The organism is Klebsiella sp. CN_Kp113 (assembly GCF_040064585.1).
In the GTDB taxonomy this organism is placed as follows: Bacteria; Pseudomonadota; Gammaproteobacteria; order Enterobacterales; family Enterobacteriaceae; genus Klebsiella; species Klebsiella michiganensis.
In genome coordinates, this window is the sequence record NZ_JBEAID010000035.1 from 1 (window position 1) to 112902 (window position 112902).

Genomic DNA, 112902 nt, shown 5'->3' on the forward strand with positions numbered 1-112902 from the left:
AGTACTCGGCTACGAACCGAGCGGTCGGAGGTTCGAATCCTCCCGGATGCACCATCTTCTCCGAGATAGCAGCTACGCTGTTGTTTCACGGTCTGCGAGATAATCGCCAGCACCAGGGAGGATAACGTTGCTTCAGCAACGGCCCGAAGGGCGAACCGAGTGAGTCATCCTTCCGGATGCACCATCTCTTACTTGATACGGCTTTAGCAGCGGTATCAATATCGGCAGTAAAGCAAGTTTCCCGATGCATCCGTAGCTCAGCTGGATAGAGTACTCGGCTACGAACCGAGCGGTCGGAGGTTCGAATCCTCCCGGATGCACCATCTTCTCCAGGATAGCAGCCACGCTGTTGTTTCACGGTCTGCGAAATAATCGCCAGCGCCGGGGAGGATAACGTTGCTTCAGCAACGGCCCGAAGGGCGAACCGAGTGAGTCATCCTCCCGGATGCATCATCTCTTACTTGATACGGCTTTAGCAGCGGTATCAATATCGGCAGTAAAGCAAGTTTCCCGATGCATCCGTAGCTCAGCTGGATAGAGTACTCGGCTACGAACCGAGCGGTCGGAGGTTCGAATCCTCCCGGATGCACCATCTTCTCCGAGATAGCAGCTACGCTGTTGTTCCATGGTCTGCGAGATAATCGCCAGCACCAGGGAGGATAACGTTGCTTCAGCAACGGCCCGAAGGGCGAACCCAGTGAGTCATCCTCCCGGATGCACCATCTTCTCCGAGATAGCAGCCACGCTGTTGTTTCACGGTCTGCGAGATAATCGCCAGCCACTCTCTTTGCCTCAAAACCCCTTAAGCGCAATCATTCACCTTATTCTTCAGCACTTTTTTCATTGGCAACTCCCTCTTTCCACTATAATTTATTCCTGTATATCGATCTGATTTTGGGTGAGATAAGTGCAAGGAGAGAAATCCATGAAATGGTTCAAAGCAATATCTGCGTTTTGCGCGACGCTTCTGGTCGCCGTATCGCTGGCGGGCTGCGCAGGTTCGTCCACAAAGGAAAGTACTGGTGGGTACATTGACGATACCGTCGTGACCACCAAAGTCAAAACCGCGCTCTTCAATGATAAAGAGATTAAGTCTTCGGAAATTAGCGTCCAGACCTTTAAAGGTCGTGTACAGCTGAGCGGCTTTGTCTCATCCGCCGAAAGCGCTAAACGTGCGGTAGAAGTGACGCGAAAAGTGCAGGGCGTTCGCGTGGTGGAGAACGATTTAAGAATCAAATAAACGCATCAGATTGCATCTGTATCGACAAGGGCGCCTTCGAGCGCCCTTGTCGCATCTGCCGCTGGCAGCGACAAACCTGACCTTTTGCGTTACAGTAAGACCTCCTTAACCGGTTGGTGAGAAGACGATGTACGAACGTTATGCAGGACTGATTTTTGATATGGATGGCACGATCCTCGATACCGAGCCGACGCATCGTAAGGCATGGAACGAGGTTCTCGGACGTTACGGTATGCGTTTTGATATGCAGGCTATGGTCGCGCTTAACGGCTCTCCAACCTGGCGGATTGCTCAGGCCATTATCGAATTAAACCAGGCTGATTTAGATCCTCACCTTCTGGCGCGGGAAAAGACGGACGCGGTGAAAGCGATGCTGCTTGATAGCGTCCGTCCTCTGCCGCTGATTGAAGTGGTTAAAGAGTGGCACGGTCGTCGTCCGATGTCAGTCGGTACCGGCAGCGAGAGCGCCGTTGCTGAAGCGCTGCTGGCCCATCTGGGCCTGCGTCACTACTTCTCGGCGGTGGTTGCCGCCGATCATGTCGCCAACCATAAACCCGCTCCTGATACTTTCTTACTCTGCGCTGAGCGCATGGGCGTTGCGGCGGAAAAATGCGTGGTCTTTGAAGATGCGGACTTCGGTCTGCAGGCGGCGAAGCGCGCCGGAATGGATGCCGTGGACGTGCGATTGTTGTGAGCGACGCGCTGTCGCTGATATCGCTGTTTGCCAGCAGCTTTTTAAGCGCCACGCTGCTTCCCGGTAACTCGGAAGTGGTGTTGATCGCCATGCTCCTGGCGGGGGGGAGTCAGCCGTGGTTACTGGTTTTAATAGCAATAATCGGTAATAGCCTTGGAGGGGTAACTAACGTTATTCTGGGGCGCCTGTTTCCGCTGCGCAAAACATCGCGCTGGCAGGAGAAGGCGACCGGCTGGCTGAGGCGTTACGGCGCGGTCACGCTATTATTAAGCTGGGCGCCTGTTATAGGCGATTTGCTGTGTTTACTGGCGGGATGGATGCGCATTTCCTGGGGACCAGTGCTCTTTTTTTTATGCCTTGGCAAAGCATTACGCTATATCGTCATTGCGGCGATAACGCTTCAGGGCATGACGTGGTGGCACTAATTGGACTGACGGTTCAACCATTACAATTATGCTAATTCAAACGATTTCGACAGGCGGGAGGTCAAATTGATCCCGGACGTATCACAGGCGCTGGCCTGGCTGGAAAAAAATCCGCAGGCGCTGCAGGGTATTCAACGTGGTCTTGAACGCGAAACGCTGCGCGTCAACGCTGACGGCACGCTGGCCACTACCGGTCATCCGCAGGCACTGGGTTCAGCGCTGACTCATAAATGGATTACCACCGATTTTGCCGAAGCTTTGCTGGAATTTATTACGCCGGTTGATGGCGATATCCAGCATATGCTCACCCTCATGCGCGATGTTCATCGCTATACCGCACGCCATATTGGCGACGAGCGGATGTGGCCGCTGAGCATGCCTTGCTATATCGCGCCCGGCCAGGATATTGAACTGGCGCAGTACGGTACCTCTAATATCGGCCGCCTGAAAACGCTGTATCGCGAAGGGCTGAAAAATCGCTACGGCGCGCTGATGCAAACCATCTCCGGCGTGCACTATAACTTCTCGCTGCCGATGGCTTTCTGGCAGGCTAAGTGCGGCGTTGAGGATGCTGAAAGCGGTAAAGAGGCGATTTCCGCGGGCTATTTCCGCTCCATTCGCAACTATTACCGTTTTGGTTGGGTGATTCCATACCTGTTCGGCGCCTCTCCGGCGATCTGCTCATCGTTCCTGCAGGGCAAACCGACGGCGCTGCCGTTTGAGAAAGCCGGCAACGGCATGTACTACCTGCCGTATGCGACCTCGTTGCGTCTGAGCGATCTGGGCTATACCAATAAATCGCAAAGCAATCTCGGAATTACGTTTAACGATCTCTACGAGTATGTGGCAGGATTGAAGCGGGCGATTAAAACGCCTTCCGAAGAGTATGAAAATATCGGGCTGGAGAAAGACGGTAAGCGTCTGCAAATCAACAGCAACGTGCTGCAGATCGAAAACGAGCTGTACGCGCCGATTCGCCCGAAACGCGTGACCCGCAGCGGCGAAACGCCTTCCGACGCGCTGCTGCGCGGCGGTATTGAGTACATTGAAGTTCGCTCCCTGGATATCAATCCGTTCTCACCGATTGGCGTTGATGAGCAGCAGGTGCGTTTCCTCGATCTGTTTATGGTCTGGTGCGTGCTGGCCGATGCGCCGGAGATGAGCAGCGACGAGCTGCTGTGCACGCGCACCAACTGGAATCGGGTGATTCTGGAAGGCCGTAAGCCGGGCCTGACGCTGGGTATTGGCTGCGAAACCGCTCAGTTCCCGCTGGCTCAGGTCGGCAAAGATCTGTTCCGCGATTTACGCCGCGTGGCGCAAACGCTGGATAGCATCCACGGATGCCAGGCCTATCAGCAGGTCTGCGATGAGCTGGTCGCCTGCTTCGATAACCCGGAATTAACCTTCTCGGCGCGCATTCTGCGTTCTATGCTTGAAGAGGGGATTGGCGGTACCGGCAGAGAGCTGGCCGATCGGTATCGGACGATGCTGCGCGAAGAGCCGCTGGAAATTTTAAGCGAAGCGGATTTTGTCGCCGAGCGTGAAGCATCGGTACAGCGTCAGAAGAAGGTGGAGGCGGCGGATAGCGAGCCGTTTGAAGCGCTACTGGCGAGGCACGCGTAGTTTTACGAGCCGTAAAAAAGAAAACGGCCACATCACTGTGGCCAAACTTTCATCTCTGATTCAGGGATGATGATGATAATAAATGCGCGTCTTTCATATACTCAGACTCGCGGCCTCAAAAAGAGTTCATTTTATTTTAAAAAAAATCACTATCGGAGGTGAAGAATGCCGTTGTTAGATAGTTTCACAGTCGACCATACCCGAATGGAAGCGCCTGCGGTGCGTGTCGCGAAGAAAATGAACACGCCTCACGGCGATGAAATCACCGTTTTCGATCTGCGATTCTGCGTGCCAAACCAGGAAGTGATGCCGGAAAGAGGCATTCACACCCTTGAGCACCTGTTTGCCGGCTTCATGCGCGATCACCTGAACGGCAATGGTGTGGAAATTATCGACATCTCTCCGATGGGCTGCCGCACCGGGTTCTATATGAGCCTGATCGGTACGCCGGACGAGCAGCGCGTCGCGGATGCCTGGAAAGCGGCGATGGCCGACGTGCTGAAGGTGAAAGATCAGAATCAGATCCCGGAGCTGAACGTTTATCAGTGCGGAACCTACACCATGCACTCGCTGGAGGAAGCTCAGGAAATCGCTCGCCATATTATTGAGCGCGATGTCCGCGTCAACAGCAACGATGAGCTGGCGCTGCCGAAAGAAAAACTGCAAGAACTGCACATCTAGTGCTTCTGCCACGGCCCGGCGAACCGCGTCGGGCCGCTACTCCCTGACGCCGCGATGTCGACGACTTTAACCTTCAATTTTCAACACCGTTCGCTGGTGCCTTTTGCCCATGATTACGCCCATGGCGATAGCGAACCCTGGCATCAGCACGATTGCGCCCAGCTGCTGCATATCCTCAGCGGCGTGGTGCGGGTGGAAACCGCGCAGGGTTATTGGGTTGTGCCGCCGGGGCGTGGCGTCTGGCTGCCCGCCGGTACGCCGCATACCCTACGGGTGACCGGCGTCGCGGCCGCGCGAACCCTGTTTATCGATCCCCTTGCCCGGGCCGATCTCCCCTCATCCTGCCAGATAGTCCAGGTGACTCCGCTGCTGCGTGAACTGATCGTCGCGTCGCTGACGCTGGCGGAATCCTACGCGCCGGGCAGCCGCGATGAACGCATTTACGAACTGATCCTCGATGAAATTCGCGGCATGGCGGTGCTGCCGTTTGGCCTGCCGGAGCCGCAAAGCGAAGCGCTGCGCCGTTTATGCCAGAAGGTAAGAGAAGCGCCCGGCGAACCCTGGAGCAGCGCCGAGGCGGCGAAGGAGAGCAGCATGAGCGAGCGCACGCTGAATCGTCATTTTCAGCAGCAGACCTCGCTCACCTGGAGCGAGTGGGTGCGCCGGGCGAAGCTGATGGAAGCGCTGGTTCGCCTGGCACAGGGACATTCGGTACTGCGGGTGGCGCTGGATCTCGGCTACGGTAGCCATAGCGCTTTCAGCGCCATGTTTCGCCGGGTGATAGGCGTGGCCCCCAGCGACTACTTCCGCTCGCCGGCGTAATGGCCTGCGCTCATCGCATTGCACAACGCCTGCAGCGAGGCGCGCGCCACGTCGCTATCAATTCCTACCCCCCAGCGGCTGTCGCCATTCGGGAAGACGCAGCGAATATAGGCCACTGAACGGCTGTCGCTACGTTCGCCGAGGGTGTGTTCATGATAATCTTTAATCACGATGTGTTGCTTTAACAGGCCGCTCAGCCCGCTGGCGGCGGCGGACAGCAGGCCGTTGCCGCGGCTCTGTAGTCGTCGCGTTTCACCGGCGATGCGCAGGGTCGCCTGCAGAGAAAGCTGGCCGTCCTGCTGGCTATCGCTTTGGTAATCCAGCAGCGCAAGCGGCGGCTGGGGCAGAAGTCCGTAGCGGGCGCGAAACAGCTGCCACAGCGCGTTCTGGGTCATCTCTTTACCATGCGTATCGGTTTCGTGCTGAACGTGCAGGCTAAAATCCTGCTGCAGCGCGCGCGGCAGCTTCAGGCCATGATTCTGCTCAATCAGCCACGCGCTGCCGCTTTTGCCGGACTGGCTGTTGACGCGGATCACCGCTTCGTAGCTACAGCCGATATCCTGCGGGTCGATGGGCAGATAGGGCATTTCCCAGCGATCGCCGGGCCGGCGGGCATCGAACCCTTTTTTGATCGCATCCTGATGCGAGCCGGAAAAGGCGGTATAGGCGAGGCTTCCTGCCCACGGGTGGCGCGGATGAACCGGGATCTGGTTGCAGCTTTCGACAATTTCGACCACCCGGTTCATTTCGGAGAAGCTGAGCCGGGGATCGACGCCCTGGCTGTAGAGATTCATCGCCAGCGTCACCAGACAGACGTTACCGGTGCGTTCGCCGTTGCCGAACAGGCAGCCTTCGACGCGGTCGGCGCCGGCCATCACCGCCAGCTCCGCGCTGGCGACGCCGGTTCCCCGGTCGTTATGCGGATGGACGCTGATGCACACATCGGCGCGGCGCGAGAAGTGACGACAAAAATACTCAATTTGATCGGCATAAACGTTAGGCGTGCTCACTTCTACCGTCGCGGGCAGATTGATAATCATCGGCCGTTCGGCGCAGGGTTGCCAGATTTCCGCCACCGCTTCGCAAATCTCCAGCGCGAATTCCGGCTCGGTGAAGCAGAAGGTTTCCGGGGAATACTCGTATTGCCAGCGGGTCTGCGGCTGCTGTTCGCACTGCTGGCGGATAAGCCGGGTGGCGCGGGTCGCCAGCTCGACCACCTGCGCTTTGTTCATTCCAAAAACCAGCTCGCGGAACAGCGGAGCGGTGGCGTTATAGAGGTGAACGGTGGCGCGGTGGGCATCGCGCAGCGATTCGAAGGTCCTGAGGATTAAATCTTCCCGCGCCTGGGTCAACACCTGAATCGTCACATCCTGCGGGATACGCCGTTCTTCAATCAGTTGACGCACAAAGTTGAAATCGGTTTGCGAAGCCGAGGGAAACGCCACCTCGATCTCTTTAAATCCGCACTCCAGCAGCAAGTCCCAGAACTGCAGCTTGCGCGCGCTGTCCATCGGCTCGGCCAGCGCCTGGTTGCCGTCGCGCAGGTCGGTGGAGAGCCAGCGGGGGGCGCGGGCTATTTTTTGCTCCGGCCAGCGGCGGTCGGGCAGGGCAATCGGCGGATAGGGACGGTATTTTTCACCGGGTTGAGTCAGCATGATTTTCTCCTTCTTAGCGGATCTTCATCGTGCATGACAAGGCGAAAAGGTATCTCCAGCGAACTGGACATCAACTAGCGTAAACCGGACAACCTGCGTTTTGGGCAATAAAAAAGGGATCCGCAGATCCCTTCAGGTCAAACCTTAGTGCGCGCCGCCGCCGCCGCCCCCGGCGCTAAACGGCGGCCTGGCAAACCACACCAGCCCGAGCAGAAGGATAAATATCGCCGCCGAGAACCAGAAAATTTCGTTGGCGGAGATAATCAGCCCCTGGTTGGTTATCTGCTGCGCTATCCAGCCGGACGCCTGCTGTTGCGTCATCCCTAATCCCTGCAGCTGATCGTACATCTGCTGGGCGTTGGGATTATACGGCGTCACCGATTCGGTAAGCTGAGCATGGTGCAGCGCCTCGCGGTTCGTCCACATGGTGGTGGTAATCGAGGTGCCGATGGAGCCCGCCAGGGTACGCGTGAAGTTCGACAGGCTCGATGCCGCCGCCAGCCGTTCCGGCGGCAGGCCGGACAGCGTAATGGTCGTCAGCGGCATAAAGAAGCAGGCCACCGCGAAGCCCTGGATAAACTGTGGCCACGCCGAGGCGCCGAAGTCCATACCCGGTTCGAAGGTCCACGCGCGCCAGTAGAAACAGACTGCGTACATAATAAAGCTAAAGGTGACCAGCCGACGCATATCCAGCTTGTGCGCGAAGCGGCCGATAATCGGCGACAGGATAACCGGGATCACCCCGACCGGGGCCGAGGCCAGACCGGCCCAGGTGGCGGTATAGCCGTATACCTCCTGCAGTAGCTGCGGCAACAGCACGATAGCGCCGAAGTAGAGCATATAGGCGAGGCTGATACACAGGCAGCCGATGGTGAAGTTTCGCGACTTAAAGAGCGACAGGTCGACTATCGGGTTGTCGTCGGTTAGCTCCCAGACGATCAGGAAGCTTATCGCCACCACTGCGACAATGGTCAGGATGATGATCTCGTTTGAGGCGAACCAGTCCAGCTCTTTACCCCGGTCGAGCATCACCTGCAGGCTACCGATACCAATAATCAGCAGCGCCAGGCCAACGCCGTCAATCCGCCGCTGCTCGGTGCGGGTTTCGCGGTTGCGCAGGGTCTGTAGCGTCATGACCACCACGGCGATGCCAATCGGCACGTTGATAAAGAAGATCCAGCCCCAGTGGTAGTTGTCGCTGATATATCCGCCGAGGATGGGGCCGCAAATCGGCGCGACGATCACCGTCATTGACCACAGCGCCAGGGCGATAGAGCGCTTGGCGGGCGGATAGTTGCTGAGCAGCAGACTTTGCGACAGCGGGATCAGCGGACCGGCGACGATCCCCTGAATCACGCGGAAGAAAATCAGCATCGTCAGGCTGTTGGACATGCCGCAGGCCCAGGAGGCGATGGCGAACGCCACCGTCGACCAGAGGAACAGCTTCACTTCACCTACGCGTTTTGCCAGCCAGCCGGTAATCGGAATGGAGATAGCGTTCGCCACCCCAAACGAGGTGATAACCCAGGTCCCCTGGCTCAACGATGAGCCAAGGTTACCGGCGATGGTGGGGATGGCCACGTTGGCGATGGTGGAGTCCAGCACCTGCATAAAGGTCGCGAGCGACAGCGCAATGGTCATAATGACCAGCTGCGCGCCTTCCAGCGGTTTTTGCTGTTGCATTACGCTCACCCCGAATTATCCGGCGTTGGCCTGGATGATGTCGTTTATCAGCTTATTGACCGGCTCAAGGCCGATTTCGCGGGCATTACTTTCGTAAACCGGAGAGCTGCGCACCTGGCTTGCCAGCATCTCGCCGCCGCGGTCGGTGGTGTTCACCTCAACCAGGGTCGAAAGGCCGATGCGCAGCGGGTGCTCTGCCAGCTGTTTTTCATCCAGCTCGATACGTACCGGCAGGCGCTGAACCACTTTGATCCAGTTGCCGGTGGCGTTCTGCGCGGGCAGCAGCGAGAAGGCGCTACCGGTGCCCATATCGAGGCCGACCACTTTACCGGTGTATTTCACATCGTCACCGTAAATATCGCTGATCACGGTGGCCGGTTGACCGATACGCATGTGCGCCAGCTGGGTTTCTTTAAAGTTGGCGTCAATCCACAGGTTGGTCGCCGGCACGACGGCCATCAGCGGGGTGGTGCTGCTGATTTGCGCGCCGGGCTGTACGGAGCGACGAGAAACGTAGCCGCTAATCGGGCTGACGATTTTCGTCCGCTGCAGGGCCAGCCAGGCGTTACGCACTTCGGTGGCCGCTTGCAGTACCGCAGGCTGCTGTTCCAGCTTCGTGCCCAGAACGATCGCCTGATTGGCGTTATATTGCTGAATCGCCACGTCCAGTTCGGCCTGCGCGCTGGCAACCGTGTCGCGCGCGTGCTGCAGCTCTTCGCGGCCAATCAGGTTGGCGGCCCCCAGCGGAATACGACGGTTAAGGTCGGTCTGCGCCTGGGAAAGCGCGGTTTTTTTCACGTCGATGCTGGCCTGCAGCTGCTTGCTGTTGATCATCTGCTGGCGCGTTTGACGTACGCTGGCGGCCAGCTGGGTTTGCGCTTTTTCAAACGCCTGCTGGGCATCGGTCTGGTCGAGGGTGACCAGCGGATCGCCTTTTTGCACGTAGTCGGTGTTGTCGGCCCAGACTTTCGTCACGCTGCCGGACACCTGCGCCATAATTTGTACCTGATTCCCTGCCACGTACGCGTCGTCGGTCTCTTCGAAGTGACGCAGTACCAAAAACCAATAAATCCCGTATGCCACGGCAACAATAATAAAGAGCAAGGTCAGCAGCAAGAGGGCGCCTTTACGTTTCCCTTTTTTGCTGCCCGGTTGCTGCGGGGTTTGGCTCTCCGCATTTGCGCTCATGTTATTCTCCACGATCTTATTATTTCACATCGGCTGAGCCGACCTGTTTATCAGAAAGGCCAGCAGAAGATCTGCTGGCCTGTCCGTTTTCCTTGTCAATCCAGAAAAATTGTTGAGCGGTTGGTTCCGCGCTTAGCGCAGAGACTCCGCAAGCACGCCATCCTCTTCCATTTGGTCAAGGCGACCAAGCAGCTTACGGGTGATGTGCTCGAGCTGATCTTTTTCGCTGGTGCTTAAAGAAGACCAGAGTTGATGCAGGCAGTTGTGCTGCGGGGGTAACACTTCGCGCAGGAACTGATGCCCCTTTTCGGTAAGCTGTAAATGCAGGCAGCGACGATCGTTATCGCTTTCGCGGCGCTCAATCCAGCCGCGTTTTTCCAGCTCGTCGGCAATGCGCGTGGCGTTGGTACGCGAAGAGCCCAGCGCGCAGCTCAGCTCGGAAGGCTGAATGCTGTGGTTTTCCTGAGACTCGAGCGTGATCAGCGCCATAAACAATGTCTCGTTAATCCCTTGCGCTTTCAGCATCTTGTTGCGGTTTTCCAGCAATTTTCCCTGCATATGCATGCAAAGACGGGTGAGCAGAATCTCCTGAAAAGGAAAGTCTTCGTGACGGCTGGCGCGGAACTTGAGCATTTGCTCAATGGGAGTAAACGAACTATCCATTTTGGTTATGACCTCATTAATTACAGTCGATATAATAACTATTGTGACAAATAAATCAAATGAATTATTGACAGAAATTGATACTTTAAGCTTATAGCCATGTGCCGATTTTCCAGACAACACCGTAGGTTAGGGCGCTTAATAGTGTAGGCAAAATAATGCTGCGCGTTTTCCAGAAAGCCAGGCCCAGCACGGCGAAGCCAGCCAGCGTGGGCAGCAGGCGGCGGGCATCGTGGAGAATTTCCGGTACGCTGGAGACCACCAGCAGCGCGCAAATAGAGGCGATGCCGATGGTGTCCAGCAGCACGCTGACCGGCCCGCGACGCGTCGGACGCGCGTTCCCGGCGCGCAGGCGCAGCGGCAGATAGCGGAACAGATAATTTACGCAGCCGACCACGACGCCGATAATTAAAACATCACTGTTCATCGGGCATCCCCTCAATGCTGGCCTGCACCAGCGCGGTCAGACAGCCGCAGACGATCCCGGCAAGGATGGCGGCGGGAATGGAAAACAGGATGATCCCCCCCAGCGCCCCTGCCAGCGCGGCGGTTACGCTAAGCGACTGCTTGCGCTGGAAAGAAGCCAGCAAAAAGCTCATAAACAGCGCGGGAAGCATAAAGCCCAGCGCCGCTTCCACCGCCGGAAAGTCGGTCAGCAGGCCGCTGCCCGAATAAGCGCCGATCAGCGTACCGAAGACCCATGACGCCCAGGACATCAAAGCGATACCGATCATCCAGTTTTCGCTCCAGCGTCGATTGTCGCGTACCAGTTTAGCAGTGGCGGCGGCAAAGACCTCATCGGTCAGGCCGAATGCCCATACCGCGGTTTTTTTCTTGCTCAGCGCGCGCTGGATGCGGCTGCGCAGGGAAGGGCCGTAGAGAACGTGGCGAACGTCCATCGCCATGACGGTGAGCGCGGCGACCCACAGCGAGCTTCCCGCCGCCAGCATCGCGGTGATCACGAACTGGCTGGCGCCCGCGTAAATAATGCAGGAGAAGAACAGACTTTCCAGCGGAGTGAAGCCGAGCTTAGTGGCGTTGAGGCCGAAGGCGAAGGCCACGGGGATATAGCTGATGACGATCGGCAGGCTGTCTTTCAGGCCTTCAGCCAGCGTGGCCGCGTCAGCGGGAGGAGAGTGCGTCAATGCGTCAGGATTTTCCATAGGAATTGCTTATTGATAACTCACGTGAAAATCACATGATTAAACAGGTGGATTTACCTTAGCAGAGAGCGGTGCGGCTTAACAGTAACGAAAACGTTGATGGCTAAAGTTATGCAGTTTATTTGCATATCAATCCATCATTTAGAACAGGAGATGTCGTGTTGTGCAGGATGCGGTCTTCCCCGGGGGCGGCGCAAAGCGCCTTGCCCGGGCTACGGCTTTTGTAGCCCGGGCAGATGCGTAGCATCGCCTCCGGGAATTGGCTATAAAGTGGGAGACTATTTCTGCGCGGCCAGCGCTTCGTTCACCCAGCCGTCAAACTGCTGCTGGTGGGCTTTGATCCAGCCGTCGACGTGGCCTTGGATATCTGCTTCTGAACCATGTCCCTCGTGCATCATGGCATTCTCGGCGTTGATGTCGGCAATCGGCAGCTTCATGATGCTAAACAGCTTCGCCGCCGCCGGGTTTTTCTCGGCCCAGGCCTTATTGGCGACGATATGCATGGTGCTGACCGGGAAGCCGTAGTTGGCGCCATTAGAGAGCTTCGTGTCGATGTTTTTTTGCACACCCGGCAGGGAGGAGAATGGCACCTGCAGCCAGACGACGTCTTTACCCGGCTTCAGCACATCGCTGACCCAGTAAGGTGTCCAGGTGTAGTAGATGACCGGCTTGCCCTCTTTATAACGGGCAATGGTGTCGGCCATCATGGCGGCATAGTTACCCTGATTGTGGGTGACGGTATTATTCAGGCCATAGGCATCAAGCTGATGGTTGATCACCGCTTCACAGCCCCAGCCCGGGGTGCAGCCGGTCAGGTCGGCTTTACCGTCGCCGTTGGTGTCAAACAGTTTGGCGATTTTCGGGTCTTTTAACTGATCGATAGATTTAATGTGGTACTGCTCGGCCGTTTTCTTATCAATCAGATAGCCCTGCGCCGCACCGTTCACAAACACGCCTTCGCGGTAGAACTTTTTATCCCCGCCGGCGGCAGCGTACATATCGTCGTGCAGGGGCTGCCAGTTGACGGCGGTAAAAGTGGCGTCGCCGGAGGCGAGCGAAGTATAGCCAACGTTGTAATCCACTTCGCTCGGCTTATCGACGGTATAACCGAGTTTCTCCAGCGCGCGGCTGACCAGCAGGGTCTGGAAGGTCTCTTCCGAAATGGTGCTCTGAATCGGCTTAACGGTAATGCCTTTGCCAGGCAGATCCGCCGCGAAGGCGGTGGTGGAAATGAGGGCGGTTAACGCTGTGGCAAGGATCGCTGTATGTCGCATCGTTGTTCCTTTTACTTATCAGAAGGGAAGTCTATCCCCCCGGCTGCCGGGGGGATGGGCTCTTATTTACAGAAAGGGCGAGTTATCAGCCCCAGTGGGCCGGTTGCATACCAGCGGCGGTTGCCGCGGCTGCGTGAGTCCCGTCCTACGGCCTGAGTCAGACGGTCAAGAATAATGGCGAGGATAACAATCCCGACGCCGCCAACGGTGGCCAGGCCCATATCAAGGCGACCGATGCCGCGCAGTACCATCTGGCCGAGACCGCCAACGGCAATCATTGAGGCGATGACCACCATCGACAGGGCCAGCATCAGCGTCTGGTTGACCCCGGCCATAATCGTCGGCATGGCCAGCGGTAGCTGAACCTTAAACAACAGCTGACGCGGGCTGGCGCCGAAGGAGCGCGACGCTTCAATCAGATCCGCCGGCACCTGGTTAATCCCCAGAATGGTCAGACGAACAATCGGCGGCAGGGCGAAGATAATGGTGACCACCACGCCCGGAACGTTGCCGATACCGAACAGCATCACAATGGGCACCAGATAGACAAACGCCGGCGTGGTCTGCATCGCGTCGAGCAGCGGACGGATAATTTTCGCCGCCCGCGGGCTCCGCGCCAGCCATATCCCAAGCGGCAGGCCGATCAGCATACAAAACAGCAGCGCGGTCAGCACCAGCGCCAGGGTCACCATCGCCTGCGACCAGGCGCCGATAGCGCCGATAGCGATCAGCGAAATCAGCGTCGCCGCGCCCATGCCGACGCTGGAAATCTGCCAGGCAATCAGCGAGAAAATAATAATCGCCACCGGCGCCGGCATACCCAGCAGCAGCTGCTGGAAGGCGCTCAGGATGTAATCCACCGGTACGCGTATTCCCTGGAATACCGGACGAAAATGCATCACGACCCAGTCGATACCGTGCGTGACCCAGCTGTCGAGTGGGATCAGCGTTTTATGGAACGGGTCCATAATATTGAAGTGTTCCGGCTGCGGCGCGGGCGCGCTGCTCAGCCAGTCGGCACCTCCGCCATCGGTCGGCGCCGGCGTAGAGGTGCCCCAGGCATCGGCGGATTGCGCTGCGCTATCCGCCGCCGGTGCGGTGTCCCACGGGTTAGATTGATCAGCCATTGTTTGCCCCCTCGCGATCTAAAGCCTGCAGCAGCATCCGTTTGGAAATGATGCCGATGTACTGGTGCCCCTCGTCGACAACCGGCACCGCGCACGGTGCATGGCCGACGTGAGAGAGCAGCTCGCTGAGCGGCGTTTGCGCATCCACCGCCTGCGGTGAGTCGATTAACGCCGCATCAATTCCCTGACCTTCGCTTAGCGCGGCTTTCAGGGAATCAATGGAGACAATGCCAACAAACTTATTCCCGCGTTCAATGACGTAGCCATATTCGCGGTCTTCATCCTGCAGCAATTTCAGCGCGGAACGCGGGCCAAAGCCGGGCGTTTTGCGAATCAGCCCCACCGGGCTACGGCGGGCAATATCTTTGGCGCTGAACACCTGGCTAATATCGACGCCGCGGAAGAAGGTTCGGACATAATCATTGGCCGGATTATTGAGTATTTCATCCGGCGTGCCGACCTGAACCACTTCACCATTTTGCATAATGGCAATCCGATCGCCAATACGCATGGCTTCATCAAGATCGTGGGAAATAAAGACCACGGTACGCTGATGTCTGGCCTGTAATTTAGTGAGCTCATCCTGCATCTCGGTACGAATTAACGGGTCGAGCGCGGAGAAGGCTTCATCCATTAACAGAATATCGGGATTAATCGCCAGCGCGCGGGCGAGACCAACGCGCTGGCGCATGCCGCCGGAGAGTTCGTCCGGGTATGCATGAGCATAGTTTTCCAGGCCGACCTGGTGCAGCGCCTCCAGCGCTTTCTCCTGGCGTTCCTGAGTCGGCACGCCGGCCAGCTCCATGCCGAAAGCGGCGTTGTCGAGCACGGTCATATGCGGCATAAGCGCAAAGGATTGAAAAACCATCGCAATTTTTTTTCTGCGCACCTCGCGGAGCTCGGCGTCAGAGATTTTAGCGATATCGACGCCGTCGATCAGGACCTGGCCACGGGTGGGTTCAATCAGGCGATTGAGAAGGCGAACCAAGGTAGATTTCCCCGATCCGGAGAGCCCCATGATGACGAATATCTCGCCTTCTTCAATGGTCAGACTGGCGTTCTTTACGCCAAGCGATAACCCCGTCTTTTCCAGTATTTGTTCTTTCGATAGTCCTTTATCGATATATTTGAAAGCCCGCTGCGGGTGCTCGCCAAATATCTTATAGAGATTCTTGATTTCTAATTTAATTGCCATGCAATAGAGTGTTTCCTGTTATTTATTAATATCGATACGGTACCCGGTGATGATAATTGCTTTTTTACACCCTAACATACTGAGAATCTGTGACAACCCTTTATGTGGCGTTGCCAGGGAAATGCGCAAGGGAGAATTCCGGTGCATCCCCCGTGATATAAGGGCTGAGCGCGAATGACTTATGGTCGATATTTTTTAGTTATGTTGCGTTAATTCAGGCGAAAATCGAGGGCATGCTGTTGAATATGACACGGTGATGACCGAAAGATATTGAGTGAGGCGAAAACAAATAATGTGAAATAAATCACCAGGAAATATGCTGATATATTCCTGGTGAAAGTAAGGCTAAAAGTCCCAATCGCCGTCGACGGTTTCTTCCGCTTTTCCCATCACATACGATGAACCTGAACCGGAAAAGAAGTCGTGGTTTTCGTCGGCATTCGGCGAAAGCGCGGCGAGGATCGCCGGATTGACGGCGGCCATTTCCGCCGGGAACAGCGCCTCGTAGCCGAGGTTCATCAGCGCCTTATTGGCGTTGTAGCAGAGAAAGGCGTTGACCTCCTCAATCCAGCCGCTATCGGCGTACAGTTCGCGGGTGTAGGCCAGTTCGTTATCATACAGATCCATCAACAGGTCGAGGGCGAAGTTTTTCATCTCCTCGCGCTTCTCGGCGCTGACTATTTCCAGCCCTTTCTGGAATTTGTAGCCAATGTAATAACCGTGTACCGCTTCATCGCGGATGATCAGGCGAATCAGATCGGCGGTGTTGGTCATCTTCCCCCGGCTGGAGAAGTACATCGGCAGCCAGAAGCCGGAGTAGAAGAGGAACGATTCGAGAAAGACGCTGGCGATTTTTTTCTTCAGCGGTTCATCTGCCTGATAGTACTCCAGCATCAGCTGCGCTTTGCGCTGCAGCGGCGCGTTTTGTTCGCTCCAGGCATAGGCGGCATCGACGTCTTTGGTCTGGCAGAGCGTCGAGAAAATGGAGCTGTAGGAGCGGGCGTGCACCGCCTCCATAAAGCTGACGTTCGACAGCACCGCTTCCTCATGCGGGGTGAGGGCGTCGGCCATCAGCGCCGGGGCGCCAACGGTATTCTGGATGGTATCGAGCAGCGTCAGGCCGGTGAAGACGCGAATCGTTAGCTGCTGTTCCGCCGGGGTGAGCGTTTGCCAGGCGGGGATATCGTTAGACAGCGGCACCTTCTCCGGCAGCCAGAAGTTGCTGGTCAGCCGATTCCAGACCTCCAGATCCTTATCATCTTCAATTTTGTTCCAGTTGATGGCGCTGATGCGCGATAAATGGGTCATCCTGTTCTCCTTACAGCGCGCAGGACACGCAGCCTTCGATTTCGGTACCTTCCAGCGCCAGCTGGCGCAGACGGATGTAATAGAGCGTTTTGATGCCTTTCTTCCACGCGTAGATTTGCGCTTTATTGATATCGCGCGTGGTGGCGGTATCGGGGAAGAATAGGGTCAGCGACAGCCCCTGATCGACATGGCGCGTCGCCTCGGCGTAGGTGTCGATGATCTTCTGCGGGCCGATTTCGTAAGCGTCCTGATACAGCGCCAGGTTGTCGTTGGTCATAAACGGCGCCGGATAGTAAACGCGTCCGGTTTTCCCCTCCTTGCGGATCTCTATCTTCGACACGATCGGATGGATGCTGGAGGTCGCGTGGTTGATGTACGAAATAGAGCCCGTCGGCGGCACCGCCTGCAGGTTGCGGTTATAAATGCCGTAGCGCATCACGTCATCGCGCAGCTGCCGCCACATATCGCGGTCGGGCAGGACAATACCGGCACGGGCAAACAGCGCGCGGACTTTCGCCGTTTTCGGCTGCCAGTCGCCTTCCAGGTAGGGGCGGAAATAATCACCGCTGGCGTACCGCGACTGCTCGAATCCGGCAAAACGCGTGCCTTTTTCCCGCGCTATCAGCATCGAGGTACGCAGCGCGTGCCAGGTGATGGTATAGAAATAGAAATTGGTGAAATCCAGCCCCGCTTCGCTGCCGTAGGCAATACCTTCGCGCGCCAGATAGCCGTGCAGATTCATCTGCCCAAGGCCGATGGCGTGCGAGGCGGCATTGCCCGCCGCGACCGACGGTACCGAACGGATATCGCTCATTTCGGACACCGCGGTCAGACCGCGCACCGCGACCTCAACCGTGCGGGCGAAATCAGGAGAGTCCATAGTATGGGCGATATTCAGCGAGCCGAGGTTGCAGGAGATATCCTGGCCGATGCTGGCGTAATCCAGGTTTTCGTCAAAGGTAGAAGGCGCGTTAACCTGCAGGATCTCCGAGCACAGGTTGCTCATATTGATGCGCCCGGCAATCGGGTTCGCGCGATTAACCGTGTCTTCAAACATGATGTACGGATAGCCGGATTCAAACTGAATTTCCGCCAGCCGCTGGAACAGATCGCGGGCGCGGATCCAGCGCTTGCTGACCCGCGCGTCGGCCACCAGTTGTGCATACATTTCGCTTACCGCGATATCGCCGAACGGTTTACCGTACAGGCGCTCGACGTCGTAGGGCGAGAATAGCGCCATCTGCGCATCTTCTTTCGCTAGCTGAAAGGTGATATCCGGAATCACCACCCCGAGCGAGAGCGTTTTAATGCGGATTTTTTCATCGGCGTTCTCGCGTTTGGTATCAAGGAAACGCAGGATATCGGGATGATGGGCGTGCAGATAGACCGCGCCGGCCCCCTGGCGCGCGCCGAGCTGGTTGGCGTAAGAGAAGGCGTCTTCCAGCATTTTCATCACCGGCACCACGCCGGAGGACTGATTCTCGATGCGCTTGATGGGCGCCCCGGCTTCGCGAAGATTGGAGAGCAGAAACGCCACGCCGCCGCCGCGCTTGGATAGCTGCAGCGCCGAGTTCACCGCCCGGCCAATGGATTCCATATTGTCTTCGATGCGCAGCAGAAAGCAGGAGACCAGCTCGCCGCGCTGTTGTTTACCCGCGTTGAGGAACGTCGGCGTGGCGGGCTGAAAGCGTCCGGAGAGGATCTCATCGGTTAGCTGCCGGGCCAGCGCCTCGTTACCCTGCGCCAGGGCCAGGGCCACCATGCAGGTGCGGTCGCCAAAGCCTTCAAGGTAGCGCTTACCATCGAAGGTTTTCAGCGCGTAGCTGGTATAGAACTTCCATGCGCCGAGAAACGTCTGGAAGCGAAAACCGTAGCCCTGAGCGTACGCGAACAGCGCAAGAATAAACGAGCGATCGTAGCGGGCCAGCACCCTGGCGTCGTAATAGCCTTCGGCGACCAGCCACGTCAGCTTGTCGTCCTGGCTGGTAAAGGGCACGGTATTCGGCTCAACGTGGTTGGCCATAAACGCCGCTACCGCCTGATGGTCTTTGTCAAACGGAATGCGGCCGTTGCTGTCGTAGAGATTCAGCATCGCGTTGAGGGCGTGGAAATCCGGCGCCTCGGTGGTTATACGTTCTGCGGTTGTCGTTGCCAAAATTCGCTTACTCCTTTACGCACGTTGTCGACATCTTGCGGGGTGCCCATCAGCTCAAAGCGATAGAGATACGGTACGCCGCATTTCTGCTTGATGACGTCGCCTGCCCGGCCGTAGGCCTCGCCAAAATTACGATTGCCCGCGGCGATGACGCCGCGAATGAGCTGGCGGTTATGCGGATCGTTGAGGAAACGGATCGCCTGCCGGGGGACCGCGCCCGCCGTGCCGCCGCCGCCATAGCTGGGGACGATAAGAATGTAGGGTTCGTCTACCTGGATGCGCTCGCGTTCGTTAAGCGGTATACGCACGGCGGGCAGCTCCAGACGCTGGACGAACCGGTGCGTATTTTCGGAACTGCTGGAGAAGTAGACGATCAGGCTCATACGCTGGCCGCTGACGCTGTCGGGCGCAGGCGATTGATCATATCGGGACGGAAGCCGGACCAGCGGGTCTCTCCGGCAATCACCACCGGCAGCTGACGGAAACCCTGCTCGCGCAGCATATCGACGGCTTCAGGGTGATGGTCGATGTTGATCATGTCGAATTCAAACCCGCGGGTTTCCATGGCCCGTTTAGTGGCATGGCATTGCACGCAGTCGTTTTTAGTGTAAATAGTAATGCGCATGATTCGTATTTCCATTTAAGATAACAGTACGACGTAAAAATTGACGTCGCGTGCTATGGGTTATCGTTGAAGGAAATACTAGATGTAGTTATTTAAAAGTTCAACAACTCAATATATATGGTTTTTGTAAAGGTTAGCCCCCGCGGGAGGATCCGGCGGGGGGCGGGATTTCTTGCCGTGAAATTACAGGCGCATACTCACCGCCAGACGATTAAAGGCGTTCATCAGGCTGATGGCGAAGGTCAGATCGCTGATCTGGCGGGCGCTGAAATGGTCCAGCAGCGGCTGATAAACGGCGTCTTCCGCATGACTTTCGGCGATATGGGTCACCGATTCCGCCCACGCCAGCGCCGCGCGTTCCGCATCGCTGAAATGGGCGCTCACCCGCCAGCCTGCCAGCGCGTCCAGCTTGTTTTGCGCGACGCCGGATTTACGCAGGGCTTTGCTGTGCATCTCCAGGCAGAAGGCGCAGCCGTTGATTTGCGATACCCGCAAATACACCAGCTCGATCAGCGCGCCATCCAGCTCGCTTTTTTCCAGCGCAATTTTGGCCTGAACCAGGGCGTTATAGACTTCCGGGCTCAGTTCATTGTACGGCTGACGTAGTGTGTTCATTTTACTCTCCTCATTAAGACGCGAGGAAAATAGCACTATAATGGACTGCATAAGATAGCCATATTGCGATGAAAAAAGCAGACCATGATGGACGGTAAAAAAATTCCGCACTACCAGCGCATTGCCCGACAGCTTAAGCAGGCGATTGAGCGCGGCGAGCTGGCTCCGGGCAGCAGGCTGCCTGCAAGTCGGGTCTATGCTCAGGAGCTTGGCGTGTCGCGGGCGACGATTGAGAACGCCTGGGGAGATCTGGTGGCGCAGGGATGGCTGGAGCGGCGCGGACAGGCGGGGACCTTTGTCAGCGATCGGCTGCTGCCGCAGCAAAACGCGCCCGTTCAGCCCGTCGAGGGCGATGAACCCGCGGCGCCGCTGCCGTTTCAGCTGGGGCTGCCCGCGCTGGATCTGTTTCCACGCGGCCTTTGGGCGCGCGTGATGGGTCGGCGTCTGCGTACACAAACGCGTTTTGACCTCGCGCCAGGCGATCCCAGCGGTGAACCGACGCTTCGCCGGGCGATCGTCGATTATTTGCGTCTGTCGCGCAGCATTGAGTGTCGGCCTGAGCAGGTCTTGATCACCGGTTGCTACGCGGCCTCGATGCGCCTTATTTTGCGCACGCTGGCGCGGCCTGGCCAGCAAATGTGGATGGAAGATCCGGGGTTTCCGCTGATCCGGCCGGTAGTGAACGACGAGGGGGTGGCGATCAATCCCGTTCCGGTCGACGACGACGGGATGGATATTCCCTGGGCGCAGCGGCATTACCCGAGTGCCCATTTCGCGCTGCTGACCCCGGCTCATCAAAGCCCGCTCGGCGTGGCGATATCGCTGGCCAGGCGCAGACAGCTCCTGCTATGGGCGGCGCAGAATAACGCGTGGATTATCGAAGATGATTACGATAGCGAATTCCGCTATCACGGTAAGCCGCTGCCGCCGCTGAAAAGCCTCGACGCCCCGCAGCGGGTCATCTATGCCGGGGCGTTCAGCAAGTCTTTGTTCCCGGCATTACGCGCGGCCTGGCTGGTGGTGCCTGAGCCGCTGGTGGCGCCGTTTCGTGAACAGGCCGCGCTGATGTGCTGTAGCGTGCCGACGCTGTGGCAGCAGACGCTGGCGGATTTTATTCGCGAAGGCCACTTCTGGCGGCATCTGAAGAAAATGCGCGCCAGCTATGCCCAGCGCCGACTGTGGCTTGAGTCGGCGCTGCGGGCGCAGGGATTCACCGTCGTGCCTCAGGCGGGCGGGATCCAGATGGTGGTCAGGGTCGCCGGAGACGATCGGCCTCTGGCGCAGCGCGCCAGACGGGCTGGTCTGGCCGTACAGGCGCTGAGCGACTGGCGGATGGAGACTCGGGGAGAAGGGGGGCTGATAATGAGCTTCACCAACCTGACGTCGGCAGAAATGGCGAATCAGGCTGTGCGTAAGCTTTATGTCGCGCTTTACCCGCAGAGATAACAAAAACCCCTGCAGTGCAGGGGTAGACGCGTATTTGTTATCTTCATGGGTCTGGCTGTTTTATTATCGACGTAAATTCAGCAATACGCCAATAAATACCCCAACGGCAGCTGCGGCGCCAACGCTTTGCCACGGTTTATCGCGCACGTAGCTGTCTGCGCAGCCCATGGCATCGCACGCCGCCTGCTGAACGCGGTTATTGCCGTTAAGCCGCGCGCGGGTCTCTTTCAGCAGCGCCTGCGCTTTTTTACGCGCGGCCTCCGCTTCGTCCTTGGCGTCGCTGCCCCATGATTTCAGCACCTCTTCCAGCGTATCCGCTAATTGGCTGACATCATTATGGATATCTTCAGCGCTCTCTTCTACGTTGTTGCGGTTTGCTCGGTTGGCCATTGGTTTCTCCCTTAATTCCATTGAGTCTATAAGTGTAGGACAAGATTTTGAATTATGCTGTAAATAGCTCTTTATGGAATATTCCGAAAGCGTTGCCTTTAATGAATAAGGTAAGGTTAACGTGCGGTAAAAGATAATGAGGAATGAGTATGTATTTAAGACCCGATGAGGTGGCGCGTGTTCTTGAAAAAGCCGGCTTCACCATGGATGTTGTGACGCAAAAAGCGTACGGCTATCGCCGTGGCGATAATTATGTTTATGTGAACCGTGAAGCTCGTATGGGGCGTACCGCGTTAATTATTCATCCGGCTTTAAAAGAGCGCAGCACAACGCTTGCGGAGCCCGCGTCGGATATCAAAACCTGCGATCACTACGAGCAGTTCCCGCTCTATTTAGCGGGCGATGCTCAGCAGCATTATGGTATTCCACACGGGTTCAGTTCGCGCATGGCGCTTGAGCGTTTTCTGAGTGGCCTGTTTGGCGAAACGCAGTATAGCTGACAAAAAGCGGCTGGCTGAACCAGTCGCTTTTTTGTATCAACTCAGGCTTTGGCCTGCTGATAGGGGCTGACGCGAAACAGGCGGCGGCAGTAGTCGAGGAAATAGCCGTACGCTGCGCCCATCATCATCGATACCACGATGTTGGAACTTACCGCCGCGGCGATCTGATGCCAGTCGGCGCCGACAACCAGCAGAATCGCGACGTATACCGGCGACTGGAACGTCACATAGGCCACCACATCCGCAATATTCTTCATCCAGCCGGACGGGCTAATGCGGCGCGCCTGGCGCATCGCGAAATCGCGATAAAAACCGTAAGGCACGGCAATAATAATGTTCACCGGAATCGCCACCAGTCTCGAAGATAACGACTGCTGGAAAGTCATTCCGGAGAGAAAAATTTCGATCATCATGTTCACAACGGTGCAGTACACCACCATCGCAAAGGTGTCTGCTACCGCATGACGCAAGCGGGACTGCGCAGAGAACATTGGTATGCTCCTCGAAAATGAAGTCGATAATGCCAAAAGATTCGCGGTTATTCAGCGTTTTTGGGTGCCTGTTTTGATGTGCGTAGATTATATCTCTGCATTAAAAGAGGCAACTAGCTATAAATTTTTATTTAAAGGCTTTTGGTCGATAAAATACTCTGCGTCAGGCTATTTTTTGTTCGTTACGCTACTTTTGTTCTCTTTACTGATTTTTTTATTGTTTTTCAATTGGTTGTAAAATAAATACGTCATATAGATGAGAGCCAATCCGGGTTGTAAGGGGGGATTTCGCGACAGAATCGCGTAGCGGTGTGAGTTGTGTCACTTTTGGCGTTTTTTACACGTATAAAAGAGGAATGGCAGCATTATATGCTGATTTGTCTGCTGGGTGGACATTCGGATTTTTTGCATGACTATTCTATAAACGCCCGTAGCGCCCTGCGAGGCGCAACCGTAAATATACGGATAACCTGCTGAGCATACAGGTAATAAGATAAAGACGTTGCCTGGCGAATAGTATTATTTGCAAAAGAATTTATTCAGTGTTGGTAATTTCGCTTTTATCGATTTGTTTGCCTTATTAATTGCTAAACATTTCTGGTGCTATATCAGGAATTAGTGAAAGGCTGGAAATACATTATCATATCAATTAAACTAGCGCCGTAATCTTTGTTTCATTTGCTATTTGGGAATTTTTTGAATTATATGTCATTACTATTAGAAAAATTGAATAATATCCGTTCACTTCGCGCCATGTCCCGTGAATTCTCCATTGACGTGCTTGAAGATATGCTGGCAAAGCTAAGGACCGTCACTGAAGAAAAACGCGCTGAGGAGCAGGCGGCTCAGGCGCTGCGCGCAGAACATCAGGAAAAAATAAATACCTGGCTGGAATTAATGATGGCTGACGGCATTACCCCTGAACAATTAGCGGGCTACAATAGCGCTTCCCCGAAAGGGAGCAAAAAGCGCCAGCCGCGTCCGGCTAAATATCGTTTTACCGACCATACCGGCGCCGAGAAAACCTGGACCGGGCAGGGACGTATGCCGAAGCCGCTGGCTAAAGCGGTGGCTGAGGGAAAATCCCTCGATAGCTTCCTGATCTAATATTGAAAACGGTGGGGAGACCCACCGTTATCGTTAGCCGGCTTAATCAGCACACGCCAAAATCGCCGTCTTCTTTATAAGCCGTCACATCGGCGGCCTTCAGCGTATATTTCTCACCCTGCTCGTTGCTTGCCTGAACGGCAATAATGCGATCGTCCTGGACTTCAACGACTTTAAGTTTTGGCCCACCCGCGCGCGGTTGTACCAGGTCACCGACTGAAAACATACTGCTTCTCCTGTGTGCTGATGAATCTTTTCGCTGACATAACCATAGCTCAGCAAAAGCGTTACCAACAGTCTCTCAAAAGAGGTAGAGGCTAGCGACGGTTCCAGGGCATCAAAGCCAAAAGACGCGCCATACCGCAAAACCCGGTAATACCGGCAAAGGTTAAGCCGGCGCCGACGAAGGCGCTAAGCAGAAAAAAGCCGCTGCTGAAAGCATAACCTAAAGCGACGCCAAGCAAAATCAGGGCGCCGGCGACGATCTGTACCTGACGCATAAGCGGCAGCGGCTGTGATTTATCCTCTTTCACCGGCAGACCGGCCGCTTTCCACGCCTGAATTCCGCCAGCCAGCAGCTTTACCTGCGCCGGTGCGGCGGCCTGCGCCAGACGGGCCGCGTTATTTTGGGTGCGCGATCCCGCCTGACAGTGAAAAATAATCGTCTCTTCGGGACTGGCGTGCAGCGCTGCGCCATTCGTCAGCGTCGCCAGCGGCACGAGCTCCGCTCCGGGAATATGCTCGCGGGCGTATTCATCGGCATCGCGGATATCGATCAGCCGGCCGCCCCGGGCGACGAGCGCCTGGGCTTCGGCAGGCGAAAGAGTAGCAATAGGCATAAAGGCTCCTTAAGGACAATAGATTGACTTCAGCGCGGCGACGATTTGCTGAACCGCTGGCCGGGTAATGAAGTAGTGAATGCGCTGCGCCTGACGTTCGCAGCCGATCAGGCCTTCATCACGCATCCGCGCCAGATGCTGGGAAGTTGCGGAGGGGCTCAGCCCGGTTATCCGCGCCAGTTCGCCGGCGCTGGTGCCCGGCGCATCGCATAGCATGCACAGAATCAATAGCCTGCTGGGATGGCTCATGGCTTTCAGCAGCGCGGCGGCTTCACCGGCGCTGGCCTGTAGCTGTTCGGGTGTATTCATTTATTTTAGTCTTTTCTAAATTTAGTAAAGTCTAAAATAAAAAAGCGTATTACGCCAGCAATGGCTGCCGCTGTGGCTAAGCAGCGTGGCCAAAACCAGGACGATTCTTGAGCGCCGGGTTAAGCGTAACTTAAGCCAGGGTGGCGATAATGACGGAAATAAGACTGTCGCGAGCTACCGCCATGAACGCACTGGAAACCCTTAATCAAAGCGCCTTTTTAGCGCTGAACGCATCGCCCGGCACGCCGGAGGCGATCCTGGCACTGGCACGTTTTTCAGCGAGCGGGATCATCTTTGTGGTTCCGGCCATTCTGCTCTGGCTGTGGTTTTCCGGCGGGCGGCAGGGTCATCGGCAGGCGCTGTTTTGTACCTTGAGTATTCTGATCGCGCTGGGATTGGGATCGATCTGCGGAATGCTGCTGTTTCATCCGCGGCCGTTTATGATCCCGCTCGGCCATACCTGGATAAATCATCCGGCGGATAACTCTTTCCCGAGCGACCACGGCACGGTGATGTTTAGCGCCGCGTTTGCACTGCTCTCGCTGCGCTCACGCGCCGCGGGGCTCTTTCTGCTGCTGGCGGCGCTGCCCGTGGCCTGGTCGCGGATCTTTCTTGGGGTTCACTTTCCGCTGGACATGGTGGGGGCGGCGTTGGTTTCAGCCTGCGGCGTCTGCGTCGCGAAGCTTATCTGGTCGGGCATTGGGCACCGCTTAACCTCCCTGTGTGAAGCGATAAGCAGACGCCTGTTCGCCTGGCTACCGCCGCGCTTCACGCCCTGAGCGAATCAGAAGGCTATGCGCTATGGCTTCCGCGACGGGCCGCACGGCGATACAGCGTACTGCGCGCGACGCCTAACGCCTGCGCGGCCTTACTGATGTTGCCGTTATAGCTTGCCAGCGTGTCGGCAATCAGCTGCGCATCGTGCTGCTGAAGCCCGCGCAGCGGGCGGGCGGCGGGCGGGCTTCGATACTCCTGGGGCAAATCATCTATCCCCAGCGTTTCACCCTCTTCGGCGAGGGCCAGCAGTACCCTCAACACACTTTGCAGCTGGCGGACGTTGCCCGGCCAGGGATGAGACGTCAGGTGTTGCACAACTTCCGGGGCCAGCGCGATGCGACGCTTTTCTCCGCCCAGCTCGCGCCACAATCGTTGGATAAACCCGGATAGTTCAGGCCATTCGCGCAAGGGCGGCAGCGTTAAAGCAAACTCACGCAGGCGGTAGAGCAGGTCTTCGCGGAAGGTCCCTTCCGCGACGCGCTGCGCCAGATTGCGGTGGGTGGCGCAAATCACCGCGAAATTAACCGGCGAGCTCTGGCTGGCGCCAAGCGGCGTGACCTCTTTCTCCTGTAAGATCCTCAGCAGCCGGGTCTGAAGCGTTAACGGCATATCGCCAATCTCATCAAGAAACAGTACGCCGCCGTCGGCTTCGCGAATCTTGCCGATGTAGCCGTTTTTGTTTGCGCCGGTAAACGCCCCGGGCTGGTAGCCAAACAGCTCGGATTCAATCAGTGATTCCGGCAGCGCGGCGCAGTTGATGGCGACGAATTTGCCGCCGCTCCAGCGGCTGTGCCGATGCAGGGTACGGCTGACGTACTCTTTGCCGCAGCCGGTTTCGCCTTCGATACACAACCCAATCCCGGCGTTAAGCAGGCGCAGCAGCTTTTCGCCTTCGCGCTGGCTGGAGAAAGGCAGCTCGAGGGTGGGGCGCGCGGTCACCGCCACGCCAGCGGTCACGGGAGCGCGTAGACGGTAATAGTAGTTTCGATCTCCGGCGACTAGCGGCAGCGGTACGCTGACGGCGGTTTGCCGCAGCTGCGGAAAAAGCTGCTGGAACGTGAGGTGGCCGAACCGATCTGCGTTAAGTGAGAACTCGCGCATCGCCAGCCGGTTAGCCGCCATCAGCACATTGTCGGTAAAGACCAGCAGACATTCGTCGACGCCGTCGAGCTTTTCCAGCTGAGGATGCAGGCTCATCAGCCACTGTTGCGGATGCAGACTCTGTTTAACCCACAGATATTCTATCTGCTTCGCGGCGCCTTTTACCCACGCCAGCGTGCGGGCGTGCGGGTACCGGGCCGGGCCGGAGATATCCAGCACCCCGGCTATTTTGCCATCGGGACTTTGCAGCGGCACGGCGGCGCAATAAAGACCCTGGTTACTGGTCAGAAAATGCTGGCGGCCATCGATTTCGCAGCTGTCGTCAATCGCCAGCGCGGTGCCAATGGCGTTGGTTCCGCGTCCGCTTTCGCTCCACAGGTTGCCCGGCGCTAAAGCGAAGCGCTGCGCTTTCTGCATGGCGTGCGTATCGCCAAAGGTTTGCAAAACCAGACCGCTGGCGTCAGAGAGAACCACGACGGATTGCAGAGCGTTGACTTTGCGGGATAGCTCATTAACGACCGGCTGGGCCAGCGTTTGCAGGCGGCTGTGTCTGGCGAGCCTGTCGGCCAGTTCGCTGGCGTGCAGGCGAGGGAAGTCATCCGTGGCGGGGTCGAGGCCATAGCGCTGGCTACGGCACCAGGAGTCGCTGAGCAGCGGGTTCGCTTCGATCTCTGGCGTCAGGGCAAACGGATTTCCTGGCACGGGACACCTCGTCGTTTAATTTGTGTTGCAATATTGTAGCTATATGGTTTTCGTGGTGTTGCGATTTGCGACACATAAGAGAGATTCTGTGCGACAGAAAGTGACGTGACCTATCTAATTTATTGAAAATTAATTTCTTTTTTAAAATATAAAAAATGGCATAACCCCTGCAATAGACGAGAGACGCAGCGAGCCGCCGTACAAAACTAATATGCCGCTGCCCTCAACCCTACATGAAGGAGATTCGCGATGCGTTATGCTCATCCTGGCACACCGGGCGCTTTGGTTTCACTGAAGTCAGCCTACGGTAACTTTATTGACGGTAAATTTGTTGAACCCATCGGTGGAGAATTCTTTATGAATACCTCCCCGGTCGACGGTAGCAACATCGGGCAGTTTCCGCGTTCTGATGCCAAAGATATCGACTTCGCCCTTGATGCGGCGCACCGGGCCGCCGACGCCTGGGGCAAAACGTCGGCTCAGCACCGCGCTAATCTGCTGCTGCAGGTTGCCGACCGTATTGAGGCCAATCTGGAATATCTGGCGGTAGCGGAGAGCTGGGATAACGGTAAGCCGATCCGCGAAACCCTCAACGCCGACCTGCCGCTGGCGGTCGATCACTTCCGCTATTTCGCCGGCTGCCTGCGCGCGCAGGAGGGAAGCACGGCGGAGATTGATGAAACGACGGTGGCTTATCACTTCCATGAGCCTCTCGGCGTGGTCGGACAAATTATTCCGTGGAACTTCCCGCTGCTGATGGCCGCCTGGAAGCTCGCTCCGGCGCTGGCTGCGGGCAACTGCGTGGTGCTGAAACCGGCAGAGCAGACGCCGCTCAGCATTACATTGCTGCTGGAGATTATTGGCGATCTGTTCCCGGCGGGCGTCCTTAACGTGGTTCAGGGATTTGGCAAAGAGGCGGGCGAAGCGCTGGCAACCAGTAAACGCATCGCCAAAATCGCCTTTACCGGCTCAACGCCGGTAGGCCGCCATATCATGGCCTGCGCGGCGGAAAACATTATCCCCTGTACCGTTGAGCTGGGCGGTAAATCGCCGAACATCTACTTTGCCGACGTGATGGAAGGCGAAGAAGAGTATATCGAGAAGGCGGTTGAAGGCCTGGTTCTGGGCTTCTTTAATCAGGGCGAGGTCTGCACCTGCCCGTCCCGCGCGCTGATTCAGGAGTCTATTTACGAGCCCTTTATGGCGCGGGTCATGGAGAAGGTGGCGCAAATTCGCCGCGGCGACCCCTTTGATACCGATACGATGATCGGCGCGCAGGCGTCGCGTCAGCAGTTCGATAAGATCCTTTCCTATATTAAGATCGCTCGCGATGAAGGCGGAAAGATCCTGACCGGCGGCGAACGCGCCAGCATCTCTGCCGAACTGGATAACGGTTTCTATATTCAGCCGACGCTGATTCAGGGCCGCAACGATATGCGCAGCTTCCAGGAGGAGATCTTTGGCCCGGTTATCGGCGTCACCACCTTTAAAGATGAAGCCGAGGCGCTGGCTATTGCAAACCAAACCCAGTTTGGCCTTGGGGCCGGGGTGTGGACGCGGGATACCAACCTGGCTTATCGCATGGGGCGCGGCATTAAGGCCGGTCGGGTGTGGACCAACTGCTATCACATCTACCCTGCGCACGCCGCGTTCGGCGGCTACAAACAGTCCGGCGTAGGGCGCGAAACCCATAAGATGGCGCTCAATGCCTATCAGCAGACGAAGAACCTGCTGGTGAGCTACGGTACCGCGCCGCTGGGCCTGTTCTGATCGTCCCTGTCAGCTATTTATTTTAGGATAACCCGCAATCTTCAGCATCGATTGCGGGTTTATTATTCCACAAAGAAAGTATTGTTATTCATCTTTCCTCTCCGGCTTTCAGATGAAATACACTTGTCATCAATATCTCCTGCTTATAATGACTCGCGTGATTATTGTTTATTCGACAACGAAAATAAGATAAAAGCCAATCTAAGATTTATCCTAATATTCTATAAAAACCCAGTCCGCTCACAGAATTATTGCCGAAAAATCGCGGTGAAATTAGGGGTGATTGTTAAATTACACCGCCTGATGTTGCTTTTTGATGTTATTGCATCGTGATTTTTGGTTGCATTAATTAACAATGCGCATAATGTTTTTAATATTATCTTTATATGTAAAATAAAACAGCATTTCATTAACATAACAAAATATTGCGATTTGTAATCGGTAGGGATAGTATTTATTTGTTACCTTAATAAAGGGTTTATCAATTTCGCCGAAGAACTTCTTTTTATCAAAATAGCCAATTAAGCAGCTTATTTTTGCTGCCTGATGTCCTGCGGACGGAACGCGAATATTATTAACATGGAGGATCTGCACGCAGATTTGCCCGGGGCTTAATCCCTCGCGCGCAATCTGTCGAAAATATAAGTTAGAGATGAGATGAATAATGAAAACGCAATTTCGTATTATGGCAATGTTTGTCGGTGCTCTGGTGTCCGCTAGCGCATTATCCTCGCCTTCACAACCCGCCAGATCGGCAATGACCGTTAACCCCGGTTCTAATGCGGGCACGCAGGGGACGGGTGGGCAGGTCGAATTTACCGGATCGATTACCGATTCCTCCTGTAATGTTGATAGCACCAGCGCAAATCAGAGCGTCGATCTGGGGAAATGGGCGAGCAGCTATTTTACCGGCGCAGGTTCTGAAACGACCAAAACCGCCTTCCATATCAAAGTGAAAGATTGTCCTTCTACCGTTACCACCGTCTCGGTGCTGTTTGACGGTACCCGCGATACCAACAATAGCGATCTGCTGGCGATTAACGGTACCGCAAGTGGGGTAGCGATAAAGCTGTATGAAGATGATAAGTCGACGCCGGTTGATCTCGGCGCCGTCTCACGCGGCCACAGCGTTACCGCTGGCGCGAGCGGCGCGGCAACGGGTACCGCCGATCTGGAATTCTTTGCTGACTATGTCTCAACCAGCGCGGTTTCCGCCGGTTCTGCCAACGGTACGGCCAACTTCAATATGGTTTACAACTAATACCCTGGAAGCGGGTAAAGCTGCGGTTATTCATGGCTTCCCACGCCGGGTAAGCCGCCAGCCGCCGCCGCCCGGCTGAAATAGGGTCGGCATAATTAATGCAGATTATTTATCAGCTTCAGGCAGTGATACCCGCTTTTATTATTCCCGGACGGTAGTCATTATGAAACGAACGATCGCCGCGATAGCCTTTTTATTGCTATCAACTGCGGCACAGGCCGGTATTGTCATGGGAGGAACCCGTGTTGTTTATCAGGAAGGGAAACGTGAAGCCGCAATATCGGTCACCAACGCTGATACTCATTCACCTTATCTGGTGCAATCGTGGGTAGAAAACTATACGGAAAACAATAAAAGCCGGGTGCCTTTTATTGTGACGCCGCCGCTTTTCCGTCTCGATCCTGAACAGCAGAACGTATTGCGTATTAACTATATTGGTGGAACGCTGCCCACCGATCGCGAATCCGTTTTTTGGCTCAATGTGAAAAGTATTGCACCAACGAAACAAGATGAAGTGAACAAGCTTCAGGTCAATATTAAATCAAAGTTTAAGATCTTCTATCGCCCGAATGGTCTGGCGGGCGAGCCTGACGATGCATGGCGCAAGCTGACGTTTAACATTGAAGGTTCCAGGCTGGTTGCCCAAAACCCGACGCCCTATTTTGTCTCCTTTTTTGTTATTTCGGTTGGCGGTACAGATATTCCGCAACCCGGCATGATTGGCCCCTTTGATCATAAAGCGTGGCCGATTACTCATTCCGGGGTAGTTAAATGGCGCGCCATTAATGACTTCGGTGGTATTACGGATTACGCGCAACAGTAATTAATTTGCTTCGCCTGGTCAGGATATTGTGAAAAATAACACTTCGGATATGACTTCCGTTTATTCGGCGATCGCGGCGCCAACCGGCGGGATTTTATTATTGCCGACGGCGCTTTTTCTGCTGTACCAAAGCGGTATCGCGCGGGCGGAGGACTACTTTGATCCGGCGGCATTAGAATTTACTAATCCGCAGCAAAAGACCGCTGATTTACACTATTTTGCTAAAGCTGGCGGCCAGCAGCCCGGGACATACCCGGTCAGCATTTGGGTGAATAACCAGGAGATAGCCCAGGGCGAGGTGACATTTGTCGACAGCAACGGCGAACTGCGGCCGCAGTTAACCCCGGCGCAGCTGGCGGAATATGGCGTCAACGTCAGCGCTTTCCCGGCGTTTAATACCCTGCATGAGGGAGAAACGTTTACTCGCATCGAGCGCTACATCCCCGATGCCAGCAGCCGTTTTGATTTCGCCACTCAGCGTCTGAACTTAAGTATTCCCCAGGCGGCCATGAACGCCCAAAGCCGCGGATACGTGGATCCGGCACGCTGGGATGACGGTATCCCGGCGGCGTTTGTTAACTATAACCTGACCGGGTCGCAAACCCGGCAGACGGATGACAGCAGCCGCTCCAGCTACCTGAATCTACGCAGCGGGGTTAACCTCGGTGCCTGGCGCCTGCGTAACGTCTCGTCGATGGAGTATGACCGGACCCGGCGCTGGAATTCTCAGAGTACCTGGCTACAGCGCGACCTGAAGTCACTCAAAAGCCTGCTGCGGATGGGCGATACCTTTACGACCGGCGACGTTTTCGACAGCGTGCAGTTTCGCGGCGTTCAGCTGATGTCCGATGATGAAATGCTGCCGGATAGCCAGCGCGGCTTCGCCCCGACGATCCGCGGAATGGCGCACAGCAACGCCAAAGTCACCATCTCCCAGCATGGCTACGTTATCTATGAAACGTTCGTCTCGCCGGGAGCGTTTGCGATAAACGACCTCTATCCAACGGCGCAAAGCGGCGATCTCGAGGTGCAGGTAAAAGAGAGCGATGGTTCGGTGCGGACCTTTACCCAGCCCTTTTCAGCCGTCCCGTTTATGCTGCGGGAAGGACGCGTGAAATTCAGCCTGAGCGCCGGACGCTACCATTCGGAGCAGAGCCAGGCGCGCTCGCCGACGTTTTTGCAGGGTACGCTCTTTTATGGGCTACCGGCTGAATTCACGCTCTACGGCGGTAGCCAGCTGGCGCAGGATTACCAGTCGTGGGCGCTCGGCGTCGGGCGCGGTTTTGGCGAGCTCGGATCGCTTGGAGGCGATGCGACATGGGCGAACACCACGACGCCGTCGGGAAAGCGCTCGGCCGGCCATTCGGTACGGGTGCAGTACCAGAAGGATTTTGCCGGCACCGGCACCTCATTTAGCCTCGCCAGCTATCGCTACTCCTCAGGCGGTTATTACGACTTCAGCGAAGCCAGCGCGCTTGAGAGCCGCAATGGCCTGCTGGATAACAAGCGCAGCCGCGAAGAGGTCTCCCTTTCTCAGGCGTTTGGCGGTATGAGCAGCCTGGCGATTTCCGCCTGGTCGCAGGAGTACTGGCACCGCCAGAGCCGCGATGAAACGATCCATCTCGGTTTTTACAGCGCCTGGCGAGGCGTTTCGTGGGGCGTGGGTTATTACTACACCCAGTCATCCGATCGCCAAAAAGACGATCGCTCGTGGTCCTTGAACCTGAGCATTCCGCTTGGCGGCCCGCTGTCCGAGAGCGCGGTTAGCTACAGCACCACCTCCGACAATAACGGACGCACCTCGCAGCAGGCGTCGCTGTACGGTTCGCTTCCGCGCAATCCCAATCTCTACTACTCCCTTCAGCAGGGCTACGTTAACGGCGGCCAGGGCAGCAACAGCAGCGCATCGCTCGATTACCACGGCGGCTATGGAACCGCGCAGCTCGGCTATCGCCGCGATAGCGCAAGCCATCAGCTGACCTGGGGCGCATCGGGGTCCATCGTCGCCCATCCTCATGGCGTGACGCTGGGTCAGACCGTCGGCGAAAGCTTTGCCATCGTACGCGCGCCGGGTGCCGCCGACGTGGCGATTCAGAACGGCAGCAACGTGCATACCGACTGGCGGGGCTATGCGGTGGTGCCCTCGCTGACGGCGTATCGCAAAAACACCATTACGCTCGATACCGAATCGCTGGCCGACGATGCCGATGTTGAACTTGAAGGACAGACGGTGATCCCCGGCGGCGGGGCGGTGGTGCAGGCAAACTATCAGACCCACATCGGCAGCCGCGTGCTGTTTACCCTTCGCGATAGCCACGGCCCGCTGCCGTTCGGCGCCAGCGTTCGCTTGCGTAAAGCAGAAGACGATCGGGGCGCGGCGCCGGGCGGCATGGTGGCGGATGGCGGGCAGGTCTATCTGAGCGGTATTCCGCAAGAAGGGACGCTCGATGCCGCCTGGAACGCCGACAATATCTCACGGAGATGCGCGCTGCATTTCCATCTTACCGATACCGTACAGCAGGGGCAGAGTCCGGTTAAAACCGTCTCTGGCCTCTGCCAGTAGGTCTGCACAGAGGTGATTTTGCGCATAGTATCGTTTTTATTCCTGCTGATGGCGGGGATTTATAGCCACAGCGGCAGGGCGGAAACCTGCAGAGGAGATATCGGCCAGATGACCGTGAACGTCCAGAATATCAAGTACCTGCCCACGCTGCCGTTGAATACCCAGATGACCGGCATGATGGCGGATAACGGCAGCGGGATTCATTTCTCCTGCGATCTTCAGGTGCCGAAAGCGGCGGCAAAGCGTCTGGTTTATCGGCAGCTAAAAACGGCCTCAACGCCGCTGTCAATCGGCGGTCAGCACGTGTTCCCCTCAGCGCTGGACGGCATAGGATACTCGCTGGGCTTCCAGTGCAGCGGCGGCGCCGTTCGCTTTATTGATGGCAGCCATGCGGCCGGTAATGGGGAATCCGTGACGGTTTGCGACAGCAATGAGATGGCTAATCTGCTGAACCAGCAGCAGATTGTGGTGAAAGTCTTTGTGACGTTTTATAAGACCGGTAATGTCGTCCTGGTCAGCGGCAACCACGCAAACGTTCCGGCGCAGCCGCAGATTGGCGAACTCACTATCCAGCAGCAGGCCGACAGCCGCAGCGGTTTTGTCGCCAGCTCGCCGGTCACGCTCGATATGGCGGCGCTGAATGTCGATATCGGCAGCAGCGGCAGCTGTCAGGTTTCAACCGCGAATATTCACGTTAGCCTCGGCACGGTAAATAAAGCGGAGTTTAAGGGCAAAAACACCACCGGCGGCGTCGCGAAGCGCTTCTCCATACCGGTCTTCTGCTCCACGCCAACCGATATCCGCATCGGCTTTTTTGGCGTCACCTCGCCATCCGGGGGAACGGATACTCTGGCGCTAAGTAAAGCAAACGCCTCCGCGAGCGGTGTGGGCGTCAGGCTCACCTACGGCAATAACAGTGCCCCAGCGCCCGCCGCCGGAACCGGCGTCAAAATCAATGAGGCCAGTAACTTACCTGTACTCAAGCGGATTACCGCCAGCAGCGCGGGGGCGGCGGAAAATATCAACTTTAACGCCCAGTACGTACAGACGGATGACGCGGTAACCGCCGGTACCGCCAATAGCATGGTGACGTTTGCGCTGGAGTATAACTGACCGTCGCTTTCGCGCTGTCGCTCACAAAAAAGAGAAGTCATAACGATTTTTCGCACGGCGAGCGGATCGGTACGCTATCAATGATCGAGAGATTAAGCGGCTGTCCGGGAATACTTTTGTGCGGGAAAATCGATAATGAAAATCGCCTTTGGGGAGCTTAAGCCACTATTGCAGGCGCAGCGGATTTTTGTCGGCGGGCAGACGCTGGCCTGCGGCCACGCCTTTTACCGTGACGACCTGCCGATTGAGATACCGGAAAACTTAGCCACCGAGGCCTATACCACCTACTGGGGGCGCTGCGGCGAACGGCTGGCCTCGCTGGGCGCCTTTAGCTATACGCGAACCCTGCTGCCGGCGCTGATTAACGTGGGGCGCTACACGTCGATTGCCGATCGGTTACAGGTGCTCGGCGACCGACATCCCCTGGAGTGGGCCAGCGCCAGCCCGGTGTTTTATGCCCATCATTCCGGCGTGATGGCGACGCTGGCTGCCGATAGCGGCAGGACCAACCAGTTTTATCCTTTTGCAAAAACCCCCCGGCCGATAACCATCGGCAACGATGTGTGGATTGGCCAGAATGTCACCCTGGCGCAGGGGATTACTATTGGCGATGGGGCCGTCATTGCCGCCAACGCGCTGGTGGTCAAAGACGTCGCACCGTACGCCATCGTCGGCGGTAATCCCGCGAAGATCATCCGCATGCGCTTCAGCGAGGCGATTATTGAGCAGCTGATGGCGCTACGATGGTGGCGTTACTCCGCCCAGGATATTGCCGGGTATCCGGTTAATCAGGTTGAGCGCTTTTGCGAGCAGCTCGCCGGGCGGGTGGCCGAAGGAACGATGCCGCCTTTCTCGCCGCCGGTATTGACGGTATCCATGATTAAAGATTTTATAAACAATAAACAGCATCCGCTGCGCAGCGCGGTGTAATCATAAACGGTTCACATTTGAACAAGGATATAACGATGAAGTTGAAGTCAGGTCTTGTTTTCGTCATCGCTGCCGTCGCCTTTGGCGCCCAGGCGCGCGACATGAACAGCATTCAACAAAGCGGCGAACTGAAAGTCGGCGTCCCGGGGGATTACGCGCCGCTGGCGTTTCATAATAAAGCCGGGGAGCTGATGGGCTACGATGTTGATATGGCGAAAGATCTCGGCAAGCGGCTTGGGCTAAAGGTGAGCTTTGTGACGACCAGCTGGCCCACGCTCTCCGCCGACTTGAAGGCCGATAAGTTTGATATCGCCATGGGCGGGGTGACGGAAACCGCAGCGCGGGCGAAAGATTTCGCGTTAAGCCAGCCGGTGGTGCCGAACGGCAAGATTGCGCTGGCTAACTGCGCGGCGGCGCCGGCGCTCGGTAGCCTGGAAAAAATCGACCAGCCAAACGTGAAGGTGGTGGTGAATCCGGGCGGCACCAACCAAAGCTTTGTCGATGAACATATCAAGCAGGCGCAGATTATTCGGGTGAAAAACAATATCGATAACCTTGAAGCGCTGCGGCAGAAAACGGCGGATATGATGGTGACCGACCTGATTGAGGGCGTCTATTACCAGAGCAATGAGCCGGGCGTGTTTTGCGTGGCCAATGAGCAGCCGTTCCCGGGCACCGCCAGCTTCAAAGTCTATATGATGAATAAAGATAACCCGCAGCTGCTGGCCAAGGTTAACCAGTGGCTGGCCAGCCAGGACAAAAACGTGCTGAAACAGAAGTGGCGCATTCATGACCAGCTAAAACCATAAAGCAATAAAGGTTTTCTATGCAGGTGTGGCGGAAGATATTCAGCGTATCGGGTTTTCCGCCAGCACATCGTGAAGCAGCCAGTCATAAAACACCTTCACTTCCGGGCGCATGACCGCATGCTGGGGCGTCACAATATAGTAGGACCAGGTGAGCGGCCAGCGGCGGGCCGGGTGTAGCTGAACGAGCTGGCCGGTGGCGAGGAGCTGTTGTACCAGCGCCCGGCGAACAATAGCGACGCCGCGCCCGCTGAGCGCGGCCAGGATGACCGCCGACGTTGAGTTAATATGCAACCCGCTATCGCGCGCCGTTGGCGCCTGAGCGGCCTCCAGCACTTCCGCCCATGATGGAAAGCTGGCGCCGGGATAGGGCGTATCATCATGAATCAGCTTTTGCGCCGCCAGCCACTCGCCGCAGGCGGTTTTGTCTGCCAGGACGATTAGCGGGCTGCACACCAGCACCGCTTCTTCATCCATCAGCCAGGTTTTATTGACCCCGGGCCAGTCGCCGCGACCGCAGCGTACCGCCAAATCCGCTTCGCCGTGGGCCACGTCCATCAGCTTTTCCGTAACGTTGAGACGCAGGTCGATATTATCATGGACTTCAGAGAAGCGGTTTAAGCGCTCCATCAGCCAGTTCATCATCAGCACCTGCGAGGCGGTAATCACCACCACGGAACGCGCCCGGCGGCCGCGAAGCTTATTCAGTCCGCTCTCCAGCTTATCCAGTCCCTGAGTAATATCCTGCAGCGCCGCCTGCGCCTCGCTCACCAGGGTGAGACGCTCTTTACCGCTACGGGTACGGTGCAGCAGCGGATGGCCGACCCAATCCTCCAACGCCCTGACCAGCTGCCCGACGGCGGCGGGCGTCACGCCCAGCTCGCGCGCCGCGCCGGTAAAGCTGCCGTGGCGGGCGGTGGCTTCAAATGCGTGAAGCCATTTCAGTCGGTTAAGCGATCGCATGGTGAATATCCCTCAGTGAATTTGCGTCTCAGTATAGGCCATCAAGATAGATTTTCTTTGTCGTTGGGCTATTTCTTCTCATTCGTCAGCGCGCTGCAGGAAAGGCATGCTTAGGCTACACAAATCAAGCGTGAAGAGGTGAATGATGAATACGGCGTTTATGGGGAAAAAACTGTTAGTGGTTGGCGGGACCAGCGGTATGGGGCTGGCGACGGCCAAACGGGTGGTGGAGAATGGCGGCAGCGTGGTGCTGGTGGGCAATCGTCGGCAGAAGGCCGAACAGGCGCGTCAGGCGCTGGCGGCAGCGGGGAAGGTGGATGTTATCGTCGCTGACCTGACGAGCGAAAGCGGTATGCAGCAGGTTATGGCCGCTATTAACGCGGAACATCAGGATATCAGCCTGCTGGTCAACGCCGCCGGCGTTTTCTTCCCGAAGCCGTTTATCGAACATGAAATGGCTGACTACGATCGGTATATGCATCTCAACCGCGCGACGTTTTTTATCACCCGCGAGGTGGTGCGCAATATGCTGGCTAATGGCATCAAAGGTTCGATTGTGAATATCGGCTCGATGTGGGCGCAGCAGGCCATCGGCGCAACGCCGTCGACAGCCTACTCCATGGCGAAAGCGGGTCTGCATGCGCTGACCAAAAATCTGGCGATTGAGCTGGGCGGCAGCGGGATTCGGGTCAATGCGGTATCGCCGGCGGTGGTGCATACGCCGATATATGAAGGGTTTATCCCTAAAGAGGATGTGAAGGATGTGATGAACAGCTTTGACGGCTTCCATCCCATTGGCCGCGTCGGCACGCCTGATGATATCGCGCAAACCGTGGCGTTTCTGCTCAGCGATAGCACCCGCTGGGTGACCGGCGCGGTTTGGGATATTGATGGCGGCGTGATGGCTGGTCGTCATGCCTGATTACGTTCATTATGTCAGTCAGGGTATTGGCATAACGCAAACGAATTCAGGATAAAGAGAGTCATGAGCGCTGAGATAACGCTGCCCGTCGGACAGCAAAACCAAAATATTGTTCGCCTGGCGACGGCGCAGGCGCTCGCAGGAGCAAACTCGGTGGTGTTTTACGCCACAGGGGCGATTGTGGGCAATGCCATCGCGCCCTCGCCGACGCTGGCCACGCTGCCCATTACCATTTTTGTGCTGGGGATGGCGGCCTGTATTTTGCCGTTTGGCGCGCTGGCCAGAAGACGCGGGCGCAAAACGGTCTTTATGGTCGGTACCGGCGCCGGCGTGTTGACGGGAGCGCTGGCGGCGCTGGCGGTCGCGATCGCTTCGTTCGGACTGTTCTGTCTCGCGGCCTTTTTCGGCGGCGCCTATGCGGCGGTGGCGGTGTCCTTCCGCTTTGCCGCTACCGACGGCGTCAGCGGCGAGCGGCGCGCGCGGGCGCTCTCGCTGGTCATGGGCGGCGGCGTGGCGGCGGGGATCATCGGCCCGATGCTGGTGACCGCGACCATGAATTTGTGGCCGCCGCACACCTTTGCGATGACCTTTATCGCTCAGGGGCTGGTGGCGGCGGTATCCGCGCTGGTCTTGCTGGGGGTAAAAACCCCCGAGCCGGCGGCGCAGGCCAAATCGGGCGGGCGCCCGCTGGGCGAAATCGTGCGCCAGCCGGGGTTTTCCCGGACGGTTTTTAGCGGCGCTATATCCTATATGGTGATGAACTTCCTGATGACCGCGGCGCCGCTTTCCATGCATATGCACGGGATCTCCCAGCAGGCGTCGAATCTGGGCATTCAGTGGCACGTGATCGCCATGTACGGTCCCGGATTTTTTACCGGCAAGCTGATTAATCGCTTCGGCGCCCGGCGTATTAACGCGGCCGGTTTAGTTCTGCTGCTGCTGTCGGTGATGGTTGGCCTCGCCGGTATCGACGTGATGCACTACTGGCTGTCGCTGATCCTGCTGGGTATCGGCTGGAACTTCGGCTTTACCGGCGCGTCGGCGCAGATCATGGATTTCCACCGGCCGGAAGAGAAAACTCAGGTGCAATCGCTGAATGATTTTATTGTCTTCGGCGTCATGATGATTGGCTCATTTTCCTCGGGCGCGTTGATGAACCTCTTCGGCTGGAATGCCGTGCTGTGGGGTTCGCTGGTGCCGGTTGCGGTTGCGCTGATCGCATTGTTGGCAAGCCGACGCCCAACGCTAAGGGGTTAATCCTCTTAGCTTTTCAAACGCAGGCGGAATTATTTTTCCGCTTTTTATTTCTGCCGCGAGAGCAAATTTAAAATATGAATTGGTAGGGTGAGATAAAATTCATCTCTCTTTTTTACTGCTTAATGGAAACACGCTAATGTGAATCCTCTTATTAATGTTTTACCCGTTTATATAATAAGAGTGAATACATGGAGGATTGAGCAAGGGAGTGAGGTTTTTAGCCGCCGCGCGCAGCGCAGAATAATATAGTGATGATAGGGTGTGGTTATTATATCTATAGGCCCTGCCTGTCATCGGCTTTGACGCTAATCAATATCCACGGCGCCGTCACCGCTATGATGTTACGTGAAACTATAAATATAAAACGTCATTATCTCAGCTGCAATGCCTCAAAGGAATGATCTTATGAAGAAAATTGCGACCATTACAGCCTCGGTCATTACCGCAGGCGTGTTATGTTATTTAGGGTTGTCAGGCTATATCTGGTATTACGACAGTCAGCGTATTAAAAAAAACGACGTCCGGCTCTCGGCGGTTGCCGAGAATAATAAAGTCCTCTCTTTTTTTAATGAAAAAGGTTGCGACTATTGCCACACGCCCTCGGCGGAGTTGCCCTTTTACGCCGCTTTTCCCGTTGCCAAACAGCTGATGGATTATGACGTACAGCTGGGATACAAATCCTTTAACCTTCAATCCGTGCGTACGTCACTGATTGACGATAAACCCGTTTCACAAAGTGGATTAAACAAGATTGAGTGGGTTATGCAGCATCAAACGATGCCGCCTACGCGATACGTCGCGCTGCACTGGGCCGGCGGCGTTAGCGACAGCGAACGTATTGAGATACTCAACTGGATTAAGCACCAGCGCGAGCGCTACTATGCCAGCGCTGATACCGCCGCGAAGCATCGCAATGAACCTCTCCAGCCGATCCCTAAAAAGCTGCCCGTTGATGAGCGGAAAGCTGCGCTGGGTTTTCGTCTTTATCACGACGCGCGAATGTCCGGGGATAGCACCATTTCTTGCGCACACTGCCATGCGTTAAACGCGGGCGGGGTCGATGGCAGAAAAACGTCTATCGGCGTGGGGGGCGCTGTTGGGCCAATTAACGCGCCAACGGTGTTTAACGCCGTCTTTAATATTGAGCAATTCTGGGACGGACGGGCATCAACGCTGCAAGAACAGGCCGGTGGCCCGCCGTTAAACCCCATTGAGATGGCATCAAAATCCTGGGGAGACATTATTAATAAACTGGATAAAGATCCCGTATTGAAAAAGGATTTTTTAGCCGTTTATCCGCAAGGTTTTAGCGGTGAGCGCATCACTGACGCTATCGCTGAATTTGAAAAAACATTAATTACCCCCGACGCGCCATTTGATAATTGGCTGCGCGGTGATGAAGACGCGCTGACCGCGCAACAAAAACATGGCTATCAGCTATTTAAAGATAATAAATGTGCTACCTGTCACGGCGGTATTATTCTCGGCGGCCGCTCTTTTGAACCGCTGGGGCTGAAGCGTGATTTTAATTTTGGTGAAATCACGGCTGCTGATATTGGCCGAATGAATGTGACGAAAGAGGTACGGGATAAATTACGCCAAAAAGTGCCGGGGCTACGCAACGTGGCGCTCACCGCGCCCTATTTTCATCGCGGTGATGTTCCGACGCTTGATGGCGCAGTAAAACTGATGCTGCGCTATCAGGTCGGTACGGATTTAGCGCAAAAAGATATCGATGATATTGTCGCTTTTCTGCATAGCCTGACCGGTGTTTATACGCCGTATCAGCCGGGGCAATAACGGGATGATGAGCGAAAGTTCCCGGAGCTGGCTCAGGGCCATTAAACTGCACTGCGAACGCGATGGTCGGACGCTGCTGAAAGATTTTTCATTCAGCGTTTCGGCGGGCGATTGGGTGCAGATAGCCGGAGGCAACGGTGCGGGGAAAACCACTCTCCTGCGCCTGCTTACCGGGCTGGCCCGCGCTGATGCCGGAGAAATCTACTGGCAAGGGCGCCCTCTGCATCGCGTGCGCGATAGCTACCAGCAAAACCTGCTGTGGATTGGCCATAAGCCGGGAATCAAAGCCAGGCTGACCGCCATGGAAAACCTGCGCTTTCTCCATCAACACGATGATATCGCCCAGTGCCGGGAGGCCCTTAAGCAGGCCGGGCTTGCCGGCTTCGACGATATTCCTGTTAACCAGCTCTCCGCCGGTCAGCAGCAGCGCGTGGCGCTGTCGCGCCTCTGGCTGACCCGCGCCCGCCTGTGGATCCTCGACGAACCTTTTACCGCCGTCGATACGGAGGGCGTCGAACGCCTGATTCAGCGCATGGCGCAGCACACGGAGCAAGGCGGCATCGTCATTTTCACTGCCCATCAATCAATTAGCGCGGCATCCGACAGGATTCGACGCATTGCGCTGTGCGGCGAGAGGGCGGAACCGTGATGTGGCGGATTTTTTGCCTTGAACTGCGGGTCGCGTTTCGCCATCGCGCGGAAATCGCCAATCCGCTGTGGTTTTTTCTGATTGTCATTACGCTGTTTCCGCTTGCCGTTGGTCCGGAGCCGCAGCTGCTGGCGCGGCTGACGCCCGGCATTATTTGGGTCGCTGCGCTGCTCTCCTCGCTGCTGGCGCTCGAGCGCTTGTTTCGCGACGACTTACAGGACGGCAGCCTTGAACAGCTGATGCTGCTGCCTTTACCGCTGCCGGCGGTGGTCGTGGCTAAAGTGATGGCTCACTGGGTGGTCACCGGTGTGCCCCTGCTGATCCTGTCGCCGCTGGTGGCTCTGCTGCTGGGCATGGACGTCTATGGCTGGAAAATTATGGCGCTGACCCTGCTATTAGGGACGCCGACGCTGGGGTTCCTCGGCGCGCCGGGCGTGGGGCTCACCGTCGGACTTAAGCGCGGCGGCGCGCTGTTAAGCATTCTGGTTCTGCCGCTGACTATTCCCTTACTTATTTTTGCTACCGCCGCGATGGATGCGGCCTCCATGCATCTGCCCGTGGCGGGGTATATGGCGATACTGGGCGCGCTGCTGGCGGGCAGCGCAACGTTAAGCCCCTTTGCGACGGCGGCGGCGCTACGCGTCAGTCTGCACTAGCGCGGTTTTTGATGGATGACGCTTATCAGGTTTGCGGCGCCGGGGATCCAGGCCCGGGCTTATCAATGGATTTATCTTTATTTCTGGTGACTGAAATATGAGGAAAACAGGGATTCAACTGACGAATCCGCCGCGGTTTTATCAGCTCTGCGGCAGGGTCGCTCCGTGGCTGGGCGGCGCCAGCGCGCTGGTACTGATCGCAGGCTGGGTCTGGGGATTTGGCTTTGCGCCCGCGGACTATCAGCAGGGCGAGAGCTATCGCATTATCTATCTGCATGTTCCGGCGGCAATGTGGTCTATGGGCATTTATGCCCTGATGGCGGCCGCGGCGTTCATCGGCGTGGTCTGGCAGATGAAAATGGCCAATCTGGCGCTGGCGGCGATGGCGCCCGTGGGGGCGGTGTTTACTTTTGTGGCGCTGGTGACCGGTTCCGCGTGGGGTAAGCCAATGTGGGGAACCTGGTGGGTTTGGGATGCCAGATTAACCTCTGAGCTGGTGCTGCTGTTTCTCTACGTCGGCGCGATAGCGCTGTGGCACGCTTTTGACGATCGCCGTCTGGCCGGGCGCGCGGCGGCTATTCTGGTGCTGATTGGCGTGGTGAATTTACCGATCGTTCACTACTCGGTTGAGTGGTGGAACACCCTGCATCAGGGCTCAACGAATATGCAGCAAAGCATCGCCCCGGCGATGCGCGCGCCGCTGCGGCTGGCGATTATCGGCTACCTGCTGCTGTTTATCACGCTGGCGCTAATGCGCATGCGGAATCTGATTTTGCTCATGGAAAAACGTCGCCCGTGGGTCAGTGAACTGATTTTAAAAAGAGGTCGTCGATGAGCAGCGCATTTACAAGCTGGAGTGATTTCCTGGCCATGGGCGGCTATGCCTTTTACGTCTGGCTGGCGGTGGCGTTGACCATTCTCCCGCTGGCGGCGCTGGTCGCGCACAGCGCGATCCTGCATCGTGTCATTCTGCGCGATATCGCCCGGCAGCGCGCCCGTGAAGCCCGCAGGCGCGCGGCGCGGGAGGCGATATGAATATTCGCCGCAAAAACCGCCTGTGGGTCGCCCTCGCGGTGATCGCCGGGCTAACGCTGACCACCGCGCTGGTGCTCTATGCGCTGCGTTCCAGTATCGACCTGTTCTATACGCCTGGCGAAATCCTCTACGGCAAGCGCGAAACGCAGCAGCGGCCCGAGCGGGGTCAGCGTCTGCGCGTCGGCGGGATGGTCGCGCCCGGCAGCGTGAAGCGGGATGCGAATTCGCTGCAGGTGAGTTTTAGCATCTATGACGCCGAAGGTTCGGTGGACGTCAGCTACGAAGGCATTCTGCCGGACCTGTTCCGCGAAGGGCAGGGCGTGGTGGTTCAGGGCGAGCTTGATGCGCACAACCGGATACAGGCGAAAGAAGTGCTCGCCAAACACGATGAGAACTACACTCCGCCAGACGTGGAAAAAGCGATGGAGAGCAACCATCGTCGCCCGGATAGCGCCTACAGGGACACATCCTTATGATGCCTGAAGTCGGCAACGGGCTGCTGTGCCTGGCGCTTGGCGTCGCGCTACTGCTTTCCGTCTATCCGCTGTGGGGCGCGGCGCGGGGGGACAGGCGAATGATGGCCTCTTCCCGGGTATTTGCCGTTCTGCTGTTCATCCTCATTATGGGCGCCTTTATGGTGCTGATTAACGCCTTCATTACCAACGATTTTACGTTGAGCTACGTGGCCAGTAACGCCAATACTCAGCTGCCGGTCCGGTACCGCGTGGCCGCAGCCTGGGGCGCACATGAAGGTTCGCTGCTGCTATGGGTGCTGCTGATGAGCGGCTGGACAGTGGCGGTAGCGCTGCGCAGCAGGCGAATGCCGCTTGATATTGTCGCCCGGGTGCTGGCGGTGATGGGAACGATCAGCGTTGGCTTTCTGCTGTTTATTCTGTTCACCTCCAACCCGTTTGCCCGTACGCTGCCGGAATTTGCCATTGAAGGGCGCGACCTGAACCCGCTGTTGCAGGACCCCGGGCTCATTTTCCATCCGCCGCTGCTGTATATGGGCTATGTGGGCTTCTCGGTGAGTTTTGCCCTGGCGATAGCCGCGCTGTTGAGCGGGCGGCTGGATAGCACCTTTGCGCGCTTCTCTCGCCCGTGGACGCTGGCGGCGTGGGCCTTCCTGACGCTCGGTATTGTGCTGGGCTCCGCGTGGGCTTACTACGAGCTCGGATGGGGAGGCTGGTGGTTCTGGGATCCGGTGGAAAACGCGTCGCTGATGCCATGGCTGGCCGGCACCGCGCTGCTGCATTCGTTGGCGGTCACTGAACAGCGCGCCAGCTTCAAGGCGTGGACGCTTCTGCTCGCTATCTGCGCATTTTCGCTCTGTCTGCTGGGGACCTTTCTGGTGCGTTCCGGCGTGCTGGTCTCGGTTCACGCTTTTACCTCCGACCCGGCGCGCGGCATGTTTATTCTAGCCTTTATGGTGCTGGTCATTGGCGGCTCTTTACTGCTGTTCGCCATGCGTGGCTATAAAGTCCGCTCTCGGGTAAATAATGCGCTCTGGTCGCGCGAGTCGCTGCTGCTCGGCAACAACGTTCTGCTGATGGCCGCTATGCTCACGGTGCTGCTGGGTACGCTGCTGCCGCTGGTGCATAAACAGCTGGGCCTCGGCAGTATTTCGATTGGCGAGCCGTTCTTTAATACGATGTTTAGCTGGCTGATGGCGCCGTTTGCGCTCCTGATGGGCATCGGCCCGCTGGTGCGCTGGGGGCGCGATCGCCCGCGTAAGCTCAGGGGGCTGCTGGTTATTGCCTGCGCAAGCACGCTGGCGCTGTCGCTTCTGTTGCCGTGGTGGTTGGGCGATAAGATTGTCGCCATGACGGTGGTCGGGCTGGCGATGGCCTGTTGGGTCTTTGTGCTGGCGGGAGTAGAGATCGCTTTGCGGGTTTCACGCGGCGCCAGGATGACCCTCAGCTACTGGGGAATGGTCGCAGGCCACCTCGGGCTGGCGGTCACCCTCGTGGGTATCGCCTTTAGTCAAAATTACAGCGTGGAGCGCGACGTGCGCATGCGGGTGGGCGACAGCGTCGATGTCCATGAATATCGCTTTTCTTTCCGTGAGGTCAAAGAGGCGATCGGCCCAAATTATCGCTCCGCCGTCGCGGTGATTGGCGTCATGCGACGCGGCGAACCGCAGGCGATACTGAATGCGGAAAAGCGCTTTTACCACAGCAGCAGCGCCATGATGACCGAAGCGGCGGTTGACGGCGGATTTACCCGCGATCTCTATGCCGCGCTGGGCGAAGAGCTGGGCAACGGCGCCTGGGCTGTACGCCTTTATTATAAACCGTTCGTACGCTGGATTTGGGCCGGGGGAGTGCTGATGGCGCTGGGCGGGCTGTTGTGCCTGTGCGATCCGCGCTATCGCCCGCGCCGCGGATATCCTGGCGCGGAGGCCAGATGAAGCGCTGTACGTTGTTGATGCCGCTGGTCATTTTTATGGCTATCGCGATGCTGCTGCTGTGGCAGCTGGCGCGTAATGTGGAAGGGGACGATCCCAATAGCCTGGAGTCGGCGCTGATCGGAAAACCGGTACCGATTTTCCGTCTTGAGGCGCTGGAAGATCCCGGGCAGTATTTTCAGTCGGATGCGCTGGCGCAGGGCAAACCGCTGCTGCTTAACGTCTGGGCGACCTGGTGCCCGACCTGTCGCGCAGAGCATCAGTATTTGAATCAGCTTTCCGCGCGGGGGATCCGCGTGGTGGGTCTGAACTACAAAGACGATCGGCAGAAAGCAATTGGCTGGCTGAACACGCTGGGCAATCCCTACGCGCTGAGCCTGTTTGACGGCGACGGGATGCTCGGGCTGGATCTCGGAGTCTACGGCGCGCCGGAGACGTTTTTGATCGATGGACAGGGGATCATTCGCTACCGCCACGCGGGGGATCTTAACGATCGGGTGTGGGAGCGCGAATTCAGGCCGCTGTGGGAGAAGTTTAGCCGGGAGGCTGCGCCATGAGATTATTACTGAGCGCGCTGATGCTGCTGCTTTGCGCAAACGCGCTGGCCGCTATTGATGTCATGCCGTTTAAGGACGAGGAGCAGGAACAGCGGTTTCGCCTGCTCACGGAGCAGCTTCGGTGCCCGAAATGCCAGAACAATAGCATTGCGGATTCCAGTTCCGCGATCGCGGCCGACCTGCGGCAGAAAGTTTTTACGCTTATGCAGGAAGGAAAAAGCGACAGCGATATTGTGGACTACATGGTGGCGCGCTACGGCAACTTCGTTACCTACGATCCGCCATTAACCCCGCTGACGATGCTGCTGTGGGTCGTGCCGGCCGCAGCGATCGCCATGGGCGGTTGGGCTATAGTGGCCCGCTCCCGCCGCCGCGTCAGGCCAGGGCAGGAGACGTTTTCTGACGGCCGGGCGCCGGAGGATAAATCCGCCGGGCCGTGGATTTTTATACCTGGCGCGGCGCTTGCGCTGGCGGTAGGCGCGGTCAGCTATAGCCAGACCGGCCACTATCAGCAGGTGCAACGCTGGCAGCAGGCGGTGGCTCAGACGCCGGCTCTGTTGGCGCGGGTGCAGGATCCAAAGGCGCAGCCGCTTGATGAAGACGAGCTGCGGCGTCTGGCCCTTGGGCTACGCACGACGCTGTGGCAAAATCCGGACGCTTCTATTGAGGATTGGCTTATGCTCGGGCGTCTCGGCAGGGTCCTGGACAACGCCGCTATGGCGACTCAAGCCTATGCTCGCGCTTACGCGCTGGCTCCGGATAACGATAGTGCGGCATTTGGCTATGCGGAGGCGCTGCTGCGGGTATCTGACCCGCGGGGCGGTGCGCTGGTGCGCCAGCTGATGGAGGGCCAGCGCGTTAACGACCGCCTGCTTAATCTGTATGCGCTCAGTGCATCAGAGCAGGCGCATTTCAGCGAGGCGCTGACGGCGTGGCGGTTGCTGCTAAAACGATTACCGCCGGACGATACGCACCGGGCGGTCATTGAGCATCATATCAACCAGACGGAGCAACGGTTAACCCACGGACATCCCGCCGTTGACGCGCAAGGTTAATAACCGCTCCGTTTGTTCACCAGGTTTTTCAGCGGCAGCGCCTGCTGCTGCCGCCGGATGTTGTCCAGCAGCTGGCGGGCAATCACCTCCGTCTGCGCGATGGAGGCCATATGCGGCGTGATCGCCACCTGCGGGTGTTGCCACAGCGGGTCCTCCTGGGGCAGGGGCTCGACGGGGAAGACGTCCAGCACCGCGCCGGACAGCTTGCCGCTATCCAGCGCCTCGAGCACGTCCTGATTCACCATATGCTCGCCGCGGCCGCAGTTAATCAGCGACGCGCCGTCGGGCAGCTGCTGCAGTAAAGGATGGGCGAGGATACCTCGCGTCTCCCCGGTTAACGGCAGGACGTTGATCAGCGCATCCAGCTGGCCAAGGAATTCGCCAGCCTGCGTCTCTCCGTGGTAGCAGCGCACGCCGGCAAGGGATTTTTCGCTACGCGCCCAGCCGGAAACCCGATACCCCAGCGCGGCCAGCTGCGAGGCGATATAGCCGCCAATTTCGCCGAGGCCCATGACGCCAACGTGATAATCGGCCGCCGCTCGCTGCGGATACATCTTCCAGACGCGCTCGCGCTGGTGGGCCAGCGCCCGGTCAAAGCGACGCTGAAACCACAGTACGCCCCACAGCGCGTATTCAAACATACCGTGACGAAAATCTTCATCCACCACCCGGCAGAGCGGAACGTCGCTGGCGAAAACGCTGGCGGGCAAATGGTCTACGCCGGCAGACGCGGCCTGGATCAGCTTCAGCTGAGGCGAGCGCGCCAGCAGCTGCGGGTCGGGAAACCAGCAGCAGGCGTATTGCGCCTCGCGGGCGGCGGGGTCCTCGGGCAGAACCGCTTTCACTTCCGGGAATAGCGCGAACGCGGCGCAAATCTCCCGGGTGTACTGAGGATCGTTACAATCCACGACGATGGTGAACTGAGTCATAGGCATTAGCTCTTATAAGAAGTATCAAGACGGTCCAGGCGCCGCAGCCACGCCTGCCACACCAGCTGGCGTTCATGTTCAACCCCCATCAGCTGCTCACAGGCGTGCCGGCTCAGCGGTTCAGGTATCGTATGGATGGGGCCGAGCGGCGCCAGCTGCGCGGCGGCCATCTGGATCTCGCAGGCGCGGTTCAGGTAGTACATGATGTAAAACGCATCGGCGACGGTGCGCCCGACCGACAGCAGCCCGTGGCTTTGCAGGATCAGGGCGATGTTCTCGCCGAGCGAGCGCTGGATCCGCACGCGTTCATCGAGATCGAATGCGACGCCTTCATAAGGATGGTAGCCGACGCGTTGATAAAATTCGGTGCTGATTTGGTTAAGCTGCAGCAGCCCGTCTGCGCAGGCGGCAACGGCCATCCCCGGCAGCGTGTGGGTGTGGATCACGCAGTGGGCGTCTTCCCGGGCCATATGGACCGCGCTATGAATGGTAAATCCCGCCGAGTTTGCCGGGGCGCTGCCCTCGACGACCTTACCCTGCATATCGACCACGATTAAGTTGCTGGCGGTGACTTCGTCAAACATCATGCCAAAGGGGTTAATCAAAAACCGCGGCTCGCCGTCACCGGGCAGGCGCACGGAGAAGTGGGTATACAGCGTGTCTTCCCAGCCGAAGAGCGCCGCCAGACGATAGGCGGCGGCCAGCTGCTGGCGTAGTTCCCGTTCAGTTGCCATTTATTGCACTCCCATAAATTCACGAATGCGGGTGAGGGACGGATCGGCGGCATCGCTGCGAATGCGCTGCGGCGGCATATCGCTCTGCACGACGCCGTTTTCCATCATCACCACCCGGTCAGAAATTGATAAGGCGAAGTCCATCTCGTGGGTCACGATAATCATCGTCATGCCTTCGCGGGCGAGGGACTGAATGACCTTCAGCACTTCGCCAACCAGTTCAGGGTCCAGCGCCGACGTGGGTTCATCAAACAGCATGATGTCCGGTTTCAGCGCCAGGGCGCGGGCGATGGCCACGCGCTGCTGCTGGCCGCCGGAGAGTTGATACGGGTACTTTTCGGCGTGCGCCAGCAGACCGACGCTATCCAGCAGCCACAGCGCCTGCTCTCTGGCGGCGGCGCGGTCGAGCAGCTTGTGATAGAGCGGGGCGAGCATCACGTTATCCAGCACCGTGCGGTGGGGAAACAGGTTGAAGCCCTGGAACACCATGCCGATGCGGCGTACGCCCGCGCGCATTTGCTGTTTATCAACAATGGAGGCGCCCTTCAGGTAATCCTCGCCGTAAAGAATGATCTCGCCGCCGTCGATGCTTTCAAGGGCGTTAATGGTGCGGATCAGGGTGGTTTTGCCGGAGCCGGACGGGCCGATGATACTGATTACCTCGCCGTTTTCCACTTTCAGGTCGATGCCTTTCAGTACGTGGTGCTGGCCCCAGGATTTTTCGATGGCGTGCAGATCCAGCGCCGGCGGGTTGCCGCTGGCGGCCTGCGCTTTTTGCGTCTGTACCGGCGGCTTCAGGTTCTGGCGCAGGGTTTCGCATTCACGCTCGTTGAGCGTTTGCGGGCGCTTACGCTGAATATCCAGCAGGTTTTCCAGCGCCCGGAACAGCCAGCTAAACACCGTGACGACCATAACGTAGTAAATGGCGACCGCCAGCAGCGTCTCCATGACGAGAAAATTCTGCGCGTACAGGCGCTGGCCGGTCAGCAGCAGCTCCGGCAGCGAAATAACCGACAGAATCGAGCTGAGCTTGATGATGGTGATGTATTCGTTAATCAGCGTGGGCAGGGAAATACGAAACGCCTGCGGGATAATAATTAAGCGCTGAATCCCGATAAAGCTAAAGCTTAAGGCATGCCCGGCTTCGCTTTGCCCCCTGGCGACCGAAAGCAGGCCGCCGCGATGGATTTCCGCCATGTAGGCCGCTTCGGTCACCGTCATCGAGACCAGCCCCGCAATAAACGGAACGCCGAGCAGCGGTTGGGTGGCCGGAAACAGCTGCGGCAGGTTATAGACAAAGACCAGCAGGACCATCAGCGGTACGCTGCGGAAAAACCAAATATAGAGTTCGACGGGAACCTTCAGCCAGCGCGGGCCGGAGAGCTTCGCGCAGGCTAAAAGAAAACCTAATATCAGGCCAATAAACCAGGACAATGAACTGACGACAACCACGGTGACACACGCCTGCCAGAATGCCCCAACGCTAAATAATGAAAAAAAGTATCCCCAATCGAACTCCATACCGACTCCCGTTTAATTATTGTATTAATTGATGCTTTCTAAGTTGTATTTCTTGATGATGGCGTCATATTTGCCGTTGGCTTTAAGGGTGGCTAACGTTGATTTAATGGCCTCGGCCAGCTCGGTGTTGCCTTTGGCGACGTAAATTCCCAGCGGCAGCGGATAGACCAGGCGGTTCGAGCTAATGGCCAGGCGGCCGCGGCTTTTCTCGACGATAATTTGCGCCGCCGGGGCGATTTCTAACTGGGCGTTGATATTTTTCGACAGCAGGGCCTGGGAGGCTTCCGGCGCGGTCGGGAATTCCTGAATACTAATGGCCGGTTTGCCGTTTTTCAGGCAGTACTCGTCGGAGTGCGTTTTCAGGCTGGAAACCCAGGCGGTACCCGCCTGCAGACCAACCTTCACGCCGCACAGTTCGTCTTCCGTTTTTGGCTGAATGGCGCTGCTTTTCAGCGCAATAATGGACGCGCCGGACAGGGCGTAAGGGATGGCGTCCGCCTGCTTCTGGCGCTCGGGCGTCACGTACATCCCGGAGATCACCGCATCGTATTTTTTACCGATACCTAAGATCAGGCTGGTGAATTTCGTGTCGATAAGCTGCGGTTTTGCCTTCAGCTGTTCGGCGATCAGCGCCGCGAACTCCGGGTCGATGCCGACAATATTGTTATTGCTGTCATAGGATTCAAAAGGCGGATAGGTCACTTCCATCCCGACTTTAAAGACGCCCTCGGTCAGCAGCTCAGCGGCCTGAGCCAGCGGTGAAAAACAAGCGGTGACGGCGATGGATAAAGCCACACGGCGCGAGAGTTTTTTTAGCGTTTTGTTCATCATTTATCCTCACGGGTTATTTACGGTTTTTTGCTGTGCTTGTTTTTTCAGATGGCCAAAGGTGTTAGTGCCGCGGGCGCGTTCGGGGAGCTGGAGCTCGCCTCGGGTGACTTTCTCGCGCAGGTAGCGATAGGTCTGTAACGCCTGGCTCCACATATGCTCACCAATGCTCAGTTCTTGATATTCGCTGGCTTCGCCTGCCTCAAGGAAGCCCGGCAGCGGGCGAATCAGCGTGTGGTAGTCGCAGGCGAAAAACAGCGGGAAGGAGTAGCGTTCCTGCGGCACCTTGCGTACGCGGTGTGCGGTTGCAACAAATGTGCCAGCGCTCAGGACTTCCAGCATGTCGCCGATATTAATCACGAAAGCCTCTTCTCCGGTCGCGTTCTTCAGCGGCGGGGCGTCGATCCAGTCGCTATCTTCATTCAGAACTTCAAGACCCGGCTGGTCGGCGAGCAGCAGGGTGAAGCATTCATAGTCGGTGTGTGCACCAATACCGGGAACATCTTCGGCGCTGGCGTCAAAGGGGTAGTGGATCAGACGCAGCTTTGACGGCGGGCAGGTAACCATCGACCTGAAATAGCCCTCCGGCAGGCCAAGGGCGAGAGCGAAGGCGTCAAACAGGCGATGCCCAAGGGCGAAGACCGCGTCATAGTAGGCCAGCACGCGGGATTGAAATTCCGGCACGTCAGGCCACTCGTTGGCGCCAATCAGCGGCGTTTTCGCCACGACGAACGGGTGGTCGTCGGCGGCCTGAAAGCCGATATCAAACGCCTCTTTGTGATCCGGCTTGCCGGAGCCGTAAATCTCTTCCCCTTCGGGAACGTAGCCCTTATGGCTTTTCGACTGTCCGATGTAGTACGCCATCTTGCGCTCCATCGGCAGGGCGAAAATCTCTTTGGCCGCCGCGCGGATCCCGGCAATCAGTTCAGGCGCGATGCCGTGGCCGGTAACGTAGAAAAAGCCGACTTCGCGGGCCGCCTGGCCGATGGCGTCGGCCACCGCCTGGCGTCGGACGAGATCGTCGCAGGCCAGGTCGCTGATATCGATGGTCGGTAATTCAGTAAACGAACTTTTTGCAGCGGTCATTTCTTCCGTTCCTTATTCAGTTTGCGAGGTGAATTCAACAAAATGCTGCTGTTCACGCTGGGCCATCCAGGCGTTCAGCGACCACAGGTCGGCGACCGGAACGTTGGTAAACGGCAGGTGATGCAGGTAGCCATCGGGGCCAAATTCCGGCGTAAGCGTGGTGTGCTGGTAGCCGCGCCGGCGCTGCGATTGCCAGATCTGTTCCCAGAAGCGCTGCTGAAACCGCAGGGCCGCCCGATATTCCGGCGCGGCGGGGTGCGGCACCTGCGGCCCCTGGTCGTACCCGGCGCGGGCCTGAATATGGTGGACCCGTTCGATAAAGGCGCTGAAGTCATCGCAGGGGTCATCCAGCAGGCGTTCGCTTACCACGATCCAGTGGCTGATATCGGCGGTAAAGCGCAGCTGCGGCAGCTGTTGAATTATCTCCAGCGTCAGCCACGGGCTATACAGCGACGTGGCGCGATGGGTTTCAAAGCTGCAGAACAGCTCATATTCGGCGGCGAGCTCATGCGCTTTGCCGAGAAAATCCACCTGCTGCGCCAGCGGCCAGCGGTCGTTACCGGCCAGCAGATTGACGAAGCGCGGATTAAGCGCTTTTGCCGCCGCAAAACGTTCTTTTAAGCGCTCCAGATGCTGCGCGGGCGTCTCGGCCTGGGCCGGAATAACGCCGCCGCCGCTGAACACAATGGCGATATACTCAAGCGCGGACGCTTCGATGCGTTGGGCCAGCGTCCGCTGCTCTTCTGGCGTCAGCGGAACCCGCGCTTCAATGCCGCAGCAGCCGACACTCCGGAGTTCGCTGACCGTTTGCTGCCACGGGGTGGTGACGCCCCACAGCGTGCGAAAGACGTTAAGCTGCATGGTTTTTCCTCTATGGATATTTCACGCCCGGGAGAACGCAGAGCATTTCATACAGCAGGTTGGCGGCCAACTGGGACGTGTTGCCGCTGACGTCATAGGGGGGCGAGACCTCGACCAGGTCGCAGCCAATCAGGTTCAGGCCGCGGCAGCCGCGCACGATTTCCAGCGCCTGAATCGATGTCAGTCCGCCCACTTCCGGGGTTCCGGTGCCGGGGGCCCAGATCGGGTCGAGGCTATCAATATCGAAGCTGAGATAAACCGGGCCAGCCCCCATTTGCTGGCGCACTTCGGCCATTAGCGGGGTCAAAGATTTGTGCCAGCACTGCTCGGCCTGAACCAGACGAAAACCGCGATCGACGCCCCACTGGAAGTCACCTGCGGCGTAGCCCTGCGCGCGCTGGCCAATCTGCACGACGCGTTTAAGATCCAGCAGCCCCTCTTCGACGGCGCGGCGGAAGGTGGTGCCGTGGGCAATCTTTTCGCCGAACATCTCATCGTTGGTATCGGTGTGGGCATCGACGTGAATCAGCCCAACCGGACCGTGCTTTTTGGTCAGCGCGCGCAGGATCGGCAGGGTAATGGTGTGATCGCCCCCCAGCGTCAGGGGGATAAGCGGAAAACTATTTAAACCGGTGTAGTAATCCTCGATAATCTGCACCGATTTGAGCAGGTTGTAGGTATTGATAGGTACATCACCGATATCTGCCACCGACAGTGAATCAAAAGGCGCGGCGCCGGTGGCCATGTTGTACGGGCGAATCATTACCGATTCGGTACGAATATAGCGCGGTCCGTAGCGCGTTCCGGAACGCTGTGAGGTTCCGATATCCAGCGGGATGCCGACAAACGCTGCATCAAGTCCCTGTAAATCTTCGATAAATGGCAGGCGCATCATCGTGGCGCGGCCACCAAAACGCGGCATCTCGTTGCCACCCTGCGGTTGATGAAAGACGTTATCCATTTCAGCTCCTGAATCTGACAAACAAAACTCAACAGCAGGGATAGTGCGAAAGATGTGCTGGACTTTAAATCGTCTGCCGCAAATACTTAGTTCATTTATTAGTGAACTAAGACGCCATGCTTAACGACGCGACGCTTAACATTCGACAGCTCCAGGTTTTTGAGGCGGTGGCCCGTCTTGAGAGCTATGGCCGGGCCCAGCAGGAGCTGGGGATTTCCGTTTCCGCGATCAGCAATGCGATGTCGCAGCTGGAAGGCCAGCTTGGCTTTAGCCTGTGTCAGCGCGGGCGCGGCGGCTTTGCGTTGACCGAAAAAGGGCAGCATTTTTTACAGCAGGCGATCCGCGTGCTGAGCGAACTGAATGAACTGGAGCGCCAGTCGGCGCTGCTGAAAGGCGAGCATAGCGGCACGATTTGTATCTCAACGCTTGATTCCATCGAGACGGAAACCGCGCTGTCGCTGCCGGTCGTGCTGCGCAGCTTTAGCGATAAGTTTCCTAATGTGCATATCAAGCTGATTATCCGTACCCCGGCGGAACAGCTTAACGGCGTATTGAATAACCATATCGATCTCGCCATCGGCAGCTACAACTCGCGGGTGCATAACATCATCAGCGAACCGCTCTATCGCGAGCAGCACTGGCTCTACTGCAGCGACCTGCATCCCATGTTCTTCAGTCGACAGCTCGATAAAGAGCTGATCAGCCAGTGTCCGCTGGTGACGCGCAGCTACTGGAATACCAGCGATCTGCGGCGGCGCGGGTTCAGCAAGGGCAGCGCGACCGTTGAAACCGTCGATGCGCAGCTGCTGCTCATCCTCTCCGGGAAATACATCGGCTACCTTCCCGAGCACTACGCCTGGCCGTGGATTAAGGAGAATCGCCTGCGCGTACTGCTGCCCAATGAGTTTGGCTTTCAATCTCCCTTCTCGGCGATATGTAAGCGCGGGCGCAGCAACGAACCCTACCTGAAGGAGTTTCGCAATCTACTCAAGAAGAATACGGTGGCCAGACCGAAGTGGAGCGAATGAGATTCGTATTGAATGAGTAACAGCTTATGCCTGATTAGAATTGTAAAAAGACCGCTCAATATCAGGCATATAAAAGGTAATGTGCCATTAATCATATGTGGCTAAGAAAAAGCTTAGATAAAAATATCGTCCTGCACCTGGATAATTCCCATTCCCGACCTGGTTAAAAAATGACCTTTTTGTGTGTTTTTTCTGAATTAATGTTAAATCCAACGCCTGACGTTGTTTGTTAAAATTTTTTCTGCTGCAATCGACAAATATATTTTTGACGTATTTTTTTTCTAATGGATGGGAAGATGATAAGAAATAGCTTATTGGCATTGGTGTGCATTTCTGTAGGTTTATTACAGGGGTGTACTAATGGTAAAAAACCGCAGAGCGCACTCATAAAAAAAGATGTCATTCAAAATGAACAGCCCGCGCAGGTTCCTGCTTTACAGCAGTGTATCCAGGATGCCGACGCTTTAGTTAAGCTCGATAAAAAGTTTCAGCAGGACTCAAACGAGCTATATGGTTTAATCAATGACGCTAAGTTTTATGCTTCTGTTTCAGACCAAACCTCCGCCAGCGTAAAATCAACGATTACACCGCTTTTTGAATACAAGATAAACGATAAGTGTAATAGCATTTCGCAGAAATTAATTAAAGAGTTTGAAAGCCGGGCAAGAAAAGCTGAACTCAAGGATGGGCTGGCCAGATGATGGACGCTAAGGGGAAACTGAATATATGCAATCTACGAGGTCCTGCGATTGTATTTGCTCTTTTTACCCTTATTGTTGTGTTTCCTGCTCGTGCTGAGCCGGGAGACTTCCTTGATAATATATCGAAACTCGAAATAAACAATCCGCCGGCCTCAGGCGCCGCCAGCGGGGAGTCGGTCTCGTCTAAGCAAAATAACGATAGCCCTGATAAAAAAACGCCTCAGAAGCAGGACGTCGTCAGAAAAAAAAGTCATCAGAATAAAACAGAGAGTACGATTAACGCTCTGCGGAAACAGAATGCGGAGCTGAGCGCTGCCGCCAAAGCGGCGGAGAAAAAGCACGCTGAAACGACGCGCGAACTGTCGGCGCAGATCGCCGCGCTGAAGGCTCAGAGTGAACAGCGTGTACAGAAAGAGAGCGGCGAAACTACCGCCGTGAGCGCGCTGAGCAAAAAGAACGCCGAGCTGGCCGCCGCTGCCGAAGCGGCGCAGAAAAAACTGGATGAGACCACCCGCTCGCTGACGGCGCAGATCGCCGCATTGACGGCACAGCGTGCACAGAACGAAAGCGGGCAGACCACCGCGCTTGATGCGCTGAGCAAAAAGAACGCCGAGCTGGCCGCCGCTGTCGAAGCGGCGCAGAAAAAACTGGATGAGGCCACCCGCACGCTGTCGGTGCAGATTGCCGCGCTGAAAACGCAGAAGGAGCAGAGTGAGAACCTGCAGAAATCGACGATCGATACGCTGACGGGAAAGAATCTGGAACTGCGCGCCGCTGCCGAATCTGCACAGAAAAAGCAGGATGAGACCTCCCGTGCGCTGTCGGCGCAGATTGCCGCGCTGAACAAGCAGCGTGCGGAGAGTGAAGAGCAGCAGAAAACCGCGCTTGATGCGCTGACCAAAAAGAACGCCGAGCTGGCCGCTGCCGCCGAAGCGGCGCAGAAAAAGCAGGATGAGACCACCCGTGCGCTGTCGGCGCAGATTGCCGCGCTGAACAAGCAGCGCGCGGAAAGAGAAGGCCAGCAGAAAACCGCGCTTGATGCGCTGACCAAAAAGAACGCCGAGCTGGCCGCCGCCGCCGCAACCGCGCAGAAAGAATATGATGTTTCAGTCGCTGCTTTAAACGATAAAAATAAAAAATTACAGTCTACGCTCGATAGCCTGGCTATCAAGCAAAGTGATTTAAGCCTTGCGGATAAAAGTCATAAAAATGCCTATGCGCTCGGCGTTTTCTACCTTACCCAGGCGCTATCCGATGTGAATAAAATGGCCGACAATAATGTCAAGCTGGCGCCTTCAGCGTTGGTTTCCGGGTTTAACGACGCTTATAATAAAAAACTCAAAATTAAAGAAAATGAAATAGAAAGTATCGTTAACATGCTTAACGAACAACTATCGTCTAAGTACGTCGATATTGAAAAAAGAATCATGGCTAAAATCAAAAACAAGAAATATGAGATTTTGCCTAATGGTGTCTATTTTGTGGTTGATAAAAAAGGAAAGGAGTCGTACAAGTCGAATGAGACTTTGTCTATGAATATCCTTGAGAAGAAGCTTGATGGTACGCCGATACTCAATACGATGAATTCAAAGATGGTTTACGATAAGCAAATCGATCCGCTAATGGCCAAAGTACTATCATCCGGATTAAAAGGCGGAACGGTCACGCTATATGGACAGGCCGGCTCGCTGTATAGCAGCACGCCAGCGGACCTGAACCCGGATACCTTAATCTCCATTACCTTCGAACTCATTCCCTGAGCGATCGATAGCGGCTCCCCGCCGACTTGCGTATCCGCAAAGCCATCGCCCGCATACCAGGGGGGGGGCAGTCAGATGTCCGGGACGGACATCATGGCTGCAACTATCGCCTGGCGGGCAGAATATTGCCCATCGCGCTTTCAACCGATCGCTTCCGGCAGCAGCCAATCCAGCTGCATGAGGTTTGACTCAAAGGCGGTGACGCCCGAGGCCTCCCCCGGCGTAATGCGCCGCTTCGTCATACGGGGCGAGGTGTGAAAAGCAGCATATTACCATTCTCAACGAGTATGAAGACGTAACTGCGATCCTGTCCCTTTCCCAATGAATCCCGAATTGATATCTGCCGGATATTATTTGTGAATTTTATATTAATCTTGCCAGTCATTAATTATAACCATATTAATACCCAGAGCTGGGCGGCTTACAGCCTGTAAACCATAAAAAAATAATTTATTTCACACTTCGCCATTCGCGATTTTTTCAGTGTCAGGAGTGATCTTTATTTCCGCTGCACATTGATTTGCATCAATCAACTCTGTCTATTCAGATATGAATTTAATTCATATTCCTCTGCCAGGTATACACTCAGCCTTTATTGTAAGCAAAAGGTTGTTATTACATACCGGCTTTGTTTGTCTGATGCGTTTCATTTTTACATTTGCCTTAAGATGTCTGAGGAAAGTCTTATAATGGACTTTGGGGCCGGCAGGTTGATATTTTTTGGCGCTTTGCTCTACTATATCCTGGTCATCACACGCCGTTATCTTTAACACATTATTCCTCACGGGAAGGGACCCCTATGGCTGATACGTTCCAGAATGAGGTGCCCAGGGCACGCATTTTCAGAAAAGAGTTCGAAAAAATCCTGAAAGACCCGGCGCTGACGCAGGAATTACGCGACGAAATCAGCGCGCTGGCCCCGAAATAAACGGCGTGCGTTATTTAATGGATTAACCGGGAATATGCTGGACGCGCAGGTGGCTGATTCCGTGGCCCGAATGGCGCTGGCAGCCGGCCCCGCGCTGACCGGAGAGGAGATGTACTGATGGCCAATGTTTATACTCTGATTTCAGTCTGTCAGGCCGCTGCTGATGCGCTGGCGGTACAAACGCAACAACGTCTGCTGTTGTGGAATAACTGGCTGCAGCCGCTGTCAGCCGATAAACCCGCGGGGGACGATCCCGGCTACGATGATGATTTCCAGCAGATGCGCGAAGAGGTGAACAAGATCACCGGTGCGGATAGCGATCTGATTTGTAGGTTGGCCGAAAAACTGCTCACCACCGTGACCAAAGATATTCGCGTTGCCTCATATTACGCGTGGGCGCGGCTGCACCGGGATGGCGAAAGCGGTCTGGCGGACGGACTGGAACTGCTGGCCGGGCTGATGCAGGGTTTTGGCGAGCAGCTGCACCCGCTGCGGGAGCGCAGCCGAAGGGCCGCATTTGACTGGCTCGCCGGACAGCGGATGCTTGACAGCCTGTCGCTGTACCCCGAGGCCGGCAGTACTGATGCCTTGCGTATCAGCGGCGCATTATTGCTGATGGAGCAGGCGCAGGAGGGGACTGTCCCCGATGCGCTGTGCGGCGTCCTCGAGACCCGTCTGTTGAAGTCGGGCGGGCCGGATGCCGTCGTGCCGCAGAATGTCAGCGATGTTTCGCCCTCTCAGGCAAACAACTATACGCCGGCGCTGAGCCCTATCACCTCCGGCCAGGAACTGCTGACGCAGGCGCGTATCCTGGCGAAATATCTCGGTGACCAGCCGGAGGGCTGGCTGGCCGCTCACCATCTGATGAAAAGCATCCGCCACGACACGCTATATCAGCTGCCGCCGCTATCAGCAGAAGGCAGAACCCGTATTGAACCGCCGAAGCCGGACCAGCGGGCATTGCTGAAGCGGTTGTATCTCCAGCAGAGTTGGACAGAACTGCTGGAACAGGCTGACGGGATGTTTTCTCGTGGCGCGAATCATCTGTGGCTGGACCTGCAGTGGTATATCCACCAGGCTCTGCTGAAGGCAGGGCGGGAAGCGGAAGCCGCTATTATTCAGAACGACCTGAAAGGGCTGCTGTCCCGGCTGACGGGGCTGGAAGGACTGGCATTTAACGACGGCACGCCGTTTGCCGATGAGGTCACGCTGAACTGGATACAACAGCAGGTGCTGGAGAACGCCGCAGGCTGGCGGGATGATACTGCCGCCAGCGCCGCTACCGCATCCGGCGATGACGATATTCTGCTGCTGGAGCCGGAGGCCCTCGCTGTTGCCGACAGCGACGGCCCGGAGGCGGCGCTGGCCTGGCTGCAGAACCGCCCGGGTATCACCAGCGTGCGCAGCCGCTGGCTGCTGCGCCTGCTGATGGCGCGTATTGCCGAGCAGACCGGCAAAAATGAGCTGGCGCAACACCTGCTGGCGGAACTGGGCGCGGATGCTGCCGGAATTCCGCTGGCACAATGGGAGACAGGTCTGCTGTTCGAAGTCAAAGCCCGCCACCTCAGGCTGCTACGCATGAAGGCCGGGCGCAGTGAAACCGACAAAAACCGCCTGCAGTCTGCTATGGACCGCCTGCTTGCCGAGCTGATTGCCATCGATCCCGCCCGCGCCGTAGTGCTGTGCGCTTAATCTGTTTACGAAAAATAAGGTGGCGGGAGCGGCGATGAAAAAAAGAGAATGCCGCTCAGCGCATATCTCACAACGTATTAAAAGTTAACGGGGGCGATAAAGTGTCGGCCAGAGAACGTTTTTTTAAGAAAGTGCAGCAGAACTCCGATAGCATACCGCCCGGCAATAAATCCGCTGAGGCGGAAATTCAGGCATTCCGCCGCCGGATGGATGCGCTGGTGCAGCAAATCAGCCAGTGGTTTGCGGGTTCCGGCATTGAGATCATTCTATCAACAAAGCATATCCATGATCTGAGCACGATCGGCTATAGCCTGAACAGCGGTATATGCCGTTATGACATCACCACAATCCGGCTCCAGAACGGCGATCGTCACGTCAGCATAGTACCTGAACAGCTCTGTCGAGGTGTGGAAACGGGCTGCATGACAATGCGGGTTAATGCCCCCGGAATCACTCAGCTGTTTTACCTGAGCATGGCGCCGGAAACGGGCTGGTTTATCCGCCGTGAACATCAGAGCGAAAAAGAGAATGCCATCATGACGGAAGAGCTCTTTTTCCATGCCGTTGATTGCCTTGCCTGAATAGTCGCAGCGGTTTCTCATATTGTGCAGGCAACCGTTGCCTGACCCATTACAGATATTCGGGCTGTCTGCTCTGAAGGCTTCATGCTTGTGCTTTCAGCCGCAATGAGCCTCTTAATGAGTTTTACCATTTTAGGACCCGCGTTTTTTGGCTCTTTCTCCTGGAGCCCAAAAAGGCACCACAAGGCTGCGGTCCTCAGTCATTCCCGCCAGACCGATACAGACACAAAAAAGCCCGCAGGGCTTGCGCCGTGCGGGCTCTCAGGACTTCATCGGATGACTCTGGCTGGCGTCCTTGTAATTGGTGGGGGAGGTGGTTGAGTTTGTTGGGGATTTTGATTTTTTGCGGGGAAGGGAAGGCGCAAAAAGAGTGGCGATGATGTTGATATGTAAGGTTTTTTGTATGATTATGATTTTTAAAGAGTAAATGGTTAAAGATTTAGCGTGATGGGTGCCTTCGCAATAGTAACCGTTGGCTTGTAACTCATAACATATCTGACTATGCTTCAATTTTGACGGCTTTGTGCTAGTAGCATCATTTATTACAAATCTTCAATTCCCTTATATATAGCTCTCGACTAATAACCGCCGTAATTAATCCGCACTATTAATCAACCTGACTATTAAATTAATGTATTTTCCCTGTCGTGATGTTTTACTTACTCCTTACCGAAACCATATTATATCAAATAATTACTTGCCGTAGCAGCAGGGTATTTTGACGATAAAAGCCATCTACAGGGGGCCGGACGGTATACTGCTTTGATTGTTACAGAAACTCCACATTGACAATTTGTTCATGCGACACCGGTATCCCCCCCCGATCAATACCGTATATCGATAGCCCGCTGGGCCGAATACCTCTGACTGAGGTATACGCATAACTTAACGCGGCACTGAGGGCGTGCAGCTGATGTTGTACAACCGATATAAACCACACAATACAAGGCTGAAGCAGTTGCTGATAATGTGTGGACAGATCCCGGCCATAATATTGCTGATAGGCCCTGCAGACGTCTTCGACCAGTTCGGGTAACCCGAGGTACTCATGCTGGCTGAGTAAGCTGGCGTGTTCGTGCGTTTCCCGAATGAGGTAGCCATAGGGTCCCCAGTGCGCCGGATCCAAGGTACGCATCCGGAACATCTCCTCCGGTACACCACCATGAACGTTCCACTTCTGCAGTCGGCTACTGACTTCAGTATCTGGCGCTAGGGCGATAAGCATGTCCATCACACGTTTTTCTGACTGCTCAAGGCTGAGTAACCCGTCAGAGAACAGGTTACCCGGAACAGTGCGGGTACCATGGAACCAGTAGGCGGATGAATAGTCAGCCGGAGCTCCAAAACGCTCACATGCATAATGATACAGGTATTCCTCAGGGGGGATATCAATGTGCAGGTCAGTCTCATAAAGAGCATCAAGATCGAAAGCCAGGAGGGCAACCGACAAACTGGATGGTGAACAACCAAACCCGGCAGAAAGCGACCGGAGGGTACTGGCCCGGGTTGAGCAGTCGAGAATAGGCATTGCTTCTTTAGTCCTTTTACTGAACTTCCTGCAGGTTCAGTCTTTGAGTAGATCGGCGATGCAAGTTTGTCACTAAGCTGTCAGCATAATACTTCAGAAAAGAGAACAGCTCTGAAGTCTTGAAAATAGCGTAAACCTCTCTCTCACTTCCTTGTTCGGTGTCGATAAAAACAATTTCATCCATCAGATTTTCCGGGCTAAGTGCGCGGGTCTCTATACTGAAATGGGCAACAGAATGCCGCATTTTAATGATGAGATTTTTTAGTGTCATTTCAGGACCCGGTAGGGATGAATGACGCAGCCCCATCTGTGCCTTCAACTCAGAAGTCAGCCGATCTGCAGGTAGCCTAGATATCACCCGTTCTTTGGGCATAACGATGAGGCCTAACAGACAGTTCAGGATTAGGGTGTAATTAAACTGCTCAGGAAAGGGGCGTTCTTCAACCGTCCCGGTGTACTGCTCGATTAAGGCAATGGTTCGCTCTACAAAGTCGGTTTCAAAATCCGCGTAATTTCCCATCTAATTTTTCCCGGAAGGTTACAAAGTACGACATATTTTATATCGTTGAAGAGATATGTCTGCGAAAAATTGTTACTGCAGGTATTGCTCAAATACCGGCCATGTGGAATTCCAAACGGGATCAGGTTCAGAGCACCAGTGGCGGAGTCTGGTTTTCAGAATTTGTAGTGCCTGAGCAGCAATACCCATGGTGATATCAATCATGGTTGGCCTCATATCATATAAGTCAGGCCCCATTGTTCGCCATCTGCACAGCGGTGTCGGCACCCGAAAATATTTTGTTATTGTCGTTCCGAGTATCTGTTGTTTTCGGTTTATCGTTTTTCCAGATTCTATGTACAAAAGACAGAAAAACAGTGAGTTGCAATAGGTTTAACGACTGACAAGGTGTTACACAGAAGCGATATTTTACCAAGATCAAGCTACTACGCCATTGACCCTGACTAGTCGATAATCAGTACGGTATGTCATCCGGCCAGCCCTCATCCCAGGGCGGCGTTGCGGGGATATTCGATCTGGAGGCGAGTTCTTCGACTATATGCTTTCTCCGGCTTACTTCGGCAGAAGAGTAGTCAAGAGTAACCCCGCGAATGTGGTGAACACTGACGGTTGCGAGCTCAATTTCCAGTGCGGGTTTACGGTCATCAAAGGGGCGATTGGCCACATCATATCCGTTTTTTTCCGGTGTCGACTCCTCCATTTCAGCTATCTGCGTTACGCAGATGTCCTCTTCCCAGTCATCTTTGGCGTACATATGCCCATAACTGATCCTGCAGTCAGTCAGTGCAGGCATTGTAAGATATCTTACCCTTGAAGCTTTATGGAACAGGACAACATTATAATTTTCAGACGGCGAGAGATTAGGATTCTGGACCGAGGGGTAAAGGATCCCGTCGAGTGCAAGCTGAGAGGAATCGGCTAGATATTCGGCAATAACCTGGGTCGGGATATAGAGGAACTCTTCCTCACCAGGCAGAACAGGGTCTGTCATCAACCCGGACAACTTTCTCAGAAAAGCGACCTGTGCGCGTTTATTAATGAAGTCGGGATCAAAATAACTCCCGCCCTCCCAGACATTTTCGAGGGCCGGAAGGTTTAATAACCTGAGGGGCCGGATGATACGGAACCCGGCACAGACTACGTTGCATCCAGCCGGTGGACGAATTTCCGGGATTGCTGTTGCAACAGAGCTGGCCCCGTAAAAAACAGAAATGCCTCTGGCACTCATTCGGTTTGCACCGCTGAAATTGTGAGGCGGAGGGCCCAGTTCACGATCAGGATTAACCAGCATATTCTCAAGATCATCGTGGTTACGACACCACCGGGCACGATAAAGGATAGGTATGGCCGTACCGCTTCCGGCTTTAATGATAACCTCTTTCTCTCTGCCAGCATGCATGTTCTCTACGCCGCTGAAAATGCCGTCTAGCGTTTCTCTGACTGAATGGTTTATGAACCTGGATTCTGTTTTCAGGCTGGAGACAAATTTTGCCCACATACCGTCAAGGTGACTCGTATCAACCTTTTGGCGTTCTTCATAATGTGATCCAGAGTAAAACTCGGTTTCCTCTCCCATAACAGCCGAATCAAAGTCATAGTGTCTGCTCTCCAGACACTGTTGAACTGCACTGGCAACTGCCGTCCGGGTCTGAAGAAGATCTTCAATAAGAGTGTCTATTTCATAGCCATGCCGATACCAGCTATGCTCCCCATGCTTAATCATGGCGTATTCCATAGGGTCAGGATCTACTGGTGTCCGTATGAAGTGTTGTTCGATGGCTGTCTCGGTTACATCACTTATCCCTTCAAGCGTGAAGCAGGGACTCTTTTCACCACAGTAAGTACAGACCTCGTTAAGGCCTTCATTCTTGATCCGGGTACTGAGGAAAGACTCTCCTATGCATGAGGCACAAATCCAAGTTTCTTCAGCTTCATCACTACACATCAGACGTGCTCCAAGGTGGGTGGTGTTAGACCACGCAATTTTATTAGAAAGACTGAAGTTTAACCAAACTTCCACTTAAACATATTTTCGGATCTCTAGTGAATAAAGTCATCCTTCAAAATAGTACCAATGCATTAACGTAGCTGGACATAATCCGAGGTGTATGTGGTTTGCTAGATATTTTGATTTTAGTGATGGATACATGTCGTTCTGAATTTGTGCTAGCAGTACGACTGAAAGGGTGTTATGGATTTCACCATTCGATGGAATCTGAGGGCATTGCCAATGCAGATGACCAAACGTTCCCCGAACCCAAATCCCGCACTTCCCTCCCTTACCCTTAAAGGCCTTTAAAGGCCCTTTAGCGAGCTTTTGCGGGCGTGCATTATTCGAGCCAGAGCTGGCTGAAATCCGGCCATCCCAGCGTATTTAAATCCCGCCAGGTAAATGACTTCTCGGTCGCAAATTCCATCCAGTGATGCAGCAAAGGAATGACATATCGCTGATGGGTCATCTCATGGAAAAAGGTGGCAATGGTGGCGAAGGCCTGTTCATCATCGCTGTTCAGAATGGTCGGCAGCAGGGCGTTCAGGTTTTGTCGCTGGGCTTCAGGCAAGCGCGTAAACAGCGCTGTGGACGCCAGCCATTCCAGAAACGCCGGAACCGAAAGGGTATCGAGCATAAAGTTGCTGAGCCAGATATCCGCAGGGGGGCGCGGCTGGGTGTTAAAGCTATCAAATGCGTCGATCCGTATTTCGGCGCGAATATGCCAGCGTTCAAGCAGGCGGCGAATTGCTCCGGCAAGCTCCACCAGTTCCGGTTGCTGAAAGGTGCTGATAATAACTGGCTGACGCAGGTTAAACGGCGCGGTGATCCCGCCAAAATCTACCGGGCGGTGGTTCCACTGCGGCAGCATGCCCTGAGCAACGGAGAGGATGCGCGCATATTCGTCGGGAAGCTGCGTCTGGCTGAGGAGTTCGACAGGTTGCAGCAGGTAATTGATAAACCGCCTTCCGGCCTCATCCGCAAAGGCTCCGTCACCGTCGAGCAGCACAAAGCAGCATCCCTGCTCCAGACTACGCTCGTTGAGCGGGCGGTCATCCTGCGCCTCTTCACCCCGCAGCAGGGGAATAAAGCTCATGCTGATATGCTCCGGAGCCCAGGTGAAAATGGTGATCTCATCCAGTCCGGGGCGCGCCTGGTGCCAGTGTTGATTGCGCCGCAAAACCATAAAGTTGTCGCTGTGCTCCTGTAGGTGGAAAGCACCGGTAGAGCGGATGAGTCCGCGCTGGTAATCGAACAGCATCGTCGGCTGAGTGGCGAGCAGACAGTCGAGCCGTCTGACCGGGTGATGCGTTTCAATCACCAGATGCCAGGGGGCGTCTGCGGTGATGGTTTTGATTGGGCTGAAAAGCGGGGCGAACTGCGGGCTCTGGCTGGCGGCGAGCAGGCAGCGCTGAACGGCGCTGGCATCCAGTTCGCTGCCATCGGCAAAGCGGGCGGTGGATTTCAGCCAGAACTCCCAGCGGGTGAAGTCCTCGTTGTGGGTCCAGTAGTGGGCTATATCGGGGACGATCCTGCCCTGAACGGCGTCATAGCGCGTCAGTCCGCTCAGGCACTGGCGCAGGAGATGGCGTTCGGTCCGTCGCAGGGGGACGAGCGGGTTAAGCGGATCCAGATTGCGATAGTAGGGGATGCGTACCCGCGTTTCGCTGCTTTTATCCTGTACCCCAAAGCGCCACAGGCTCAGGCGATCCAGCAGATACTTGTCGTTGCCGATAAACCGCAGCACGTTGCCGTAATCCTGCTTCTCCAGCAGCTTATTGACGTTCTGGCTGAACAGCTTTTCCGGCGAGGTTAACAGATGGAGTCGTGAACGCTTGCCGCGTCCGCGCTGCGGCTGCCAGTCGAGCCATTTTTCCTGGTGCATCTTTTTCAGCGCAATTCGGCAGTTACGCACCGAACAGCCGAAGATGGCGGCGATCTCGTGCATCTGTAATTCGTGCGTCTGACCTGCGCCGTAGCGGGCGTGTAGTCTGCGAAAATGCGCCTCGAAGATACTCATGTGATGGCCTCCCACCGAACGCGATTTCCTCTTTTATCCCTTTCTGATGGCTTCTGGCGTGATTGTCCTCATAAATTTTCCGGTTTTAAGCGAAAACCGGAAATAACTTTCGTCTTCGATTGCTGTTTTTTTAAGCATCTCGGGTTCGGATACTGAAGGTGTTCGGAGCAGAACCTGCTGTTGTGCGAATCCCTGTCATAAAGACGCGCTCAGGAGATCGAGATGAAAAGATTCAACCTTCTGCAAATGTTACAAAGCATCGGGCGATCGTTAATGATCCCCATTGCCATGCTGCCTGCCGCCGGTATTTTGCTGGCCTTCGGCGTCAGCTTTCAGGATCCCAATATTGTCGCCAGCCTGCCGTTTCTCGGCGCTGACTGGCTGGTACACGTGCTGAAGCTGATGGCGGAAGCGGGCAGTGCGATTTTCGCTAACCTGCCGCTGCTGTTTGCGGTCGGCGTGGCGGTGGGACTTAGTGATGATCAGGGCATTGCCGGGCTGTCGGCGATCGCCGGGTTTCTGATTATGAACGTCACCATCGGCCAGTTTCTGGGGATCACGCCCGAGTCGGTGGCGCAGGTGCGTGATTACACGCTGGCGCTGGGCATCCCTTCGCTCCAGACCGGCGTGTTTGGCGGCATCATTATCGGGATTATCGCCGCCTGGCTGTATAAACGCTATTACCGCATCCAGCTTCCTTCGTGGCTGGAGTTCTTTTCCGGCAAGCGCTTCGTGCCGATAGTCACCTCCTTCGCCGCGCTGTTTGTCGGGCTGGTGATGGCGGTGGTCTGGCCGCCGGTTCAGCATCTGATTAATGGCCTGTCGAATACCATGACGGTGCAGGGGCCGGGCGTGTCCGCCTTCCTGTTCGGTTTTGTCGAGCGGCTGCTGATCCCGTTTGGTCTTAACCATGTCTGGTGGCCGACGTTCTGGCTGCAGTTTGGCGAGTACGTGAACAAAGCCGGGCAGGTGGTGCATGGCGACCAGCTTATCTTCTTTGCCCAGTTGAAAGATCAGGTGCCGATTACCGCCGGAACCTTTATGGCCGGGCTGACGCCGATCAAAATGTTCTGTATTCCGGCGATTGCGCTGGCGATCTACCGCTGTGCCAGCCCGGAAAACAAAGCGCGGGTGAAGGGCATTATGCTCTCTGGCGCGATCACTTCCATTGTCTGCGGCATCACCGAGCCGATTGAGTTCTCCTTCCTGTTTGTTGCGCCCGTGCTGTATGGCATTCACGCCGTCCTGGCGGGGCTGGTGTTCCTGCTGATGGAGTGGTTCAGCGTGCACATCGGGCTCTCTTTCTCCGGCGGGCTTATCGACTATCTCTTCTTTGGCGTCCTGCCACGCGCACCTCACTGGTACATGGTGTTCCCGGTCGGGCTGGTGATGGGAGCGTTGTACTACGCCCTGTTTACCTTTGCCATCCGCCGCTGGAATTTGCTGACGCCGGGGCGTGAGGTCGAAGAAAGCGCGGTGGCGCAGGCAAGCGAACAGAACGACCTGGTGAGCGGCATCATTCTGGCCTATGGCGGGCTGGGGAATATGACCAGCATCGAGGCCTGCATGTCGCGTCTTCGCATTGACGTGACGGATAAGACGCTGGTGGACAAGGCGCTGCTGAAACAGCTTGGCGCGGCGGGTGTCGTCGAGGTCGGGAACAATATCCAGAGTGTCTTTGGCATGAAATCCGATCGGCTGAAAGAGGCGATCCGCGCAGCTAACGCGTATACACAGGAGGCAAAATGAAACAGCTACACCACAGCGGCTTACCGCTATACCTCGATGACGACGGCGTGATGGCGCTGAAACCCCCGCTGAACTATCTCGGCTTTGGTCGCAAAAACGCCGGGCAGATGGCGGTGGTCTTACCGGAGTTCACCGAAGCGCTATGTGATGAACCGGCTTACGATGTTTATCGCGGGCTCAGCTTTGCGGAGGATCAGGAACGGCTTGCTGCCGACCAATACCAGTATGACATCACCATCATCATGCCGGGAACGATTGGCAAGGAGCGCAAGAAAACCAGCGGCCATTATCACGGCTATAACGACACGCGGCGCAACACCCATCCGGAAGTGTACGAAGTGATTAAGGGGACAGCGGCATATATTCTGCAAAAGTCGCCGGATTTTGCCGTCGCGCCAAAAGATCTGCTGGTGGACGATCTTATCGTGGCGGTGGTGAAGGAGGGGCAGAGCATTATCGTGCCGCCGAATTACGGCCACTGCTCCATCAATATCGGCGACGGGCCGCTGGTGTTCAGCAACCTGGCCTATAAACCCTGTGCGGTTCACTACGACACAGTGCAGTTTTACCACGGTATGGCCTGCTACATCGTGGAGGAGAACGGGCAGCTCTGCGTGCGCAAAAATCATTACTACCCGCATATTCCGCACATCAAATTCGCCACCGTCAAAGAGAACCCGCATCTTGGCATCACCTTCGATACGCCGCTTTATCAACGCTATCGCGCCGCACCGGAACGTTTCCATTTTCTGGGGCATGTCGATAACTATGTCCGGGAAATCATGGGGATGCTCGAGTATCAGGATGATTTATTCCCGCTCAGTCAGGAGGACGCATGATGGAAACGCAATCTGTTGCAGGCGTCGCCTGTAGCGACTTGAATCAGGCGATGTCGCGGATTGATGGCGCTGCGCTGGCGCGTCTGGAGCAGGCCATTGCTGACGCGAACGCGATATTTGTTTTTGGTGCAGGGCGTTCGCTGTTAATGCTGAAAGCTTTTGCGATGCGCCTGATGCATATCGGCTTGAAGGTGCATGTTGTCGGCGATGTGGTGACGCCTGCGCTGCAAAAAGGCGACCTGCTGCTGCTGGTCAGCGCATCGGGCGAAACGGCTTCGCTGGTGAATGTGGCTACGAAAGCGAAACAACTGGGCGGCACTGTGGCCTTGCTGACCATTTTCCCCGAGTCCACGCTGGGGAAACTGGCGGAGGTGGTGATCAGGATCCCGGCCTATTCCGACAAACTGCCGGATGGACCTGAGAATGTGAAAGGTATTCTGCCCGGCGGCAGCCTGTTTGAAGAGGCGGTCATGGTGCTGGGCGACGCCATGATTGTGAATCTGGCCCAGTCGACGGGATATCGCTTAACCAAAGGCTTTGCGCTGCACGCCAACCTCGAATAGTCATTCGATACAAGGAAACCAACATGAAATTACAGCTTGCCCTGGACGAGTTAACCCTGCCTGAAGCGCTGGTATTTATTGAGAAGGTGGTTGACGACGTTGATATTATTGAAGTGGGTACCCCCTTTCTTATTCGGGAAGGCATGAACGCGATTAAAGCCATTAAAGAAAAATACCCGCATAAGGAAGTGCTGGCGGATGCGAAAATTATGGATGGCGGCCATTTTGAGTCGCAGCTGCTTTTCGACGCCGGGGCAGACTATGTCACGGTGTTAGGCGTGACTGACGTGCTGACTATCCAGTCGTGCATCCGCGCGGCAAAAGAGGTCGGAAAGCAGGTGGTGGTGGATATGATCTGCGTCGACGATCTGCCCGCGCGGGTCCGCCTCTTGGAAGAGGCGGGCGCGGATATGCTGGCGGTACACACAGGCACCGACCAGCAGGCGGCAGGGCGCAAGCCGATTGATGATTTGATAACGATGCTGAAGGCGCGCCGGAAAGCCCGGATTGCCGTGGCAGGCGGCATCAGCAGCCAGACGGTAAAGGACTATGCGCTGTTAGGCCCGGATGTGGTGATTGTGGGATCAGCGATCACGCATGCGGTGGATCCGGCAGGTGAAGCGAGGAAGATTTCACAGGTGTTGTTGCAGCATCACTGAGGTGAAGGCGCAGGTGACTCTGCGCCTGATTTCACACTTTTAAAGTTATGAGCTGGAGGTTGTCGAAACTATTAAGCAGGTTCTTCCAGATCGAACCTAACAACGTAAGCACAAGGGGACATTTCACTCTTAGTGTAAAGATCTTGAGCATGTTTTACATATAGATTGCATGGCTCTCCATCTTTCCCATACTGTACAAGATAAAAATAATAGTTTTTACGGTGGTTACTTAAATTAGAAACGGTGAGTTCATTTCCTGAGAGGAAAAAACGGAATGCTCCCTCTTTTCCATCTCGGCCAATTGATTTAACTTCGATGTATCGCTCATCACCTGGGGCATTAAAAGAAAGAAAGTCGTAACCATAAGTTGGACGATTACGGCGATCATCTATTTCCTCAGCTAGTTTTGAATAGCCGAGACCGATTAGGCGGTTTTTTTCCCAGTTTAATGCATATTCTTCGCTTTTTTTGCCTATTAAATCACGATTGTCCGTTATTTCTTCAAAATTGACTTCGGGATGGTTTCTTTTTTGTGGTTTTTTAACTATCACAGCAGGAGCGCTGCTAAGATCCTTACGTATGAACTGGGCATAAAGGAAGGACATATATTTTGGATTGCTCCAGTTTCGGGTGATTTTATGCTCTAGTTTTTTCTTGAATAACAAATGTTGATATTTACTAATAAACTGTTGCTCTTTTATACCCATTTCCATAGCAATTTCTTTAAGATGATCTTTGCTGCAAATGTTTATAAAGTGTTCTGGAAAGTAAAGGCTCAATATTTTAGCCTTAAACATTTGGGATAGGGGGTTCTCGTCAATCGCTCTAAAATCTAATTCTTTCCCTGACTGTATTAGGTCTAGTAAAGCGTCTTTAACATTAGCGAAAACTTCTTTATTAGTACTATCATCATCGCCAAATTTCTGAGTAAAACGATAGCGGACGGTTGGATCTGATTTTGATTTTCCATAATAAATACCAAATTTGAGCGCCGTCGCACCTTGCATATTTGCCCATGTTCTGGTTTTTACTTCAACACAAGCACAAAATGAGGCCGTGCCTTTGCCGATGACATAGTCATCAAGCGTCATTTTTTTTAGGCGATTAAGGGGGTAAAGTTGCAGAAATTGGCCGCGTGCACTTAAGGCATTATCTTCTTTGGCTGTATCGTAATCTTTTTCAAAAAGACGAAGAATATCATTAAAATTTGTAGGGAGGGACATAATAGCTCTTCTTAAAATGGTTTTTAAAGGGACATTATGAAACTCCAACATTATAATTTGCTTGGGACTTTTTTGAAATACTTGTTGACTATTATTGGCGCAATAAACATAGATGAGAGGTTTAGCATGATACTATTGGCAGGAAGGTGAAAAAGGTCATAGCCATAAAATACCTCTATTCACCTTAATGACTAAAAAACATACAATCGTGTGTGGGGTTTTGTTGCGGCAGGATGGAAAACATTAATATATCTGCGGGCCAAAGCCTGACGAGTGAATAGACCAGTGAGTAGAATTAGCAAAATCATATGGAACTGGCACAGGGAGCTACCCTGTGCCGTTTGTTTAAACATCTTCAGGTTTCCCGCTCTCCAGACTGCGGTGCACCGCCTCACAAATACGGCTGACCGCCAGCCCATCCTCTGCGGTGACCGGGTACGGCGCTTTATGTATGACCGCCCGCACAAAGTCATTGATCGGATCGATACCAAAACCTCTGGCAACGCCGTTGCGGTAGTTGATGAAATAGCTGTTGGGGGTGAGCGTCATCCCCGGCGTGGTGATTTCCAGCCCGCGATGCTGCGACGTGCTGCGGATATAGGTTGCCTCACAGAGGATATCAATACGCCCGTCGTTGTCCTTCGGAAAGCCTTCCGGCAGCACCCACGAGTTCTCGACCACCCACGAACTGCCGTCGGCCATCGTCAGCAGGCTCTGTACGCTGTCGAAGGTGTCGAGGCCGCATTCGGCCATCAGCCGCTTCTGCCCGGCGGCATACACCGATACCACTTCCTGACCTGAAAGGTGCCGCACCAGGTCAAAGCAGTGTGAGCCGAGAAACCACACCGGGGAGCTTGCGCCAGCCCAGTTCAGCCACTCTGTCGGCACGATGATGACATCGTCCATGCTGATATGCCCGCGCAGGATGCGCCCGGCTTCCGGCTTCTCCAGTTCAGCTTGGATGCGCATCACCGCCGGGTCCCAGCGCTTGTGGAAATCGACGCCGACCAGCAGGTCCCGCTGCTGCGCCATCTCCACGATAAGCTCGCACTCGCGTACCGAGGTGGCGAGCGGTTTCTCCGCCAGCACATGTTTGCCGTGGCGCAGGGCGGTGAGGATGGATTCGGTGTGGTACGGGTCCGGTGTCGCCACCGAAACCACGTCGACGGCTTCCTCCTGTAACAGGACATCCAGCCGGGTGTAGCCCATCACGCCGTAGGCCATGGCGAGGTCGTCGCAGCGTTCTGTGTCGGTGTCACAGATGGCGACCAGCACCGTGTCCGGGTTATGGCGGTACGCGTTCATATGGTGCTTGCCGTAGATACCTGCGCCGACCACGGCGGCTCTGATTTTGTTCATCATTGAGTCCTCAGAATAAGCCCAGGGAAAACAACCAGCCGACTATTACCGCAAGCGGTCCGGTCAGTTGTCTCGACAGCAGAAAGGCGGGTACACCTTTTGCGATGGTCTCCGGCTTCGCTTCCTGCATGGAAAGTCCCACCGGCACGAAGTCGCAGCCGACCTGTACATTGATGGCGAACAGAGCGGGCAGGGCGAAGGCCGGGGATATTGCGCCTGCGCCAATCTGGGTGCCAATCATCACGCCAATCACCTGCGAGATGGCCGCACCCGGCCCGAGCACCGGGGAGAGGAACGGAATGCCACAGATGAGCGACAGCAGCACCAGCCCCCATAGCGAGTTCGCCAGCGGCGTCAGGGCATGGGCAATCAGGCTACCGAGTGCGGTCTCCTGCACCAGGGCTATCAGCAGCGAGACAAAGGCCATAAACGGAATGACGTTGCGCAGGGACACGTCCACCGCCTCGCGGCTGGCGGCGAACAGCAGGGCGATAACATGGCCGACGGCGGTACCGGTCTGTTCGACCATGCGCACCAGTTTCTCCGTGTCGCGCGGCGGTGGCGGCGTGGTGATAACCCGTGGTGCAGCGACAGGCACGGACTCTGGTTCATCGTCCGGGGCTTCGGCGGTATCGACCAGAACCAGTTGCTCCATCGTCACGCCGGAAACGTAGTTATCCTCGGTAATAAACTGCGCCAGCGGCCCGGCGCGCCAGGTAGGCAGCACGTTGATGGTCGGGATGCCTTTCTGCGGATACAGGCCACATCTCAGCGACCCGGCGCAGTTAATCACCACGCACAGGATGTCGTTATCCGGTGGAATGTCTGAGAAGCCGTTGACGATTTCCGATTCGGTGAGTGCGCCGATTTCTATCGCGACGGGATGGATTTCGCGTCCGGTCAGCGACAGCACCTTTTTGCCGCTGGCGACAGGTAGCCACAGCCCCTTGCCATAGCCGCCGGGGCCGGGAGGAATGAGCACCGTGTTCATGGGCGTCCCTCCGCAATCACCAGTTCCCCGTGGAGGGACGCAAGCGCAGGCAACGGACCGGAGAGGTGGACCACGCCGGGATGGAAGGCATTCAGCCCGCCGTCAAACTTCATGGTCAGGTGGCCGAGTTCAAACAGCGCCTGCTGCGCCTCTTTGCCCACGGCGGTAATGAGATAGCTGCACCCGGCCAGTAACAGAGTGTCACCGGGCAGAATGAACAGGCTCTCTTCCCGCAATAAGGTCTCCAGCGACAGCGAGTAATCGAGACAGTCCTTTGGCCCGTTGCTGTCGAAGGTGATGAGCATTTTGTCGGTCAGACCGTCGGCAACAAATACCCCGACGGCGACGATATGTGCACGGTAGGTCATCATGGCACGCTCCCCCGTTTGCTTAAACGCAGGAACAGGTACTCGGTGATAATCCCGCGTATCAGGCCAATCACCATGGCGGCCGCGATATAGCGCAGCGCCAGTGAGGTGACCGGGAGACCGAGCGCCTGGATCCCGGCAGCGACGCCGAGCCAGACGAACAGCTCCGACGGCACGACATGGGGAAACAGGCTGGTGAGCGGATGGGCGGTGGTGCCGAGCGCATCTTCATAACCGGGCTTGCTCTTCTCAGGTAAGAGCTTGCCGAGCGTCAGCGCACCGGGGCTGCTCATAAAGAACCAGCCGAGTACCGGCAGCACGCCGTAGGTGAGAATGCGCGAGCGGCCGAGCAGGGTGGCAACTTTCTCCATTCGCACGGTGCCGACCAGCTTCATCAGGAAATTGATGGCCAGCAGCAGGCAGATGAGCATCGGGATAAGCCCGGTCATCATGTCGAGGAAGATTTTGCCTGCGGCCTGGAACAGGTGGATAAAGCCTTCAGCCAGGGAGACCAGAAACATGGCGGCCTCCTGTACTCAGTGCGATGGTGCATGGTTGTGGTTCGGTGTGCATAAACAACTCTCCTGTCAGGTGTCGTTGGTTAATGCGTCCTGCCACTCACAGCGCGGGTCGTTATGTCCCGGAGTTGTCGGTTGTTGTCATGGGGTGAAGCGGTTTACGGGGTTCACGTTTGTTACTGGCATTGAGGTAACGGGCGGGCCAGATCGCTGATGGATGCACGTCGAGCGCAATGGCAATCAGCCACTCGCCTTTCGGCCACGGGCGCGTCAGGGTATTCGACAGCGTTGACGAGGCCAGTCCCGCTTCCCGCGAGAGTTTCGCCAGACTGGTACCACGTTTGTGTAAGGCGGCAACGATGTCGGCGGGGTGCCAGTCTTTGGTTGTTGACTTTTTCATCGGTTTTCTCTTTTTAACCGTGATAAATCACGCAATTCTTGAATATTGCTCTAAATGTAATCAAAATTCAAGTAATACATGAATAGGTAAGGGAATGCCTGAAGATGGTTGCTGCCCAGAAAGGGATAATTCCTGCATGTTCAGGTGCAGGGTGGCAATCGTGATTGGTAAAAGATTAAAGATTTCAAGAGTCAGGGCTGATCTGACGCAAGCGGAACTGGGTGTACTCGCAGGGCTGGATGAAGAATCCGCAAGCGCGCGTATCAGTTCGTATGAAAAGGAAGTCCATGCACCCGATTTCAAGCTTGTCTGTAAGCTGGCGGCAGCGCTTGATGTACCGGAAGCGTATTTTTATGCTGTAGACGATGAGCTTGCAGAATTGATCCTTCAGTATCACCGTTTTAAGAAGAATAATCCGGGCCGTACATTACTGTTTTCACCAAATCCTTAAAGGGCAAGCCCGTTCCCCTTATTCTCCCTTCCTTTCACCCTTTGCCTTTGCTGTCCCCTTTCGCCATTTTCATTCCTTATGTTTTTGAGGTGGTACAGGTGGGACAAGTGGTACAACCGCGCCAGCCGTGGCTTTGCGCTGTACCACCTGAAAAATGCCAGTCTGAAAAGTGGGACAGAATTAGCAACGGCTGTCCCACCCTGTACCACTTTTTTAAACCAAATACTGTAAGGTGGGACGCTGTAACCCGCGCCAGCTCTGCGTGTACCACTTGTCCCACCCTGTACCACCTTTTTTTAAGACACGCGAGATGGCACTCAGATACTGAGGATGCGGGAGGTGAGGCGGTAAACCCTGGCTTTGCCGATCTCCGGCAGGCGAACCTGCGACTGGTATTTCCCTTCGCTGCCGGGCAGCAGGCATTCTGCTTCCTGGCATAATCTCGCCGCTCTGGCGGGACTGAATCCCCGGCACATTTCCCGCCAGCCCTCCGGCAGGATGTGAAACAGTGTGTATTCCTCGCCCGTCAGCGGATCTTTTTCCACCCGGCGAAAGCCCACCATATTCAGCGGGCGGTCCGGGCCATCCCACGAGGCAAAACGGCTGTACTGGTGCGCGGTGATGAACCGCTTGATCTGCGCCAGCACGCCTTCATCCTCCTGGTTGGCAATATGGCCGCGCTCGTTCAGCCAGGCGTGCAGGCAGATCTGGATCGCCTCATACGCCGTGCCTTCCTGCCAGCCCGTGATGCCGTGCAATGTTGCCATCTCTCCGGCCACCGCCAGCAGCGCAAAGCGGGCCACGATGCGCTGCACCTGGTTTCCGGCATTCTCCGGCATCAGGGCGGTCTGGTAGCGGCGAAGTAATTCTCTTGCCAGCGTGGTGCTGGTGTCCATGTCGTGGGTGAGGAAGGCTAGCCAGGCACGAAAGGCGGTGCCGTGGAAGCGGGCTACCCGGTCGCAGAGGGCATCGGCAAATTGCTGGCCGCTGGCAAAACCGTGTAGCTGCTCAAACGCACCATGCTGCCCGGTGTCGCTGGGGATTTGTACCATGCGCACGTCCATTCCGGCGTAGAGGCGTTCTCCGGCGCGTTCGGTATGTTCCGCCAGCGACAGCTCCCCGGTGGAGAACAGCAGCAGCGTCCAGTGCCTGCGGTTGCGTACTTCGCCGTCGGTGCGGGCGCGCCCCTTACCCTGGCCGTTCGCCAGCATATAGGCAATCATTCCGGCTTCCCGCGGATCCACCTCGCGCAGTTCATCGAGCGGCAGCAGGGCATCGTTGTGGCGGCTGGCAATTCCTTCCAGCGCATTCCCGGTGGCCCGCCAGGAGTGCCAGTAGTCCGTGCCGCCACAGACGGAGGCGGCCACCTTCATCACCGTGGTTTTGCCGTCGGTGGACTCACCGCGCAGGTGAAAACCGCCACCACCCGTTCCGGTCAGGCGCAGCAGCGGGGCGGCCAGCGCACAGCAGACGGCAAAGACCAGCCGCGAGTTGCCTGCACATAGTGCGGCGACCTGCTCCTGCCACTCCGCCAGAGTACCGCCCTGTGCAAAGCCGCCAGTCAGGTAGTGGCTGCCCTGAAGGATGCCATTGTCGCCATCGGGACCGATAACCTCATCCGGCAGCACATACACGCCATTGTGCCAGCCGGTTTTCTCCACGCAGGTGACCCGGCGTCCGGGGAGTGACCGCGAGATATATTCACATAACAGGCTGCGCAGGGCGGGGCGGGTGGAGATGTAGGTCAGGCCGTTCTCCAGCAGGATGCGCCGCAGCTCCTCGCCGTTGCCGCTGAGCATAGCCATTGGCATGGCCCAGCGCCGCAACTGCCCGGTGGTGGTGTGCCATTCCAGCAGGCGGCCATAGCTGCCGTCATGGCTGTCGCAGGTGATGGCGGTGACGCGCAGAGGGGAACAGATGCGCTGGGGCTGGACGTCGCTTTCACCGTCCCGGCGTTCGGTGAGCTTGTCAAACCATAGCGCTTCTTCATCGAGGCGGAAGTGATCCGGCAGGATGTCAGAAGGCCTTTCCTGTCGCAGGCGTGCAAGCTGCCCGGTCCAGTTCTCCACTAACTCACCGTCGGGGGTCATCAGCCGCGCCATCTGCACACCCGCGTGTGCCAGTTTTACGGCGATTTTCAGCAGGTCTTCTTCGCGTATATCGCCGGTACGAAGTACACGGGCATAGAACGTGTCGGGCCTGATAATGGTCAGGTTGTCCAGATCGGCCAGTTCATCCGGGCCGAGCACCACCGGAGGAATATCATCTTCCCAGTCGGGATCTTTTCGCCAGACGCGTGAGGTCTCCCATGCCAGGCTTCCGGCCAGGATCACCACCTCGAGCGTGCGCTCGGGAGACTGCTTGTTGAGAAAAGGGGCGCGTTTCATGATGGGGTATCGGTCGGCTCATCCCTGAGCGTGGATTAACGGATGGCGGTGCGGCGCTGTTGCCACCGGCGGATTTCAGCAGCATCGAAGACCACCAGTCGGGAAGAGAGGTGGACGGGGCGGGGAAAGTCGGTGTCTTTAATCAGGCGGTAAACCGACGATTCACTCATCGCCAGAAACTGGACCACCTGACGCATACGCACATTACCGCTTTCGGGAAAAGCATCGTTACTGTCAGCACGGGTTTTCATGATTGCACCTCACGGGAACAGAGTGTCGAGGCGGTTATAGCGCGGAACGGGGAGGGGAGGTATAGGTCCGGGTGAAAAAGTGAAGTCCGGATAGAAAGTAATGAGTCCGGGAAGAAGTTATTTGCTGTCAGAACTAATGATTTTCAATAATTAATTGAAAATAAATGGTTTTATTCTATCTTGAACAATCAAACCCCTACATACATAGGTTAACGAATGGCGGTGCACGGCTGTAAACAATCCACAACAACTGTCACGACTTCACACTCAAATATGAGCAGGAAGAATATGCTAGTACGAATCATTCAAATCAAAGGGTGAGCACCAAATTTGAAATTATTCGTAATATCCATAAAAAGCAGTCAGCAGTTAAATATCCAGTGAGATGATAGTTATAAAGAGGAATAAGAAATAATCTAGAAATTGCAAGTGACACGGCATAGTTACTGTAAATATGAGTATTGTATGATTAATCTGCTAGATTAATATGGAAGCACCAAACGACGTTGACACTTCCATAAATTTTGTCGTTAGTTAGGCCCACATGCTCCTAATATCCTGAAAATCAAGACCTACACGAGTTTGAGATGCCCCAAATTTATGTAATATATTTAATGCATATTCATATCGTAATTCAGCAATTGCAACTGCCCTCACTTCTTTCATTACCAGTGCTTTGCTATCTTCTGAAATTTCTTCTCTTGCAGCATATAGGGTTATTGATTGTTCGTCTTTATAATTTCCTTGGCCACTTGCAAAAAAAGTGTCCCATACGATATTGTCCTTTCCTAGAGAATAAGCTAAGGGAGTATCTCCATCATTCAAGAAAAGATATTCATTTCGATTCGCATTTTTATTAGCATCCTTAATGGGGACGGATTCTAATTTAACTGCCTTAAAGGCTAAATAAGAGTCTCCTATACGAGATTGCCACTGCTTCACTCTCTGACCTGGCACCATATCACAAGCAGGGGTAACACACACCCATTTTTCATCTCCAATTTTTAATATAGTTCCAGTTTTTAAATGATTATTGTTTACTGACATCGAGCAACTGTAAGCGTTTAAAAGACCTAAAGTCTTATCTCTATCTATCATGCACTCGCTAAAGAAACCTTTGACAAATTCCTTATTATCTTGAGATGTCTCGCAACCCGCAGCTTTAATGATTTTTTTAGAAAAATCCCTAAGCTCTAATCGAGAGGCTGTCGCTAACTGCTCCCAATGAAGATTAATTGCTTTATCGTGGGCAGAATCATTATCAGCGTTCTCCAGGAGATTAAAGAGCCATCCAGCTTGGGCTGGCCTATTATTTATAATTTTGCATGCCTGCTCAATACCTTTTTCATCTAGTTCATAACGCATTTTGGCCATAAGTAGATGCATTGGTGAAGCATTTCGTTTGACTAATGCTGCATGTAATGAACCGATCAACTCTTCAGCTGGATCATCTGAGCTTTTTTTTATTACTGATATAAATGTTTTACCTGTGCTTATGAAATTTGATTCTTCACTCCAATCCCATTCAAAATCAGGACGGATCTCTTTCTCTAAATTTATTTTTCTTCTTAATAAGTCCTGAAATTTCCATTTAACTAATTCGTTAACATCTATACCAGTTTCCATAGAAAGTTCAGTGATTTGTGAATGAAAACCATGCATGGTATGTTCTTCATTTTCTATATTTAAAAAAACAGAGCTGTTATTGTTTTTATAAGAAGTTAAAATTGGAAGCAAATCCAGGGAGCTATTAATCCATGAGTAATCCGCTCCATCATTGTTATCATCAAGCCAATCATTCATTCTACTGATAGTGTTATCTGAGGGTTTTAGCTCATTACTGAAATCTATCGTTATTAGTTCGCAAAGGATTTCAATAAATACTTTCTTTATATCATCAGCATAGCCCTTCGTGTGTACCAAAATTAAATTATAGTGATTATTATCATCAAGAGACTTTATTATTTCTCTTGCTCGTGTTCCATCATCAATTGAAGGTTCACCATCCAAATGATAATCTAATATAACTAAATCACTATGATGTATATGTGGTGGGACGTTACTATCCCCTCCAATAGCAGGGTAGCGCCCGCTAAAAACATCAATACCCCACTGGTATGTTGTATGACACATATTAATGATTTTCTTTAACCGCTCTATATTTGCATCAACAGTGCTGTTTTCAGGGGGGGGAACCGAACCAGAAAATTGTGACTCTATTAATGATAGAAGAGTCGGATATTCATCATCAATGACTGTGACATTTCTGATAGGTTTTATAAATGCTTCTTCTATTAAAGAAGAATATGTAATTGTCGAATCAGTCATTTTATCAATCCTTTCAACGAAAGAGCGAAGTTCTCACCACAAAGAGTTTTAAAATCATTTCTGGTTTCATAGCGTATACTATGCCCACCAGCCATAAGATTCTGCTTGCAGAGATAAAGGCCGACTCCTCGTCCACCTCTTTGCTTACGGGTGAAGAAGAGCGTAAACAGACTATCTATATCATCTTCATCAACACCGGGACCATTATCACTAACAATTATCTCATCATCCTTGAATGATAGAATTATTTCTTTATCAGCCCTGTTTTGTCGTTGTACCCAATATACTGAGTTGTTTATCAAATTAATAAAAACAGGATAAATACGTGATTGTAGTTCCATAAGAGATATATTATTGAACTCAGGAGTACATGTGAATATTATATTGCCATTCTCGAAATGTTTAGCGAAATATCCTCTCACATATTCACTTATATCATAACCTGTAATTCGTTGTACTTCCTTTTTACCGGAAAGTTTTAAAGGAGATAGAAACTTTAACTTATCTATTAAAGATTCATGGTATGTAAGTGCCAGTTCTAAATTTTTTCTCTGGAAGTCTGTAAGCTCAGTATTGCTCATCATTTTGAGAGCATGCGTGAGTTCCTGGTCTAGCCCATCAAGTTCATGCCCAATAATTTCTACTGTGATACCAAGTTGTGCTAAGGAATGAAGTCGAGTTATTTCCTCTTGATACCTAACAGACTCATTCATGCTATGTATTGCCAATCCCTCCAAATCAATCTGCTCATTAATTCTTTCTAAAGCAGTTATATAAGGGGAAAGTTTCTGTGCATTTTCTATTTCTATTTTTTGATGTTCTGCATCTAGTTTCTCAAGTACATAGGCGAGGGAAACTTTCTGAAGATTTAGGTCTTCAAGGCTATCTTCCATTGCAATTTTGTATTGCTCGCGACAATTCTTAACTAGCTCCTCGAACTCGCTTTGTTGCTTCACAAGCATATCTTTACCTCGAGAAGCGTACTTTGTAATACTATTATTAATACTAGCGACCTTACTTCGATAAACCTCGCTTGCTTTCTCGTATTCGCTCTTGTCAGTAGACTCTTCTATTGCTCTGTTGATTAGACATGTAAGTCCTTTTATCATTTCTTTGCATTGAAGCTCTTCCTTTCTGTAAGCGCGATAGTCCTCTTCTAATCTGCCTAAATTAGTAGGTATTGGACTTAAAGAAAATCCTTGAATCTGCTCAGAAAAATCATCTACAGTTCCCTTTAAGGCTTGGAGATCATCGATTGAATTTAGATTTATTCGATTTTCTAAGTTTTTACTAAAATCGGAGATTGTTAATGCTAAATTGTGTAAGGGATTTAAGTTATTCTTTATGGATGTGCGTATTCTTTTCCTTTCTTTGGAAAGCAATTTATTGCGATCATCTATAGCTTTTTGTAGGGTTTTCTTTTCCCTAATATCTTCTAAAGCTTCGCCTCTTCCCTTAGAATAACTGCCGAAATGTTTATCAGCAGAATCGATCAATATTTTTTGAACAATTTCACGGAATATTTTAGATGCTCTGTTTTCAATAAATCCTTCGCGTCCTGCTTTATCTTTTAAATTAGGATTGTCATGACGAGTAATGGCGATACGCCCGAACATACGGCGACCTGACCAAAAATATCTACCAGCATTTTTTGAACGACGCTCTTCAATAGAGAAATAATCGCTATCAGCACGTCCATATGGCATTACTCGCAAACCATCTCGATACACTCTGAAGCCTGAATATTTTTCAGACTGTTCCATAAAATGAGCATGCTGTGAATCATTGAGTGATGTGCTGTTAATATTCAGTTCAAATGCTCCGATTCGCAGATGGAATGGGCCAAAAGCACTGTCTTTTCTTGTTTTGTATATTTGCTTTGGTTTTATGACATAATCTTCAATCCACTCACCAAAAACTTTTACTCGTCCCTTAAAGTATCCCTCGTTATCAACAGTTCCTTCAATGATATGTTCTAAGTCTTCTAAGTTTCGTAAATCAAATTCGCGATTTTCACCTATAATTACTTTAGGCAAACCATTAACCCAACCAGTTACGCTGTAGTTAAAATCACTAATTAATGGTTCGCCATTTTTCGAAAATGGATCGGTGAAGTTTGAAAGCGTTTGGAAAAAACGCTCCCGGGTACTTTTTTCCGCATCATCAGTTTGGTTAAGATCTGCATTTGAAAGTTGTATGTATAAGTCATATTGCACATCTGCAATGAACATAGCCGTTCCATGTAATGACTCGCCATTCCATACTGACCATTTACTAAAATGTTTTTCTTTAAAAACATCCTGGATCAGGGTTTGCTCTATTTTCTTTTGAGTTGTGATGTCTAAACCATCCTCTAACTCTTGACGACTAAAAGAATCCCATGCTGCTGCAATTCTCTTGGTTCGCTCAAGATCATGAGAGTCTCCCCATACATTCCCCATCATCTGGTCAAACAAAAGGGGAAGTATTTCACAAAGCTCATTTTTATGACTAAATTCTCTAACTGGTATTTGAACATCACTTAAGAATAAAAAGGGATTTTCAAATAAACGCCAGTCAATAAGTGCAGCAACAAAATCGCTATTTTTCCTTTTTGATATAAGCAGTAATAGAGGTCCGATAGCGGCTGAGGATAAGCGTCCTATACCTTTTTGACCTTGTTTAGGCCGTTCAGGCAAACCATCTCGATCATCTTCAGGAATATTGAATCCATTTATTTTGGACTCAGTACCAACAACAAGCCATTTCGACTCAAACTCATCCCGATTCATCCCGTGACCATTATCGACTATGGCTGAAACGTTGAGATCACCATCAAAAATATGAAGGGCTACATCACGTGCATAGGCATCATAAGCATTTTTCCATAATTCAGAAATAGCTGTAGGGCAATCGGCTATCTGCTCTCGGCCTAGATGGTCAATTGTCCTTGCCCTAGTTTGAAAAGTGACATGATCAGTCATCAAATGCATTCCTTATCATAATCAATATATCCACATTTAGCCGAATCGACTTCAATTTTCTGTATTGATAGCAAATTAATAATCGATTTAAGTAATGCTTCACCTAATTTTACGGGAACGGCATTACCTATTTGTTTGGCAATGGCCATCGTTCCACCATGAAAAATATAGTCATCAGGAAATGTTTGTAAACGGGCTGCATGTCTTAATGTAATACCATGATGCAACCAAGGATGGACAAATCTCCCCTTCGACGGGTTGTTACAACCAGTGGTTATTGTGTTCGAAGGCAAATGTGGATAAATCCGACCATACACGTCCAGATGACCACTGTAGTTCTTGTGGCAGGCAAGTTGTCTCCCAGATTCGGTTCTGTCTCCTAGTAATGGCGTATTTTTAAACAACAACTGCATTTCAGCTGAATGTTCCATATGAACATTACATGGATCTTCTTTGGGGATCGGTGAACCCCATTGCAATTGTTTTAGACGATTTTCTGCAAGCTCAATCGACATGTTGAATTTTTCGACTAATCGCTCTCTGAATTCAATTAAAGTCGACTCCGGCGGGCGTTCGAAAACGCAAGAAGATGTGACCCATTCTTGTTTGCCAGTTTTGGTATGGGTAGGTTCGGGAGGCCATACAAAACCGCTGGTATCTATATCCGATCTAACCGCTAGTATGAAAGCTCGCCTTCTGTTTTGTGGGACACCGTAATCCCTTGCATTAAGAATGAAAGGTTTTCCACCAATCACTCGATAGCCATGCTCATGTGTTAATGAGAAAAATTGAGTCAGATACTCGGCATGACGCGGCCAGAGAAGGCCAGGTACGTTTTCAACTAGAAAAATCTTTGGTCTGAATTTTTCGACAAAATCAAAGTAACGGAGCAACAAAGCGTTTCGAGGATCATCTTTTCCTGCATCATTAATCCGATGCGTCGAAAAACCTTGACAAGGCGGGCCTCCCAAAATGAGATCCAGTTCCCCAGCTTTCACCCCCTGAAACCTCATTAGAGAATCTATATCAACATCATTGATGTCTTGAGTAAAAACCTGAGTCTGAGTTTCATAATTTTCAACTAGGTTTCTGTGATAGGTTTCTGACGCAAGCTTATCCAGCTCGATTGCAACCTGAACATCAATACCGGTCCTGTATGCAGCGAGTGAAAATCCTCCTGCGCCGGCAAATAAATCAATAGCTTTCAATTTTAGGTACTCAGGTTCTAAGTTCAGTTTCAAACATTATACGCAGCATACTTTCCTTGTCCTACCCCTCGGATGTGCGGACCTACCTTGCTGACCATCGCTGTGTCATCATCACACTGATTTACTTCCAGTATTAAGTACAACTATCAGTTAGTTGAGGATTGAGTCTTTGCAGGAGTACCCACATTAATCTTTATGAGAGCTGCTGCCAAGTTGACTAACTATATAATAAGTTTCAAAATTTAACTGGCTTTCTACACCCATTAGCAAACATCAACTAACTACATTCCTTTTCCCGCCCCATCTTCATCACCTCATAAAATGTCCCCCGCCCAAGTCCATCTGACGACAATTCCCGCTCCTGCGCCAGAGCCTTCAGCTTTCGAAGTATCCGATCCGAAGCCGGTTTATCAGACGTCCCATACCGTCCGTCAGTCTCCTCAACCAGAAGTTGAACCAGTAACCAGCAGAGCCTGGCAGTATTCTCCCGTGCCTTGTCGCGCTTATGTATCCCACGCTGGGAAGGTTGTGCTGAAGTAGTGATATCCGGCAGCGCATCGTCGCCGAGCGTCTTCAGCCACTTGCGGCCACGGCTATTACGCGACAGTTTCATCACCGCCTTCAGGCTGCGGTCTTTCACTTCTGGTGGCGTCAGTTCGTCATCAATAAGCCGCCAGGCTAGCGCGAACATTTCATCGGCATAGAACATGCGTTTGTTCGCCGGGGCGCTGACCATGCCAGTGGCTTTGATAGTGCGGCTGATGGCATCGTGCAGGATACGGTAATTCTCCTGATGTTCTTCCGGCAGGGCGTTTGCTGGTTGGGAAGCATCGAGGCCGAGAAGCAGAAGGGCGAGATGCCGCGCTTCCAGCAGCGGCATATCACATTCCCGTTCAAACAGATTCTGACGAATGGGACTGGTCACATTATTCTCCTTCCACGATCCGCAGCGGTTCTTCTTCACCGAGCAATGCCTGCCGTCTGGCGGCATCAACGTAGTTTCCCCACCACTGCATCAGTGGTCGCCTTTGTTCCAGATAGTCGCTGCGGTTGTAGGCCGCTTCGATCTCGTCTTCTTTCTGGTGTGCCAGCGCAGATTCCAGTACTTCACGGGGAAAATGACCTGCACCCGCTGTTCTGGCGATGCTGCGCATGCCGTGGGCGACCAGTTCACCGCCGAACCCCATACGGATAAGCGCGGCGTTCGCGGTCTGCTGGTGCATATGCTCCAGGGGTTTGCGGATGCTGGGGAAAACCCACGGGCGATGGCGGCTGACTGGTTCCATAACCTGAAGAACGCGCAGCGCTTGTTTGCTGAGCGGCACCGTGTGCGAACGGTTCATCTTCATAAAGGTGTCAGGGATACGCCATTCCGCTTTTTTCATATCGATGTCGCACCAGCGGGCGCTAACGGCTTCGCCGGGGCGAACCCAGGTCAGTAGCTCCCATTCGATAAGGCAGCGGGTTTCCTTGCGGATAGAGGCGCTCTGTAGCGCCAGCATTAGCCTGCCCAGTTCGCTGGGGTGAAGGGCGGGCATATTCTGCTTTTTCGGTTTCTTGAAGCGGGCGACCAGGTTGTCAGCTGGATTGAACTCGATGAGCTCTTCGGAGATGGCGAAGCGGAAGATTTCATTGAGTCGTGAGATAACCCGGCGCAGCGTTTCGAGGATACCCTGTTCTTCCAGCGGTGTGAGGTGCTCCTTGAGCATCTTAGGGCGGATCTCGGTGACGGGCGTACTGCCCAGAGAAGGGAAGACGTGCATCTCCAGCGAGCGCCAGACATCTTTGGCGTGATCTTCGCTAAGATCGCTGGTCCGTTTTTTCTCTTTGAGCCACTGTTCCGCAACTTTTTCCAGCGTGCATTCATTCTGGAGTCGTTGCTCCTCTGCAACCTGCTCCAGATGGGCCTGCGGGTCGATGCCCTGCACAAGTAAACGCCGGTATTGCAACCTGAAATCTCGCGCCATGGCGAGGGTGACTACCGGGTAGGGGCCAATGCTGATTTTGGTCCGTTTTTTCAGCGCCGGGGGAGCGTATTCGAAGTACCAGATCTTTCTGCCGGATGGCTTAATCAACAACGCCAGTCCGTCGCCATCGCGCAGCATATACTCAGTCTTCTGCGGTTTGGCGGCAGCGATCTCGGTATTGGTTAGGGATTTCAATACCTTAGGCATGTTTTTGCACCTTGTTTTTTTAGCGTTCAGGCAACGCGGTACAAAACAAGATACATAATGCTCAAGATTCATACAGAGATCATGACCACACATGCAACAAAAAAGCCTGCAACTCGTTGAAGTTACAGGCTTTTTTAAGGTTCATGATGCATCATGAATGAATGTTTGGTGGAGCTGGCGGGAGTTGAACCCGCGTCCGAAATTCCTACATCCTCGGTACTACATGCTTAGTCTGTCTTTACATTCGCCTGGCACCTGCGGACGGACACGCCACTACCAGACTAGCCTGATTAGTTTTAACGCTTCAACCCCAGGCAGGGCTTCCACGCGATCTCTTTTGGGTTTGACCTCTCTTTGATCCCCGTCTTAAGAGCGGAAGCTAGGGAGAGAGGGCTCAGAGCAGGTTATTAAGCTGCTAAAGCGTAGTTTTCGTCGTTTGCGACTATTTTTTTGCGGCTTTTTACGAGGCCAACCGCCCCTCGGCATGCACCTTGGGTTTCGCAAATCCCGTCGAATCCAGAATCAGCCCCAATGTGTACGGTGAGTATAACAGATTTATGAATGTGCTTACCAGTCCTCGTTTTGAGGATTATGGCGTCAGGTTGGGTGAAAAATCAGCATCAACAACGATATAGCATCAGGGCCAGCAAAACTGACCCTGACAGGAAGGGGAATTAACGACCGGCGTGTTTCATAATTCGGGCTTTATCTACCGCCCACTCGCGGTCTTTGATATCGGTACGCTTGTCGTGCTGTTTCTTACCTTTCGCTACGCCGATTTTGACTTTGCACCAGGCATTCTTCCAGTACAGAGAAAGAGCAACCACGGTGTAACCTTCGCGGTTGATGCGCCCGTACAGGGTATCCAGTTCGCGCTGGTTGAGCAGAAGCTTACGGGTACGCGTCGGGTCGCAAACGTAATGAGTGGAAGCAACGGCCATTGGCGTAAAGTTGGCGCCAAACAGATAGGCTTCGCCATCTTTTAAAATGACATAGCTATCGCCAATGTTGGCTTTACCTGCGCGGAGAGATTTTACTTCCCATCCCTGCAGGGCAAGACCAGCCTCGTATTCATCTTCGATAAAGTATTCATGACGAGCGCGTTTATTCAGCGCAATGGTGGCTGATCCAGGTTTGTGGGCTTTTTTCTTAGTCATAGTATCCTGAAGTCATCGTCTTAAAACAGTCGTACCTCAATCTTCCCGCGAGGCGTAATGGGCTATCTTAGCACGAGTTGCGGTACAGCGTTTTTTTTAGCAGCAGATAAATGATATTATTTACACCGTGTTTATATGTGGAACCTGCTATGCCTCAGATTAGCCGTACCGCCCTGGTGCCGTTCAGTGCGGAACAGATGTACCAACTGGTAAATGATGTGAAGTCCTACCCTGATTTTCTGCCGGGCTGCACCGGTAGCCGGGTTCTGGAGCTCGGTCCGACGCAAATGACCGCGGCGGTTGACGTCTCCAAAGCGGGTATCAGCAAGACCTTCACAACGCGAAATACGCTGACCAGTAACCAAAGTATTCTGATGAGTCTGGTCGATGGTCCGTTCAAAAAGCTGATTGGCGGCTGGAAGTTTATTCCCTTAAGCCCGGAAGCGTGCAAAATTGAGTTCCATCTCGATTTTGAATTCACTAATAAGCTGATTGAAATGGCCTTTGGTCGCATTTTCAAAGAGCTGGCCATGAATATGGTGCAGGCGTTCACGACCCGCGCTAAAGAGGTCTACAGTGTCGGCTAAAATCGTGGTTGAAGTGGCCTACGCATTGCCGGAAAAGCAGTATCTGCAAAGCGTTAAGCTGGAGGAGGGCGCGACGGTCGAGCAGGCGATCGTGGCCAGCGGCCTTCTGGCGCTGCGTGATGATATCGATCTGACGAAGAACAAAGTGGGGATTTATAGCCGCCCGTCTAAGCTTCACGATCGGGTCCACGATGGCGATCGGGTAGAAATCTATCGGCCGCTGATTGCTGACCCAAAAGAGCTGCGCCGGCAGCGGGCGGAGAAAAGCGCCGGAAAGTAACCGTTTCGCACGAAGATGCAGATATAAAAAAAGCGCTCATTGAGCGCTTTTTGCGTATTGATAGCTTTACTCCGCCGTCAGGGCAGGTTTGTTATCAATGTTGGTCAGCACACCGCTGCTGTTGAAGGTCAGGGTAAGCGTCTGCTGGGTAACTTTCTCATGCCCAGGCTGCTGACGGAAAACGTAGAACCAGGTATTGGTGCCAAACGGATCCGACATCATCGGGGTACCAAGAGCATAGGCAACCTGTTGTTGCGTCATGCCGACGCGGATTTTTGCTACATCGGTTGGTGCCAGATAGTTACCTTGGTTGATGTCAGGACGGTAAACCACTCGTTCCAGAGTGGAACAGCCTGCGGTCAACATAAGAAGAACCGCTGCGGCAGCAGTCAGCATTTTACAGCGCATAGTGATTTGATTCCTTTTTGGGCCCGAGCAGTACGTGGCTCATCTGTAATATGCCGATGATAATAGACCTTTGCCCGGTTGGGAACCTTCGGCTGCAGGTCTGTCGGCAATTTGCTGTTCACTATGACTCTGTGAAAATCAAAAAGTTTACGCGGCGAGCAACTCTTTCGCGTTTGCCAGGGTGTTACGAGTGACTTCACTACCGCCCAGCAGTCGGGCCAGTTCCTGCAAACGAGCGCGTTTATCCAGAGGGTGCATATGCGTCTCGGTCATTTCACCGTCGGTTTCCTTGCAGACGAAGAAATGGTGATGTCCGCAACCGGCAACCTGCGGTAAGTGGGTAACGCACATCACCTGGGTTGATTCACCCAATTGACGCAGCAGCTTACCGACGACCGCCGCCGTAGGGCCGCTGATGCCGACGTCCACTTCATCGAAAATCAGCGCCGGAGTTTCCATCTTACGCGCGGTGATGACCTGAATCGCCAGCGCAATACGAGACAGCTCGCCGCCGGAGGCAACTTTAGCAATCGGCTGCAGCGGTTGACCCGGGTTAGTGGTGACGCGGAATTCGATATGGTCTGCGCCTTCAGCCGTAAGATGGCGCTCATCAAACGCGACATCAATGGAGAACACCCCATGCGGCATCGAAAGTGAGTGCATACTCTCCGTAATGAGCTGAGTCAGCTCATCGGCGCTATTTTGGCGTAAGGCATGCAGCTGTTTCGCTGTATCCAGCGCCAGCTGATGATGCTCCACAACCCTCTGGCTGAGTGATTCCAGAGAACCCGCGCTATCATCCAGCATACGCTGTTCTTCCAGCAGTGACTGGTAAAGGTCAGGAAGCTCTTCGGGCGTAATTTGATGCTTCCGCGCGAGGGCAATTTGCCGGGAGATACGCTGTTCCAGCTCAAACAGGCGGTTCGGATCGAGATCGAGTCGGTCATGATAATGGCGCAGTTCGTCCGTGGCTTCGCTAAGCTGAATAGACGCTTCTTCGAGCATATCGAGTACCCCGGAGAGCTTACTGTCCATACCAACCAGCTCGCTGACCAGCTGCTTCGCGGCGTAGAGTTGGCTTTGCAGGTTGGATTCTTCGCCGTCTGCCAGCACCGTCAGCGCATGCTGGCAGGTAGTCAGCAGCTGACCGCTGTTAGCAAGGCGTTTGTACTCTTCATCAATTTGCTCAAATTCGCCCGACAGCGGGTTGAACTCGTTTAGCTCTTTTAACTGATATTGCAGCAGGTCCGCACGCGCTGCGCGCTCCTGGCTTTGCTGCTGATGCTGCGCCAGATCGCGACAGCTTTTATGCCACTGACGATAGCGCTCTGCCATAAGCTGAGTAAGCGCATACTCACCGGTATAGCCATCAAGCAGCGTTTTCTGGTGTTCGGGTTTAGTCAGTAACTGGTGGGCATGTTGGCCGTGGATCTGGATTAGCAGCTGACCGAGCTCACGAAGCTGGGATAAAGGGACTGCCGTACCGTTAATAAACCCGCGAGAACGGCCGTCTGCGCTGATGACGCGACGAAGTAAACACTCACGCCCGCTTTCAAGCTGGTTCTGTTCCAGCCAGCGCTGCGCGGCAGGCGTGTCCTTCAGGGAGAAACGGGCGCACAAATCAGCCCGGCTGGCGCCTCTGCGCACCATGTCGGCTTCCGCCCGACCACCGAGGCACAGCCCCAGCGCGTCGATAGCGATCGATTTACCGGCGCCGGTCTCGCCGGTAATGGCGGTCATCCCGCTGTGAAAATCGATTTCCAGCTCACGAACGATAGCAAAATTACTGATAGTGAGTTGTGCCAACATAGCTGCCTTCCTGTATGAAAAACCATTACTGTGTTTTCGTACAGTATAATGTGGTTTTTTATCCAGTAAAGGGGCTGGCTATAAAATCAGAACAATTTTTTCGACCAGCCAAGCTTGGTGCTTAATGTATTGAAATAGCTGTAATCTTTTGGATGAATGAGATTGAGGTGATAGTCACAGCGGCGGATCAGCACATCTTCACCATCCTGAATCGGCAGCGCTATCTGGCTATCGCAGCTAATCTCGAGGTCGCTACAGCGTTGAGAAAAGCGCAGGCGAATCGTGCTGTCACCGTTGATCACCAGCGGGCGTGCCGACAGCGTATGCGGGAACATGGGGACCAGAGTGATAGCATCCAGCGAAGGCGTGAGGATCGGCCCGCCGGCGGAGAGGGAATAAGCCGTGGAGCCGGTTGGCGTGGAGATAATCAGGCCATCGGAGCGCTGAGAGAAAGCAAACACCTCATCAATGTAGACTTCAAACTCGATCATATGCGCCACTTTGCCAGGGTGCAGGACGACTTCGTTAATCGCCGTGCTGATGCGCTTCTGGCAATCCTGCTGACATACCTGCGCTTCCAGCAGGAAGCGTTTTTCGGCGATATAGTGGCCTTCGAGGACATCGGCGAGCTGCTGTAGCGCGTTATCCGGGTCGAGGTCGGTCAGAAAACCGAGGTTACCGCGGTTAATCCCAATAACGTTAATGTCGTAGCGGGCCAGCGTCCGCGCTGCGCCGAGCATATTGCCATCACCGCCCACCACGACGGCCAGGTCTGCCTGCTGGCCGATTTCCGCCAGCGTCCCGGTCTTCACATTGCTGAGCTGCAGTTCATGAGCAATTTGCTGCTCAACCAGCACTTCATAACCTTTGCCGGACAGCCAGCGCCAGAGCATTTCATGTGTGGTCAGCGCGGTTGGGTGACGAGGGTGTCCCACAATGCCTATACACTTGAAGTGGTTCTTCATGATCTGGATGTCCTTGCGTTAAATGAATAGTGACAATCTGGCTGCGTTCCCTTGAAACCAGGAAACTGATCCCCATAATAAGCGAAGTTAGCGAGATGAATGCGAAAAAAAACGCGGAGAAATTCATGAGTAGTAAAGAACAGAAAACGCCTGAGGGGCAAGCCCCGGAAGAAATTATCACGGAGCAGCACGACGACGTTGAGGCGGTAGAGCCTGAGGTTTCGGCTGAGCAGGTGGATCCGCGCGATGAAAAAATTGCGAATCTGGAAGCTCAGCTTGCTGAAGCGCAGAAGCGCGAACGTGAAGTATTGCTGCGTGCGAAAGCCGATGAAGATAACCTGCGCCGCCGCACCGAGCTGGATATCGAAAAAGCGCATAAGTTTGCGCTGGAGAAGTTCGTTAACGAGCTGCTGCCGGTCATCGACAGCCTGGATCGCGCGCTGGAAGTCGCTGATAAAGCTAACCCGGATATGGCGCCGATGGTTGAAGGTATCGAACTGACGCTGAAGTCCATGCTCGACGTGGTGCGCAAGTTCGGCGTGGAAGTGATTGGCGATACTAACGTGCCGCTGGATCCGAACGTACATCAGGCCATTGCGATGGTTGAGTCTGAAGACGTTGCGGCAGGTAACGTTCTGGGCGTGATGCAAAAGGGTTATACCCTGAACGGCCGTACTATTCGCGCGGCGATGGTCACCGTGGCGAAAGCGAAGTAAATAAGCGAAACGGCTACCGCGAGGTAGCCGTTTTTCTATTCCCCTCAGCCAGGCCCCAGGGTTGCTATGACTCGGCCACGCTTTCGCGAATGGGTTTTACCGGCATCACTTTCACCCTTTTAATCATATTCTCCTGAACATCAAGAATATCGATATCATACTGTTCGATGCGTACGCGTGTGCCCGGAGCGGGGATCTCTTCAAGTGCTTCCAGGATAATACCGTTAATGGTTCGCGCTTCATCTTCCGGCAGATGCCAGTTAAAAGCCTTGTTGATTTCACGTACGTTGGCGGTACCGTCGATAATCACTGAACCGTCGTTAAGCGGCGTCACCTCTTCAGCAAGCGTAGGCGACATTGAAGTCGTAAAATCGCCAACGATCTCTTCGAGGATATCCTCAACCGTGACCAGACCCTGAATATCTCCATATTCATCAACAACCAGGCCCACTTTCTTCTTATTGCGCTGGAATTTCACCAGTTGCGTACTGAGCGGCGTACCTTCCGGCACGAAGTAAATTTCATCGGCGGCGCGCAGCATGACTTCTTTCGTGAACTCTTTTTTCTCCGTCATCAGGCGATAAGCTTCGCGAACCCGCAGCATGCTGATGGCATCGTCCAGCGAGTCGCGGTACAGCACAATGCGTCCGTGCGGAGAGTGGGTCAGCTGGCGGACAATGGATTTCCAGTCATCGTTAATATTGATACCGACAATATCGTTGCGCGGGACCATGATGTCGTCAACGCTGACTTTCTCGAGGTCAAGAACGGAGAGCAGCATGTCCTGATTGCGGCGGGAGATTTGCGAGCGTGATTCATTAACGATAGTGCGCAGTTCATCCTTGCTTAAGGCCCCGCTCACGACGATATCGGTTTTTATACCCATCATGCGCATCAGAATGCGAGTAATGGTGTTGAGCAACCACACCAGCGGCATCATCAGGATTTGCAGCGGCGCGAGCAGCAGGCTGCTGGGATAGGCGACCTTTTCCGGATAGAGCGCGGCAATGGTTTTTGGCAGCACTTCGGCAAACACCAGCACCACAAACGTCAGGACGCCGGTGGCAATGGCGACGCCGGCATCCCCATACAGGCGCATACCGACAATGGTGCCCAGCGCCGAGGCAAGAATGTTGACGAGGTTATTGCCAATAAGGACCAGACTAATGAGACGGTCAGGTTTGCGCAGCAGCTTTTCGACACGTTTTGCCTGACGATTGCCCTGCTTGGCCATATGACGCAGGCGATAGCGGTTCAGCGTCATCATGCCGGTTTCAGAACCGGAGAAATAGGCGGAGATGACCACCATGACGATCAGCGTCACGATCAGCGTGGTGGTGGAGATATGTTCCACTTGGGATTCCTTAAAGACTTAGCTCATGAACTGTTGCAATACGCGGCTACCAAAGTAGGCCAGCGTCAGCAGCCCCGCGCCAGTCACGTTAAACCAGACGACCCGGCGTCCGCGCCACCCTTCATGATAGTGGCCCCAAAGCAGGACGATATAAACGAACCACGCAACGATAGACAGCACTGCTTTATCAATGTTTTCCGCACTAAATAGGTTGTGCATGTAAAACAGCCCGGTACACAGCGTCAGGGTTAACAGAACCACGCCTATCTGGGTGATATGAAACATTTTACGTTCAATGCTCATCAGCGGCGGCATTTCGCTACTGAAGGTCAACTTTTTATTCTTCAGCTGATAGTCAATCCACGCCAGCTGCAGCGCGTAAAGCGCAGCGATAATCAGCGTAGCATAAGAGAAGAGCGACAGGCCGATATGGACCAGCATCCCCGGCGTGGTTTCCAGATGCGTGATGTACTCGTTCGGCATAAAGGTAGCGAACGCGAGGTTGATTAAGGCGAAGGTGTAGACAATGGGTAGCAATAGCCAGCCGCGATTACGCGATGCGACGATGGTCATCACCGTACAGATCATCAGGCTGACCAGCGATCCCACGTTTAATAGACTGAGATTTTGCCCGCTTTCGCCGCCGGGAAAAATGCGTGACTCCAGCGCGAAGGCGTGACAAATCAACGCAATAGTTGCGGAAAGAATCGCCATCCGCCGCCAGCTGCTGTTTTTTTGCAGCAGACCAGGGACGATCAGCGCGAGGCTGATGGAGTAGGCGACAAGGGCGAGTAGAGCAAAAACAGGCATAGGGGTGTCGACTGTTGACTAAATAGTAAAGAGAAGCAGTATAGCGTCACGCGACTCTGGCTCCAACCGTTGCAGCACATTCGCGTTTATGTCGTGTTATACTGCGCCCATTCCGTTTTTGTGTCGCTGCGGCGACCGACCGTTTCCACCTCAGGCGAGAGACAATGTTTGATAATTTAACCGATCGTTTGTCGCGTACGCTGCGCAACATTAGCGGCCGCGGACGCCTTACTGAAGACAATATTAAAGATACCCTGCGCGAAGTGCGTATGGCGCTGCTGGAGGCGGACGTTGCTCTGCCTGTGGTACGTGATTTCATCAACCGCGTAAAAGAAAGCGCGGTAGGTCATGAAGTCAACAAAAGCCTGACCCCGGGCCAGGAGTTCGTCAAAATCGTGCGCAACGAACTGGTTGCCGCGATGGGCGAAGAGAACCAGGCGCTGGATTTAGCCGCGCAGCCGCCAGCCGTGGTGCTGATGGCCGGTTTGCAAGGGGCGGGTAAAACCACCAGCGTCGCGAAGCTGGGTAAATTCCTGCGTGAAAAGCACAAGAAGAAAGTCCTTGTCGTTTCCGCTGACGTCTATCGCCCTGCGGCGATCAAACAGCTGGAAACGCTGGCCGAGCAGGTTAGCGTTGATTTCTTCCCGTCTGACGTGGGTCAGAAGCCGGTTGATATCGTTAATGCCGCGCTGAAAGAAGCGAAGCTCAAATTCTACGACGTGCTGCTGGTGGATACCGCCGGTCGTCTGCACGTTGATGAAGCGATGATGGATGAGATTAAGCAGGTCCATGCGTCTCTCAATCCAGTAGAAACCCTGTTTGTTGTCGATGCGATGACCGGCCAGGATGCGGCGAACACGGCGAAAGCCTTTAACGAAGCCCTGCCGCTGACCGGGGTCGTGCTGACCAAAGTGGACGGCGACGCCCGCGGCGGTGCGGCGCTGTCGATTCGTCATATCACCGGCAAGCCGATTAAGTTCCTCGGCGTTGGCGAGAAAACCGAAGCGCTGGAGCCGTTCCATCCGGATCGTATCGCTTCCCGTATTCTCGGCATGGGCGACGTCCTGTCGTTGATCGAAGATATCGAAAGTAAGGTCGACCGCGCGCAGGCTGAAAAGCTGGCCTCTAAGCTGAAAAAAGGCGACGGTTTTGACCTGACCGATTTCCTTGAACAGCTGCGGCAGATGAAAAACATGGGCGGTATGGCCAGCCTGATGGGCAAGCTGCCGGGCATGGGGCAGATACCGGACAACGTTAAATCGCAGATGGATGATAAAGTTCTGGTGCGTATGGAAGCCATCATCAACTCGATGACGCTGAAAGAGCGCGCAAAACCGGAAATTATTAAAGGTTCGCGCAAGCGCCGCATCGCCGCAGGCTGCGGAATGCAGGTGCAGGATGTGAACCGGCTGCTCAAGCAGTTTGACGATATGCAGCGCATGATGAAGAAGATGAAGTCGAAAGGCGGCATGATGAAGATGATGCGCGGAATGAAAGGAATGATGCCGCCAGGGTTCCCCGGAGGCCGATAGGCTGGTCGCCATTTCTGCCGGGGCGCGCTTCTTTTCTGACACATGGTTGGCGCATTCTGGCTATGACTTATACTCCGGTACCCAATTTAAGGGTACCGGAGTCGCCCTTCCACAGCAGAGTTTATAACTGCTGATTGCAATTTCCCCAGAAATCAGTAAAATTTTCGGGCTTTTAATATGACACCGGGCTCCGTTCCTCGATGGGGCCCGGTGTTTTATTCACACAAGAGGATGTTATGGTTACTATTCGTTTAGCACGTCACGGCGCGAAAAAGCGTCCGTTCTACCAGGTTGTTGTTACCGACAGCCGTAATGCACGCAACGGTCGCTTCATCGAGCGCGTTGGTTTCTTCAACCCGATCGCTTCTGCGACCGAAGAGGGAACTCGTCTGGATCTGGATCGTATCGCTCACTGGGTTGGCCTGGGCGCTACTGTTTCCGATCGCGTAGCTGCGCTGATCAAAGCCGCTAACAAAGCAGCTTAATCTGTCACGGTGGTCATGATGAGCAAGCAACACACCGCACAAGCACCTGTTGAACCGATTGTATTGGGCAAGATGGGTTCTTCCTACGGTATCCGTGGTTGGCTCAGAGTGTTTTCCTCCACCGAAGACGCCGAAAGCATTTTTGACTATCAGCCCTGGTTTATCCAGAAGGCGGGTCAGTGGCAGGTTGTTGAGCTGGAAAGCTGGCGCCACCACAATCAGGATATCGTCATTAAGCTGAAAGGCATTGACGATCGCGATGCAGCGAATCTGTTGACTAATTGCGAAATTGTCGTGGATTCATCGCAGCTGCCTGCGCTTGAAGAGGGTGACTACTACTGGAAAGACCTGATGGGCTGCCAGGTAGTGACCACGGAAGGCTATAGCCTCGGCAAAGTCATCGACATGATGGAAACCGGGTCTAATGACGTTCTCGTCATCAAGGCAAACCTGAAAGATGCATTTGGTATCAAGGAGCGGCTGGTTCCGTTCCTCGATGGGCAGGTTATCAAGAAAGTCGATCTCGCTACTCGTACCATCGAAGTAGACTGGGATCCTGGTTTTTAAATTCTCCGAATAAACGGTAAAAAACGGCACTATGGGGATTGGCTTGTGTTTATAGGTATCGTTAGCCTGTTTCCTGAAATGTTCCGCGCAATTACCGATTACGGGGTAACTGGCCGGGCAGTAAAAAATGGCCTGCTGAGCATCCAGAGCTGGAGTCCTCGCGATTTCGCTCATGACCGGCACCGTACCGTGGACGATCGTCCTTACGGCGGCGGACCGGGGATGTTAATGATGGTGCAACCTTTACGGGATGCCATTCATGCAGCAAAAGCCGCGGCAGGTGAAGGCGCAAAGGTGATTTATCTTTCACCTCAGGGACGCAAGCTTGATCAAGCGGGCGTCAGCGAACTGGCAACAAATCAGAAGCTGATTTTGGTGTGCGGTCGCTATGAAGGCGTAGATGAGCGCGTAATTCAGACCGAGATTGATGAAGAATGGTCAATTGGCGATTACGTTCTCAGCGGTGGTGAGCTACCGGCAATGACGCTGATTGACTCCGTTTCCCGGTTTATTCCGGGGGTGCTGGGTCATGAAGCTTCAGCAATCGAAGATTCGTTTGCTGAAGGATTGCTGGATTGCCCGCACTATACGCGTCCTGAAGTGTTAGAAGGTATGGAAGTACCGCCGGTATTGCTGTCGGGAAACCATGCTGAGATACGTCGCTGGCGTCTGAAGCAGTCGCTGGGCCGTACCTGGCTTAGAAGACCTGAACTTTTGGAAAACCTGGCTCTGACTGAAGAGCAAGCAAGGTTGCTGGCAGAGTTCAAAAAGGAACTCGCGCAACAGCAACATAAACATGATGGGATGGCGTAAGCCCCCAATATCAGTTTACCCAGGATAAGAGATTAAATTATGAGCAACATTATTAAGCAACTTGAACAAGAACAGATGAAGCAGGACGTACCTTCCTTCCGTCCGGGTGATACCGTGGAAGTGAAAGTATGGGTTGTTGAAGGTTCCAAAAAACGTCTGCAGGCATTCGAGGGCGTGGTTATCGCTATTCGTAACCGCGGTCTGCACTCTGCATTCACTGTTCGCAAAATTTCCAACGGCGAAGGCGTTGAGCGTGTCTTCCAGACTCACTCTCCGGTAGTTGACAGCATTTCTGTCAAACGTCGTGGTGCTGTGCGTAAAGCTAAACTGTACTACCTGCGTGAGCGTACCGGTAAGTCTGCTCGTATCAAAGAGCGTCTTAACTAAGATTCGCTTTCGCGACATCCTGAATGAGAGGGCTGGCCTGATGGGCCGGCCCTTTTTTTATCTTTATTTTAACCATTCCATTGCGAATCATTTACAATACGTCCCTCATGGGGAGGGACGGTGGTCAGCAATATTTTTCATCACTCAGCATTACAACGGCGGGCCGTATGGCTGGCGCTGTTTGCGATCCTGCTGATCGTGGTGGCGCCGTTGATCTCCATCTCCCTGCAAAAAGATCCGATGAGTGGCATGCACCACGCAATGATGGGGATGCCGGAAGGTATGCCATCACATCAGATGTCCATGACGCATACCGATGCCTCGATGCCGGAACACGCGCACAGCGTGCCGCTCGATCATGCTGAAGCCTGTGGCTACTGCGTACTGTTAGCTCATGTTCCGGGCCTAATTTTCGCGCTGGTGCTGCTGCTCAGCCTGATGCTTCGACGCCAGCGAGCCCCGGTTTCCCGCCCGGAGAGGAAACGCTGGCATGACTTTACCTGGCTTTATCCCCACACCCGCGCGCCACCGCGTCCGTCTGCTTTCTCCCTTACATAAAAAATAATGTGCGCACTGCGCAACGTTCTCTTTTGCTTTAAAAAAAGGAAAAGTATGACTACCTGCACCTCGCGCGCGGCATGGCTGAACCTGCTGCGTCGTCTTCATTTCTATATCGGATTGTTTATCGGGCCGTTTATTTTTGTGGCGGCCCTGACCGGTACGCTATATGTTGCCACCCCTCAGCTGGAAAACTGGCTCTATCGTGATGCTCTGTACGGTACGTTGACTGGGGAAAAACAGCCGCTAAGCGCGCAAATTACCGTAGCGACGGAGGCCATTCAGGGAAACCTCCGCCTGCATGCGGTTCGGCCGGGGATAATGGCTGGCGATACGACCCGAGTGATGTTTATTGACCCGACCCTTGGCGAGTCGGAAACGCGGGCAATTTTTGTCGATCCGGTGACGCTACGGGTGACAGGCGATATGCCGGTTTACGGCACCAGCGGTATTTTGCCCCTGCGTCAGTGGATTGATTATGCCCATCGCTCTTTGCTGCTGGGTAACTTCGGCCGACTGTACAGCGAGCTGGCAGCCTCCTGGATGTGGGTTGCCGCTCTGGGCGGGATCGCGCTGTGGTCGATGACCCGGCCTCGTCGTCGTATAAATAATAGAGTGCAGAATAACCGCCGCCTGCACGTTTCTCTCGGCTGGGTGCTGCTGGTCGGTATGTTGTTATTCTCTGCGACCGGTTTAACCTGGTCGCAATGGGCCGGTAGTCACGTCGATAGGATGCGTGCCGCCTTTGGCTGGCTGACGCCGCAGGTGAATACCCAGCTGGAAAGTGCCGCTCCGGCCGCTCACGATCCGCATGCCGAACATCATGTGGGACATGGAGCAATGGGGGAGATAACGGCGCAGTTGCGCGTAGAGGATTTTGACCCGGTTCTGCTGGCTGCCCGCGCGGCGGGGCTGGATGCCGGCAAGCTGGAGATTCGACCGCCGTCGGGTGCCGGGCGCGCGTGGACGGTAAATGAAATCGACAGAAGCTGGCCAACCCGGGTTGATGCTGTCGCGATCGATGGTGCAACGATGCAAATCGTGGACCGCACTCATTTTTCCGACTTTCCGCTCATGGCTAAGCTGACCCGCTGGGGCGTTGATTTCCATATGGGAATTTTGTTCGGTCTTGCTAACCAGCTACTGCTTATCGCATTCGGAACCGCACTCTGCGTGATGATAGCGGTGGGGTACCGGCTGTGGTGGATTCGTCGCCCGGCGCGCGCGGCGTTTAACCCGGCCAATACGTTGATACAGGCGTGGTTTGGCTTAGCGTGGCCTGCTCGTTTGCTGACTGCTGTTATTGCGGTGTTGTTGGGCCTGGCGCTGCCGCTCATGGGGAGCAGCCTCGTGCTATGTCTCGCCGTTGATTATCTGCGCTGGCGCTCAGCAACGGCGGTGATAGCGGCTAAACCAGTCGAATAGGTGTTTAAGGCGTGCTGATAACCACCGTGACGCGGCGGTTTTCAGCGCGCCCTTTCGCGGTATCGTTGCTGGCTATAGGATACTTTTTCCCGAGTCCGCGAGTGGTCAAGTTTGCGCGCGGAATATTCGCCCCTTCGGCCCAGGCATCCGCCACGCTGTTAGCCCGCTTAAGCGATAGCATTTCGTTGTAGCTGTCTTCGCCGTAATTATCAGTATGACCTTCAAGGCGACTATGGGTAATACCGGTACTCGCCAGACGTGAAGCCATTGTGCGAATTTGCTGTTTGCTTTCGGCACGCAGATGATAGTCGTTTTTATCAAACAGGATGGTATCAGATATTCCTAATAACCAGTCGCCGTTGGTTTCAGTAAAGCCATATGACTTCATTGCTGCAATTTGTTCTGCCGAGAATTTTCCTTGCGGAGCCTGGCAGCCGCTAAGAAAAAGTGCGGCCAGTAAAGCAGGAGCAAAATATTTTCCGATCATGGTGATTCCTTTTATTTTTGCGTTTGCTGTAAGCGCTGGTGTTTCATCCGATACATATTTTGATCGGCAAGCTCTTGCAGATTTTCCGCTGAGGTATGTTCCCAGGTTAAAGCGTAACCAATGCTCAGTGACAGGCTGGCGGTGTGGCCATTGTGTAGATTAAACGGCGGGATAAACTGTTCGGACAACGCGCTGCACAGTGCCCGAACTTCGGTTTCTGAATGAACATCCCGTAGCAGAACGGCAAATTCATCGCCGCCGAGACGCCATGCCTGATGCTGTTTACCGACAAAGGCCATCAGGCGGCTCGCGACCTCAATTAACACTTTATCGCCGGCTGCGTGGCCCCAGTTGTCGTTAATAAGCTTGAAGTTATCGCCATCAAGAAATAACAGCGCAGAATGACTTTGGGCGGTTTCATCCTTCATCAGATCATTAATGACATTCCGGAAAGCCGCTCTGTTAGCCAGCCCGGTTAGCGGGTCGTGTAATGAACTGCGCAGGAGCTGGGCGTTTTTAGCCTGAAGCTGCCGCTGCCAGTCCTCCATTTCACCCAGCAGGCTATTGAAGTCCTGGGCGAACAGGTGGAATTCTTCAATGCGCTCTTCGGGCACCCGGCGGGAGAAATGGCGATTTTCGCGGATGTCATGTACCACCTCGGTAATGCTCTGTAACGCTGCCACAATGCCGCGATGCAGCGAGTGGGTAAGGAGCAAAGCGATGCAGGAAGCCAGAAAAATGCTGCCGGTGAGCACAATAATAGAGATACCAAGAAAATAGCTTATCAATCTGTCCAGCGCGGTCAGACGGAGTTCACCGATAATTTTTCCCTGGTGCAGGATAGTTTGCACCGTGGGTTTCGGGAAGAGCCATTTGCTGATGACGTCGCTGATTTTATCCTGACTGACCAGACCATCGTTATGCCATGAGGCGAAGGGTCTTTGCCGGCCATCGACCAGAATTGCTTGAGAAAATTGCCCCTGTCTGCCCAGAGTGGCCAGCGTGTCTTCAGCCGCTGCGCTATCGCCAAAAACGAGCGCTGCTTCCAGGCTACGGCCCATGGTGGCAGCGGTAAGTTCCAGGTTTTTTTGGGCGTATTGCTTGAGTGTAAATATGGAAGCGGTGCAGAGTAACAGCCAGACCAGTGTCATAGAGATCACCACGCTTATCATGCTGATACGGCGCAGCGCTCTTTTAAATGTGGGGCGCGGGGCCTGAGAAAAATCCTTATTCATGTGATGTTTTCCGGGCAAGCATCAGCACCTCGGGATTAACCCGAACGCCGCTGTGCGTCAGTACATCCAGATTTACGGAAAATCTGACTCTCTCATTGTTGATGAGCAGGCAAAAAGCGCTGCCAATAGAGCAATCGGTGTTTTGTTCCGCAATAAGTAATAGGGGCCGGTTTCCATATTTGGCCGTAAATTCAGACTGTTGGGTCGGCGATTCACTGCCAAAATAAAAACCATCGCAGGTCGTCTGTAAGGCTTCTTGTGTATTACGAACAATCACGGGTTTATAAGGCAATATTTCCGGAGCGTCTTCGGCCAGGCTATGGATATATCGTGATGTTGAAAAAATACAGAGCCTTGGAGGACCGGATAATTGCGGCCAGCGAGTATAAGTCACGATCCCCGAAACGATTGTCCGAACATTTTCAGACGGTCCGGAGGCAACAGCAGAGATACCCACGAGTGATAGTACTAAAGTCAAAAAGAGACGGTGAAGAACAGTCATTACGGTTCCGTCAGATTGTCATAGCGTGGGGGATGCAGATTGCTGAAACCCGGGCGAAGAATAGCATTGTTGAGGAAAATCGTCATTAGCCAGCCTCGCCGCTTTGAGATAATTCTTACCAGGATTTTTCGTAAAAGAAATTCGTGGAAGCAGGGAAAAACTGGCGTTTAATGACTCACTGTAAATAATTTGATACGCATTGAGTGAAATGCAGCGCGATTTAATTTCCGTGTGTAAAGTAAAATTTACGTAATATGGATTGAAATCTTTACTCTGTGTGGTATCGTTACGTCATCCTCGCTGAGGCAATAACTATCGCAAACGAGCTATACAGGATCGCAATCATGCAAAAAGACGCGCTGAACAACGTACACATTACCGACGAACAGGTTTTGATCACTCCGGATCAGTTGAAGGCTGAATTCCCTCTGAGCGTTGAGCAGGAGGCGCAGATCGCGCAGTCTCGCCAGACCATCTCCAACATCATCGCCGGCCGCGATCCGCGTCTGCTGGTGGTATGTGGCCCTTGTTCGATCCACGATCCTGAAACCGCCATTGAGTACGCTCGTCGTTTTAAAGCCCTTGCCGAAGAGGTCAGCGATAGCCTCTATCTGGTCATGCGCGTCTATTTTGAAAAACCCCGCACCACCGTTGGCTGGAAAGGGCTGATTAACGATCCGCATATGGATGGTTCGTTTGATGTGGAAGGCGGCCTGAAGATTGCGCGCCGTCTGCTGGTTGAACTGGTCAATATGGGGCTACCGTTGGCGACGGAAGCGTTGGATCCAAACAGTCCTCAGTATCTCGGCGATCTGTTTAGCTGGTCTGCTATCGGCGCGCGTACGACCGAATCCCAGACTCACCGTGAGATGGCTTCTGGCCTGTCGATGCCGGTAGGGTTTAAAAACGGCACCGATGGCAGCCTTGCCACGGCAATTAACGCAATGCGCGCTGCCGCGATGCCGCACCGTTTCGTCGGCATCAACCAGGCCGGACAGGTGTGCCTGCTGCAAACGCAGGGCAACCCGAACGGTCACGTCATTCTGCGCGGCGGGAAAGCGCCAAACTACGGCCCGGAAGATGTTGCGAAGTGTGAAAAAGAGATGACTCAGGCGGGACTGAAGCCATCGCTGATGGTAGATTGCAGCCATGGGAATTCTAATAAAGACTACCGCCGTCAGCCTGCGGTTGCGGAATCCGTGGTCGCGCAGATTAAAGATGGTAACCGTTCCATTATTGGTCTGATGATTGAGAGCAATATCCACGAAGGTAACCAGTCCTCTGAGCAGCCGCGTTGCGATATGAAATACGGCGTCTCAGTGACCGATGCCTGCATTAGTTGGGAAACCACCGATGCACTGCTCCGCGAACTTGATAAGGATCTGCGAGGCCATCTGGCGGCTCGTCTGGCGTAAGAGGATGATATGGTTGCTGAACTGACCGCATTGCGCGATCAAATTGATGAAGTCGATAAGGCGCTGCTGGAACTGCTGGCTAAGCGCCTGGAGCTGGTAGCGGAAGTCGGAGAGGTTAAAAGCCAATATGGCCTGCCAATTTACGTTCCTGAACGTGAATCGGCGATGCTGGCGTCCCGGCGCGAGGAGGCTGCTGCGCTTGGGGTCCCGCCGGATCTTATCGAAGATGTTTTGCGTCGCGTCATGCGGGAGTCTTATTCCAGCGAAAACGATAAAGGTTTTAAAACGCTTTATCCGAACCTGCGTCCGGTGGTGATTGTTGGCGGCGGCGGGCAAATGGGGCGTCTGTTTGAGAAAATGCTGACGCTTTCCGGATATCAGGTTCGTATCCTTGAAAAAGACGACTGGTCGCGGGCGGAAGAGATTGTCGCCGATGCCGGTATGGTTATCGTCAGCGTGCCGATTCATATCACGGCGGCAACGATTGCTCAGCTGCCACCGCTGCCGGCGGACTGCATCCTGGTCGATTTGGCCTCGGTGAAAGCGGAACCGCTGCAGGCGATGCTGGCCGCGCACAAAGGTCCGGTATTGGGGTTACACCCCATGTTTGGGCCGGACAGCGGCAGCCTGGCGAAGCAGGTGGTGGTGTACTGCGATGGCCGCCAGCCCGAAGCGTATCAGTGGTTCCTGGAGCAAATTCAGGTCTGGGGCGCGCGGCTCCATCGTATCAGCGCCGTCGAGCACGATCAGAATATGGCCTTTATTCAGGCGTTGCGCCACTTTGCGACCTTCGCTTACGGCCTGCACCTGGCCGAAGAGAATGTGCGTCTTGAGCAACTTCTGGCGCTGTCGTCGCCTATTTATCGTCTGGAACTGGCGATGGTTGGCCGGCTGTTTGCCCAGGATCCGCAGCTCTATGCTGACATTATTATGTCCTCGGAAAATAATCTGGCGCTGATTAAGCGATACTACCAGCGCTTCGGTGAAGCTATCGGCCTGCTGGAGCAGGGGGATAAACAGGCGTTCATCGATAGCTTCCGTAAGGTTGAGCACTGGTTCGGTGACTATGCCCAGCGCTTCCAGAGCGAAAGCCGGACGTTGCTGCGCCAGGCAAATGATAATCGGCAGTAAGTCGTCAAACACGTATACAATAAAGCCAGAGGGGTGACCCGCTGGCTTTTTTTATAGGGATGAAAACGATGGCTGAACCACAACCGCTGTTTGATTACACCGGGCATTTACCGGAATGTCCGACCTGGAGCGAAGCCGAACAGGCATTGTACTGGGCCGATATTATGGAATGCGAGATTCATCGCTACGACGTGCAGACGGGTGAACATCAGGTTCTGCAATTTCCCGAGGAGCCCGGCTGTTTTGCCCTGCGCGAGAAGGGCGGTTTTATCGTCGCTTTACGCAGCGGTATCTGGCTCACTGATGCGCATGGTCTTCTACAGCGCAAAGTCTGCGATAACCCCAGCAACCCGCAATTAGCGCGCTTTAATGATGGTGGAACCGATCGTGACGGCCGCTTTTATGCCGGGACTTTCTGGGGGCCGGGAGATTTTAATGGCGCGCTCTTAGTGCGCATCGATAACGATCTCTCCCCGCAGGTTATCCAGTGCGATATTCACGGCGCTAACGGTCTGGCGTTTAGCGAAGACAAACGTTGGATGTATACCTCGGATACGCCAAATGCCGTTATCTATCGAACACCTCTCGATGAGCGGGGCGAGGCGGGTAAACGTGAGGTCTTCCTGCGCTTTCAGCCGGGAGAGGGGATTCCAGACGGCGCGGCCATCGATGCTGAAGGTTGCTACTGGAGCGCGATGTTTGACGGCTGGCGTATTGCGCGCTTCTCGCCGACGGGCGAGCAGCTGGAGGAGCATCGTCTACCGGTGCGTTGCCCGACGATGGTCTGTTTTGGCGGAGCGGATATGAAGACGCTCTACATTACCACCACGCGGGAGAATATGGATGCCGAAGAAGTGGCGAAATATCCGCTTTCCGGCGCGATCTTCACCCTGCCAGTTGCCGTGGCAGGGATGAAGAAATTGCCGTTTATCGAACGTTAAACCGGGTCGACCGGTACCACGTTTTCGCTGGCATAGCAGCCCAGCACTTTCATTGAACGCGTTATCTCGGCCAGCTCTTTTAATGCCTTGCGCATTGGCAGTGATTCCAGGTTGGCCTGGATATCCAGATAAAACATCTCTTCCCACGGATTACCGTGAATGGGGCGTGATTCCAGCTTGGTCATGATCAGATTATGGTTTCGCAGCACCAGCAGCGCTTCAACCAGGGCCCCGGCTTGCTGGCCGGTGGCCATCAACAGCGTGGTTTTCGCAGGGACCTGATCGGAGACTTCCACCGCTTTACGCGCCAGAACCAGGAAGCGGGTGATGTTTTGCGTCTGGTTCGCCTGACAATGTTCCAGGACCTGCAAACCGTGCAGCGCTCCGCCTGCTTCGCTGCCCAGGGCGGCAACGGTCGGCGATTTAGCCTGAGCGACTTTTTCCATCGCTGAGGAGGTGCTGTCGGTATATTCAATGTTCCAGTGCGGATAGCGGCTCAGATACTGGCTGCACTGCTGAAACGGCTGCGGATGGCTGTAGACCGTCGTAATCTGTTGCGCATCGGTGGACGTTGAGACCAGCACGCAGTGATCGATAGGCAGCGTCAGCTCGCCCACGATGGATAAGCTGGTATGCTGCAGAAGATCGTAAACATCATTGATGCCGCCGGAACTGGTATTTTCAATAGGAACGACGGCATAGTCAGCCTGGCCGGTCTCCACTTGCTCAAAGATATCGGCGAACTTCGCGCAGCCGCTTTCGATAAACTGTTCAAAGTGGCGGGCGGCGTACTGACGAGCCGCAAGGTGCGAATATGAACCTTTAGGTCCGAGGAATGCCACCCGCGCGGAGTGCGGATTAATTTTATTCAGGTGCTGTTGCAGCAGCGTTTGTTGGGTAAGGACCGAGTCTTCAATGATCAGCTGGAACAGGCGCGTGATGTAATGGGCATCAAGATGGTGTTTTTTCCCCAGCGTCATCAGGCGTTCCAGCAGGTCCCGCTCGCGGTCGATATCCCGCACCGGCCGGTGCGATGCCAGCTTGGCTTTGCCGACCTCGACGGCCAGGCCGCGGCGCTCAGCCAGCAGCGCAAGCAGTTTCTCATCCAGAGCGCTGATCTTATCGCGTAGGGCCAGTAATGGGTTTTCCTCGGTCATATGTGTTGCCTTTCTTGTTATTGATTATCAATAAAAAAGGCCTCCCGTTTGGGAGGCCTTGTTGTTCGTCTTCGCATTCTTTATCACACGACGAATTGCCTCCCATTCAGGGGAAGGTAAAAAAGAATGCGAAGAAAAACGGGATCAGTTTCACGATGAATTCCTTGAGTTAGTGGGGATTACAGTACCTGTACTGTTTTCACTCTGTCAATAAAAAACGCGCCCGAAGGCGCGTGGCATGACACAAGCTTAAGTTAAGGATTACTCTTCTTCTTCCACAAAGCCTGCCTCTTTCACCGACGTTGCGGCGCGGCGGGCTTCCCCTTTGTGTTGCACTTTATTGAGCTGCCGTTCCAGCTTGTTGATCAATTCGTTAATTGCGGCATACATGTCTTCGTGCCGTGCGCTGGCGACCAGGTGCCCGTTTGGCGTATTGATGGTTGCGTCAGCGACAAAACCCTGCGGCTCCTTAGAGAGGATGATGTGCGGGTTAATTAAGTGGGTTTGCCATTTATCCAGTTTGGCGAGACGGTCTGCGACGTGCTGGCGGATTGCCGGAGTAATTTCCATTTGTTTACTGGTAATGTTCATTGTCATAAATTTTACCTCTTGTCTTTCCCGTCTTGGTAAACTCAGCATACCTCGCCCAATGTCAAAATGCGTGATTTAAATCACATTTTATTGTCACTTTTTGTCAACAAATCTGTTTTGTGAGACAGGACAGGAACAGGTGAGATTTTACTTGTGGAATGGAAGAAAGAGAGCCATATTTGATGAGTTAACTCGGCGCTAAACCGCTTCAGCTTAACAATTTAACGAATAAAAAAACGGCAGCCACTCGGCTGCCGTTTTGCTTATCTAAGGGCTATCAGGTGTTCTTGCTGTTGGCCGCGATGATTTTCGCAACCTTGTCCGCCTGCGCGTTCATCTGCATCTGACGGTAGGCGTTTTCCATTTTCGGAAGCGCGTCGCGGGTGGCCTGCGTATCCGGATAGTTACGCAGCATGCCGTCTACGCGGTTAACGACCGCAACCCATGCGCCACGATCGGTATAGTAATCCACGACCGACAGCTCGTACTTCGCCAGACGATCTTTCAGGAACACCATACGCTTGTAGGCGTCAGTAGCGTACTGGCTGTTAGGATAGCCACGAACCAGTTTGGAGAAGTCGTTAAAGGCATCGCGCGCGTGTTGTGGATCGCGGTCAGAACGATCGACACCGAAGAAGCCCTGCAGCGCACTGTCATCCAACGCCATATTTGTCAGACCACGCATATAAATGACGTAATCAATGTTAGGATGGGTAGGGTTCAGGCGCACAAAGCGATCGATAGCTGCCTGAGCCAACGGCAGATCGGCGTTTTTGTAGTACGCATAAATCAGATCCAACTGTACCTGTTGGGAATAAGGACCAAAGGGATAACGGTTATCCAACGCTTCCAGTTGCGTTATTGCCTGTTTCCAGTTACCGTCCTGCAGCTTTTGCTGAGCGGTCGCGTAGATCTCATTCGGCGGATTATCGGGCACCTCCTCCTTTGAGCCAGAGCAACCCACCAAAGCCAGGCTCAGTGTGGCTGCTGCCACCAGGTATTTCATGCGCGTCATGACGTTTTGACTTCCTCAAAATGTTTATGCGGGAGAATCTCTGTTCCTGCTCCCGATTAAGACCAGCTACAATAGCACACTATATTAAACGGCAAAGCCGTAAAACCCAACGTTAAAACGAAGAAGCTGTATATGGCACAACGAGTACAACTCAACGCAACGGTGTCCGAAAATCAACTCGGACAACGCTTAGATCAGGCTTTGGCCGAATTGTTCCCGGATTATTCGCGTTCGCGCATAAAAGAATGGATCCTTGACCAGAGAGTGCTGGTAAACGGCAGCGTCAGCGACAAGCCGAAAGAGAAAGTGCTGGGGGGAGAAACGATTGCTATCGATGTTGAAATCGAAGAAGAAGTCCGTTTCCAACCACAGGATATTCCGCTCAATATCGTTTATGAAGATGATGACATCCTCGTAATTAATAAACCGCGCGATTTAGTTGTGCACCCTGGCGCGGGCAACCCTGACGGTACTGTGCTGAATGCGCTGTTGCACTACTATCCGGCCATTGCTGACGTGCCGCGTGCGGGGATCGTGCACCGTCTTGATAAAGACACCACCGGCTTGATGGTGGTCGCGAAGACCATTCCGGCGCAAACCCGCCTGGTGGAATCCCTGCAGCTGCGCGAAATCACCCGCGAGTATGAAGCGGTGGCGATTGGTCACATGACCGCTGGCGGAACGGTGGAAGAACCGATTAGCCGCCACCCGACCAAGCGTACGCATATGGCGGTACATCCTATGGGAAAACCGGCGGTGACGCACTATCGGATCATGGAGCATTTTCGCATTCATACTCGTCTGCGTTTGCGCCTGGAGACCGGCCGTACGCATCAGATTCGCGTACACATGGCGCACATCACTCACCCGCTGGTGGGCGATCAGGTCTATGGCGGGCGCCCGCGTCCGCCTAAAGGCGCATCGGAAGAGTTCATCACCGCTCTGCGTAAGTTCGATCGCCAGGCCCTGCATGCCACCATGCTGCGTTTATACCATCCGATCAGCGGCATTGAGATGGAATGGCATGCGCCAATTCCACAGGATATGGTTGATTTGATTGATGCCATGCGCGCTGATTTTGAAACCCATAAAGACGATATTGACTGGCTATGACTAAACTGATTGTACCGCAATGGCCAATGCCGGAAGGCGTGGCAGCCTGTAGTTCCACGCGCGCTGGTGGGGTGAGTTTGTCGCCATACGATTCACTTAACCTCGGAGCCCATTGCGGAGACAATCTGCAGCACGTAGAAGAGAACCGTCGGCGCATGTTCGCCGCTGGCGGTCTTCCGTCATACCCGGTGTGGCTGGAGCAGGTTCACGGTACGGCAGTGTTAAAGCTCGATGGCGGGCCGTACCCGTCAAAGCGCGCTGATGCTTCATACTGCAATGTGCCGGGTACGGTATGCGCGGTGATGACCGCTGATTGCCTGCCGGTGCTTTTTTGCAACCGCGCGGGAACGGAAGTTGCGGCTGCTCATGCCGGCTGGCGGGGCCTTTGTGAAGGCGTGTTGGAAGAAACCGTGGCCTGTTTTGCCGATAAACCGGAAAACATCATGGCCTGGCTTGGGCCCGCCATTGGGCCGGACGCGTTTGAGGTTGGTCCGGAGGTGCGTGAGGCCTTTATGGCAAAAGATACTCAGGCGGAGCGCGCATTTCGTCCTGCAGGTGAAAAGTATTTTGCTGATATCTATCAGCTTGCGCGTCAGCGGCTGGCGAGCGTTGGCGTTGAGCAGATTTTTGGCGGTGACCGCTGTACCCTCAGCGAAAAAGATGATTTTTTCTCTTATCGTCGCGACAAGACGACGGGTCGTATGGCAAGTTTCATCTGGCTGATATAACCTCCCGAACTAAGACGATCCAGAAGGCAAACTTATTTTTGCATAGTTCAGGTCTTTAACCTTGAATAATTGAGGGATGACCTCATTTAATCTCCAGTAGCAAATTTGACCTGTTATGGGAGGAGTTATGCGTCTGGATCGTCTTACCAATAAATTCCAGCTTGCTCTTGCCGATGCCCAGTCCCTTGCACTCGGGCACGACAACCAATTCATCGAACCTCTTCATCTTATGAGCGCCTTGCTGAATCAGGAAGGGGGATCGATACGTCC

Annotated in this window: 112 protein-coding genes, 2 tRNA genes, 1 other RNA gene, 1 pseudogene and 1 other annotated feature (1 of these 117 only partly in view); of the genes and pseudogenes, 57 read left to right on the forward strand and 59 right to left on the reverse strand. The window is 54.3% G+C overall.

What is annotated here, in order from left to right:
- Positions 1 to 246 precede the first annotated feature (246 nt).
- The 8 genes from ABLV30_RS22460 (at position 247) to ABLV30_RS22495 (ending at position 5485) form a co-directional block, all read left to right on the forward strand.
- Positions 247 to 323: transfer RNA gene (locus tag ABLV30_RS22460), tRNA-Arg, on the forward strand.
- Positions 324 to 515: 192 nt separating this feature from the next.
- Positions 516 to 592: transfer RNA gene (locus tag ABLV30_RS22465), tRNA-Arg, on the forward strand.
- Between the two features lie 333 nt (positions 593 to 925).
- A complete protein-coding gene (locus ABLV30_RS22470) occupies positions 926 to 1240 on the forward strand; it encodes a BON domain-containing protein (protein ID WP_004853477.1) in 315 nt (104 codons plus the stop codon).
- A 127-nt stretch (positions 1241 to 1367) separates the two neighbouring features.
- Positions 1368 to 1934 (forward strand): fructose-1-phosphate/6-phosphogluconate phosphatase, encoded by a 567-nt coding sequence (gene yqaB, locus ABLV30_RS22475; protein WP_014226508.1) that lies wholly within the window; start codon positions 1368 to 1370, stop codon positions 1932 to 1934.
- Positions 1931 to 2359 (forward strand): YqaA family protein, encoded by a 429-nt coding sequence (locus ABLV30_RS22480; protein ID WP_265800401.1) that lies wholly within the window; start codon positions 1931 to 1933, stop codon positions 2357 to 2359. Before yqaB ends, ABLV30_RS22480 begins: the two co-directional genes overlap by 4 nt.
- 66 nt (positions 2360 to 2425) lie before the next feature.
- Complete coding sequence (gshA, locus tag ABLV30_RS22485; RefSeq protein WP_025107290.1) at positions 2426 to 3982, forward strand: glutamate--cysteine ligase; 1557 nt, start codon at positions 2426 to 2428, stop codon at positions 3980 to 3982.
- Positions 3983 to 4147: 165 nt separating this feature from the next.
- Complete coding sequence (gene luxS, locus ABLV30_RS22490; RefSeq protein ID WP_004104795.1) at positions 4148 to 4663, forward strand: S-ribosylhomocysteine lyase; 516 nt, start codon at positions 4148 to 4150, stop codon at positions 4661 to 4663.
- A 54-nt stretch (positions 4664 to 4717) separates the two neighbouring features.
- Complete coding sequence (locus tag ABLV30_RS22495) at positions 4718 to 5485, forward strand: helix-turn-helix transcriptional regulator (RefSeq protein ID WP_014839297.1); 768 nt, start codon at positions 4718 to 4720, stop codon at positions 5483 to 5485.
- On the opposite strand, the gene leuA is transcribed toward ABLV30_RS22495, so the two are convergent.
- The 14 genes from leuA to ABLV30_RS22565 all read right to left on the reverse strand — a co-directional run bounded on the left by leuA (position 5464) and on the right by ABLV30_RS22565 (position 20136).
- Entirely contained in the window at positions 5464 to 7140 is a 1677-nt protein-coding gene (gene leuA, locus ABLV30_RS22500; RefSeq protein ID WP_064375305.1) for a 2-isopropylmalate synthase, read from the reverse strand. The two genes, ABLV30_RS22495 and leuA, sit on opposite strands and share 22 nt — an antisense overlap.
- A 144-nt stretch (positions 7141 to 7284) precedes the next feature.
- Positions 7285 to 8823 (reverse strand): multidrug efflux MFS transporter permease subunit EmrB, encoded by a 1539-nt coding sequence (emrB, locus tag ABLV30_RS22505; RefSeq protein WP_004123984.1) that lies wholly within the window; start codon positions 8821 to 8823, stop codon positions 7285 to 7287.
- Between the two features lie 15 nt (positions 8824 to 8838).
- A complete protein-coding gene (emrA, locus tag ABLV30_RS22510; protein ID WP_004853464.1) occupies positions 8839 to 10011 on the reverse strand; it encodes a multidrug efflux MFS transporter periplasmic adaptor subunit EmrA in 1173 nt (390 codons plus the stop codon).
- Positions 10012 to 10143: 132 nt separating this feature from the next.
- Positions 10144 to 10674, reverse strand: a complete 531-nt coding sequence (gene mprA, locus ABLV30_RS22515; RefSeq protein WP_004104785.1) for a transcriptional repressor MprA — start codon at positions 10672 to 10674, stop codon at positions 10144 to 10146.
- Between the two features lie 91 nt (positions 10675 to 10765).
- Positions 10766 to 11101 (reverse strand): L-valine transporter subunit YgaH, encoded by a 336-nt coding sequence (gene ygaH, locus ABLV30_RS22520; RefSeq protein ID WP_009652550.1) that lies wholly within the window; start codon positions 11099 to 11101, stop codon positions 10766 to 10768.
- On the reverse strand, positions 11091 to 11837 hold the full coding sequence (locus tag ABLV30_RS22525; protein WP_014226501.1) for an AzlC family ABC transporter permease: 747 nt from the start codon (positions 11835 to 11837) through the stop codon (positions 11091 to 11093). The genes ygaH and ABLV30_RS22525 overlap by 11 nt, the downstream gene beginning before the upstream one ends.
- A 278-nt stretch (positions 11838 to 12115) precedes the next feature.
- Positions 12116 to 13111, reverse strand: a complete 996-nt coding sequence (gene proX / locus ABLV30_RS22530; protein ID WP_014226500.1) for a glycine betaine/L-proline ABC transporter substrate-binding protein ProX — start codon at positions 13109 to 13111, stop codon at positions 12116 to 12118.
- Positions 13112 to 13173: 62 nt separating this feature from the next.
- On the reverse strand, positions 13174 to 14238 hold the full coding sequence (gene proW, locus ABLV30_RS22535; protein WP_004853456.1) for a glycine betaine/L-proline ABC transporter permease ProW: 1065 nt from the start codon (positions 14236 to 14238) through the stop codon (positions 13174 to 13176).
- Entirely contained in the window at positions 14231 to 15433 is a 1203-nt protein-coding gene (proV, locus tag ABLV30_RS22540; protein ID WP_348865676.1) for a glycine betaine/L-proline ABC transporter ATP-binding protein ProV, read from the reverse strand. Before proV ends, proW begins: the two co-directional genes overlap by 8 nt.
- A 345-nt stretch (positions 15434 to 15778) precedes the next feature.
- Positions 15779 to 16741 (reverse strand): class 1b ribonucleoside-diphosphate reductase subunit beta, encoded by a 963-nt coding sequence (gene nrdF, locus ABLV30_RS22545; RefSeq protein ID WP_014226498.1) that lies wholly within the window; start codon positions 16739 to 16741, stop codon positions 15779 to 15781.
- 10 nt (positions 16742 to 16751) lie between these two features.
- Positions 16752 to 18896, reverse strand: coding sequence for a class 1b ribonucleoside-diphosphate reductase subunit alpha (gene nrdE, locus ABLV30_RS22550; RefSeq protein ID WP_042945896.1), 2145 nt, complete (start codon positions 18894 to 18896; stop codon positions 16752 to 16754).
- The gene (gene nrdI, locus ABLV30_RS22555; RefSeq protein WP_014226496.1) at positions 18869 to 19279 is read right to left on the reverse strand and encodes a class Ib ribonucleoside-diphosphate reductase assembly flavoprotein NrdI; all 411 of its coding nucleotides are present in this window, start codon (positions 19277 to 19279) and stop codon (positions 18869 to 18871) included. Before nrdI ends, nrdE begins: the two co-directional genes overlap by 28 nt.
- Positions 19276 to 19521, reverse strand: a complete 246-nt coding sequence (nrdH, locus tag ABLV30_RS22560; protein WP_004853449.1) for a glutaredoxin-like protein NrdH — start codon at positions 19519 to 19521, stop codon at positions 19276 to 19278. The genes nrdI and nrdH overlap by 4 nt, the downstream gene beginning before the upstream one ends.
- A gap of 183 nt (positions 19522 to 19704) precedes the next feature.
- Positions 19705 to 20136 carry a carboxymuconolactone decarboxylase family protein gene (locus ABLV30_RS22565; protein ID WP_004853446.1) on the reverse strand — a complete coding sequence of 144 codons (432 nt, stop codon included), beginning with the start codon at positions 20134 to 20136 and terminating at the stop codon, positions 19705 to 19707.
- Between the two features lie 87 nt (positions 20137 to 20223).
- On the opposite strand from ABLV30_RS22565, the gene ABLV30_RS22570 reads away from it, so the two are divergent.
- Complete coding sequence (locus ABLV30_RS22570; protein ID WP_224293170.1) at positions 20224 to 21582, forward strand: PLP-dependent aminotransferase family protein; 1359 nt, start codon at positions 20224 to 20226, stop codon at positions 21580 to 21582.
- A 63-nt stretch (positions 21583 to 21645) separates the two neighbouring features.
- Here the strand turns inward: ABLV30_RS22570 and ABLV30_RS22575 are convergent, their stop codons facing one another.
- Positions 21646 to 21972, reverse strand: coding sequence for a DUF883 family protein (locus ABLV30_RS22575; RefSeq protein ID WP_004123945.1), 327 nt, complete (start codon positions 21970 to 21972; stop codon positions 21646 to 21648).
- A 149-nt stretch (positions 21973 to 22121) separates the two neighbouring features.
- Here ABLV30_RS22575 and ABLV30_RS22580 point away from each other — a divergent pair, with 149 nt between their 5' ends.
- Entirely contained in the window at positions 22122 to 22472 is a 351-nt protein-coding gene (locus ABLV30_RS22580) for a DUF2002 family protein (RefSeq protein ID WP_004123942.1), read from the forward strand.
- Positions 22473 to 22513: 41 nt separating this feature from the next.
- On the opposite strand, the gene alaE is transcribed toward ABLV30_RS22580, so the two are convergent.
- Positions 22514 to 22963 (reverse strand): L-alanine exporter AlaE, encoded by a 450-nt coding sequence (gene alaE / locus ABLV30_RS22585; protein ID WP_014839290.1) that lies wholly within the window; start codon positions 22961 to 22963, stop codon positions 22514 to 22516.
- 705 nt (positions 22964 to 23668) lie between these two features.
- On the opposite strand from alaE, the gene stpA reads away from it, so the two are divergent.
- A complete protein-coding gene (gene stpA, locus ABLV30_RS22590) occupies positions 23669 to 24070 on the forward strand; it encodes a DNA-binding protein StpA (protein WP_014839288.1) in 402 nt (133 codons plus the stop codon).
- Positions 24071 to 24116: 46 nt separating this feature from the next.
- Here stpA and ABLV30_RS22595 read toward each other — a convergent pair whose 3' ends face one another.
- The 3 genes from ABLV30_RS22595 to ABLV30_RS22605 all read right to left on the reverse strand — a co-directional run bounded on the left by ABLV30_RS22595 (position 24117) and on the right by ABLV30_RS22605 (position 25218).
- Positions 24117 to 24296: a hypothetical protein gene (locus ABLV30_RS22595; RefSeq protein WP_014226493.1), complete on the reverse strand. Its 180-nt coding sequence runs from the start codon at positions 24294 to 24296 to the stop codon at positions 24117 to 24119.
- Between the two features lie 91 nt (positions 24297 to 24387).
- Entirely contained in the window at positions 24388 to 24909 is a 522-nt protein-coding gene (locus ABLV30_RS22600; protein ID WP_014226492.1) for a rhodanese family protein, read from the reverse strand.
- 9 nt (positions 24910 to 24918) lie between these two features.
- A complete protein-coding gene (locus ABLV30_RS22605) occupies positions 24919 to 25218 on the reverse strand; it encodes a metalloregulator ArsR/SmtB family transcription factor (RefSeq protein WP_014226491.1) in 300 nt (99 codons plus the stop codon).
- A gap of 182 nt (positions 25219 to 25400) precedes the next feature.
- On the opposite strand from ABLV30_RS22605, the gene ABLV30_RS22610 reads away from it, so the two are divergent.
- Positions 25401 to 25997 (forward strand): phosphatase PAP2 family protein, encoded by a 597-nt coding sequence (locus ABLV30_RS22610; RefSeq protein ID WP_025107295.1) that lies wholly within the window; start codon positions 25401 to 25403, stop codon positions 25995 to 25997.
- A 13-nt stretch (positions 25998 to 26010) separates the two neighbouring features.
- Here the strand turns inward: ABLV30_RS22610 and ABLV30_RS22615 are convergent, their stop codons facing one another.
- Positions 26011 to 27798 (reverse strand): sigma-54-dependent Fis family transcriptional regulator, encoded by a 1788-nt coding sequence (locus tag ABLV30_RS22615; protein ID WP_025107296.1) that lies wholly within the window; start codon positions 27796 to 27798, stop codon positions 26011 to 26013.
- Positions 27799 to 28047: 249 nt separating this feature from the next.
- Between ABLV30_RS22615 and ABLV30_RS22620 the strand changes: the two genes are divergently transcribed.
- The 7 genes from ABLV30_RS22620 (at position 28048) to ABLV30_RS22650 (ending at position 37067) form a co-directional block, all read left to right on the forward strand.
- The gene (locus ABLV30_RS22620; protein ID WP_004853428.1) at positions 28048 to 29568 is read left to right on the forward strand and encodes an aldehyde dehydrogenase family protein; all 1521 of its coding nucleotides are present in this window, start codon (positions 28048 to 28050) and stop codon (positions 29566 to 29568) included.
- Between the two features lie 664 nt (positions 29569 to 30232).
- A complete protein-coding gene (locus ABLV30_RS22625; protein ID WP_014226488.1) occupies positions 30233 to 30829 on the forward strand; it encodes a fimbrial protein in 597 nt (198 codons plus the stop codon).
- 163 nt (positions 30830 to 30992) lie between these two features.
- A complete protein-coding gene (locus ABLV30_RS22630) occupies positions 30993 to 31652 on the forward strand; it encodes a molecular chaperone (protein WP_033836968.1) in 660 nt (219 codons plus the stop codon).
- Positions 31653 to 31680: 28 nt separating this feature from the next.
- Positions 31681 to 34215, forward strand: a complete 2535-nt coding sequence (locus tag ABLV30_RS22635) for a fimbria/pilus outer membrane usher protein (RefSeq protein ID WP_185219880.1) — start codon at positions 31681 to 31683, stop codon at positions 34213 to 34215.
- A 48-nt stretch (positions 34216 to 34263) separates the two neighbouring features.
- On the forward strand, positions 34264 to 35328 hold the full coding sequence (locus tag ABLV30_RS22640) for a fimbrial protein (protein WP_048260148.1): 1065 nt from the start codon (positions 34264 to 34266) through the stop codon (positions 35326 to 35328).
- 135 nt (positions 35329 to 35463) lie between these two features.
- Complete coding sequence (locus ABLV30_RS22645) at positions 35464 to 36258, forward strand: CatB-related O-acetyltransferase (protein ID WP_048260145.1); 795 nt, start codon at positions 35464 to 35466, stop codon at positions 36256 to 36258.
- A gap of 35 nt (positions 36259 to 36293) precedes the next feature.
- Positions 36294 to 37067, forward strand: coding sequence for a transporter substrate-binding domain-containing protein (locus ABLV30_RS22650; RefSeq protein ID WP_265800406.1), 774 nt, complete (start codon positions 36294 to 36296; stop codon positions 37065 to 37067).
- A 39-nt stretch (positions 37068 to 37106) separates the two neighbouring features.
- On the opposite strand, the gene ABLV30_RS22655 is transcribed toward ABLV30_RS22650, so the two are convergent.
- Positions 37107 to 38027, reverse strand: a complete 921-nt coding sequence (locus tag ABLV30_RS22655; RefSeq protein ID WP_161506271.1) for a LysR substrate-binding domain-containing protein — start codon at positions 38025 to 38027, stop codon at positions 37107 to 37109.
- A gap of 145 nt (positions 38028 to 38172) precedes the next feature.
- Here ABLV30_RS22655 and ABLV30_RS22660 point away from each other — a divergent pair, with 145 nt between their 5' ends.
- The 11 genes from ABLV30_RS22660 to ABLV30_RS22710 all read left to right on the forward strand — a co-directional run bounded on the left by ABLV30_RS22660 (position 38173) and on the right by ABLV30_RS22710 (position 48365).
- The gene (locus tag ABLV30_RS22660; RefSeq protein ID WP_161506374.1) at positions 38173 to 38949 is read left to right on the forward strand and encodes an SDR family oxidoreductase; all 777 of its coding nucleotides are present in this window, start codon (positions 38173 to 38175) and stop codon (positions 38947 to 38949) included.
- 63 nt (positions 38950 to 39012) lie between these two features.
- Positions 39013 to 40206, forward strand: a complete 1194-nt coding sequence (locus ABLV30_RS22665) for an MFS transporter (protein WP_161506272.1) — start codon at positions 39013 to 39015, stop codon at positions 40204 to 40206.
- A gap of 405 nt (positions 40207 to 40611) precedes the next feature.
- Positions 40612 to 42006, forward strand: coding sequence for a cytochrome c peroxidase (locus ABLV30_RS22670; protein WP_057173722.1), 1395 nt, complete (start codon positions 40612 to 40614; stop codon positions 42004 to 42006).
- A 7-nt stretch (positions 42007 to 42013) separates the two neighbouring features.
- Positions 42014 to 42655, forward strand: a complete 642-nt coding sequence (gene ccmA / locus ABLV30_RS22675) for a cytochrome c biogenesis heme-transporting ATPase CcmA (RefSeq protein WP_122117152.1) — start codon at positions 42014 to 42016, stop codon at positions 42653 to 42655.
- Positions 42655 to 43311, forward strand: coding sequence for a heme exporter protein CcmB (ccmB, locus tag ABLV30_RS22680; protein ID WP_086074038.1), 657 nt, complete (start codon positions 42655 to 42657; stop codon positions 43309 to 43311). Before ccmA ends, ccmB begins: the two co-directional genes overlap by 1 nt.
- A gap of 97 nt (positions 43312 to 43408) precedes the next feature.
- Positions 43409 to 44146, forward strand: coding sequence for a heme ABC transporter permease (locus ABLV30_RS22685; RefSeq protein WP_049083626.1), 738 nt, complete (start codon positions 43409 to 43411; stop codon positions 44144 to 44146).
- A complete protein-coding gene (gene ccmD, locus ABLV30_RS22690) occupies positions 44143 to 44346 on the forward strand; it encodes a heme exporter protein CcmD (RefSeq protein ID WP_032750932.1) in 204 nt (67 codons plus the stop codon). Before ABLV30_RS22685 ends, ccmD begins: the two co-directional genes overlap by 4 nt.
- The gene (ccmE, locus tag ABLV30_RS22695) at positions 44343 to 44822 is read left to right on the forward strand and encodes a cytochrome c maturation protein CcmE (protein ID WP_025107310.1); all 480 of its coding nucleotides are present in this window, start codon (positions 44343 to 44345) and stop codon (positions 44820 to 44822) included. The genes ccmD and ccmE overlap by 4 nt, the downstream gene beginning before the upstream one ends.
- Positions 44819 to 46756, forward strand: coding sequence for a heme lyase CcmF/NrfE family subunit (locus tag ABLV30_RS22700; RefSeq protein WP_049083628.1), 1938 nt, complete (start codon positions 44819 to 44821; stop codon positions 46754 to 46756). Before ccmE ends, ABLV30_RS22700 begins: the two co-directional genes overlap by 4 nt.
- Positions 46753 to 47310 carry a thiol:disulfide interchange protein DsbE gene (gene dsbE, locus ABLV30_RS22705; protein ID WP_014226473.1) on the forward strand — a complete coding sequence of 186 codons (558 nt, stop codon included), beginning with the start codon at positions 46753 to 46755 and terminating at the stop codon, positions 47308 to 47310. The genes ABLV30_RS22700 and dsbE overlap by 4 nt, the downstream gene beginning before the upstream one ends.
- On the forward strand, positions 47307 to 48365 hold the full coding sequence (locus ABLV30_RS22710) for a cytochrome c-type biogenesis protein CcmH (RefSeq protein ID WP_014226472.1): 1059 nt from the start codon (positions 47307 to 47309) through the stop codon (positions 48363 to 48365). The genes dsbE and ABLV30_RS22710 overlap by 4 nt, the downstream gene beginning before the upstream one ends.
- On the opposite strand, the gene ABLV30_RS22715 is transcribed toward ABLV30_RS22710, so the two are convergent.
- The 7 genes from ABLV30_RS22715 to speB are packed head-to-tail and all read right to left on the reverse strand — an operon-like array spanning position 48362 to position 55285.
- Positions 48362 to 49294 carry a glyoxylate/hydroxypyruvate reductase A gene (locus ABLV30_RS22715; RefSeq protein ID WP_049083636.1) on the reverse strand — a complete coding sequence of 311 codons (933 nt, stop codon included), beginning with the start codon at positions 49292 to 49294 and terminating at the stop codon, positions 48362 to 48364. The genes ABLV30_RS22710 and ABLV30_RS22715 overlap by 4 nt on opposite strands.
- Before the next feature lie 5 nt (positions 49295 to 49299).
- Positions 49300 to 50028 carry a class II aldolase/adducin family protein gene (locus ABLV30_RS22720; protein ID WP_004853394.1) on the reverse strand — a complete coding sequence of 243 codons (729 nt, stop codon included), beginning with the start codon at positions 50026 to 50028 and terminating at the stop codon, positions 49300 to 49302.
- Positions 50029 to 51549, reverse strand: a complete 1521-nt coding sequence (locus ABLV30_RS22725) for an amino acid ABC transporter permease/ATP-binding protein (RefSeq protein ID WP_161506273.1) — start codon at positions 51547 to 51549, stop codon at positions 50029 to 50031.
- A 24-nt stretch (positions 51550 to 51573) separates the two neighbouring features.
- Positions 51574 to 52377 carry an ABC transporter substrate-binding protein gene (locus ABLV30_RS22730; protein ID WP_009652546.1) on the reverse strand — a complete coding sequence of 268 codons (804 nt, stop codon included), beginning with the start codon at positions 52375 to 52377 and terminating at the stop codon, positions 51574 to 51576.
- Between the two features lie 9 nt (positions 52378 to 52386).
- On the reverse strand, positions 52387 to 53463 hold the full coding sequence (locus ABLV30_RS22735) for a 2-oxoglutarate and iron-dependent oxygenase domain-containing protein (RefSeq protein WP_009652534.1): 1077 nt from the start codon (positions 53461 to 53463) through the stop codon (positions 52387 to 52389).
- A gap of 12 nt (positions 53464 to 53475) precedes the next feature.
- On the reverse strand, positions 53476 to 54324 hold the full coding sequence (locus tag ABLV30_RS22740) for a TIM barrel protein (protein WP_014226467.1): 849 nt from the start codon (positions 54322 to 54324) through the stop codon (positions 53476 to 53478).
- Between the two features lie 10 nt (positions 54325 to 54334).
- Positions 54335 to 55285: an agmatinase gene (gene speB / locus ABLV30_RS22745; protein ID WP_014226466.1), complete on the reverse strand. Its 951-nt coding sequence runs from the start codon at positions 55283 to 55285 to the stop codon at positions 54335 to 54337.
- Between the two features lie 116 nt (positions 55286 to 55401).
- On the opposite strand from speB, the gene ABLV30_RS22750 reads away from it, so the two are divergent.
- From ABLV30_RS22750 to ABLV30_RS22775, 6 genes and pseudogenes are all read left to right on the forward strand, one after another.
- Positions 55402 to 56313, forward strand: coding sequence for a LysR family transcriptional regulator (locus tag ABLV30_RS22750; RefSeq protein ID WP_004135102.1), 912 nt, complete (start codon positions 55402 to 55404; stop codon positions 56311 to 56313).
- 296 nt (positions 56314 to 56609) lie between these two features.
- Positions 56610 to 57014, forward strand: coding sequence for a hypothetical protein (locus ABLV30_RS22755; protein ID WP_014226465.1), 405 nt, complete (start codon positions 56610 to 56612; stop codon positions 57012 to 57014).
- Positions 57011 to 58774 carry a cell envelope biogenesis protein TolA gene (locus ABLV30_RS22760; protein WP_348865677.1) on the forward strand — a complete coding sequence of 588 codons (1764 nt, stop codon included), beginning with the start codon at positions 57011 to 57013 and terminating at the stop codon, positions 58772 to 58774. The genes ABLV30_RS22755 and ABLV30_RS22760 overlap by 4 nt, the downstream gene beginning before the upstream one ends.
- 841 nt (positions 58775 to 59615) lie before the next feature.
- Positions 59616 to 59702 (forward strand): annotated as a pseudogene (locus ABLV30_RS22765) (type VI secretion system contractile sheath small subunit); the annotation flags it as partial.
- Between the two features lie 117 nt (positions 59703 to 59819).
- On the forward strand, positions 59820 to 61394 hold the full coding sequence (gene tssA, locus ABLV30_RS22770; RefSeq protein WP_265800413.1) for a type VI secretion system protein TssA: 1575 nt from the start codon (positions 59820 to 59822) through the stop codon (positions 61392 to 61394).
- Positions 61395 to 61495: 101 nt separating this feature from the next.
- Complete coding sequence (locus tag ABLV30_RS22775) at positions 61496 to 61975, forward strand: hypothetical protein (RefSeq protein WP_014226459.1); 480 nt, start codon at positions 61496 to 61498, stop codon at positions 61973 to 61975.
- Between the two features lie 769 nt (positions 61976 to 62744).
- Here the strand turns inward: ABLV30_RS22775 and ABLV30_RS22780 are convergent.
- From ABLV30_RS22780 to ABLV30_RS22795, 4 genes are all read right to left on the reverse strand, one after another.
- A complete protein-coding gene (locus tag ABLV30_RS22780; RefSeq protein WP_167820575.1) occupies positions 62745 to 63503 on the reverse strand; it encodes a hypothetical protein in 759 nt (252 codons plus the stop codon).
- Positions 63504 to 63519: 16 nt separating this feature from the next.
- A complete protein-coding gene (locus tag ABLV30_RS22785; protein WP_151350085.1) occupies positions 63520 to 64023 on the reverse strand; it encodes a HEPN family nuclease in 504 nt (167 codons plus the stop codon).
- Between the two features lie 454 nt (positions 64024 to 64477).
- Positions 64478 to 65968 (reverse strand): RES family NAD+ phosphorylase, encoded by a 1491-nt coding sequence (locus tag ABLV30_RS22790; protein ID WP_240949879.1) that lies wholly within the window; start codon positions 65966 to 65968, stop codon positions 64478 to 64480.
- A 385-nt stretch (positions 65969 to 66353) separates the two neighbouring features.
- On the reverse strand, positions 66354 to 68033 hold the full coding sequence (locus ABLV30_RS22795; protein WP_265800421.1) for an SgrR family transcriptional regulator: 1680 nt from the start codon (positions 68031 to 68033) through the stop codon (positions 66354 to 66356).
- Positions 68034 to 68255: 222 nt separating this feature from the next.
- Between ABLV30_RS22795 and ptsG the strand changes: the two genes are divergently transcribed.
- The 4 genes from ptsG to hxlA are packed head-to-tail and all read left to right on the forward strand — an operon-like array spanning position 68256 to position 71843.
- Positions 68256 to 69782, forward strand: coding sequence for a glucose-specific PTS transporter subunit IIBC (gene ptsG, locus ABLV30_RS22800; RefSeq protein WP_167820573.1), 1527 nt, complete (start codon positions 68256 to 68258; stop codon positions 69780 to 69782).
- Positions 69779 to 70621 (forward strand): glucose-6-phosphate isomerase family protein, encoded by an 843-nt coding sequence (locus ABLV30_RS22805; protein WP_265800424.1) that lies wholly within the window; start codon positions 69779 to 69781, stop codon positions 70619 to 70621. Before ptsG ends, ABLV30_RS22805 begins: the two co-directional genes overlap by 4 nt.
- Complete coding sequence (gene hxlB / locus ABLV30_RS22810; RefSeq protein ID WP_167820656.1) at positions 70621 to 71184, forward strand: 6-phospho-3-hexuloisomerase; 564 nt, start codon at positions 70621 to 70623, stop codon at positions 71182 to 71184. The genes ABLV30_RS22805 and hxlB overlap by 1 nt, the downstream gene beginning before the upstream one ends.
- Positions 71185 to 71207: 23 nt before the next feature.
- The gene (gene hxlA / locus ABLV30_RS22815) at positions 71208 to 71843 is read left to right on the forward strand and encodes a 3-hexulose-6-phosphate synthase (RefSeq protein WP_167820571.1); all 636 of its coding nucleotides are present in this window, start codon (positions 71208 to 71210) and stop codon (positions 71841 to 71843) included.
- A 71-nt stretch (positions 71844 to 71914) separates the two neighbouring features.
- Here hxlA and ABLV30_RS22820 read toward each other — a convergent pair whose 3' ends face one another.
- The 6 genes from ABLV30_RS22820 to ABLV30_RS22845 form a co-directional block, all read right to left on the reverse strand.
- A complete protein-coding gene (locus ABLV30_RS22820) occupies positions 71915 to 73117 on the reverse strand; it encodes a DUF3883 domain-containing protein (RefSeq protein WP_045333261.1) in 1203 nt (400 codons plus the stop codon).
- A 294-nt stretch (positions 73118 to 73411) separates the two neighbouring features.
- Positions 73412 to 74425 (reverse strand): Gfo/Idh/MocA family oxidoreductase, encoded by a 1014-nt coding sequence (locus tag ABLV30_RS22825; RefSeq protein ID WP_265800462.1) that lies wholly within the window; start codon positions 74423 to 74425, stop codon positions 73412 to 73414.
- Between the two features lie 10 nt (positions 74426 to 74435).
- A complete protein-coding gene (locus tag ABLV30_RS22830) occupies positions 74436 to 75416 on the reverse strand; it encodes a PTS glucitol/sorbitol transporter subunit IIB (protein ID WP_265800428.1) in 981 nt (326 codons plus the stop codon).
- Positions 75413 to 75787, reverse strand: coding sequence for a PTS glucitol/sorbitol transporter subunit IIA (locus ABLV30_RS22835; RefSeq protein ID WP_265800430.1), 375 nt, complete (start codon positions 75785 to 75787; stop codon positions 75413 to 75415). The genes ABLV30_RS22830 and ABLV30_RS22835 overlap by 4 nt, the downstream gene beginning before the upstream one ends.
- Entirely contained in the window at positions 75784 to 76305 is a 522-nt protein-coding gene (locus ABLV30_RS22840; protein WP_265800432.1) for a PTS glucitol/sorbitol transporter subunit IIC, read from the reverse strand. The genes ABLV30_RS22835 and ABLV30_RS22840 overlap by 4 nt, the downstream gene beginning before the upstream one ends.
- Before the next feature lie 112 nt (positions 76306 to 76417).
- The gene (locus ABLV30_RS22845) at positions 76418 to 76702 is read right to left on the reverse strand and encodes a transcriptional regulator (protein WP_265800434.1); all 285 of its coding nucleotides are present in this window, start codon (positions 76700 to 76702) and stop codon (positions 76418 to 76420) included.
- A gap of 94 nt (positions 76703 to 76796) precedes the next feature.
- On the opposite strand from ABLV30_RS22845, the gene ABLV30_RS22850 reads away from it, so the two are divergent.
- Positions 76797 to 77153 carry a helix-turn-helix transcriptional regulator gene (locus tag ABLV30_RS22850; protein WP_096903694.1) on the forward strand — a complete coding sequence of 119 codons (357 nt, stop codon included), beginning with the start codon at positions 76797 to 76799 and terminating at the stop codon, positions 77151 to 77153.
- 317 nt (positions 77154 to 77470) lie between these two features.
- Here the strand turns inward: ABLV30_RS22850 and ABLV30_RS22855 are convergent, their stop codons facing one another.
- From ABLV30_RS22855 to smpB, 9 genes are all read right to left on the reverse strand, one after another.
- The gene (locus tag ABLV30_RS22855; protein WP_265800437.1) at positions 77471 to 79540 is read right to left on the reverse strand and encodes a DUF927 domain-containing protein; all 2070 of its coding nucleotides are present in this window, start codon (positions 79538 to 79540) and stop codon (positions 77471 to 77473) included.
- Between the two features lie 35 nt (positions 79541 to 79575).
- A complete protein-coding gene (locus ABLV30_RS22860; protein ID WP_209419748.1) occupies positions 79576 to 79791 on the reverse strand; it encodes an AlpA family transcriptional regulator in 216 nt (71 codons plus the stop codon).
- 534 nt (positions 79792 to 80325) lie between these two features.
- Positions 80326 to 82119, reverse strand: coding sequence for a response regulator receiver domain (locus ABLV30_RS22865; protein WP_348865678.1), 1794 nt, complete (start codon positions 82117 to 82119; stop codon positions 80326 to 80328).
- A complete protein-coding gene (locus ABLV30_RS22870; protein ID WP_348865679.1) occupies positions 82116 to 85082 on the reverse strand; it encodes an ATP-binding protein in 2967 nt (988 codons plus the stop codon). The genes ABLV30_RS22865 and ABLV30_RS22870 overlap by 4 nt, the downstream gene beginning before the upstream one ends.
- The gene (locus tag ABLV30_RS22875) at positions 85082 to 86290 is read right to left on the reverse strand and encodes a DNA cytosine methyltransferase (RefSeq protein ID WP_209419751.1); all 1209 of its coding nucleotides are present in this window, start codon (positions 86288 to 86290) and stop codon (positions 85082 to 85084) included. The genes ABLV30_RS22870 and ABLV30_RS22875 overlap by 1 nt, the downstream gene beginning before the upstream one ends.
- A 277-nt stretch (positions 86291 to 86567) precedes the next feature.
- Positions 86568 to 87215 carry a hypothetical protein gene (locus ABLV30_RS22880; protein ID WP_209419752.1) on the reverse strand — a complete coding sequence of 216 codons (648 nt, stop codon included), beginning with the start codon at positions 87213 to 87215 and terminating at the stop codon, positions 86568 to 86570.
- A 1-nt stretch (position 87216) separates the two neighbouring features.
- A complete protein-coding gene (locus ABLV30_RS22885; protein ID WP_182409820.1) occupies positions 87217 to 88464 on the reverse strand; it encodes an integrase domain-containing protein in 1248 nt (415 codons plus the stop codon).
- Between the two features lie 166 nt (positions 88465 to 88630).
- Positions 88631 to 88994, reverse strand: a transfer-messenger RNA (tmRNA) gene (ssrA, locus tag ABLV30_RS22890).
- Positions 88995 to 89138: 144 nt separating this feature from the next.
- Positions 89139 to 89621, reverse strand: coding sequence for an SsrA-binding protein SmpB (smpB, locus tag ABLV30_RS22895; protein WP_004104655.1), 483 nt, complete (start codon positions 89619 to 89621; stop codon positions 89139 to 89141).
- Between the two features lie 149 nt (positions 89622 to 89770).
- Here smpB and ABLV30_RS22900 point away from each other — a divergent pair, with 149 nt between their 5' ends.
- Together ABLV30_RS22900 and ABLV30_RS22905 are read left to right on the forward strand one after the other, a co-directional pair.
- Positions 89771 to 90208 carry a type II toxin-antitoxin system RatA family toxin gene (locus tag ABLV30_RS22900; RefSeq protein WP_004123817.1) on the forward strand — a complete coding sequence of 146 codons (438 nt, stop codon included), beginning with the start codon at positions 89771 to 89773 and terminating at the stop codon, positions 90206 to 90208.
- Positions 90198 to 90488, forward strand: a complete 291-nt coding sequence (locus ABLV30_RS22905; RefSeq protein WP_128334942.1) for an RnfH family protein — start codon at positions 90198 to 90200, stop codon at positions 90486 to 90488. The genes ABLV30_RS22900 and ABLV30_RS22905 overlap by 11 nt, the downstream gene beginning before the upstream one ends.
- Before the next feature lie 66 nt (positions 90489 to 90554).
- On the opposite strand, the gene bamE is transcribed toward ABLV30_RS22905, so the two are convergent.
- The 3 genes from bamE to nadK all read right to left on the reverse strand — a co-directional run bounded on the left by bamE (position 90555) and on the right by nadK (position 93670).
- Positions 90555 to 90896, reverse strand: coding sequence for an outer membrane protein assembly factor BamE (gene bamE, locus ABLV30_RS22910; RefSeq protein WP_004123807.1), 342 nt, complete (start codon positions 90894 to 90896; stop codon positions 90555 to 90557).
- A gap of 147 nt (positions 90897 to 91043) precedes the next feature.
- Positions 91044 to 92705 carry a DNA repair protein RecN gene (gene recN, locus ABLV30_RS22915; RefSeq protein ID WP_148851929.1) on the reverse strand — a complete coding sequence of 554 codons (1662 nt, stop codon included), beginning with the start codon at positions 92703 to 92705 and terminating at the stop codon, positions 91044 to 91046.
- 86 nt (positions 92706 to 92791) lie between these two features.
- A complete protein-coding gene (nadK, locus tag ABLV30_RS22920; RefSeq protein ID WP_004123797.1) occupies positions 92792 to 93670 on the reverse strand; it encodes an NAD(+) kinase in 879 nt (292 codons plus the stop codon).
- Between the two features lie 125 nt (positions 93671 to 93795).
- Between nadK and grpE the strand changes: the two genes are divergently transcribed.
- Positions 93796 to 94386 (forward strand): nucleotide exchange factor GrpE, encoded by a 591-nt coding sequence (grpE, locus tag ABLV30_RS22925; RefSeq protein WP_004853330.1) that lies wholly within the window; start codon positions 93796 to 93798, stop codon positions 94384 to 94386.
- Positions 94387 to 94450: 64 nt separating this feature from the next.
- Here the strand turns inward: grpE and ABLV30_RS22930 are convergent, their stop codons facing one another.
- The gene (locus ABLV30_RS22930; protein ID WP_025107352.1) at positions 94451 to 95740 is read right to left on the reverse strand and encodes an HlyC/CorC family transporter; all 1290 of its coding nucleotides are present in this window, start codon (positions 95738 to 95740) and stop codon (positions 94451 to 94453) included.
- Between the two features lie 18 nt (positions 95741 to 95758).
- On the reverse strand, positions 95759 to 96550 hold the full coding sequence (locus tag ABLV30_RS22935; RefSeq protein ID WP_004853326.1) for an inner membrane protein YpjD: 792 nt from the start codon (positions 96548 to 96550) through the stop codon (positions 95759 to 95761).
- A gap of 164 nt (positions 96551 to 96714) precedes the next feature.
- On the opposite strand from ABLV30_RS22935, the gene ffh reads away from it, so the two are divergent.
- The 7 genes from ffh to ABLV30_RS22970 all read left to right on the forward strand — a co-directional run bounded on the left by ffh (position 96715) and on the right by ABLV30_RS22970 (position 102317).
- On the forward strand, positions 96715 to 98082 hold the full coding sequence (gene ffh / locus ABLV30_RS22940; RefSeq protein ID WP_004123779.1) for a signal recognition particle protein: 1368 nt from the start codon (positions 96715 to 96717) through the stop codon (positions 98080 to 98082).
- Positions 98083 to 98318: 236 nt separating this feature from the next.
- Positions 98319 to 98567, forward strand: a complete 249-nt coding sequence (gene rpsP, locus ABLV30_RS22945) for a 30S ribosomal protein S16 (RefSeq protein ID WP_004123777.1) — start codon at positions 98319 to 98321, stop codon at positions 98565 to 98567.
- Between the two features lie 18 nt (positions 98568 to 98585).
- Positions 98586 to 99134, forward strand: coding sequence for a ribosome maturation factor RimM (gene rimM, locus ABLV30_RS22950; RefSeq protein WP_014226441.1), 549 nt, complete (start codon positions 98586 to 98588; stop codon positions 99132 to 99134).
- A gap of 45 nt (positions 99135 to 99179) precedes the next feature.
- Positions 99180 to 99947: a tRNA (guanosine(37)-N1)-methyltransferase TrmD gene (trmD, locus tag ABLV30_RS22955; protein ID WP_004104636.1), complete on the forward strand. Its 768-nt coding sequence runs from the start codon at positions 99180 to 99182 to the stop codon at positions 99945 to 99947.
- A gap of 39 nt (positions 99948 to 99986) precedes the next feature.
- Entirely contained in the window at positions 99987 to 100334 is a 348-nt protein-coding gene (gene rplS, locus ABLV30_RS22960; protein ID WP_004104634.1) for a 50S ribosomal protein L19, read from the forward strand.
- A gap of 120 nt (positions 100335 to 100454) precedes the next feature.
- The gene (locus ABLV30_RS22965) at positions 100455 to 100892 is read left to right on the forward strand and encodes a DUF2946 domain-containing protein (protein ID WP_265800449.1); all 438 of its coding nucleotides are present in this window, start codon (positions 100455 to 100457) and stop codon (positions 100890 to 100892) included.
- A 54-nt stretch (positions 100893 to 100946) separates the two neighbouring features.
- Entirely contained in the window at positions 100947 to 102317 is a 1371-nt protein-coding gene (locus ABLV30_RS22970; RefSeq protein ID WP_265800450.1) for a PepSY-associated TM helix domain-containing protein, read from the forward strand.
- 4 nt (positions 102318 to 102321) lie between these two features.
- On the opposite strand, the gene ABLV30_RS22975 is transcribed toward ABLV30_RS22970, so the two are convergent.
- The 3 genes from ABLV30_RS22975 to ABLV30_RS22985 are packed head-to-tail and all read right to left on the reverse strand — an operon-like array spanning position 102322 to position 104541.
- The gene (locus tag ABLV30_RS22975; protein ID WP_014226437.1) at positions 102322 to 102804 is read right to left on the reverse strand and encodes an OmpA family protein; all 483 of its coding nucleotides are present in this window, start codon (positions 102802 to 102804) and stop codon (positions 102322 to 102324) included.
- Positions 102805 to 102815: 11 nt separating this feature from the next.
- Positions 102816 to 104039 (reverse strand): diguanylate cyclase DgcN, encoded by a 1224-nt coding sequence (dgcN, locus tag ABLV30_RS22980; protein WP_014839238.1) that lies wholly within the window; start codon positions 104037 to 104039, stop codon positions 102816 to 102818.
- Positions 104032 to 104541, reverse strand: a complete 510-nt coding sequence (locus tag ABLV30_RS22985) for a YfiR family protein (protein WP_004853313.1) — start codon at positions 104539 to 104541, stop codon at positions 104032 to 104034. The genes dgcN and ABLV30_RS22985 overlap by 8 nt, the downstream gene beginning before the upstream one ends.
- Positions 104542 to 104885: 344 nt before the next feature.
- On the opposite strand from ABLV30_RS22985, the gene aroF reads away from it, so the two are divergent.
- The 3 genes from aroF to ABLV30_RS23000 all read left to right on the forward strand — a co-directional run bounded on the left by aroF (position 104886) and on the right by ABLV30_RS23000 (position 108028).
- Positions 104886 to 105956 carry a 3-deoxy-7-phosphoheptulonate synthase AroF gene (gene aroF, locus ABLV30_RS22990; protein WP_014226435.1) on the forward strand — a complete coding sequence of 357 codons (1071 nt, stop codon included), beginning with the start codon at positions 104886 to 104888 and terminating at the stop codon, positions 105954 to 105956.
- A 9-nt stretch (positions 105957 to 105965) separates the two neighbouring features.
- Positions 105966 to 107087 (forward strand): bifunctional chorismate mutase/prephenate dehydrogenase, encoded by a 1122-nt coding sequence (gene tyrA / locus ABLV30_RS22995; RefSeq protein WP_014226434.1) that lies wholly within the window; start codon positions 105966 to 105968, stop codon positions 107085 to 107087.
- Positions 107088 to 107155: 68 nt separating this feature from the next.
- Complete coding sequence (locus ABLV30_RS23000) at positions 107156 to 108028, forward strand: SMP-30/gluconolactonase/LRE family protein (protein ID WP_032751928.1); 873 nt, start codon at positions 107156 to 107158, stop codon at positions 108026 to 108028.
- Here the strand turns inward: ABLV30_RS23000 and pheA are convergent.
- From pheA to bamD, 4 genes are all read right to left on the reverse strand, one after another.
- Complete coding sequence (gene pheA / locus ABLV30_RS23005; protein WP_004853306.1) at positions 108025 to 109185, reverse strand: bifunctional chorismate mutase/prephenate dehydratase; 1161 nt, start codon at positions 109183 to 109185, stop codon at positions 108025 to 108027. The two genes, ABLV30_RS23000 and pheA, sit on opposite strands and share 4 nt — an antisense overlap.
- 30 nt (positions 109186 to 109215) lie before the next feature.
- Positions 109216 to 109340 (reverse strand) — a sequence feature (Phe leader region).
- Positions 109292 to 109339 carry a pheA operon leader peptide PheL gene (gene pheL, locus ABLV30_RS23010; RefSeq protein WP_101706155.1) on the reverse strand — a complete coding sequence of 16 codons (48 nt, stop codon included), beginning with the start codon at positions 109337 to 109339 and terminating at the stop codon, positions 109292 to 109294. Its footprint overlaps the feature before it by 48 nt.
- A 106-nt stretch (positions 109341 to 109446) precedes the next feature.
- Positions 109447 to 109782, reverse strand: coding sequence for a ribosome-associated translation inhibitor RaiA (gene raiA, locus ABLV30_RS23015; protein ID WP_004104616.1), 336 nt, complete (start codon positions 109780 to 109782; stop codon positions 109447 to 109449).
- 271 nt (positions 109783 to 110053) lie between these two features.
- Positions 110054 to 110791: an outer membrane protein assembly factor BamD gene (gene bamD, locus ABLV30_RS23020; RefSeq protein WP_004853303.1), complete on the reverse strand. Its 738-nt coding sequence runs from the start codon at positions 110789 to 110791 to the stop codon at positions 110054 to 110056.
- A gap of 132 nt (positions 110792 to 110923) precedes the next feature.
- Between bamD and rluD the strand changes: the two genes are divergently transcribed.
- The 3 genes from rluD to clpB form a co-directional block, all read left to right on the forward strand.
- On the forward strand, positions 110924 to 111904 hold the full coding sequence (rluD, locus tag ABLV30_RS23025; protein ID WP_004853302.1) for a 23S rRNA pseudouridine(1911/1915/1917) synthase RluD: 981 nt from the start codon (positions 110924 to 110926) through the stop codon (positions 111902 to 111904).
- The gene (yfiH, locus tag ABLV30_RS23030; protein ID WP_025107359.1) at positions 111901 to 112632 is read left to right on the forward strand and encodes a purine nucleoside phosphorylase YfiH; all 732 of its coding nucleotides are present in this window, start codon (positions 111901 to 111903) and stop codon (positions 112630 to 112632) included. Before rluD ends, yfiH begins: the two co-directional genes overlap by 4 nt.
- Positions 112633 to 112759: 127 nt before the next feature.
- Positions 112760 to 112902, forward strand: partial view of an ATP-dependent chaperone ClpB gene (clpB, locus tag ABLV30_RS23035; RefSeq protein ID WP_014226431.1) — the 5' end (the start) only. 2431 nt of this gene lie beyond the right edge of the window; only the first 143 of its 2574 coding nucleotides appear in the window; the start codon lies at positions 112760 to 112762; its stop codon lies off the right edge, out of view.

Excerpts from the sequence above, each read along its gene's own strand:
- ABLV30_RS22470 (WP_004853477.1), top strand. The coding sequence starts at position 926 with ATGAAATGGTTCAAAGCAATATCTGCGTTTTGCGCGACGCTTCTGGTC.
- yqaB (WP_014226508.1), top strand. The coding sequence starts at position 1,368 with ATGTACGAACGTTATGCAGGACTGATTTTTGATATGGATGGCACGATC.
- luxS (WP_004104795.1), top strand. The coding sequence starts at position 4,148 with ATGCCGTTGTTAGATAGTTTCACAGTCGACCATACCCGAATGGAAGCG.
- ABLV30_RS22495 (WP_014839297.1), top strand. The coding sequence starts at position 4,718 with ATGTCGACGACTTTAACCTTCAATTTTCAACACCGTTCGCTGGTGCCT.
- leuA (WP_064375305.1), bottom strand. The coding sequence starts at position 7,140 with ATGCTGACTCAACCCGGTGAAAAATACCGTCCCTATCCGCCGATTGCC.
- emrB (WP_004123984.1), bottom strand. The coding sequence starts at position 8,823 with ATGCAACAGCAAAAACCGCTGGAAGGCGCGCAGCTGGTCATTATGACC.
- emrA (WP_004853464.1), bottom strand. The coding sequence starts at position 10,011 with ATGAGCGCAAATGCGGAGAGCCAAACCCCGCAGCAACCGGGCAGCAAA.
- mprA (WP_004104785.1), bottom strand. The coding sequence starts at position 10,674 with ATGGATAGTTCGTTTACTCCCATTGAGCAAATGCTCAAGTTCCGCGCC.
- ygaH (WP_009652550.1), bottom strand. The coding sequence starts at position 11,101 with ATGAACAGTGATGTTTTAATTATCGGCGTCGTGGTCGGCTGCGTAAAT.
- ABLV30_RS22525 (WP_014226501.1), bottom strand. The coding sequence starts at position 11,837 with ATGGAAAATCCTGACGCATTGACGCACTCTCCTCCCGCTGACGCGGCC.
- proX (WP_014226500.1), bottom strand. The coding sequence starts at position 13,111 with ATGCGACATACAGCGATCCTTGCCACAGCGTTAACCGCCCTCATTTCC.
- proW (WP_004853456.1), bottom strand. The coding sequence starts at position 14,238 with ATGGCTGATCAATCTAACCCGTGGGACACCGCACCGGCGGCGGATAGC.
- proV (WP_348865676.1), bottom strand. The coding sequence starts at position 15,433 with ATGGCAATTAAATTAGAAATCAAGAATCTCTATAAGATATTTGGCGAG.
- nrdF (WP_014226498.1), bottom strand. The coding sequence starts at position 16,741 with ATGACCCATTTATCGCGCATCAGCGCCATCAACTGGAACAAAATTGAA.
- nrdI (WP_014226496.1), bottom strand. The coding sequence starts at position 19,279 with ATGAGCCTGATCGTCTACTTCTCCAGCAGTTCCGAAAATACGCACCGG.
- nrdH (WP_004853449.1), bottom strand. The coding sequence starts at position 19,521 with ATGCGCATTACTATTTACACTAAAAACGACTGCGTGCAATGCCATGCC.
- ABLV30_RS22565 (WP_004853446.1), bottom strand. The coding sequence starts at position 20,136 with ATGAACACACTACGTCAGCCGTACAATGAACTGAGCCCGGAAGTCTAT.
- ABLV30_RS22570 (WP_224293170.1), top strand. The coding sequence starts at position 20,224 with ATGGACGGTAAAAAAATTCCGCACTACCAGCGCATTGCCCGACAGCTT.
- ABLV30_RS22575 (WP_004123945.1), bottom strand. The coding sequence starts at position 21,972 with ATGGCCAACCGAGCAAACCGCAACAACGTAGAAGAGAGCGCTGAAGAT.
- ABLV30_RS22580 (WP_004123942.1), top strand. The coding sequence starts at position 22,122 with ATGTATTTAAGACCCGATGAGGTGGCGCGTGTTCTTGAAAAAGCCGGC.
- alaE (WP_014839290.1), bottom strand. The coding sequence starts at position 22,963 with ATGTTCTCTGCGCAGTCCCGCTTGCGTCATGCGGTAGCAGACACCTTT.
- stpA (WP_014839288.1), top strand. The coding sequence starts at position 23,669 with ATGTCATTACTATTAGAAAAATTGAATAATATCCGTTCACTTCGCGCC.
- ABLV30_RS22595 (WP_014226493.1), bottom strand. The coding sequence starts at position 24,296 with ATGTTTTCAGTCGGTGACCTGGTACAACCGCGCGCGGGTGGGCCAAAA.
- ABLV30_RS22600 (WP_014226492.1), bottom strand. The coding sequence starts at position 24,909 with ATGCCTATTGCTACTCTTTCGCCTGCCGAAGCCCAGGCGCTCGTCGCC.
- ABLV30_RS22605 (WP_014226491.1), bottom strand. The coding sequence starts at position 25,218 with ATGAATACACCCGAACAGCTACAGGCCAGCGCCGGTGAAGCCGCCGCG.
- ABLV30_RS22610 (WP_025107295.1), top strand. The coding sequence starts at position 25,401 with ATGAACGCACTGGAAACCCTTAATCAAAGCGCCTTTTTAGCGCTGAAC.
- ABLV30_RS22620 (WP_004853428.1), top strand. The coding sequence starts at position 28,048 with ATGCGTTATGCTCATCCTGGCACACCGGGCGCTTTGGTTTCACTGAAG.
- ABLV30_RS22625 (WP_014226488.1), top strand. The coding sequence starts at position 30,233 with ATGAAAACGCAATTTCGTATTATGGCAATGTTTGTCGGTGCTCTGGTG.
- ABLV30_RS22630 (WP_033836968.1), top strand. The coding sequence starts at position 30,993 with ATGAAACGAACGATCGCCGCGATAGCCTTTTTATTGCTATCAACTGCG.
- ABLV30_RS22640 (WP_048260148.1), top strand. The coding sequence starts at position 34,264 with ATGGCGGGGATTTATAGCCACAGCGGCAGGGCGGAAACCTGCAGAGGA.
- ABLV30_RS22645 (WP_048260145.1), top strand. The coding sequence starts at position 35,464 with ATGAAAATCGCCTTTGGGGAGCTTAAGCCACTATTGCAGGCGCAGCGG.
- ABLV30_RS22650 (WP_265800406.1), top strand. The coding sequence starts at position 36,294 with ATGAAGTTGAAGTCAGGTCTTGTTTTCGTCATCGCTGCCGTCGCCTTT.
- ABLV30_RS22655 (WP_161506271.1), bottom strand. The coding sequence starts at position 38,027 with ATGCGATCGCTTAACCGACTGAAATGGCTTCACGCATTTGAAGCCACC.
- ABLV30_RS22660 (WP_161506374.1), top strand. The coding sequence starts at position 38,173 with ATGAATACGGCGTTTATGGGGAAAAAACTGTTAGTGGTTGGCGGGACC.
- ABLV30_RS22665 (WP_161506272.1), top strand. The coding sequence starts at position 39,013 with ATGAGCGCTGAGATAACGCTGCCCGTCGGACAGCAAAACCAAAATATT.
- ABLV30_RS22670 (WP_057173722.1), top strand. The coding sequence starts at position 40,612 with ATGAAGAAAATTGCGACCATTACAGCCTCGGTCATTACCGCAGGCGTG.
- ccmA (WP_122117152.1), top strand. The coding sequence starts at position 42,014 with ATGAGCGAAAGTTCCCGGAGCTGGCTCAGGGCCATTAAACTGCACTGC.
- ccmB (WP_086074038.1), top strand. The coding sequence starts at position 42,655 with ATGTGGCGGATTTTTTGCCTTGAACTGCGGGTCGCGTTTCGCCATCGC.
- ABLV30_RS22685 (WP_049083626.1), top strand. The coding sequence starts at position 43,409 with ATGAGGAAAACAGGGATTCAACTGACGAATCCGCCGCGGTTTTATCAG.
- ccmD (WP_032750932.1), top strand. The coding sequence starts at position 44,143 with ATGAGCAGCGCATTTACAAGCTGGAGTGATTTCCTGGCCATGGGCGGC.
- ccmE (WP_025107310.1), top strand. The coding sequence starts at position 44,343 with ATGAATATTCGCCGCAAAAACCGCCTGTGGGTCGCCCTCGCGGTGATC.
- ABLV30_RS22700 (WP_049083628.1), top strand. The coding sequence starts at position 44,819 with ATGATGCCTGAAGTCGGCAACGGGCTGCTGTGCCTGGCGCTTGGCGTC.
- dsbE (WP_014226473.1), top strand. The coding sequence starts at position 46,753 with ATGAAGCGCTGTACGTTGTTGATGCCGCTGGTCATTTTTATGGCTATC.
- ABLV30_RS22710 (WP_014226472.1), top strand. The coding sequence starts at position 47,307 with ATGAGATTATTACTGAGCGCGCTGATGCTGCTGCTTTGCGCAAACGCG.
- ABLV30_RS22715 (WP_049083636.1), bottom strand. The coding sequence starts at position 49,294 with ATGACTCAGTTCACCATCGTCGTGGATTGTAACGATCCTCAGTACACC.
- ABLV30_RS22720 (WP_004853394.1), bottom strand. The coding sequence starts at position 50,028 with ATGGCAACTGAACGGGAACTACGCCAGCAGCTGGCCGCCGCCTATCGT.
- ABLV30_RS22725 (WP_161506273.1), bottom strand. The coding sequence starts at position 51,549 with ATGGAGTTCGATTGGGGATACTTTTTTTCATTATTTAGCGTTGGGGCA.
- ABLV30_RS22730 (WP_009652546.1), bottom strand. The coding sequence starts at position 52,377 with ATGAACAAAACGCTAAAAAAACTCTCGCGCCGTGTGGCTTTATCCATC.
- ABLV30_RS22735 (WP_009652534.1), bottom strand. The coding sequence starts at position 53,463 with ATGACCGCTGCAAAAAGTTCGTTTACTGAATTACCGACCATCGATATC.
- ABLV30_RS22740 (WP_014226467.1), bottom strand. The coding sequence starts at position 54,324 with ATGCAGCTTAACGTCTTTCGCACGCTGTGGGGCGTCACCACCCCGTGG.
- speB (WP_014226466.1), bottom strand. The coding sequence starts at position 55,285 with ATGGATAACGTCTTTCATCAACCGCAGGGTGGCAACGAGATGCCGCGT.
- ABLV30_RS22750 (WP_004135102.1), top strand. The coding sequence starts at position 55,402 with ATGCTTAACGACGCGACGCTTAACATTCGACAGCTCCAGGTTTTTGAG.
- ABLV30_RS22755 (WP_014226465.1), top strand. The coding sequence starts at position 56,610 with ATGATAAGAAATAGCTTATTGGCATTGGTGTGCATTTCTGTAGGTTTA.
- ABLV30_RS22760 (WP_348865677.1), top strand. The coding sequence starts at position 57,011 with ATGATGGACGCTAAGGGGAAACTGAATATATGCAATCTACGAGGTCCT.
- tssA (WP_265800413.1), top strand. The coding sequence starts at position 59,820 with ATGGCCAATGTTTATACTCTGATTTCAGTCTGTCAGGCCGCTGCTGAT.
- ABLV30_RS22780 (WP_167820575.1), bottom strand. The coding sequence starts at position 63,503 with ATGCCTATTCTCGACTGCTCAACCCGGGCCAGTACCCTCCGGTCGCTT.
- ABLV30_RS22785 (WP_151350085.1), bottom strand. The coding sequence starts at position 64,023 with ATGGGAAATTACGCGGATTTTGAAACCGACTTTGTAGAGCGAACCATT.
- ABLV30_RS22790 (WP_240949879.1), bottom strand. The coding sequence starts at position 65,968 with ATGTGTAGTGATGAAGCTGAAGAAACTTGGATTTGTGCCTCATGCATA.
- ABLV30_RS22795 (WP_265800421.1), bottom strand. The coding sequence starts at position 68,033 with ATGAGTATCTTCGAGGCGCATTTTCGCAGACTACACGCCCGCTACGGC.
- ptsG (WP_167820573.1), top strand. The coding sequence starts at position 68,256 with ATGAAAAGATTCAACCTTCTGCAAATGTTACAAAGCATCGGGCGATCG.
- ABLV30_RS22805 (WP_265800424.1), top strand. The coding sequence starts at position 69,779 with ATGAAACAGCTACACCACAGCGGCTTACCGCTATACCTCGATGACGAC.
- hxlB (WP_167820656.1), top strand. The coding sequence starts at position 70,621 with ATGGAAACGCAATCTGTTGCAGGCGTCGCCTGTAGCGACTTGAATCAG.
- hxlA (WP_167820571.1), top strand. The coding sequence starts at position 71,208 with ATGAAATTACAGCTTGCCCTGGACGAGTTAACCCTGCCTGAAGCGCTG.
- ABLV30_RS22820 (WP_045333261.1), bottom strand. The coding sequence starts at position 73,117 with ATGTTGGAGTTTCATAATGTCCCTTTAAAAACCATTTTAAGAAGAGCT.
- ABLV30_RS22825 (WP_265800462.1), bottom strand. The coding sequence starts at position 74,425 with ATGAACAAAATCAGAGCCGCCGTGGTCGGCGCAGGTATCTACGGCAAG.
- ABLV30_RS22830 (WP_265800428.1), bottom strand. The coding sequence starts at position 75,416 with ATGAACACGGTGCTCATTCCTCCCGGCCCCGGCGGCTATGGCAAGGGG.
- ABLV30_RS22835 (WP_265800430.1), bottom strand. The coding sequence starts at position 75,787 with ATGATGACCTACCGTGCACATATCGTCGCCGTCGGGGTATTTGTTGCC.
- ABLV30_RS22840 (WP_265800432.1), bottom strand. The coding sequence starts at position 76,305 with ATGTTTCTGGTCTCCCTGGCTGAAGGCTTTATCCACCTGTTCCAGGCC.
- ABLV30_RS22845 (WP_265800434.1), bottom strand. The coding sequence starts at position 76,702 with ATGAAAAAGTCAACAACCAAAGACTGGCACCCCGCCGACATCGTTGCC.
- ABLV30_RS22850 (WP_096903694.1), top strand. The coding sequence starts at position 76,797 with ATGCCTGAAGATGGTTGCTGCCCAGAAAGGGATAATTCCTGCATGTTC.
- ABLV30_RS22855 (WP_265800437.1), bottom strand. The coding sequence starts at position 79,540 with ATGAAACGCGCCCCTTTTCTCAACAAGCAGTCTCCCGAGCGCACGCTC.
- ABLV30_RS22860 (WP_209419748.1), bottom strand. The coding sequence starts at position 79,791 with ATGAAAACCCGTGCTGACAGTAACGATGCTTTTCCCGAAAGCGGTAAT.
- ABLV30_RS22865 (WP_348865678.1), bottom strand. The coding sequence starts at position 82,119 with ATGACTGATTCGACAATTACATATTCTTCTTTAATAGAAGAAGCATTT.
- ABLV30_RS22870 (WP_348865679.1), bottom strand. The coding sequence starts at position 85,082 with ATGACTGATCATGTCACTTTTCAAACTAGGGCAAGGACAATTGACCAT.
- ABLV30_RS22885 (WP_182409820.1), bottom strand. The coding sequence starts at position 88,464 with ATGCCTAAGGTATTGAAATCCCTAACCAATACCGAGATCGCTGCCGCC.
- smpB (WP_004104655.1), bottom strand. The coding sequence starts at position 89,621 with ATGACTAAGAAAAAAGCCCACAAACCTGGATCAGCCACCATTGCGCTG.
- ABLV30_RS22900 (WP_004123817.1), top strand. The coding sequence starts at position 89,771 with ATGCCTCAGATTAGCCGTACCGCCCTGGTGCCGTTCAGTGCGGAACAG.
- bamE (WP_004123807.1), bottom strand. The coding sequence starts at position 90,896 with ATGCGCTGTAAAATGCTGACTGCTGCCGCAGCGGTTCTTCTTATGTTG.
- recN (WP_148851929.1), bottom strand. The coding sequence starts at position 92,705 with ATGTTGGCACAACTCACTATCAGTAATTTTGCTATCGTTCGTGAGCTG.
- nadK (WP_004123797.1), bottom strand. The coding sequence starts at position 93,670 with ATGAAGAACCACTTCAAGTGTATAGGCATTGTGGGACACCCTCGTCAC.
- grpE (WP_004853330.1), top strand. The coding sequence starts at position 93,796 with ATGAGTAGTAAAGAACAGAAAACGCCTGAGGGGCAAGCCCCGGAAGAA.
- ABLV30_RS22935 (WP_004853326.1), bottom strand. The coding sequence starts at position 96,550 with ATGCCTGTTTTTGCTCTACTCGCCCTTGTCGCCTACTCCATCAGCCTC.
- ffh (WP_004123779.1), top strand. The coding sequence starts at position 96,715 with ATGTTTGATAATTTAACCGATCGTTTGTCGCGTACGCTGCGCAACATT.
- rpsP (WP_004123777.1), top strand. The coding sequence starts at position 98,319 with ATGGTTACTATTCGTTTAGCACGTCACGGCGCGAAAAAGCGTCCGTTC.
- rimM (WP_014226441.1), top strand. The coding sequence starts at position 98,586 with ATGAGCAAGCAACACACCGCACAAGCACCTGTTGAACCGATTGTATTG.
- rplS (WP_004104634.1), top strand. The coding sequence starts at position 99,987 with ATGAGCAACATTATTAAGCAACTTGAACAAGAACAGATGAAGCAGGAC.
- ABLV30_RS22970 (WP_265800450.1), top strand. The coding sequence starts at position 100,947 with ATGACTACCTGCACCTCGCGCGCGGCATGGCTGAACCTGCTGCGTCGT.
- ABLV30_RS22975 (WP_014226437.1), bottom strand. The coding sequence starts at position 102,804 with ATGATCGGAAAATATTTTGCTCCTGCTTTACTGGCCGCACTTTTTCTT.
- dgcN (WP_014839238.1), bottom strand. The coding sequence starts at position 104,039 with ATGAATAAGGATTTTTCTCAGGCCCCGCGCCCCACATTTAAAAGAGCG.
- ABLV30_RS22985 (WP_004853313.1), bottom strand. The coding sequence starts at position 104,541 with ATGACTGTTCTTCACCGTCTCTTTTTGACTTTAGTACTATCACTCGTG.
- aroF (WP_014226435.1), top strand. The coding sequence starts at position 104,886 with ATGCAAAAAGACGCGCTGAACAACGTACACATTACCGACGAACAGGTT.
- tyrA (WP_014226434.1), top strand. The coding sequence starts at position 105,966 with ATGGTTGCTGAACTGACCGCATTGCGCGATCAAATTGATGAAGTCGAT.
- ABLV30_RS23000 (WP_032751928.1), top strand. The coding sequence starts at position 107,156 with ATGGCTGAACCACAACCGCTGTTTGATTACACCGGGCATTTACCGGAA.
- pheA (WP_004853306.1), bottom strand. The coding sequence starts at position 109,185 with ATGACCGAGGAAAACCCATTACTGGCCCTACGCGATAAGATCAGCGCT.
- raiA (WP_004104616.1), bottom strand. The coding sequence starts at position 109,782 with ATGACAATGAACATTACCAGTAAACAAATGGAAATTACTCCGGCAATC.
- bamD (WP_004853303.1), bottom strand. The coding sequence starts at position 110,791 with ATGACGCGCATGAAATACCTGGTGGCAGCAGCCACACTGAGCCTGGCT.
- rluD (WP_004853302.1), top strand. The coding sequence starts at position 110,924 with ATGGCACAACGAGTACAACTCAACGCAACGGTGTCCGAAAATCAACTC.
- yfiH (WP_025107359.1), top strand. The coding sequence starts at position 111,901 with ATGACTAAACTGATTGTACCGCAATGGCCAATGCCGGAAGGCGTGGCA.